At 62.9% G+C, this 113,165-nt stretch carries 110 protein-coding genes and 1 other RNA gene (1 of these 111 only partly in view); 48 read left to right on the top strand and 63 right to left on the bottom strand.

From position 1 onward, the window contains the following. Nucleotides 1-255: 255 nt before the first annotated feature. The 4 genes from J6524_RS12160 to J6524_RS12145 all read left to right on the top strand — a co-directional run bounded on the left by J6524_RS12160 (nt 256) and on the right by J6524_RS12145 (nt 5,391). Nucleotides 256-1,029: a ferredoxin--NADP reductase gene (locus J6524_RS12160; protein ID WP_225670742.1), complete on the top strand. Its 774-nt coding sequence runs from the start codon at nt 256-258 to the stop codon at nt 1,027-1,029. Between the two features lie 257 nt (nt 1,030-1,286). Then, nucleotides 1,287-2,159 carry a patatin-like phospholipase family protein gene (locus tag J6524_RS12155; protein WP_225670741.1) on the top strand — a complete coding sequence of 291 codons (873 nt, stop codon included), beginning with the start codon at nt 1,287-1,289 and terminating at the stop codon, nt 2,157-2,159. A gap of 193 nt (nt 2,160-2,352) precedes the next feature. Further along, nucleotides 2,353-3,984: an FMN-binding glutamate synthase family protein gene (locus J6524_RS12150; RefSeq protein ID WP_225670740.1), complete on the top strand. Its 1,632-nt coding sequence runs from the start codon at nt 2,353-2,355 to the stop codon at nt 3,982-3,984. A 99-nt stretch (nt 3,985-4,083) separates the two neighbouring features. Next, nucleotides 4,084-5,391: a hemolysin family protein gene (locus J6524_RS12145; protein WP_225670739.1), complete on the top strand. Its 1,308-nt coding sequence runs from the start codon at nt 4,084-4,086 to the stop codon at nt 5,389-5,391. 152 nt (nt 5,392-5,543) lie between these two features. Here the strand turns inward: J6524_RS12145 and J6524_RS12140 are convergent, their stop codons facing one another. From J6524_RS12140 to J6524_RS12130, 3 genes are all read right to left on the bottom strand, one after another. Then, complete coding sequence (locus J6524_RS12140; protein WP_225670738.1) at nt 5,544-7,547, bottom strand: carbohydrate porin; 2,004 nt, start codon at nt 7,545-7,547, stop codon at nt 5,544-5,546. 437 nt (nt 7,548-7,984) lie between these two features. After that, nucleotides 7,985-8,251, bottom strand: a complete 267-nt coding sequence (locus J6524_RS12135; protein ID WP_225670737.1) for a hypothetical protein — start codon at nt 8,249-8,251, stop codon at nt 7,985-7,987. 136 nt (nt 8,252-8,387) lie between these two features. Continuing rightward, nucleotides 8,388-9,203: a creatininase family protein gene (locus J6524_RS12130; RefSeq protein WP_225670736.1), complete on the bottom strand. Its 816-nt coding sequence runs from the start codon at nt 9,201-9,203 to the stop codon at nt 8,388-8,390. 157 nt (nt 9,204-9,360) lie between these two features. Here J6524_RS12130 and J6524_RS12125 point away from each other — a divergent pair, with 157 nt between their 5' ends. The 8 genes from J6524_RS12125 to J6524_RS12090 all read left to right on the top strand — a co-directional run bounded on the left by J6524_RS12125 (nt 9,361) and on the right by J6524_RS12090 (nt 16,585). Beyond that, complete coding sequence (locus J6524_RS12125) at nt 9,361-10,380, top strand: ABC transporter substrate-binding protein (protein WP_225670735.1); 1,020 nt, start codon at nt 9,361-9,363, stop codon at nt 10,378-10,380. Between the two features lie 6 nt (nt 10,381-10,386). Further along, entirely contained in the window at nt 10,387-11,199 is an 813-nt protein-coding gene (locus tag J6524_RS12120; RefSeq protein WP_225670734.1) for an ABC transporter ATP-binding protein, read from the top strand. Beyond that, on the top strand, nt 11,196-11,984 hold the full coding sequence (locus J6524_RS12115) for an ABC transporter permease (protein WP_225670732.1): 789 nt from the start codon (nt 11,196-11,198) through the stop codon (nt 11,982-11,984). Before J6524_RS12120 ends, J6524_RS12115 begins: the two co-directional genes overlap by 4 nt. Then, nucleotides 11,984-12,973, top strand: coding sequence for a 2-hydroxyacid dehydrogenase (locus tag J6524_RS12110; RefSeq protein ID WP_225670730.1), 990 nt, complete (start codon nt 11,984-11,986; stop codon nt 12,971-12,973). The genes J6524_RS12115 and J6524_RS12110 overlap by 1 nt, the downstream gene beginning before the upstream one ends. Before the next feature lie 8 nt (nt 12,974-12,981). After that, the gene (locus tag J6524_RS12105; protein ID WP_225670923.1) at nt 12,982-13,674 is read left to right on the top strand and encodes a protease inhibitor Inh/omp19 family protein; all 693 of its coding nucleotides are present in this window, start codon (nt 12,982-12,984) and stop codon (nt 13,672-13,674) included. Nucleotides 13,675-13,803: 129 nt separating this feature from the next. Next, nucleotides 13,804-14,406 carry a DUF4337 domain-containing protein gene (locus J6524_RS12100; protein ID WP_225670728.1) on the top strand — a complete coding sequence of 201 codons (603 nt, stop codon included), beginning with the start codon at nt 13,804-13,806 and terminating at the stop codon, nt 14,404-14,406. A 471-nt stretch (nt 14,407-14,877) separates the two neighbouring features. Next, the gene (locus J6524_RS12095; RefSeq protein WP_225670726.1) at nt 14,878-15,276 is read left to right on the top strand and encodes a YciI family protein; all 399 of its coding nucleotides are present in this window, start codon (nt 14,878-14,880) and stop codon (nt 15,274-15,276) included. Between the two features lie 31 nt (nt 15,277-15,307). Then, nucleotides 15,308-16,585, top strand: a complete 1,278-nt coding sequence (locus J6524_RS12090; protein ID WP_225670724.1) for an RNA polymerase sigma factor — start codon at nt 15,308-15,310, stop codon at nt 16,583-16,585. A 2-nt stretch (nt 16,586-16,587) separates the two neighbouring features. Here J6524_RS12090 and J6524_RS12085 read toward each other — a convergent pair whose 3' ends face one another. Beyond that, nucleotides 16,588-16,899, bottom strand: coding sequence for a putative quinol monooxygenase (locus J6524_RS12085; RefSeq protein ID WP_225670722.1), 312 nt, complete (start codon nt 16,897-16,899; stop codon nt 16,588-16,590). A 180-nt stretch (nt 16,900-17,079) separates the two neighbouring features. Here J6524_RS12085 and J6524_RS12080 point away from each other — a divergent pair, with 180 nt between their 5' ends. Further along, entirely contained in the window at nt 17,080-17,457 is a 378-nt protein-coding gene (locus J6524_RS12080) for a hypothetical protein (protein ID WP_225670720.1), read from the top strand. A gap of 12 nt (nt 17,458-17,469) precedes the next feature. On the opposite strand, the gene J6524_RS12075 is transcribed toward J6524_RS12080, so the two are convergent. Next, nucleotides 17,470-18,078 carry a TetR/AcrR family transcriptional regulator gene (locus J6524_RS12075; protein WP_225670718.1) on the bottom strand — a complete coding sequence of 203 codons (609 nt, stop codon included), beginning with the start codon at nt 18,076-18,078 and terminating at the stop codon, nt 17,470-17,472. Between the two features lie 116 nt (nt 18,079-18,194). Between J6524_RS12075 and J6524_RS12070 the strand changes: the two genes are divergently transcribed. Together J6524_RS12070 and J6524_RS12065 are read left to right on the top strand one after the other, a co-directional pair. After that, a complete protein-coding gene (locus J6524_RS12070) occupies nt 18,195-18,662 on the top strand; it encodes an ester cyclase (protein ID WP_225670716.1) in 468 nt (155 codons plus the stop codon). A gap of 30 nt (nt 18,663-18,692) precedes the next feature. Continuing rightward, a complete protein-coding gene (locus tag J6524_RS12065) occupies nt 18,693-19,187 on the top strand; it encodes a DUF3237 domain-containing protein (protein ID WP_225670714.1) in 495 nt (164 codons plus the stop codon). A gap of 28 nt (nt 19,188-19,215) precedes the next feature. Here the strand turns inward: J6524_RS12065 and J6524_RS12060 are convergent, their stop codons facing one another. The 5 genes from J6524_RS12060 to J6524_RS12040 all read right to left on the bottom strand — a co-directional run bounded on the left by J6524_RS12060 (nt 19,216) and on the right by J6524_RS12040 (nt 23,935). Continuing rightward, on the bottom strand, nt 19,216-19,899 hold the full coding sequence (locus J6524_RS12060; protein ID WP_225670712.1) for a DUF6064 family protein: 684 nt from the start codon (nt 19,897-19,899) through the stop codon (nt 19,216-19,218). Further along, nucleotides 19,899-20,816, bottom strand: a complete 918-nt coding sequence (locus tag J6524_RS12055; protein ID WP_225670710.1) for an aldo/keto reductase — start codon at nt 20,814-20,816, stop codon at nt 19,899-19,901. The genes J6524_RS12060 and J6524_RS12055 overlap by 1 nt, the downstream gene beginning before the upstream one ends. A 340-nt stretch (nt 20,817-21,156) precedes the next feature. Further along, nucleotides 21,157-21,336, bottom strand: a complete 180-nt coding sequence (locus tag J6524_RS12050; RefSeq protein ID WP_225670708.1) for a hypothetical protein — start codon at nt 21,334-21,336, stop codon at nt 21,157-21,159. Nucleotides 21,337-21,489: 153 nt separating this feature from the next. Continuing rightward, nucleotides 21,490-22,656, bottom strand: coding sequence for a saccharopine dehydrogenase family protein (locus J6524_RS12045; RefSeq protein WP_225670705.1), 1,167 nt, complete (start codon nt 22,654-22,656; stop codon nt 21,490-21,492). A gap of 268 nt (nt 22,657-22,924) precedes the next feature. After that, nucleotides 22,925-23,935, bottom strand: coding sequence for an AraC-like ligand-binding domain-containing protein (locus J6524_RS12040; protein ID WP_225670704.1), 1,011 nt, complete (start codon nt 23,933-23,935; stop codon nt 22,925-22,927). Between the two features lie 157 nt (nt 23,936-24,092). On the opposite strand from J6524_RS12040, the gene J6524_RS12035 reads away from it, so the two are divergent. Both J6524_RS12035 and J6524_RS12030 read left to right on the top strand, forming a co-directional pair. After that, nucleotides 24,093-25,133: an MBL fold metallo-hydrolase gene (locus J6524_RS12035; RefSeq protein ID WP_225670703.1), complete on the top strand. Its 1,041-nt coding sequence runs from the start codon at nt 24,093-24,095 to the stop codon at nt 25,131-25,133. Between the two features lie 51 nt (nt 25,134-25,184). Further along, nucleotides 25,185-25,865: a DUF1326 domain-containing protein gene (locus J6524_RS12030; RefSeq protein ID WP_225670702.1), complete on the top strand. Its 681-nt coding sequence runs from the start codon at nt 25,185-25,187 to the stop codon at nt 25,863-25,865. 87 nt (nt 25,866-25,952) lie between these two features. On the opposite strand, the gene J6524_RS12025 is transcribed toward J6524_RS12030, so the two are convergent. The 7 genes from J6524_RS12025 to J6524_RS11995 form a co-directional block, all read right to left on the bottom strand. Beyond that, on the bottom strand, nt 25,953-26,174 hold the full coding sequence (locus tag J6524_RS12025; RefSeq protein ID WP_225670701.1) for a LapA family protein: 222 nt from the start codon (nt 26,172-26,174) through the stop codon (nt 25,953-25,955). A gap of 58 nt (nt 26,175-26,232) precedes the next feature. Continuing rightward, on the bottom strand, nt 26,233-26,808 hold the full coding sequence (locus J6524_RS12020) for an HdeD family acid-resistance protein (RefSeq protein WP_225670700.1): 576 nt from the start codon (nt 26,806-26,808) through the stop codon (nt 26,233-26,235). Between the two features lie 225 nt (nt 26,809-27,033). Beyond that, nucleotides 27,034-27,747: a RadC family protein gene (radC, locus tag J6524_RS12015; RefSeq protein WP_225670699.1), complete on the bottom strand. Its 714-nt coding sequence runs from the start codon at nt 27,745-27,747 to the stop codon at nt 27,034-27,036. Between the two features lie 111 nt (nt 27,748-27,858). Beyond that, nucleotides 27,859-28,818: an MBL fold metallo-hydrolase gene (locus J6524_RS12010; RefSeq protein WP_225670698.1), complete on the bottom strand. Its 960-nt coding sequence runs from the start codon at nt 28,816-28,818 to the stop codon at nt 27,859-27,861. Between the two features lie 169 nt (nt 28,819-28,987). After that, on the bottom strand, nt 28,988-29,947 hold the full coding sequence (locus J6524_RS12005) for an SMP-30/gluconolactonase/LRE family protein (RefSeq protein WP_312002378.1): 960 nt from the start codon (nt 29,945-29,947) through the stop codon (nt 28,988-28,990). Nucleotides 29,948-29,981: 34 nt separating this feature from the next. Continuing rightward, nucleotides 29,982-30,806, bottom strand: coding sequence for a type I methionyl aminopeptidase (map, locus tag J6524_RS12000; protein WP_225670696.1), 825 nt, complete (start codon nt 30,804-30,806; stop codon nt 29,982-29,984). A 116-nt stretch (nt 30,807-30,922) separates the two neighbouring features. After that, nucleotides 30,923-32,236, bottom strand: coding sequence for a mechanosensitive ion channel family protein (locus J6524_RS11995; protein WP_225670694.1), 1,314 nt, complete (start codon nt 32,234-32,236; stop codon nt 30,923-30,925). 216 nt (nt 32,237-32,452) lie between these two features. On the opposite strand from J6524_RS11995, the gene J6524_RS11990 reads away from it, so the two are divergent. Beyond that, complete coding sequence (locus tag J6524_RS11990; RefSeq protein WP_225670692.1) at nt 32,453-34,246, top strand: potassium/proton antiporter; 1,794 nt, start codon at nt 32,453-32,455, stop codon at nt 34,244-34,246. Nucleotides 34,247-34,304: 58 nt separating this feature from the next. Here J6524_RS11990 and J6524_RS11985 read toward each other — a convergent pair whose 3' ends face one another. Next, nucleotides 34,305-34,532 carry a dodecin gene (locus J6524_RS11985; protein WP_225670690.1) on the bottom strand — a complete coding sequence of 76 codons (228 nt, stop codon included), beginning with the start codon at nt 34,530-34,532 and terminating at the stop codon, nt 34,305-34,307. Between the two features lie 262 nt (nt 34,533-34,794). Here J6524_RS11985 and J6524_RS11980 point away from each other — a divergent pair, with 262 nt between their 5' ends. The 3 genes from J6524_RS11980 to ilvD all read left to right on the top strand — a co-directional run bounded on the left by J6524_RS11980 (nt 34,795) and on the right by ilvD (nt 38,966). After that, complete coding sequence (locus J6524_RS11980) at nt 34,795-35,724, top strand: glycine reductase (protein ID WP_225670688.1); 930 nt, start codon at nt 34,795-34,797, stop codon at nt 35,722-35,724. Nucleotides 35,725-35,791: 67 nt separating this feature from the next. Next, on the top strand, nt 35,792-36,985 hold the full coding sequence (locus J6524_RS11975; RefSeq protein ID WP_225670686.1) for a CaiB/BaiF CoA transferase family protein: 1,194 nt from the start codon (nt 35,792-35,794) through the stop codon (nt 36,983-36,985). Between the two features lie 136 nt (nt 36,986-37,121). Then, the gene (gene ilvD / locus J6524_RS11970; protein WP_225670684.1) at nt 37,122-38,966 is read left to right on the top strand and encodes a dihydroxy-acid dehydratase; all 1,845 of its coding nucleotides are present in this window, start codon (nt 37,122-37,124) and stop codon (nt 38,964-38,966) included. Nucleotides 38,967-39,083: 117 nt separating this feature from the next. On the opposite strand, the gene modC is transcribed toward ilvD, so the two are convergent. From modC to J6524_RS11940, 6 genes are all read right to left on the bottom strand, one after another. Then, on the bottom strand, nt 39,084-39,743 hold the full coding sequence (gene modC / locus J6524_RS11965) for a molybdenum ABC transporter ATP-binding protein (RefSeq protein WP_225670683.1): 660 nt from the start codon (nt 39,741-39,743) through the stop codon (nt 39,084-39,086). A 2-nt stretch (nt 39,744-39,745) separates the two neighbouring features. Beyond that, on the bottom strand, nt 39,746-40,441 hold the full coding sequence (gene modB / locus J6524_RS11960; RefSeq protein WP_225670681.1) for a molybdate ABC transporter permease subunit: 696 nt from the start codon (nt 40,439-40,441) through the stop codon (nt 39,746-39,748). Continuing rightward, the gene (modA, locus tag J6524_RS11955) at nt 40,441-41,220 is read right to left on the bottom strand and encodes a molybdate ABC transporter substrate-binding protein (protein ID WP_225670679.1); all 780 of its coding nucleotides are present in this window, start codon (nt 41,218-41,220) and stop codon (nt 40,441-40,443) included. Before modA ends, modB begins: the two co-directional genes overlap by 1 nt. Before the next feature lie 204 nt (nt 41,221-41,424). Continuing rightward, nucleotides 41,425-41,946: a Spy/CpxP family protein refolding chaperone gene (locus J6524_RS11950; RefSeq protein WP_225670677.1), complete on the bottom strand. Its 522-nt coding sequence runs from the start codon at nt 41,944-41,946 to the stop codon at nt 41,425-41,427. A 29-nt stretch (nt 41,947-41,975) separates the two neighbouring features. Next, a complete protein-coding gene (gene mepA / locus J6524_RS11945; RefSeq protein WP_225670675.1) occupies nt 41,976-42,926 on the bottom strand; it encodes a penicillin-insensitive murein endopeptidase in 951 nt (316 codons plus the stop codon). Nucleotides 42,927-43,052: 126 nt separating this feature from the next. Next, nucleotides 43,053-44,051, bottom strand: a complete 999-nt coding sequence (locus J6524_RS11940) for a Bug family tripartite tricarboxylate transporter substrate binding protein (RefSeq protein ID WP_225670673.1) — start codon at nt 44,049-44,051, stop codon at nt 43,053-43,055. Nucleotides 44,052-44,167: 116 nt separating this feature from the next. Here J6524_RS11940 and J6524_RS11935 point away from each other — a divergent pair, with 116 nt between their 5' ends. Both J6524_RS11935 and J6524_RS11930 read left to right on the top strand, forming a co-directional pair. Beyond that, on the top strand, nt 44,168-45,358 hold the full coding sequence (locus J6524_RS11935; RefSeq protein WP_225670671.1) for an FAD-dependent monooxygenase: 1,191 nt from the start codon (nt 44,168-44,170) through the stop codon (nt 45,356-45,358). A gap of 296 nt (nt 45,359-45,654) precedes the next feature. Continuing rightward, nucleotides 45,655-47,862: a sensor domain-containing protein gene (locus J6524_RS11930; RefSeq protein ID WP_225670669.1), complete on the top strand. Its 2,208-nt coding sequence runs from the start codon at nt 45,655-45,657 to the stop codon at nt 47,860-47,862. A gap of 143 nt (nt 47,863-48,005) precedes the next feature. On the opposite strand, the gene J6524_RS11925 is transcribed toward J6524_RS11930, so the two are convergent. Then, on the bottom strand, nt 48,006-48,470 hold the full coding sequence (locus J6524_RS11925) for a DUF1801 domain-containing protein (RefSeq protein WP_225670668.1): 465 nt from the start codon (nt 48,468-48,470) through the stop codon (nt 48,006-48,008). A 92-nt stretch (nt 48,471-48,562) separates the two neighbouring features. On the opposite strand from J6524_RS11925, the gene J6524_RS11920 reads away from it, so the two are divergent. Beyond that, nucleotides 48,563-49,300: an RDD family protein gene (locus J6524_RS11920; protein WP_225670666.1), complete on the top strand. Its 738-nt coding sequence runs from the start codon at nt 48,563-48,565 to the stop codon at nt 49,298-49,300. Between the two features lie 117 nt (nt 49,301-49,417). Here the strand turns inward: J6524_RS11920 and J6524_RS11915 are convergent, their stop codons facing one another. The 6 genes from J6524_RS11915 to lepA all read right to left on the bottom strand — a co-directional run bounded on the left by J6524_RS11915 (nt 49,418) and on the right by lepA (nt 55,286). Then, on the bottom strand, nt 49,418-49,819 hold the full coding sequence (locus tag J6524_RS11915) for a hypothetical protein (RefSeq protein WP_225670664.1): 402 nt from the start codon (nt 49,817-49,819) through the stop codon (nt 49,418-49,420). Nucleotides 49,820-49,915: 96 nt separating this feature from the next. Then, on the bottom strand, nt 49,916-51,088 hold the full coding sequence (locus tag J6524_RS11910) for an acyl-CoA dehydrogenase family protein (protein WP_225670662.1): 1,173 nt from the start codon (nt 51,086-51,088) through the stop codon (nt 49,916-49,918). Nucleotides 51,089-51,177: 89 nt separating this feature from the next. Beyond that, nucleotides 51,178-52,413 carry an MFS transporter gene (locus tag J6524_RS11905; RefSeq protein ID WP_225670661.1) on the bottom strand — a complete coding sequence of 412 codons (1,236 nt, stop codon included), beginning with the start codon at nt 52,411-52,413 and terminating at the stop codon, nt 51,178-51,180. A 99-nt stretch (nt 52,414-52,512) separates the two neighbouring features. Continuing rightward, the gene (locus J6524_RS11900) at nt 52,513-52,842 is read right to left on the bottom strand and encodes a type II toxin-antitoxin system PemK/MazF family toxin (protein WP_225670659.1); all 330 of its coding nucleotides are present in this window, start codon (nt 52,840-52,842) and stop codon (nt 52,513-52,515) included. After that, entirely contained in the window at nt 52,839-53,027 is a 189-nt protein-coding gene (locus J6524_RS11895) for an antitoxin MazE family protein (protein WP_225670657.1), read from the bottom strand. Before J6524_RS11895 ends, J6524_RS11900 begins: the two co-directional genes overlap by 4 nt. A gap of 447 nt (nt 53,028-53,474) precedes the next feature. Then, nucleotides 53,475-55,286: a translation elongation factor 4 gene (gene lepA, locus J6524_RS11890; protein WP_225670655.1), complete on the bottom strand. Its 1,812-nt coding sequence runs from the start codon at nt 55,284-55,286 to the stop codon at nt 53,475-53,477. Nucleotides 55,287-55,401: 115 nt separating this feature from the next. On the opposite strand from lepA, the gene J6524_RS11885 reads away from it, so the two are divergent. Together J6524_RS11885 and J6524_RS11880 are read left to right on the top strand one after the other, a co-directional pair. Beyond that, nucleotides 55,402-57,012: a glycosyltransferase family 39 protein gene (locus J6524_RS11885; protein WP_225670653.1), complete on the top strand. Its 1,611-nt coding sequence runs from the start codon at nt 55,402-55,404 to the stop codon at nt 57,010-57,012. Nucleotides 57,013-57,041: 29 nt separating this feature from the next. Then, complete coding sequence (locus J6524_RS11880; protein ID WP_225670651.1) at nt 57,042-57,839, top strand: SDR family NAD(P)-dependent oxidoreductase; 798 nt, start codon at nt 57,042-57,044, stop codon at nt 57,837-57,839. A gap of 148 nt (nt 57,840-57,987) precedes the next feature. Here J6524_RS11880 and J6524_RS11875 read toward each other — a convergent pair whose 3' ends face one another. The 5 genes from J6524_RS11875 to J6524_RS11855 all read right to left on the bottom strand — a co-directional run bounded on the left by J6524_RS11875 (nt 57,988) and on the right by J6524_RS11855 (nt 61,981). After that, complete coding sequence (locus J6524_RS11875; RefSeq protein WP_225670649.1) at nt 57,988-58,314, bottom strand: HPr family phosphocarrier protein; 327 nt, start codon at nt 58,312-58,314, stop codon at nt 57,988-57,990. Continuing rightward, the gene (locus J6524_RS11870; RefSeq protein WP_024339151.1) at nt 58,311-58,712 is read right to left on the bottom strand and encodes a PTS sugar transporter subunit IIA; all 402 of its coding nucleotides are present in this window, start codon (nt 58,710-58,712) and stop codon (nt 58,311-58,313) included. The genes J6524_RS11875 and J6524_RS11870 overlap by 4 nt, the downstream gene beginning before the upstream one ends. Before the next feature lie 134 nt (nt 58,713-58,846). After that, complete coding sequence (locus J6524_RS11865) at nt 58,847-59,368, bottom strand: HPr kinase/phosphorylase (protein WP_225670647.1); 522 nt, start codon at nt 59,366-59,368, stop codon at nt 58,847-58,849. Beyond that, entirely contained in the window at nt 59,365-61,182 is a 1,818-nt protein-coding gene (locus J6524_RS11860; protein WP_283843300.1) for a sensor histidine kinase, read from the bottom strand. Before J6524_RS11860 ends, J6524_RS11865 begins: the two co-directional genes overlap by 4 nt. Nucleotides 61,183-61,279: 97 nt before the next feature. Beyond that, the gene (locus tag J6524_RS11855; protein WP_027541437.1) at nt 61,280-61,981 is read right to left on the bottom strand and encodes a response regulator transcription factor; all 702 of its coding nucleotides are present in this window, start codon (nt 61,979-61,981) and stop codon (nt 61,280-61,282) included. A 217-nt stretch (nt 61,982-62,198) separates the two neighbouring features. Between J6524_RS11855 and J6524_RS11850 the strand changes: the two genes are divergently transcribed. From J6524_RS11850 to J6524_RS11840, 3 genes are all read left to right on the top strand, one after another. Then, on the top strand, nt 62,199-62,933 hold the full coding sequence (locus J6524_RS11850) for a HugZ family pyridoxamine 5'-phosphate oxidase (protein WP_225670645.1): 735 nt from the start codon (nt 62,199-62,201) through the stop codon (nt 62,931-62,933). Between the two features lie 95 nt (nt 62,934-63,028). Next, complete coding sequence (locus J6524_RS11845; protein WP_225670643.1) at nt 63,029-65,629, top strand: CHAT domain-containing tetratricopeptide repeat protein; 2,601 nt, start codon at nt 63,029-63,031, stop codon at nt 65,627-65,629. Nucleotides 65,630-65,916: 287 nt separating this feature from the next. Beyond that, nucleotides 65,917-67,533, top strand: coding sequence for a phosphoenolpyruvate carboxykinase (locus J6524_RS11840; protein WP_225670641.1), 1,617 nt, complete (start codon nt 65,917-65,919; stop codon nt 67,531-67,533). Nucleotides 67,534-67,610: 77 nt separating this feature from the next. Here J6524_RS11840 and rocF read toward each other — a convergent pair whose 3' ends face one another. The 3 genes from rocF to J6524_RS11825 all read right to left on the bottom strand — a co-directional run bounded on the left by rocF (nt 67,611) and on the right by J6524_RS11825 (nt 72,301). Beyond that, nucleotides 67,611-68,582, bottom strand: coding sequence for an arginase (gene rocF / locus J6524_RS11835; RefSeq protein ID WP_225670639.1), 972 nt, complete (start codon nt 68,580-68,582; stop codon nt 67,611-67,613). Nucleotides 68,583-68,730: 148 nt separating this feature from the next. After that, nucleotides 68,731-69,549, bottom strand: coding sequence for an acyl-CoA thioesterase (locus J6524_RS11830; RefSeq protein ID WP_225670637.1), 819 nt, complete (start codon nt 69,547-69,549; stop codon nt 68,731-68,733). Nucleotides 69,550-69,775: 226 nt separating this feature from the next. Then, nucleotides 69,776-72,301 carry a glycogen/starch/alpha-glucan phosphorylase gene (locus J6524_RS11825; RefSeq protein WP_376712014.1) on the bottom strand — a complete coding sequence of 842 codons (2,526 nt, stop codon included), beginning with the start codon at nt 72,299-72,301 and terminating at the stop codon, nt 69,776-69,778. Nucleotides 72,302-72,527: 226 nt separating this feature from the next. Here J6524_RS11825 and J6524_RS11820 point away from each other — a divergent pair, with 226 nt between their 5' ends. Then, entirely contained in the window at nt 72,528-72,758 is a 231-nt protein-coding gene (locus tag J6524_RS11820) for a hypothetical protein (RefSeq protein ID WP_225670635.1), read from the top strand. Nucleotides 72,759-72,779: 21 nt separating this feature from the next. On the opposite strand, the gene J6524_RS11815 is transcribed toward J6524_RS11820, so the two are convergent. Beyond that, nucleotides 72,780-73,013 carry a hypothetical protein gene (locus tag J6524_RS11815; protein ID WP_225670633.1) on the bottom strand — a complete coding sequence of 78 codons (234 nt, stop codon included), beginning with the start codon at nt 73,011-73,013 and terminating at the stop codon, nt 72,780-72,782. Nucleotides 73,014-73,176: 163 nt separating this feature from the next. Between J6524_RS11815 and J6524_RS11810 the strand changes: the two genes are divergently transcribed. Continuing rightward, complete coding sequence (locus tag J6524_RS11810) at nt 73,177-73,608, top strand: hypothetical protein (RefSeq protein ID WP_225670630.1); 432 nt, start codon at nt 73,177-73,179, stop codon at nt 73,606-73,608. Between the two features lie 25 nt (nt 73,609-73,633). Here the strand turns inward: J6524_RS11810 and J6524_RS11805 are convergent, their stop codons facing one another. Beyond that, nucleotides 73,634-74,437 (bottom strand): DUF2865 domain-containing protein, encoded by an 804-nt coding sequence (locus J6524_RS11805; protein WP_225670628.1) that lies wholly within the window; start codon nt 74,435-74,437, stop codon nt 73,634-73,636. Between the two features lie 235 nt (nt 74,438-74,672). Then, nucleotides 74,673-75,236, bottom strand: a complete 564-nt coding sequence (gene pyrE / locus J6524_RS11800; RefSeq protein ID WP_225670627.1) for an orotate phosphoribosyltransferase — start codon at nt 75,234-75,236, stop codon at nt 74,673-74,675. A 260-nt stretch (nt 75,237-75,496) separates the two neighbouring features. Here pyrE and J6524_RS11795 point away from each other — a divergent pair, with 260 nt between their 5' ends. Then, the gene (locus tag J6524_RS11795; RefSeq protein ID WP_225670625.1) at nt 75,497-76,123 is read left to right on the top strand and encodes a glutathione S-transferase family protein; all 627 of its coding nucleotides are present in this window, start codon (nt 75,497-75,499) and stop codon (nt 76,121-76,123) included. Between the two features lie 164 nt (nt 76,124-76,287). Here J6524_RS11795 and J6524_RS11790 read toward each other — a convergent pair whose 3' ends face one another. From J6524_RS11790 to J6524_RS11780, 3 genes are all read right to left on the bottom strand, one after another. Next, on the bottom strand, nt 76,288-76,923 hold the full coding sequence (locus tag J6524_RS11790; protein WP_225670622.1) for a LysE family translocator: 636 nt from the start codon (nt 76,921-76,923) through the stop codon (nt 76,288-76,290). Between the two features lie 252 nt (nt 76,924-77,175). Continuing rightward, a complete protein-coding gene (polA, locus tag J6524_RS11785) occupies nt 77,176-80,229 on the bottom strand; it encodes a DNA polymerase I (protein ID WP_225670620.1) in 3,054 nt (1,017 codons plus the stop codon). Between the two features lie 165 nt (nt 80,230-80,394). Further along, the gene (locus J6524_RS11780; RefSeq protein WP_225670618.1) at nt 80,395-81,447 is read right to left on the bottom strand and encodes an acyltransferase family protein; all 1,053 of its coding nucleotides are present in this window, start codon (nt 81,445-81,447) and stop codon (nt 80,395-80,397) included. A gap of 181 nt (nt 81,448-81,628) precedes the next feature. On the opposite strand from J6524_RS11780, the gene J6524_RS11775 reads away from it, so the two are divergent. The 7 genes from J6524_RS11775 to J6524_RS11745 all read left to right on the top strand — a co-directional run bounded on the left by J6524_RS11775 (nt 81,629) and on the right by J6524_RS11745 (nt 89,282). Beyond that, nucleotides 81,629-82,948 carry a UDP-glucose dehydrogenase family protein gene (locus J6524_RS11775; RefSeq protein WP_225670616.1) on the top strand — a complete coding sequence of 440 codons (1,320 nt, stop codon included), beginning with the start codon at nt 81,629-81,631 and terminating at the stop codon, nt 82,946-82,948. A 190-nt stretch (nt 82,949-83,138) separates the two neighbouring features. Further along, nucleotides 83,139-85,670, top strand: coding sequence for an ATP-dependent helicase HrpB (gene hrpB, locus J6524_RS11770; protein ID WP_225670614.1), 2,532 nt, complete (start codon nt 83,139-83,141; stop codon nt 85,668-85,670). A 170-nt stretch (nt 85,671-85,840) separates the two neighbouring features. Further along, nucleotides 85,841-86,344: a TIGR02281 family clan AA aspartic protease gene (locus J6524_RS11765; RefSeq protein WP_225670915.1), complete on the top strand. Its 504-nt coding sequence runs from the start codon at nt 85,841-85,843 to the stop codon at nt 86,342-86,344. A gap of 60 nt (nt 86,345-86,404) precedes the next feature. Beyond that, nucleotides 86,405-86,701, top strand: coding sequence for a nucleotidyltransferase family protein (locus J6524_RS11760; RefSeq protein WP_225670612.1), 297 nt, complete (start codon nt 86,405-86,407; stop codon nt 86,699-86,701). After that, nucleotides 86,691-87,038 (top strand): HepT-like ribonuclease domain-containing protein, encoded by a 348-nt coding sequence (locus tag J6524_RS11755; protein WP_225670610.1) that lies wholly within the window; start codon nt 86,691-86,693, stop codon nt 87,036-87,038. Before J6524_RS11760 ends, J6524_RS11755 begins: the two co-directional genes overlap by 11 nt. Nucleotides 87,039-87,176: 138 nt before the next feature. After that, nucleotides 87,177-88,676 carry a phosphomannomutase/phosphoglucomutase gene (locus J6524_RS11750; protein WP_225670608.1) on the top strand — a complete coding sequence of 500 codons (1,500 nt, stop codon included), beginning with the start codon at nt 87,177-87,179 and terminating at the stop codon, nt 88,674-88,676. 111 nt (nt 88,677-88,787) lie between these two features. After that, on the top strand, nt 88,788-89,282 hold the full coding sequence (locus tag J6524_RS11745) for an anthrone oxygenase family protein (RefSeq protein ID WP_225670606.1): 495 nt from the start codon (nt 88,788-88,790) through the stop codon (nt 89,280-89,282). A gap of 13 nt (nt 89,283-89,295) precedes the next feature. Here J6524_RS11745 and J6524_RS11740 read toward each other — a convergent pair whose 3' ends face one another. The 4 genes from J6524_RS11740 to J6524_RS11725 all read right to left on the bottom strand — a co-directional run bounded on the left by J6524_RS11740 (nt 89,296) and on the right by J6524_RS11725 (nt 92,272). After that, complete coding sequence (locus J6524_RS11740) at nt 89,296-89,796, bottom strand: Lrp/AsnC family transcriptional regulator (protein WP_225670604.1); 501 nt, start codon at nt 89,794-89,796, stop codon at nt 89,296-89,298. Nucleotides 89,797-89,864: 68 nt separating this feature from the next. After that, a complete protein-coding gene (locus tag J6524_RS11735) occupies nt 89,865-90,827 on the bottom strand; it encodes a sugar kinase (RefSeq protein WP_225670913.1) in 963 nt (320 codons plus the stop codon). Between the two features lie 63 nt (nt 90,828-90,890). After that, on the bottom strand, nt 90,891-91,841 hold the full coding sequence (gene nudC, locus J6524_RS11730; RefSeq protein WP_225670603.1) for an NAD(+) diphosphatase: 951 nt from the start codon (nt 91,839-91,841) through the stop codon (nt 90,891-90,893). Nucleotides 91,842-91,852: 11 nt separating this feature from the next. Further along, nucleotides 91,853-92,272: an HIT domain-containing protein gene (locus J6524_RS11725; RefSeq protein WP_225670602.1), complete on the bottom strand. Its 420-nt coding sequence runs from the start codon at nt 92,270-92,272 to the stop codon at nt 91,853-91,855. 258 nt (nt 92,273-92,530) lie between these two features. Here J6524_RS11725 and ffs point away from each other — a divergent pair. From ffs to J6524_RS11700, 5 genes are all read left to right on the top strand, one after another. Continuing rightward, nucleotides 92,531-92,627, top strand: an RNA gene (gene ffs, locus J6524_RS11720) — signal recognition particle sRNA small type. Between the two features lie 107 nt (nt 92,628-92,734). Further along, entirely contained in the window at nt 92,735-94,576 is a 1,842-nt protein-coding gene (locus J6524_RS11715; protein ID WP_225670601.1) for a DNA polymerase III subunit gamma/tau, read from the top strand. 24 nt (nt 94,577-94,600) lie between these two features. Continuing rightward, nucleotides 94,601-94,924, top strand: coding sequence for a YbaB/EbfC family nucleoid-associated protein (locus tag J6524_RS11710; RefSeq protein WP_225670600.1), 324 nt, complete (start codon nt 94,601-94,603; stop codon nt 94,922-94,924). Between the two features lies 1 nt (nt 94,925). Continuing rightward, entirely contained in the window at nt 94,926-95,531 is a 606-nt protein-coding gene (recR, locus tag J6524_RS11705; protein ID WP_225670599.1) for a recombination mediator RecR, read from the top strand. A 25-nt stretch (nt 95,532-95,556) separates the two neighbouring features. After that, entirely contained in the window at nt 95,557-95,982 is a 426-nt protein-coding gene (locus J6524_RS11700; RefSeq protein WP_225670598.1) for a hypothetical protein, read from the top strand. Nucleotides 95,983-96,119: 137 nt separating this feature from the next. On the opposite strand, the gene J6524_RS11695 is transcribed toward J6524_RS11700, so the two are convergent. The 3 genes from J6524_RS11695 to J6524_RS11685 all read right to left on the bottom strand — a co-directional run bounded on the left by J6524_RS11695 (nt 96,120) and on the right by J6524_RS11685 (nt 99,155). After that, nucleotides 96,120-97,481, bottom strand: coding sequence for an AmpG family muropeptide MFS transporter (locus J6524_RS11695; RefSeq protein WP_225670597.1), 1,362 nt, complete (start codon nt 97,479-97,481; stop codon nt 96,120-96,122). Between the two features lie 80 nt (nt 97,482-97,561). Next, entirely contained in the window at nt 97,562-97,867 is a 306-nt protein-coding gene (locus J6524_RS11690) for a GIY-YIG nuclease family protein (RefSeq protein WP_225670595.1), read from the bottom strand. Between the two features lie 79 nt (nt 97,868-97,946). Further along, nucleotides 97,947-99,155 (bottom strand): DNA recombination protein RmuC, encoded by a 1,209-nt coding sequence (locus J6524_RS11685; protein ID WP_225670592.1) that lies wholly within the window; start codon nt 99,153-99,155, stop codon nt 97,947-97,949. A 181-nt stretch (nt 99,156-99,336) separates the two neighbouring features. Here J6524_RS11685 and def point away from each other — a divergent pair, with 181 nt between their 5' ends. The 3 genes from def to truA all read left to right on the top strand — a co-directional run bounded on the left by def (nt 99,337) and on the right by truA (nt 101,734). After that, a complete protein-coding gene (gene def, locus J6524_RS11680; RefSeq protein WP_225670590.1) occupies nt 99,337-99,864 on the top strand; it encodes a peptide deformylase in 528 nt (175 codons plus the stop codon). Nucleotides 99,865-99,933: 69 nt separating this feature from the next. Next, nucleotides 99,934-100,869: a methionyl-tRNA formyltransferase gene (gene fmt, locus J6524_RS11675; RefSeq protein WP_225670588.1), complete on the top strand. Its 936-nt coding sequence runs from the start codon at nt 99,934-99,936 to the stop codon at nt 100,867-100,869. Nucleotides 100,870-100,996: 127 nt separating this feature from the next. Further along, on the top strand, nt 100,997-101,734 hold the full coding sequence (truA, locus tag J6524_RS11670; protein WP_225670586.1) for a tRNA pseudouridine(38-40) synthase TruA: 738 nt from the start codon (nt 100,997-100,999) through the stop codon (nt 101,732-101,734). Nucleotides 101,735-101,908: 174 nt separating this feature from the next. Here the strand turns inward: truA and dapE are convergent, their stop codons facing one another. From dapE to rpmH, 11 genes are all read right to left on the bottom strand, one after another. Then, on the bottom strand, nt 101,909-103,069 hold the full coding sequence (gene dapE / locus J6524_RS11665; protein ID WP_225670584.1) for a succinyl-diaminopimelate desuccinylase: 1,161 nt from the start codon (nt 103,067-103,069) through the stop codon (nt 101,909-101,911). Further along, complete coding sequence (locus J6524_RS11660; RefSeq protein WP_225670583.1) at nt 103,062-103,679, bottom strand: DUF805 domain-containing protein; 618 nt, start codon at nt 103,677-103,679, stop codon at nt 103,062-103,064. Before J6524_RS11660 ends, dapE begins: the two co-directional genes overlap by 8 nt. Before the next feature lie 173 nt (nt 103,680-103,852). Beyond that, nucleotides 103,853-104,698 carry a 2,3,4,5-tetrahydropyridine-2,6-dicarboxylate N-succinyltransferase gene (gene dapD, locus J6524_RS11655; protein ID WP_225670582.1) on the bottom strand — a complete coding sequence of 282 codons (846 nt, stop codon included), beginning with the start codon at nt 104,696-104,698 and terminating at the stop codon, nt 103,853-103,855. 254 nt (nt 104,699-104,952) lie between these two features. After that, nucleotides 104,953-105,642, bottom strand: coding sequence for a pyrimidine 5'-nucleotidase (locus tag J6524_RS11650; protein ID WP_225670581.1), 690 nt, complete (start codon nt 105,640-105,642; stop codon nt 104,953-104,955). A 145-nt stretch (nt 105,643-105,787) separates the two neighbouring features. Beyond that, nucleotides 105,788-106,774, bottom strand: a complete 987-nt coding sequence (locus J6524_RS11645) for a DUF1036 domain-containing protein (RefSeq protein WP_225670911.1) — start codon at nt 106,772-106,774, stop codon at nt 105,788-105,790. Nucleotides 106,775-106,971: 197 nt separating this feature from the next. Then, nucleotides 106,972-107,868: an acetylglutamate kinase gene (argB, locus tag J6524_RS11640; RefSeq protein WP_225670580.1), complete on the bottom strand. Its 897-nt coding sequence runs from the start codon at nt 107,866-107,868 to the stop codon at nt 106,972-106,974. 118 nt (nt 107,869-107,986) lie between these two features. Then, nucleotides 107,987-108,358 carry a DUF423 domain-containing protein gene (locus J6524_RS11635; protein WP_225670579.1) on the bottom strand — a complete coding sequence of 124 codons (372 nt, stop codon included), beginning with the start codon at nt 108,356-108,358 and terminating at the stop codon, nt 107,987-107,989. Next, nucleotides 108,358-109,008 carry a ribosome biogenesis GTP-binding protein YihA/YsxC gene (yihA, locus tag J6524_RS11630; protein ID WP_225670578.1) on the bottom strand — a complete coding sequence of 217 codons (651 nt, stop codon included), beginning with the start codon at nt 109,006-109,008 and terminating at the stop codon, nt 108,358-108,360. Before yihA ends, J6524_RS11635 begins: the two co-directional genes overlap by 1 nt. Before the next feature lie 128 nt (nt 109,009-109,136). Then, entirely contained in the window at nt 109,137-110,996 is a 1,860-nt protein-coding gene (yidC, locus tag J6524_RS11625; protein ID WP_225670577.1) for a membrane protein insertase YidC, read from the bottom strand. Between the two features lie 19 nt (nt 110,997-111,015). Continuing rightward, complete coding sequence (gene rnpA / locus J6524_RS11620; RefSeq protein ID WP_225670576.1) at nt 111,016-111,477, bottom strand: ribonuclease P protein component; 462 nt, start codon at nt 111,475-111,477, stop codon at nt 111,016-111,018. 27 nt (nt 111,478-111,504) lie between these two features. Further along, nucleotides 111,505-111,639 carry a 50S ribosomal protein L34 gene (gene rpmH / locus J6524_RS11615; RefSeq protein ID WP_008542748.1) on the bottom strand — a complete coding sequence of 45 codons (135 nt, stop codon included), beginning with the start codon at nt 111,637-111,639 and terminating at the stop codon, nt 111,505-111,507. A gap of 423 nt (nt 111,640-112,062) precedes the next feature. Between rpmH and J6524_RS11610 the strand changes: the two genes are divergently transcribed. After that, nucleotides 112,063-113,165 carry the 5' portion of a sensor histidine kinase gene (locus J6524_RS11610; RefSeq protein ID WP_225670574.1) on the top strand. Its footprint extends 373 nt past the window's final position, so the window shows 1,103 of its 1,476 coding nt (coding positions 1-1,103); it begins with the start codon at nt 112,063-112,065; its stop codon lies beyond the right edge, outside the window.

Below are 113,165 nucleotides of genomic sequence, written 5' to 3'. Positions count from 1 at the left end.
TCATTTATTGCCAGATCGGCGCCGAATTCAGCAAGTTAATTGCGTGAAGGTGGCGTTAACGACGCCAATCGAACCTTTTTGCAAATTAGCCCGACTGCCATTCCGAGTTCTCAATTGTGCTGTGGGTCATATTGACTATGTGTGTCCCGTGCGCAAATGAAGCGCCAAATCGCCAATGATTTCGCTGATTTTTGGCGCTTCGAGGCCTGAAGACCGAAACGTTCTACACTGAGACGTCAGGAAAAACGAAAACACATGAGCGCGTTCTATAGAGAGAAGGTTCTTTCCGTTCGCCACTGGACCGATACGCTTTTCAGCTTCCGAGCCACCCGCGATTCAGGCTTCCGCTTCCAGAATGGACAGTTTGCGATGATCGGCCTCGAGGTCGAGGGCCGGCCGCTTCTGCGCGCCTACAGCATGGCGAGCGCCAATCACGAGGAAGAGCTTGAATTCTTCTCCATCAAGGTGCCGGACGGTCCGCTGACCTCCAAGCTGCAGAAGATCCGCGAGGGCGACGAGATCCTGGTCGGCCGCAAGGCGACCGGCACGCTGATCACCGATAATCTGATTCCGGGCAAGCGTCTGCTCCTGCTGTCGACCGGCACCGGCCTTGCGCCGTTTGCCAGCCTGATCAAGGACCCCGACGTCTACGATCGCTACGAGACCATCGTGCTGGTGCATGGCTGCCGTCAGGTTTCCGAACTCGCCTATGGCGAGGAGCTGGTCGCCAAGCTGCGCGACGACGAACTGTTCGGACCGCTGCTGTCGGAGAAACTGCTCTATTATCCGACGGTAACTCGCGAGCCGTTCCGCAACCGCGGCCGCATCACCGATCTGATCTCGTCCGAGCAGCTCTTCAACGACATCCACCAGCCGCCGCTCGATATCGAGACCGATCGCATCATGATGTGCGGCAGCCCGGCGATGCTGGAAGAGCTCAAGCAGATGTTCGAATCCGGCGGCTTCATCGAGGGCAGCGGCAACACGCCCGGCCATTTCGTGATCGAAAAGGCGTTCGTCGAGCGCTGAGGCGATCGCAGCTTTATCCTTTGTCGTCCCGGCCTTGAGCCGGGATCCATAACCACCGATGCATGTTGTTAACCGCGCTGGGGCCGCCGCCTGACGCAACGATTGTCAGTTGTGGTTACGGGTCCCTGCGTTCGAGGGACGACGTCGCGATAGATCGTTGCTCGCGGCCCAGTAGCCCACTCCCTTTCCCCGCTGCTATAAACCTTTCCGAACGCCGCGCGACTCTTTACCGACGCGGCGATTGAGGGAGCGTGTGCGTGCCGGTGCGTGACGAACTGGGGCCAGGAAAGACCGCGTTCGTGTTCGCGGGCGGCGGCAGCTTCGGTGCCATCCAGGTCGGCATGCTGCATTCGCTGGCGGCGCACGGCGTCACCGCCGACATGGTGGTCGGTTGCAGCGTCGGCGCCTTGAACGGCGCCTTCTACGCTGGCGATCCCACGCCCGACGGCGTGCAGCGGCTCGCCGCCATCTGGCGCGCCCTGCAGCGGCATGATGTCTTTCCGATCACCTGGCGGACGGTCCTGAGCTTCCTGTGGCGCCGCGATTTCCTCATTCCCCATGACGGCATCCGCAAGCTGATCGACGACCATATCCCCTACCGCAATCTCGAAGAGGCGAAGCTGCCGGTGCACATCGTCGCGACCGACATCGTCTCCGGCGACAGCGTGGTGCTATCGGAGGGCTCGACCGCGGAAGCGATCGTCGCATCCACCGCGATCCCCGGCGCGTTCTCGCCGATCCGCTACCGGGACTACTATCTCGCCGACGGCGCGATCTCCTCCAACACGCCGATCCAGGTCGCCGTGAAGAAGGGAGCGAAACGGCTGATCGTTCTGCCGACCGGGCACGCCTGCGCTAATCAGGCCCCGCCGGTCGGCGCCGTCGCCAACGCGCTGCACGCGCTGACGCTGTTGATCGCGCGGCAACTGGTCAGCGAGCTCGAAACGCTCGGGCCCGACATCGAGTATTTTGTGGTTCCGCCGCTATGCCCGCTGGTAGGCTCTCCTTACGATTTCTCGCGAACCAACGACCACATCGACCGCGCCATTCTCTCGACCGACGCGTGGCTGAACCAGCATGGCTTGCAGCAGGGCAAGATCCCGCACGAGATGCGGTTGCACAGCCACTAGATTCGATCAGCGCGCTGGGTCGCTACGCTGCACTGCAAAAGGCGGCTGATTTATTCGGCTCCGTGACGCCCAGCAAATTTTATTCAAGCCGCCGTCACGTTGCCGTATGCCGCTCCGTATATCCGTGTAGCGCTTGCTCCGGCGATTGGACTAAGCTGTTGCTGGCGACGCGACAATCCATCTGAGGGGCTCCATGGAAACGCTGCTGCTTCCGTTCTCGCCACGCTACATCGTGCTGACGGTCTGCGCCGTGGTGACGGCATTGCTGATCAGTATCGGGATCTTCGACAATAATATAAAAGTGTGGGAATTGCTGGCGGTTCCGATCGCGATCTTCGGTGCTCTCACATTGCTCGGGGTTCGCGATCTCCTGCAAAAGAACCATGCGGTCTTACGCAACTACCCGATCTCGGCGCATATCCGTTTCCTGCTCGAGGAAATCCGTCCCGAGATACGGCAGTACTTCTTCGAGAGCGAGAAGGACGGCATGCCGTTCTCCCGCGATACCCGTGCTCTGGTCTATCAGCGCGCAAAGATGCAGCTCGACAAGCGGCCGTTCGGCACCCAGCAGGACGTCTATCGCGATGGTTATGAATGGATGCACCATTCGATGGCGCCGAAGTCTCCTGCCGTCGAGCAGTTTCGCGTCAGCATCGGGGGGCCGGATTGCACCAAGCCGTACTCGGCCTCGGTCTTCAACATCTCTGCGATGAGTTTTGGGGCGCTCAGCCCCAACGCCGTGCGGGCGCTAAATGCCGGTGCGAAGAAGGGCAGCTTTGCGCATGATACCGGCGAGGGCGGCGTCAGTCCTTACCACCGCGAACACGGCGGTGACATCATCTGGGAAATCGGCTCGGGCTATTTCGGCTGCCGCAACCGCGACGGCTCGTTCAACCCGGAGGAATTTGCCCGCATCGCCAGCGACGATCAGATCAAGATGGTCGAACTCAAGATCAGCCAGGGCGCCAAGCCTGGACATGGCGGGGTGCTTCCGGCGGCCAAGGTTTCTGAGGAGATCTCCAAAATTCGCGGTGTCCCCATGGGCGAGGATTGCATTTCGCCGGCCACGCACCGCGCGTTCTCGACGCCGCTGGAAATGATGGTCTTCATCGGCGAGATGCGCCGACTGTCCGGCGGCAAGCCCGCCGGATTCAAGCTGTGCATTGGTCATCCCTGGGAATTCCTGGCGATCTGCAAGGCGATGCTTCAGACTGGGATATATCCCGATTTCATTGTGGTCGACGGCAATGAAGGCGGCACCGGTGCTGCGCCGCTGGAATTCATGGACCATCTGGGCATGCCGATGCGCGAAGGCGTCAACTTCGTCCATAATGCACTGATCGGCATCAATGCGCGCGACCGGATCAAGATCGGTGCCGCCGGCAAGATCGCGACTGCATTCGACATGGCGCGCGCGATGGCGATCGGCGCCGATTGGTGCAACTCGGCGCGCGGCTTCATGTTTGCTCTCGGCTGCATCCAGTCGTTGAGCTGCCATACCGATCGATGCCCAACTGGCGTGAGCACCCAGGATCCGCTCCGCGCCCGCGCGCTGGTGGTGCCGGACAAGATCGCGCGGGTCTACAATTATCACCACGCGACCCTTCACGCCCTGTCCGAACTTATCGCCGCCGCCGGCCTCGACCACCCGCGGCAATTGCGGCCGATCCATTTCTCGCAGCGATCCTCCACGAACGACACATTGTCATTTGCCAAACTTTATCCATCGCTGCGTCCGGGCGAGCTGATCGAAGGCACCCAGGATCCGCGCTTCCGCGATGCCTGGGCGATGGCACGCGCAGATTCGTTCCAGCCGGTGGGATAAAAATCTCAACGGATTCCCACGCGCTGTTGAATCTTGCCGGGGTTGCTTTCTGGTAAGATTTCCGCAGGCGATTTGGAGTGGAACCCGCAAGAAACGATAATGCTCTACCTCGAACTCGGGATCGTGACGGTCCTGATCGTCACCAATGGCTTGCTCTCAATGTCCGAGCTCGCCATCATCTCGTCGCGGCCGGCACGATTGGCGGCGCTGGTGGAGAAGAACGTCAAAGGCTCGCGCCGGGCGCTCGCGCTGGCATCCGATCCCGGAAAATTCCTTTCAACGGTCCAGATCGGCATCACGTTGATCGGCGTGCTGTCAGGCGCGTTTTCCGGAGCGACGCTCGGCCAGCGTCTGAGTGATCTGCTGGTCGGAGTCGGATGGTCGCAAGGGCTGGCCGATACGATCGGCGTCGGCACCGTGGTGACCGTGATCACCTATGCGTCGCTCATCATCGGGGAGCTGGTGCCGAAGCAAATTGCCTTGCGCGACCCGGAATCGGTTGCTGTGCGGGTGGCGCCTTACATGATGCTGCTTGCGAAGATCTCGTTGCCGGCTGTCTGGCTTCTCGATCGCTCCGGCAAGGTACTGCTATGGCTATTGGGCCATCGCGGCGAGGCAAGCGACAAAGTCAGCGAGGATGAAATCCGCACCCTCGTCGTTGAAGCCGAGAACGCCGGCGTACTCGAGCCAGGCGAAAAGGAAATGATCGCTGGGGTCATGCGCCTCGGCGATCTTCCGGTCGGTGCCATCATGACGCCGCGACGCGAGGTCAGCATGATCCATGTCGCGGACAGCCAGGAAGCTATCCAATCCGCGCTCGCTACCAACAGCCATTCAAGACTTGTGGTGTTCGATCAGGCGGCAAACGCCGCGGTCGGAATCGTCAAGACCAGGGACATGCTGGACCGGCTTCTGGCGGGGCAGACGCTCGATATCGAGAAGTTGGTCCGCCCTGCGCCGGTCATTCCGGAATTTCTCGACGCGCGGGACGTCGTCACCATCCTGCGGGATTCCCCCGTTCACATGGGGCTGGTCCATGACGAATACGGCGCGTTTCAAGGCGTGGTGACTAGCGCCGACATTCTGGAATCGATCGTCGGCGGCTTTCACACCGAAGAGGGGCCGCCGGAAGTGGCGGCTATCAAACGCGACGACGGTTCATATTTGATCTCGGGATGGATGTCCGCCGTCGAGTTTGCATCGCTGCTCGGGTTCGAGCTGCCTGCATCACGCCAATACCAGACGGTGGCAGGCTTCCTGCTCAACCAGTTCGGCCGGATACCCAATGTCGACGATCACATCGAGGTGGGAGGTTGGCGCTTCGAGATCGTCGATCTTGATGGCCGACGTATCGACAAGGTGTTGGCCGTCAGGATTGCCGATGCTTCGGCTCAGACAGACGCGTGAGAAACTGCATAGCCCGGGTGAGCGTGCGCATCGCCTGATGTCGTCCCTGCCTAGTGCGCAATTGCGCACGGTCGCAGGGTGGCAGACGCCGTTGCAAAACAATTTTGGCCGGTGGCTATGGGTCCCTGCGTTCGCAGGGACGACGAAGAAGCTTAGAACTCGCCGTGGAAACGGCCGGTGAAGATGTGGACCGGGCCGCGGTCGGCGTTATAGGCCGGATTGTTGATCAACTGGTAATCGGCGGTGAGCGTGAAGTTCTTGTCGATCGCGTAGGCGTAGTAGGTTTCGAGAATTCGTTCGTTGCTGTAGTTGAGACGGCCGTCGCCGATCAGCAGGCCGAGACCGCCGGCCGCCAGGAAATCGCGGTGTGCCCCGGAAAGTCCGTTGATCGCGCCGCCCAGACCGAATGTATCGCTCGGCCGTCCCCAATAGCTGCCCTTGACCGACAAGCCTGCCGAGACGCTGCGGTCGATGTCGGTAAACGACAGGATTTCGCTGCGGCCGTCGTTCCAGCTCGCGCGGGCGAACAGGCCGACATCCTTCATGATCTGTTGCTCGGCGTTAACGTAGAATCCGTATTTGAGATTTTGGCGCCGGATGTCTGTCATGACGTTGTTGATATCGAGCGCCGGGTCTGCGGCGCTGATCGCCAGCGCATTGCGGTAGTTGCCGGTATTGCCGCGATTGGCGAAGATACCTAGTCGTAACTTGCCGGGCTGGTCGAACACGGTGTGACGTTCTTCGAATTCGATCACCGCGCCGCCGGTCTTGAAGGTGAGGACATCGCTGTTGGGAGCAGAGGGCACCTGAAACAGCCCCGCTCGGACGGCCCAATCCTTGCGGTTGAGTTCGACGACGGCGCCGCGGGTAAATCCGGGGAGGTCGGCCGGAAAGTCATAGGCCGCCGAAGCCCACATTGACCAGTTCATGAAATCCACACGCGGGTCTTTTGCGTAGGAATTGCCGTCAAAGATATCGCCGACGGCGAATCGCCCGACTGTCACCGTGACCCGGTCGATGTCGCGCTTGCCCGGCAACTGATTGGCCGCATCGGCCACTTCTTCCTGTTCGCCTCCCAGCCCGAACGTCTGCCGGAAGAAATAGCGTTGTGCGCGGAACCTCGGATACTCGGCGCCGCCTTTTTGCGCTTCGCCGTTGGAAAAACCACCGAGGCCTAATGTGCCGCCGATCCCGAAACCCTGTGCCAGCTCCGGACCAAAATAGAGCTCTCCGCCATCCCACAAACGCCACCCGAGGAAGGCTCCGACCGTCCAGGTCTCTCTGACGCGTCCGGCGCCGGGCAGACTGTTCGTGCCTTGATACGGCGAGCGGAAGCTCGGATAGCGCTGAGATATGAAAGTTGTCTGGGCGTGGACGTTCCAGTCCTTGGATGCAGGAGGGGTGGGTGGCTTGATGGCGTAATCGCCTGACGTCGCCGAAGCCGGCCCGTCCCAGATCTTGTAGTTCACTCCGAGCTTGAGGGTGTGGATCTTCGGGTCAACTGCGACGTCCGGCAGCGGTACGTCCGCAAGCCCGTAGGTTCGGGCACCCAGATCGATGTAGCCGTATTCGAGTTTTGCGCTCCAGTTGGCGTCGGCGGCATATTCGACGCCGGCGCCTGCGGTCCAGCCGAGAGGCGCATGCCCGCGCTCGGCTAACACGCTGCCGTCTACATCGTTGATGTCGACGTGGGTCCGGGCCCAGGCGATGCCGCCGGTCACATAGGGGAGCAGCGTTCCGAATGCATATCCGACACGGCCCCGGGCCGTGGCAATGTAGTCGAAGGTGGTGTTGAAAGGGGCCGGCACAAGCCGTGGACGATCAAGCGTGCTGAGAAATGAAACATCGACCTCAGCGCCCAAGATCAGATTGTTCGGGAGTTGAAAGTTATATCCGGCCTGATAGCCGCCGATCAGGCCCGTGATGCTGTGGGGAAAGAATACGCCTTGCAGCGGCAGCGGATTGGTGCCGGGGCCGAAGCCGCCGCCGCCATAACCGGCATGGCCGCCGAGATAGAAACCGGTCCAGCTATGGACGGCTCTTACGGCCGGGGCCTTTAGGGACATGTCGGCGGCGCTGGCAACGCCATCCAATGCGAGCAAGCTGAAGCCCAGGCCAGCCAACAAATAATATCGGTATTGGCTGCGGCGGGTCATCGTGGGGGCATTCTCGGCGCAAACATTCCGGCGGTGGCTCTTATCACTGCAGATTTGCCGGCGCGCTACCATCAAAGAGATCGCCTGAAATCATCGGCCCAACCTCTTTTTGTGGATTAGCGGCTGTTTCCGGCCGAAAGCTGGATCGCAATCCGCTTTGCGAGCTTTGTTGGGAACAATTCGCAATTGCAAGAAGGATTGAGCCATTTCGTCTAAATGACATCGTCGCGTGACGTGCGCGCAACATACCGGCCTGGCCAGGGCGATTGTCCGCAAAAAAGGTGACCCGCCCGGGGGGACCACCGGGCGGGTCGGGTACGGCACGGGGTGGATGAGGCGCCCGTGCCGGACGCAGATCCACGAGAGGCGTTTTCAGTCCTGAAGTGGTTGGCTTGACGAAGACGCTTCTCAAACAGCAACCAAGTCAGCCGCAGAAATCAGTAAGCGCAGGTACGGACGCGGCCGATGTAATTGCCGAAAACGTCGTACTGGCGAACCCAGCCGCAGCGGCGATAGCCGTCATAGTAGTAACCGTCATGGCTGGCGGCGATGGCGCTGCCGACGATGGCGGCACCGACGAGGCCGGCGCCAACCCCCCAGCCCCAACCGACGGGCTTGGCCTGCGCCTGCGTAGCGGAAGCGATAGTGCCGGTGACGGCAAGGGTAGCAAGGGCGAGCGCGGCGAACTTGGTCTTAACAGTCATTTCAATCTCCATCCCGTGGTGAGCGGCCGTTGTGGTCCGCATGCCAAGTTGGACGGAGCGCCATAGAAAGCGGTTCGAAAAGAGGCCTGGAAATATGGTTTCGTCAATTATTTCCTAGACATTGCAGATACTTAGACTATCGCTTGGGCTCGCGACGAAACATTTCGACGTCGAATGTGTCGACATCCTCGAGCAACTCGCAGAACGCGCGCGCGCCGTGATCGAGCAATTGCTCGCCTTTCTCTGCGGAAGCCTTGGTGGCATCGCCGACCGCGCCGCTTTCATGGAGGTCCTGCGCCTGCCATGCGAAAGGCACCGGCCGATGCGCAGAGAGCCAGCGAAATTTTCTCTCCATCGCGATGCTGGCGGGACGAAAATCGGCGATCGCTTCTGTCCGCACGGTCTGCGGATAGCGCGCCAGCATGATCGACGTCTCGACCGCGCCGCCGTGAATGCCGTGACGCAGCTCTTCCGCGGAAAACAATCCATCGGGCGCGCCGAAGCGCGACCAGCTCGTGGTGACGACGAGAAGTTTGTGATGCGCGCGCAGGTCCTGCGCGACCAGCGACATCGCCGCGCTATTGCCGCCATGGCTCGTCACCATCACGAGCTTGCGGATACCTGCTTGCGCGACGCTCTCGCCGATCGCCGTCCACGCCTTCAGCGCGACGTCGGTCGGCAGCGTCTTCGTGCCGGGATAATCGATGTGCTCGGTGGAGATGCCGACCGGCTGCAGCGGCAGGAAGATGACCGGCAGCGCAACGGGCAACAGTTCGCGCACCCGCGCCAGATAGGCCTCGCCGATCAGTACGTCGGTTTCCAGCGGCAGATGCGGGCCGTGCTGCTCGGTCGCCGCCAGCGGGAGCACCGCGATCCAGCGCGCGGCATCGGCTTTGGCGATGTCGGGCCAGTGGATCTTGGTCCAGTCACGGGGCGGAACGGTTGTGGCCATCGAGCGAAGCGTTTCTTTGAACGAATTTGCAGGGTAGTTTGTTAGGTGTTCCGGGGATAGGTCCGATCTCCGGATCAAACCTTGATAAATTCCTTTGGAACGTGGTCAACGTCCCTAAGCTCCCATCATGGGCCAGAACGATCGACGGAGTCCAACCATGAACCCGGCCTTTTTGCCGCGAGCGTTAACCGCGGCTCTTTTGGCACTGGCTGCCGCGATGATGCCGGCGCGTGCGCAAACCCTCGACAAGGTATCGTTCGGAACCAACTGGGTCGCGGAGGCCGAACATGGCGGCTTCTTTCAGGCAGTCGCCGACGGCACCTATAAGAAATACGGCCTTGACGTCACCATCGTGCCGGGCGGGCCCAACACCAACAACCGTATCCTTTTGACCGCGGGCAAGCTCGATTTTTTCATGAGCGCGAATACGCTGCAATCGTTCGACGCAGTTGCCAACGACGTGCCGCTGATTGCGGTCGCTGCGATCTTCCAGAAGGATCCGCAGGTGTTCCTGACCCACCCCGAGAGCAAGGTCACCAAGCTCGAAGAGCTCAAGCCCCTGACGCTTTTTGTTTCCAAGGAAGGCGTCGCGAGCTATTTCCAGTGGCTGAAATCCGAATACGGGTTCAGCGAGAGCAAGGTGAAGCCCTATACCTTCAACTCGCAGCCCTTCATCGTGAACAAGCAGAGCGCGATGCAGGGTTACGTGACATCAGAGCCTTATGCCGTCGAGAAGGCGGCGGGCTTCAAGCCTGGCGTGATCCTGCTCGCCGATCACGGCTTCAACGCCTATTCGACGCTGATCGAGACCCGCCGCGAGATCGTCGACAAGAAGCCTGATCTCGTGCAGCGCTTCGTCGATGCCTCTGCCGTCGGGTGGTACAATTATCTCTACGGCGACAATTCGGCCGGCAACGCCATGATCAAGCAGATGAACCCGGAAATGACTGACGAACTGCTCAGCTATTCGGTCGTCAAGATGAAGGAATACGGCATCGTCGATTCCGGCGACACGTTGCGCGACGGCATCGGCGCGATGAACGACACGCGCATGGCGAGCTTCTTCGACAAGATGGTGCGGGCGGGCGTCGTTCGCCGCGATATCGATTACCGCCAGGCCTACACGCTGCGCTTCGTCAACAAGGGCGTCGGTCTCGATCTGCGGCCGAAGAACTGACCGAGAATGGCCGAGCCGGCTTTGTCCAAGACGGATTTCGGTGCCGCGGGCCTTGCCGTGCGCCTGCGCGCCGTTACCAAGATCTATGACAACGGCGTGACCGCGCTCGGACCGCTTGATCTCGAGGTCGCAAAAGGCGAATTCGTCTCGCTGCTCGGGCCTTCCGGCTGCGGCAAATCCACCGCGCTGCGGCTGATTGCGGGGCTCGCAGCGCCGAGCGCGGGCACGGTGGAGGTTTCCCATCGCGCCAGCAAGGCGGATGGGCGTCATCCCATAGGCTTCGTGTTTCAGGAGCCTACCTTGATGCCATGGGCGAGCGTGCGCGAGAACGTTCGCCTGCCGCTGAAGCTGGCGCACGCGACGACGGCCGAGGCCGACCGGCGCATTGATGACGCGCTGGCGCAGGTCGGGCTTGCCGAATTTGCTGGCGCATACCCGCGCGAATTATCCGGCGGAATGAAGATGCGAGTCTCGCTGGCGCGCGCGCTCGTAACCGACCCGGATATTCTCCTATTGGACGAGCCGTTCGCGGCGCTTGACGAGATCACGCGCTTTCGTCTCAACAACGATCTGCTTGATCTCTGGCGCACGCTGAACAAGACCGTCATCTTCGTCACCCATTCGGTGTTCGAATCGGTCTACCTGTCGCAGCGGGTGATCGTGATGACGGCGCGGCCGGGCCGCCTGGCACGCGAGTTTCGCATCACGGCGCCGGAGCCGCGTGGGGAGGAGTTTCGCACTTCGGCGGAGTACGCGGCGCACTGCCGCGAGGTCTCCGCTGCCCTCGCGCCTTCCTATTTCGGGCAGCGCGGCGCATGAGCTCTTTCCAGAACATCGGCCGCATGCTGCTACCCATCGCCGTGCTCGCGGCGGGACTCGCGCTGTGGGAACTCGTGGTGCGCATCAACGACATCCCGCCCTATGTGCTGCCTAGTCCCTATGTCGTGTTACAGACACTTGTGGCGGACTGGCCGGTGCTGTCGGAGTCGCTTGGCGTCACGCTGCTCACCACGCTGGAAGGCTTTATTGCGGCTGCCATCGGCGGTATTGCGCTGGCGCTGCTGTTCAACCAGTCGAAATGGCTGGAACATTCGTTGTTTCCCTACGCCGTAATTCTGCAGGTCACGCCGGTGATCGCAATTGCGCCGCTGTTGCTGATCTACCTGCCGCAGCAGACCGCGGTGATCGTCTGCGCCTGGATCGTCGGTTTCTTTCCGGTGCTGTCCAACACCACGCTCGGGTTGAATTCGGTGGACCGCAATCTGGCCGGCTTGTTTCAGCTCTATGGCGCGTCGCGTCTGCAGACGCTGCGGTACCTGAAATTGCCGGCGGCGCTGCCCTATATTCTCGGGGGCCTGCGGATCGCGGGCGGCCTGTCGCTGATCGGCGCCGTGGTTGCGGAAATCGCGGCGGGCACCGCCGGCGCCGGCTCCGGCCTTGCCTTCCGGATCGCCGAGTCAGGCTATCGCCTCAACATTCCCCGAATGTTCGCGGCGCTATTGTTGCTGTCGGTGGCCGGGATTGTCATCTATGCCCTGCTGGCGCTAGTTTCGCATCTGGTACTACGGCGCTGGCACGAAAGCGCGCTTGGAAAGGAAAATTGATGGCTGCCGCTAATGTTTCGTCCGAGAAGATCGATCTCCTGATCTACGGCCCGGTCCGGCCGATCCTGGAAAACGGCTTTTCGGATCAGTACGTCCTGCATATGGCGGAGAGCCGCGCCGACCTCGAACGCTTGACGCCCGATGTCGTCGGAAAGATCCGCGGCATGGCGGTGACCTATCACATGGTGCCGGCAGACGCGAAGGCGCTGTCACAATTTCCAAAGCTCGAGATCGTCGCAAGCTTCGGCGTCGGCTACGACCACGTTGATTCCGCTTACGCGCGCGAGCACAACATCGTCGTCACCAACACGCCTGACGTGCTGACGGAAGAAGTCGCCGACGTCGCGATGGGGCTTCTGATTGCGACCGTGCGCGAGTTCGTCAAAGCGGACCGCTATCTGCGCTCCGGCCTGTGGCAGGCGCAAAACTATCCGTTGAGCGTCGGTTCGCTGCGCGACCGCAAGGTCGGAATCGTCGGCATGGGCCGTATCGGTCAAGCGATCGGACGCCGGCTGGAGGCCTCGCGCGTGCCGGTGTGCTATCACTCGCGAAGGCCCTCCTCGGCCGTATCTTACAAGCACTATCCTGATCTCTTGGAGATGGCGAAGGAAGTGGACACGCTGGTCGTGATCGTGCCCGGCGGCGCTTCAACCGCCAAGATGATCAATGCCGATGTGCTCCAGGCGCTCGGTCCGCGCGGCGTCCTGATCAACGTCGCGCGCGGCTCGGTCGTTGACGAGCCGGCGTTGGTGGCCGCCTTGAAATCCGGCACCATCCTTGCGGCCGGGCTCGATGTTTTCGCCAACGAGCCGAACGTGCCGGACGAGCTGAAGGCCATGCAAAATGTCGTGCTGTTGCCACATATCGGCTCGGCTTCCGTGGTAACGCGCAATGCCATGGACCAACTCGTCGTCGATAACCTGAAGAACTGGTTTGCCGGCAAGGCGCCGCTGACGCCGGTGCCGGAAACCCCGGTGAAGGGACGCTGATGTCGCATATGCATTCGGGTATCGCAGCAGCAGCGCTGACCGCGCTGCTTGCGCTTGCGCCGCCATCGGCGGCGCAGGATGCCGCGAGCCTGAAGAAGGAGATGATCGGGCAGTGGGAGCTCGCCACCACTGAGCGCAGCAAGACCTGCGTCGTCACGTTGAAGGGTGACACCACGCCGCAGGGGCTCAAGCTCGAGCTTGAGCCGGGCTGCGCCAAGGCGCTGCCGTTCACCAAGGACATCACGGCCTGGAACATCAGGGGGCTGGATATCGTTCGGCTGCAGGATGCCGCCGGACAGCCGGTGATCGATTTCACCGAAGTCGAAAGCGGCATCTTCGAGGGCTTGCGCAGCGGTGAGGGGGTCTACATCCTGCAGAACCTCGCCGCCGCACGCTCGCTCGCCAAATCGATGGACCAGATGATCGGCGACTGGTCGATGGTCCGCGGCAACGGCCGGCCGGTCTGCGGCCTGACGCTGACCAATACGGAGGCGTCAGGCGATAATTTCCAGGTGTTCCTGAAGCCGAAATGCGATCCGGTAGTCGCCGCCTTTGCGCCGACCGAGTGGCGGCTGGAGCGCGGGCAGATGATCCTGATGTCGAAGTCCGGCGAGACCTGGCAGTTCGAGGCCGACGACAATGCGCAGTGGCGGAAAGTGCCCGATACCGCCGATCCCCTGATCATGCTGCGGGGACAATAGCGTCCAGTTCTCAGTGAACCAGGGCGTGTACTCATTCTGCGGAACAAATCAACGTGCTCGTGCGTCGCGATGGTGACACAACGCCGTTGTTTATCATGCCTGCCCTTTAGGAGAACGAGGAGCCGATCGATGAAAGCCGAAGACGCCGCCGACATGATGGATCAGGAGAAGGCGAACGACCGCTTCAAGCAGCGCGCGGCGGTCGGCATCGCCATTCTGGCGATGCTGCTGGCCATCACCGGGCTTGGCGGCGCCAACGCCGGCAAGGAGGCGACCAACAACAACATCTATGCCGCGAACCACTATGCCTTCTACCAGGCCAAGAACATCCGCCAGACCGACTATAACCTCGCGGCCGACGCGATCGAACTGGCGTTCCTGCAGGACGGAAGCCTCAACGCCGAGGCCAGGGCGGCCCTGAAGGCAAAAGCGGAGGCCTATCGCAAGACGGCGGCACGCTACGAGTCCGAGCCCGAGACGCAGGAGGGCAAGAAGGAATTGATGGTGCGGGCCAAGGACTATGAGAGCAGGCGCGACCATGCGCTGAAGCAGGATCCCTACTTCGACTATGCCGAAGCTCTTCTGCAGATCGCCATCGTGCTGATCTCGGTCTCGATCGTCGCGACGCTGCCCTGGCTTGCGATCGTCGGCGGCATCGTCGGTGCCGCGGGTGGCCTGCTGATGGTCAACGGCTATACACTGGCGATCGAGATACCGTTTCTGGCAGCATAGAGGTCCGCACGCGGATGGTAGTGCAGGTGCTGTTTGGCAAGGATGAGGGGAGCGACGACAATGTGACGCAGGCCGCGCATTCCTCGGTGTTGGCTCTTAGCCAACATGTTGGTCGCGTAGCCAATGTCCGCTTCTGACTCTCAGCAGGGAGGCTGACTTCGTGTAGCGCGCAAAATCAAATGCCATCCGCGCAAGATCATTTGTCACCCTCGGATTTTGGCCGGAAACGCCGGTAACGGCCAAGGCGGGGCCCTACGCTCGCTGCGGTCTCAGCGAGCGTACTTTTCGGCCGTCCAGGTTTGGTGATGGCGCCATTTGGCCCTCAGCCGAATTGGGCCGGCCGGTCCGCGGGAAGCCGGGCAAAATTAATTCGGGGGCGCTGTCGATCCGGCGTCCTTCCGTTCGTCGTCTCCTATAGCGAGACAGTTTCGTGGCGATTGCCGCCGCGGCTCGCCTCAACGGGAGTCCTCGATGCGCTTCATGTATGTCGTTACCTCACCCCAGCCCGACAAAGGCCCGACCCCTGCCCTGATGGAAGCGATGGGCAAGCTCGCCGAGCGTGAAATTAAGGCCGGCCGCATGCTCGATACCGGCGGGCTGATGCCGATTGCCATGGCCGGTGCGCAGGTCAGGATCACGGATGGCAAGCTCGGCGTGATCGATGGCCCGTTCGTCGAGAGCAAGGAACTAATCGGCGGCTACGCGATCTTCGACCTCCGTGACATGGAAGAGGCGGTGGCGGCAGCCAAGGAATTCATGCAGTTGCACCTCGAGCACATGCCGGGCTGGGAAGGCACCTGCGAGGTTCGCGTGATGGCGACACCGGGCGTGGACGGCGCTTGCGAGGTCGGCATACGCGCCCACGCCTGATGCGAATGTTTGTCAGGCGCAGTCGGCGGCGATGACGGCCGCCGACATCCATCGCACCATCCTGGCGGTCTGGCGCATTGAGCAGCCGCGTCTGCTCACCAGCCTGTCCAGGATGTTGCGCGACGTGCCGCTGGCCGAAGACCTGACGCAGGAGGCGCTGCTGGCGGCGCTCGAACACTGGCCCGATAGCGGTGTGCCGGAACGGCCCGGCGCATGGCTGATGGCGACCGCCAAGCGCCGTGCGCTCGATGACCTGCGCCGCCGCAGCATGCTCGCCCGCAAGCACGAGATGCTGATACGGGACCTCGAGCAGGAACAGCAGATAATGCCCGATCCGGACACGGCACTCGACGACGATATCGGCGACGAGTTGCTGCGGCTGATCTTCACCGCCTGCCATCCGCGATTGTCGCGCGAGGCCCGCGCGGCGCTGGCGCTGCGGATGATCTGCGGCCTCACCACGGAAGAGATCGCGCGCGCTTTCCTGCAGCCGGAAGCGACGATTGCCCAGCGTATCGTGCGCGCGAAGCGGACGCTGTCGGAGTCCGGGCTCGCCTACGAAACCCCGCGCGGCCAAGAGCTTTCGGAGCGGCTCGCCTCGGTGCTGGAGGTCGTCTACCTCATCTTCAACGAAGGCTATACGGCCGCCCGCGGCGACGAATGGCTGCGGCCGCAGCTCTGCAACGACGCGCTGCGCATGGGCCGCGTGCTGACGCTGGTCGCGCCGCGGGAAGCCGAAGCCCACGGCCTGCTTGCGCTGATGGAATTGAACGCATCGCGTACCGCGGCGCGCACCGATGCGGCCGGCGATCCGATTCTACTGATGGACCAGAACCGCGCACGATGGGACCAGCTTCAGATCCGCCGCGGGCTGACGGCGCTGGCGCGGGCGCACGAACTTGGCGGGGGGCGAGGATTCTATACGTTGCAGGCGGCGATCGTCGCCTGTCACGCCAAAGCGAGTACTCCCGAAGAGACCGAGTGGCCGCGCATAGCGGCGCTCTACACCGAGCTAGCCGCGCTGGTCCCATCGCCGATCATCGAGCTCAACCGCGCGGTCGCCATCGGCATGGCCGAGGGACCGGCAGCCGCGCTCGCAATCGTGGATCGACTGGCGGACGAGCCGGCGCTAAAGAATTATCATCTGCTGGCGAGCGTCCGCGGCGACCTGCTCTGCAAGCTCGGCCGCCACGCCGAAGCGCATGCGGCATTTGAGACTGCCGCGGCGCTTGCCGGCAACCGCCGCGAACAGGAGCTGTTGAAGCGGCGCGCCGCCGCGGCTCGCGGCAGTGCGCCGGATCGCGTTTGACGTCAGATGAAGCGGAACTGCGATCGCTCGCGTTTGGCGAGCTTGGGGATCGCCTGGCCGAGGATGATGTTCTTGAAGTGATCGGTCTGCTGATGCTCGGCAAACGCCGCTTCGCCTGCGAACACTTCGTAGAAGAAGAATTCTCTCGGCTTAGCCATGTTCTGGTGAATCTGGAACTCCTTCACGCCGGGTTCGCGTTGCGCCTGCGGAAGGAAGTCCTTCAGAAGCGCTGCGACCGCGCGTTCCTCTCCGGAATTGACTTCCCAGAACGCGGTGACGATCAGGTGCTGGTTTGCAGTGTCGGTGGTTGCCATGATGCTCTCCTTGCAGAAGCCGACGCTTGATTTCCGGTCGGCGACTGAGATCATTATGCGCGCTTTGGTGACATCGATGTTTCGATGAGTGACGAACTGTCATGTTCATGATGTTGGAACTTCGCCTGACAGCGAAGCGTTAGGCCACCGCTGTTTCCGTTTCGAAAATGGAGCAGGTGCATGGCAAAAAAGACCGTGCTCGCGATCGGCATCGATCCCTCCCTCGTCGACTTCAGCGCTTTCCCGGGGCTTACGGCCGAACTGGTGACGAGCACCCTTCAGGCTCAGATCGAGCAGCTTCGCGCCATGGGGTATGACGCCGATAGCTGTCTGATCGATCTCGGCGACACCGCCGAAGCCGTCGCTGCACTGGCGCTGGGCGCAAAGCACTATGATTGCGTGGTGATCGGCGCCGGCCTGCGTGAGCCGCGAGAGCGGCTGTTATTATTCGAGCGGATCATCAATCTGGTCCACCTCGGCGCGCCGCAGACGCGCATCTGCTTCAACACCACGCCGGCCGATACCGTCGAGGCGGTGCGGCGATGGATCGCGCCGTGAGCGCGCCGGCGCCTACGCCGGGCGGAATGAGCCGAGCAGGCTGTCGATGATCTTCTGACCGCGGGCGCGAAGCTTCTTCGGGTTCTCTGCGGTGGGCAGCAGCAGCGCCATCTCGCAGATCATCGCATCGACCATCCGGCTCAGAAGCTCGATATCCTCGAAATCGAGTTCGCCCTGTCGCTTCAGCGCCGCCAGCGTCGCGGTGAGCAGCGCCATCGGGTGGGCCTCCTCGATCTCCCGGTAGCGCGCATTGCCGAGCACCGCCGGCGCTTCTTGGATGACGATGCGCGCATAGGTCGGCTCGAGGCAGACGTCGAGATAGGCCTCGATGCCCTCGGCCAGACGGTCCCACACCTTCCGTTGCGTCTTCGCACGCGCCTCGATCTTGGCCGCGGCCTCGATCTGCAAGGCGACGACCACGGCGTCGAACAGCGCCTTCTTGTCCTCGAAGTGGTGATAGAAGGCGCCCCGCGTCACCCGCGCTGAGCGCGAGATCGCCTCTATGCCCGCCGCCTGATAGCCCTCGGCCGCGAATGCCTCGCGGCCAGCCGACAACAAGGCCTGCCGCGTGGCTTCCGTGTATTCCTCGCGGCGGGTTCGTTCGCGTCCGGTTTCCTGCATGCCCCCACATACCACTTGACGCACGTGATCCCATCAACATATACCATACATACGGTATGTAAAAAACAAGTCGTATGATTTTACGAGGAGGCACGAGCCTCGTGAGGGAGCAGTTCATGAATAGCGATCGGATGTTTGAACTCGTCCAGGCCTTGGCTGCTGCCAAGAGCCGGCAGGACGTACCGGCGGCGTTGAAGGTCCTGCACCGCGAGATGCTGCTGGAGAACCCGGCGTTCGGGACGAGCGCGCGCGGACTTGCCGAGAACGAGAAGGTGTTAGGCCGGTTCTTTGCGGCGTTCCCGGACTACAACGTCGCTCTCGAAGGCCATGCCGCCAATGACGAGACCCTGGGTTGCTGGGGCCGTGTGCAGATGACCATGACCGGCGACCGCTTTGGCGTGGTCCCCAACGGCAGGCGAGCCGAACTCCCGGTCTTCATTCAGTTTGCCTTCAAGGACGATCTGATCGTCCATGAGCGCTTCTTCTTCGACCTGTCGGAACTGTGCGCTCAATCGGGCGTCTCGACCGATGCGGTCCGGAGCAGGATTTTTGGCGGCTCAGCCGCCCGCTCTGCCGCCGCATGACATCTTGTCAGCAAGGGAAGAGTTTTGGACATGACAGCAGACCCACGCGTCAAACCCGTTGCAGCCATCAGGACGGAGCCGTTGTTCGACATCGTCGTCGATCTCAATCCACGTCTCAACATTGGTGACGGTCCGTTCGGCCGTCGCATTCTGTTCGGTGCGGCCGGCGGTAGCTTCGAGGGTCCGAGGTTGCGCGGCAAGGTTGTGCCCGGCGGCGGCGATTGGGCGCTGTTTCGCGCTGATGGTGCGATGTCGCTGGATGTGCGTCTGACCTTGCGTACCCATGACGATGCGCTGGTGCACATGACCTATGGCGGCCGCTGGATCACGCCGCCCGAATTGCGCGCTGAGATGGCCGATCCGGCGAAACGCTATCAGGTCGATCCTTCGCGTTACTACTTCCGCACCAATCCGCTATTCGAGACCGGCGCGGAGCAATATGCCTGGATGAACGACATCGTCTGCGTCGGATCGGGTTATCTGGTGGAAGGAGGCGTCGCCTATAGTGTTTCCCAGATCGTCTGACGGAAGCACATAGCGCTCGCGCGTTCGTTCACGCTGCCGGAAGAGATCCGCGCTGACGGATGATCGTCCAGATCCAGCCAACAGCGGCTAGCGCCAGGGCGGCGAATAGCACCCAGGCTTGCGGCTCCCCCATAGTCTGTAGCGTCACGCCGCTCATGAGGCACCAGAGAACGGGGATTGGCAGCAGCCATGGCAAAAGCCTGCCGCGGGCGAGGAGCAGAACGCCAAGCGTCGCGATCGCCGTGGGGTCCGGCGTGATGCCAAAGATCTCTGATGCGGCCCAGCCGCGTCCCTGCAGCGGCGCAAGCAATGGCTGTCCGAGAAGTGCGAAGCCGAGGATGAGATATCCGATCCAGTCGGTAGGCCGGCGGCGGTCGAAGGCGAGGGCGTCGAAAAGGAATGCGACAGCAAGCAACACGCCCTCAATGAAGAAGAAGGGTGCGATGTAGACGGCAGCCCAGTTGATGGCCGAATAGCGATTCCACAGAAATGACCAGCCGACGAAGATCCAGAGCATCGCGAGGACGAGGGCGACCCAGCGCGTCAGGTTTTTCGACTGTCGCGCGATGAGCAGCATGATGATGAGGCCGGCGGCGAGCGTCAGAACGTGCAGGGGCCAGAGCGCCGCATTATGCAGCTCGAACATGCGCCAGTAGGCGCGCGGCGAAAACAGCAGGAAATCCTCCGCCCGGTAGGTCCACCACTCCGACATCAAAGGGCCTTCACGTGAGCGGAGATGCGCTGCCGCATGGCAGCGTCCGGCATCGGGCCGGCGGCAGCCGAGAGGTTTTCGCGCACGTGGTCGACGCGCGTGGTGGCGGGAATGGCGACGGTGACGGCCGGGTGAGCGAGGATGAATTTCAGCATGAGCTGCGCCCAGCTCGAGGCGCCGAGTTCGGCGGACCATTCGGGCAGCTTCTCGCGCTTGAGCCGATCGGTCAGCGCGCCCTGCCGGAACGGCCGGTTGACGATGACGGCGATGCCGCGCTCCTGGGCGAGCGGCAGCAGCCGCGCCTCTGCCTCGCGATCGACGACGTTATAGGAGAGCTGCACGAAATCGATCGGCTCGCTCCGCATGATTTGTTCGAGAAGGTCATGACGGCGGCCTTCGGATGTGGTGATCCCGACGTAACGGAGCGCGCCGGCCGTCTTCATCTGGAAGAGCGTTTGCAGATGTGGCTTCCAGGCAAGGAGATTGTGAACCTGAATGAGATCGAATTTCGGCACGCCCCAGAAGCGGCGGGACTGCTCGATCTGGGCCGGACCTGCCGTCGCTGACGAGGTCCAGACCTTTTCGGCCGAGAACAGCGCGGAAGGTCGCCCGAGCTTCTGCAGGCCATAGCCTATCACCGGCTGGGACGAGCCATACATGGGCGAGGAATCGATCATGCGGCCGCCCGCCTCGAAGAAGGCGGCGATGACGTTTGCGCATTCGTTCCTGAGCGCCGGATCGTTGCCGACATTGAAGGTGATCCAGGTTCCCAGTCCGACGATTGGCATCTCTTCGCCGGTCGAGGGAATAGGACGGCGCGCGGGCTGGGTTTGCTGGGCATGCAGTGTGCCTGGCAAGTGCGCAGCAGTGGCCGTCATCAAGGCGGCTTGCAGCAACGTTCGGCGTGTCGTCCGCATCCGATGCTCCAGTATCGCGGCGAGGAAACTCCCATGCAAAGGCAGAGTAACGCAACGCCGCCGCCAGCTTTGCAGCGCAGAATTGCAGATTAAGGCACTGGACTAAATATGCAGCCGCGCGCCGTGCTCAATCTACGATGGACCGCGGATATCACTAGATGAACTTCAGTCCTCTCAAACTTGCGTGACTTGCGCGCGAGACCGCCAAACGCTGCCGCCGCACCGCCGAAATGGGGCGCGGAGTCGATGCGGTTGATCGAATGTCTTCCGACCTCGATGCAGCTAATCATTGAGCTGCATCGCGATCACGGCTGGCGAGCTGTTGCACGAGCCTTGGCGCTTACTCGTCTTCGTCGGGTTCTCTGACGACTGGCGCCTCGTCATCCGGTTCGGTGTCGTCATCTTCGTCGTCGTCATCGTCATCATCATCATCGGGGACTCGCGGCGGCATCGTGTTGCCAATGACGGTGACGAGTCTCCACTCGGCTACGGAATAGTTCTCAGGGATACGCTTAGTCATGGTCAGCTCCTTGTTTGATTCCGCGACATTCATGCGCGGATGTTATGGCGCAAGCGGCCATTGAGTAGGATTTTAGGTTCGCTCGCGCCCAGGGGCGCTTTCGTCGCTTACGAACCGCGTGATCCAGCACGCCGCTGCAGTTCTGAGCGTTACTCAACGCGTACTGAAGGTAAGGCCGGCGCGCTCCGTCAGACGCTTGCGCAACGCCGGGCCCATCAGCGCGCCCGGCGTCCAGATGCCGCCCTCGCCCTGCACGTCGCGCACGAGGCAGAGTGCGCTCTCGGCGATCATCTTGCTGGTCGAACCGTAGCCCGGATCTCGGTTGCCCGTGACGTGCGCCTCGACGCGTCCACCATCCGGCAGCTCGCCCAGGAAAAGGATGTCGTAGTAGCCCTTCTCACGCTCTTCCCGCGTCGGGCCTCCGCCGGGTTTGAGGCCGCCGGTCCCGAGCAAGGAAACCATCGTGGCGAAGGTCTCCGTCACGCGAGCCATTTCGCCAATTTTTGGCGTGGCCATCATCTCGTCGTAAACGAAATCGGTGCCATAGGGGTGACCCAGCAGGAAATTCGTGCGGTGCACGTTCTTGGTGTTGATCGGCGCCATTGGGAACGGCACGAGCAACGTGTTCAGGCTCGGGTCGTATTCGGGAATAAGACCCGACGGCTGAGACGGCCCGACGAACCCCGGCGTCAACGCGAAGGGATCAGTCAGCAGCCGGATCAGGGCCGGGTCGCGTGCGGCGGCGGCCATTGTTGCCTGAGCGCTCGCTGCGGTGCCGCTGGACATGCCGCCCCTCACCTTGCGCAGGCGAGCCCTGACCCGCCGCGCCGGGCGTCCGAATTTCTCGCGCGCCTTCTCCTGCAACGTGAGCACGCCGAGATCGAACGGGATGGAATCGAAGCCGCAGGAGAAGACGATTCGGGCGCCGGTCCGTTTCGCCTCTTCGTGATGGGCGTCAATCATGCGCCGCATCCAGGCCGGTTCGCCGCACAGATCGACATAGCCAGTGCCCGTGGCCGCGCAGGCCGCCACAAGCCCGGGACCGTGGAGCTGGTAAGGCCCGACCGTGGTGATAATCACGGTGGCGCGGTCGCACATCGAACGCAGGCTGGCCGGCTCGGCGGCATCGGCCTTCACCAAAGGCAAATCGCCCGGTGCGCCGATGTCGGCACGTACCTTCTGGAGCTTTTCGGTCGAGCGTCCCGCGAGCGCCCAGGACGGAGCATCATCGCCGCGATAGGACGTCGCCAGATATTCGGCGATCAGACGGCCAGTGTAGCCCGTCGCGCCGTAGACGATGATGTCGAAGTCCCGCTTCACGACGTTGGTCCTCCTCGAGATCCGGAAGAGCTATCTTCAGGCCGTGTGCAATCGCAGGACACGGGGACCCTCAGCACGAGCAGCAAGTGAGGGGCTGCCGTCCCATTGCGTCTGACGGAGGATACCACAGTTCCTGCCTTGGGGGCGCAACGTCGGTTAGGGTCAAAAAGGCGACATCGGACCCGAGACCTCAGCACGAAGCTAGTCGGTTGCTTTGGTGGATCGACTGAGCATAGCAAACGCGATTGCTGGCCAAGAGTTTCCCAAACTAGGGTTGCTTCCGAGACCGCTGCGCTTGACCTCTCAGGGTCTCCGAAGGGCTTTCTCCAAAATGCATGCGGTACGTGACCGAGAACCGGCCCATGTGGGTGAATCCCGTGCTCATGGCGATCTCGGTGACATTCGCTTCCGGATCGGCCCGCAGCAAGGCTTGGCGAGCTTGCCTCAAGCGGGTGTTCCGTAGGTAGCGCATCGGCGAGACGCCCTTGAAATCCCTGAAGTGCATGAAGAGTGTTCGGCCCGCAACCCCGGTCGCCGTAACGAGGTCGGCCACTGTGACTGGCTGATCGAGGTGGGCTTCGATGTAGTCGACCGCGCGCCTTACGTCACGCGGCGCAATCGGCCTCTCGAGGCGCCGCAGCGCATTGCTGTAATTGTGTGGGTGCGACAGCAGCAGTGCGGTAAGGATGAACTCCTCAAATTTGCTCATCGTCATCGGACTCCAGAGCACCGATCCCGCCTGCTCCAGGTCCGCGACGGCCAGCAGTACGTAGCGTGCCAGGCTGCCGCCGTACCCCGCGGCGAGGTCGATGGTGGGCGCAAAGTCGAGGGGAGCGGTTGGTGGCTCGCCGAGTAGGGCGGCAAGCTGACCTGTAAGGCTGGATTTGGTCAAAGACAGTTGGATGCGGCTGCTATCGGCCTCCGATACCAGCCGACATCTCTCGCGCATCGGCGAGATGATCGTGGCAACGTTCGGATTGCAAACGATATTGTCGCGGCCAATGGTGGCTTCAAGTTGCCCGCGAAGCGGCAGGTGGATCCAGGTGTCCGTGCGGGCGGGGCTCGGAGACAGGACCACCGATGCGCCGCCGTATTGCACGTAACCCATGTAGAGGCCCGGCGTGTAAACGCCGTTGAGACGGGCATCGAGCTGGCGCGCATGCCGCTTTGCGATGTCGAAGCGGTAGCCTTTCGCGCGCAGAAATGCACCAGTCTCTTCCACATTGCGGCTGCGGAAGATAGGCATCTGCTCCAGAAGCGGCGCTGTGCCAAGCTGCATGCTCGCCTCCGTATTCATCAAGCATACCACGCCGGGCCTGGGATGTTCCGATCATTCTTGCGGTTTGGGATGACGATCGTGTGGTTCCCGAAGGCGATTTCAACGTTTTACGCGCTTTCCGGATAGGCCTCGCGGCACTCGGATATCTGGCAACCAAATGCGCCAGTTAAGCTTCGCGCCCAACGGGGCGGTGCCTATCGATAGGGGGCTGCCCATCAAGGAGGGAAGCGCCGTGACTGCAGGGCATGTTCACAGAATAGCTCGTCGCCAATTTCTAGGTGAATCGGCTGCAGCGGCTCTGGCCGCTCCTACGTGCGTCTCTTCATTGCGACCGACAAGGGCAGCCGTCCATGCGGTACCGGTCCACAAATCAGGCAGCCTCGAGACTCTGGTCGTAAGCGACGGCCATTTCTTCCTTCCAGCGGGCTTCCTCGTGACGCCCGACTCTCCGCCCGCCGAGCGCGAAGCCGCCCTGAACGCAGCCGGACAAACCGGCGAACGGCTCCAGCTCGTGAACACTGTCGCGGTGATCCGTAGCCAGTCCGATGTGGTCCTGGTCGACACGGGCGCCGGCCCGCGCCACCAGCCCACCGCCGGAAGGCTTGCGGAGAACCTCAAAGCTGCCGGCATCCCACCTGCAGCCGTTACCAAGATCGTCCTGACCCACGGCCACCCTGACCACCTCTGGGGCATCCTCGACGCAAATGACAACCCGATCTATCCGAATGCGAGCTATTTCGTTTCGACCGCCGAATGGAACCTTTGGGCCGACCCGGATGTGATGCGAAGGTTGCCGGCAGTCTTGGTAACCAACGATCGCATCATCAATGGCGCCAAGAACCATTTCTCGCACGTCAAGGACAAGATGAGGATGGTACGGGATGGCGATGAGATCATCAGTGGTGTGCGGGTCATCGATACGCCAGGGCATACGCAGGGCCACATCTCGGTCGAAATCGTCGGTGGGGATGGTCTCGTCGTCGTTGGGGACGCGCTTACGCACGCTGTGATCTCATTCCAGCATCCGTCGTGGCCGGTGCCAGTCGACCATGAACCTGATCGCGGCATCTCGACCCGCCTACGCCTGCTTGATCGACTCGTCATTGAGAAGCGCCGGCTGATCGGCGCTCACCTGCCGTTCCCTGGCACCGGCTTCGTCGAGCGCAAGGATGGCGCCTATCGCTTCGTTCCGACTTGAAGCTCGCGCAAAATCGAGTTGAGCGTCATCGCTTTCGGGAGGCGCAGTGAGATGGCTGACCAATGGCTGTTCAAGAGCGAGACCTATGACAACTGCAATTGCGCGATGAATTGCGGTTGCCAGTTCAATCTGCCGAGCACCCGCGGCTACTGTCAGTCGGCATTCGTCGGGACCATCGTTGAAGGCCACTTCAACGATACGCCGCTCTCAGGCTTGAACTGGGCGGCGCTCTACAAGTGGCCTGGCGAAATCAAGGACGGAAACGGCCGGCGCCAGATCGTTATCGACGAGCGTGCGGATGAAGCTCAACGGATTGCGCTCGAAACCATCATCTCGGGCAGGGCATGCGAACCGTTGAGCAATCTTTTCGCGGTATTCGCCTCCACATGTTCGGAGTTTTGCGAGACGTTGTTCCTGCCGATTGATCTCGATGCAGACCTGGAGCTCAGAACCGCAAGGGTAGAGATACAAGGCATCATGCGGAGCACCGGCAGGCCGAAGATCAACGAGTTTACCGGTCAACCATTCCACATCGCGCTGGCGCGCCCTAGTGGCAGTTTCGAGTTTACCTATGCAGAAATCGGGCTGGGTACCACGTCGGTCACAGGTGACATGGAAATGGCGTTCGAAGATTCATGGGCGCACTTTTGTGTTCACCACTTCAATCAGGATGGCTTGGTCAGGGAAAGATCGAGACTCACGGCATGGCTTGGGCACATGGCCCCGCATTAATGACGTCGCAACGAGTGCGATGAGTGTGCCGACAATGCCATAAATGATTCGCGATTATCGCCGGTCGGAGACGAAACGACGCTCCATTCAGGAGGTCCCTCTAGACCCCTCGTAAGATCGACGCAGCAACGCGAACAGGCTGCCGCCGGTGGCCGCGCCCAGCAGGTAGGCGACGGCGATCAGCAGCGCGAGCGGCACCCGGATATTTGAGCCGAGGAAAGACATCGTCGCGGCCTCGAGGTTCTGCAGCGCGAAGATACTGGTCGCAGCGAGGAACAGAATGATCACGGCGAGGTAGATCCAGCGCATGGGGCGCCTCCTTTTCGTCGATCAAGCGACTGCGCCGCGGCAGTCCGCCAACCACGCCTCAGCGCGCGCGGCGCAAACCGAGGCCGAGTCCGATCCAGCCAGCGCCGGCCATGATAAGGTCGATGCCGAGGAACAGGCCGAGGATATAAAGGCTCGACACTGGCCAGCGCAGCAGGATCAGCACGCCGAGCAAAAGCGTGATCACACCTGATAGCGCCACCCAGATCCAGGGCGTTTCCCGCTTCATGCTGAAGGCCAGCACGATTCGCGTGATGCCCGAGACCACCAGCGCTGCGCCGAGAATGAGAGTCAGGAGCACTGCGGCAAGCAGGGGATTCTGGAACGTCACGAAGCCGGCGAAGATGTAGAGCACGCCGAGCAGGGCCCAGAGCAGGAATTTGCCCCAGCTCTTGATCTGGAAGGCGCTAATCACCTCGGCGACGCCGGCGATGATCATCATCACGCCGACGACGAGAACGCTGACGAAGGTTGCCAGCGCGACGCTGCCGAGCGCGATGAACCCGGCGATCACATAGGTGACGCCGAGCGCGACGATCCAGCCCCACTTGGCGCGTAGCGGCGCCGTATCCGAGCCGGCCTGAGGGGTATTTACCGTGTCTGAAGAGCTGGTCATGACGGTCCTCCGGTGCGAAAACCAATCCGACGTAATCTGTCGGCCCCTCAGCGCGACAGGGCGCGGCGCGGGATATTCGACACCTGGATACTAGCGCAACCGGCCGTTGCGATCACCTGATTTCACCTGATCTTCGTTGTCGGTGGCAATCTGTGCGAGGTCTTGCCGCGCCGCGGTACCTGCTGGTCCGCTGGGAATAGGCGACCATTGAGCGGTAGCGGCAGGCTAGATCAGCTTTAGCCCCTTCAGGCTCGCATGTCCGTTCTTGCCGACGATGATGTGGTCGTGCACGGAAATGCCGAGGGGAGTGGCGATCTGGATGATCGCTTTGGTCATGTGGATGTCGGCCTGCGAGGGCGTCGGATCGCCCGAGGGATGGTTGTGCACCAGGATCAGCGCGGTCGCCGACAGTTCGAGCGCGCGCTTGATCACCTCGCGCGGATAGACCGGGGTGTGGTCGACGGTGCCGGTCTGCTGGATTTCGTCTGATATCAACTGATTGCGCTTGTCGAGGAACAGCAGGCGGAACTGCTCCTTGTCGGCAAACGCCATCCCGGTCCGGCAATAGTCGATCACGTCATTCCAGGACGATAGCGCGATCTTGCGCTTGATCTCGCCCTTGGCGACGCGGTTCGCGGCGGCTGCCAGCAGCTTGATCTGGTTGACCGAGGCCTCGCCGATACCGTCGACCTCGCGCAAGCGCGCCACCGGCGCGTGAATGACTTCGGCGAACGAGCCGAATTTTTTCAGCAGCGCTTTCGCGAGCGGTTTGGTGTCGCGGCGGGGCAGGGCCGGGAAAAGCGCCATCTCCAACAGTTCATAATCGCTCAGCGCCTCCGGCCCGGCCGCATAGAAGCGCTCGCGCAGGCGCTCGCGGTGGCCGTGATAATGCGGCGTCTCGGTGGATTGATCCGGGGAATTGCTGGTCTTGGCAGGCATCGGCCGTAACCATGCCGTGCCTACGAGCTTTTGCAACTCTAAAGTGCGGCAGCATCTGAAGAAAAGGCGTCGCACACAGCGCGGCGCCTTCATTTCAATTCTTGCCTGCGATCAGGCCTTCACGGCCGCGAACGCATAGCCGTTGCCGTCTTTTGTCAACGTGCCGACATTCGGGAAGCCGAAGTGATAGCCGGCGATCATGCCCTTTTCCGCGATCACGCGATCGAAGAAAGCGCGGCGCGTGGCTTCCGCCTTGGGCCCGTCGGCATCGAACGACGAGAACCAGCCGGGATTGCGCACGAACAGCTGGTGCATGCCGGTGACATCGCTCTGGATGAACAGCTGCTGCCCGCCCGAAGCGACCAGGAACGACATGTGGCCGACGGTGTGGCCGGGCGTGGCAATCGCCTTGACGCCGGGCGCGAGGTCGGCGCCGTCATTGTATTGCTTGATGTTCTTCCAGGTCGGGAAAGTTGCCTGGATCCGCTTGACGAGGGGGCGCATGGTCTCGGGCATCTTTTCAACCAGTGCCGGATCGGTCCAGAACTTGTACTCCACCTCCGGCATCAGGATTTCCGCATTCGGGAAAACCTGCGCGTTGGTTTCTTTCACCCACAGCCCTGAAATGTGATCGGGATGGAAGTGCGAGATCACGACCGTGGAGACCGTGGCGGGATCGAGACCCGCCGCTTTCATGTTGTCGGCGAGCTTGCCAACTGTCGCAGGGCCATTGCCGCCAAAACCGGTGTCGAACAGTACGACCTTGCCGCCGGTCCGGATCGCGGTGACGGTAAAGGGATTTTCGAACTTGTCCGGGTTGATGCCGGCAGCCGTCAGCGCCTTCTTGATGTCGTCAAGCGAGGCGTTCTTGATCATTCCCTCAGTGGCGGCGCGCTCGACACTGCCCTCATGCAGGCTGAAGGCCTCGATGTCGCCGACCTTGAATTTGAGGCTGTCGGCGGCGCGTTGCGCATGCGCCGCGCCGATGAACGAAACCGGTCCTTTGAGGCCGAAAACGAGCGCTGCCCCCGTGCTCCCGAGGACCAGATCGCGACGTGAAATTTCGAACATTGCCCTTGCTCCCTTGCTTGATTTTCTTGCCCGCCAGAGTGGTGCGTTCCGAAGGGCTCGCGCTAGATGCTACCCCGCGCCCCCCGGGATATTCCGGTGCCATTGCAGCTCAATGACAAGGCGAGGTACCGCGGTGCGGCAGGACCATCGGGAGACGGATTTTGACCTTTCAGCACACGCGAGGCATTTGCAAACACGGCTCGCGGCCGGGACGGTCAACACGGAACGCCTCGATGAAACGGCCTTCTTTCTGGGTCACGAACACGGTTCTGCCGTCGGGGCCGCCAAAGGTGAGATTGGTCGGCTGCTTTCCCAGTACCAGCACCTGACGCTCCAGCGATCCATCGGGTGCGATTATGGCGATCGTGCCGGCTGAAGGCCGGGCAAGATAAATCCGGCCGTTGACATCGGTCCTCAGGCCGTCGACCTCGAAATCCGCGAACCGCGTGACCAGCCTGGGATCGAGCAATTTGCTGCCGTCGATCCGATAGGCCCAGACCTCTCGCGAATTCGACTCGCTGACGTAAAGCGTCGCGCCGTCCGGACTCAGATCTAGGCCGTTGGTCACGCCGAGACGTCTGGTACTCGACATCACCTCGCCCCGCCCCTTGCCGTCCGCGCTGCGGGTGATCCGCCAGATCTGTCCGCCCGAGGGCGAAGCAAATCGCGGGTCGCTGGCATAGAGCGTGCCGTCCGCCGCGATCGCCAGATCATTCGGCTGGTTGAAGCGATCGGAATGAAAGTAGACCCGCGGCGTGGTGTCGCCGCGTTCGATGACCCAGATGTTGTGCTTCTTGAAATCGGCGATAAACATCCGTCCGTCGCGGTCGAAGCGAATGCCGTTGCCGATGCTGCCTGCAGGAAGCGACGTGAAGAGTTCGGATTGCTGCCCGCCCGACGCAACCTTGCCGGTCGTTCCGCTACGCTGAAAATTTACGACATATAGATTGCCTGACGCGTCGACGGCGGGACCTTCGATGCCGGGCGTATATTCGCCCTCCGGCGTGATCCTCATGCTCGTGAACAGAGGGCCCTCGGCCGAAACGCTCGGGCCTGTGAGAAAAGCGGCGCATGCGATGAGACCGACCGCAACAAGGCCCGCCAGACGGTGGCCTTCTGCCGTCGTCATTGCCAGCTTCCTGCCCGGGGGAGGCGCCGATCGGCTACGTCGTAACGTACGGCTTCTCGCCGTTGCGCTCCGACAGCGTGAATATCTCGACGCCGGTCGCGGTCACGCCGACCGAATGCTCGAACTGCGCCGACAGCGAGCGGTCGCGCGTCACCGCGGTCCAGCCGTCGGACAGGATCTTCACATGCGGCTTGCCGAGATTGATCATCGGCTCGATGGTGAAGAACATGCCGGGCTTGAGCATCACGCCTTCGCCGGGCCGGCCAATATGGATGATGTTGGGCTCATCGTGGAACATGCGCCCGAGGCCGTGGCCGCAGAAATCGCGCACCACGCTCATGCCCTGCAGCTCGACGAAGCTCTGGATGGCATGACCGATGTCGCCGGTGGTGGCGCCGGGCTTCACCGCGGCGATGCCGCGCATCATGGCCTCATAGGTAACTTCGATCAGCCGTTCGGCTTTCCGCGCGATCGGCGCGATCACATACATGCGGCTGGAATCGCCGTACCAGCCGTCCACGATGAGGGTGACGTCGATATTGACGATATCGCCTTCCTTCAGCGCGCGGTCGCCGGGCATGCCGTGGCAGACCACGTGATTGATCGAGGTGCAGGTCGAGTAGCGATAGCCCCGATACATCAGCGTCGCCGGATAGGCGCCATGGCTGAAGGCGAAGTCCCGGACGAATTCGTCGATCCGCGACGTCGGAATGCCCGCGTTGACGACATCGGTGAGCTCATCGAGGCATTTGGCGACCAGCGCGCCCGCCTTGCGCATGCCGGCAAATCCGCTCGCGCCATGCAGCTTGATCTGGCCGGTCTTTCGCAACGAGGTCTCGGTCGCTTCAATATAGCTCATGGGCGGTCATGCTTCGGTGAGAGCGGCAAAGGGTTGATTTGAAGGTCTAATTTAATGATCGAAACGGTCAGTGCAAGCCGAGGTTGGACCGCTGGCTTGCCATAAAAGGCTTGCATCTAGCCGGAAACTTCCACGACGGGCTCGACCGGCAGCGCACCGCGGACACGGATTTCGCGGACCGGATAGGGAACACGGATGCCCTCGCGCTTGAAGGCGTCCCACAGCGCCAGCATCACGTCGCTCTTCACATTGTCCATGCCGTCGGGATCGCCGATCCAGAAGGTCAGCGAAAACTTCATGCCGGCCTCGGCGAATTCGGTGATGATGCAGTTCGGCGGCTTGTTCTTGATGGCACGCGGGGCGGCCGCCGCGACATCGATCGCCAGCTTGCAGACGACGCGCGGATCGGCATCGTAATTGGTGCTGAACAGCACCTTCACCAGCGTGTTCTTGTCGGTATAGGTCCAGTTCACGACCTTCTGGGTCACCAGATCCTCGTTCGGGATCAGGAACTCGCGGCCGTCGCCCGCCGCAACCGAGATATAGCGCGTCTTCATCGCGCTGATTCGCCCTGAATTGTCGCCGATGGTGACGAGGTCGCCGGGTTTCACCGATTTGTCCGCCAGCAGGATGATACCTGAAATGAAGTTGGCGACGATCTTCTGCAGGCCGAGACCAATGCCGACGCCGGCCGCGCCGGTAAAGACCGCCAGCGCCGACAGATTGATGCCGACCGCACCGAGCGCGATGGCGATCGCCACCACCATCAGGCCGATGCGGATAATCTTGACCAGCAGCACCTGAACCGACGGGGTCAGGTCGCTGGCGCGGGTAATCCTGCTTTCGATGAAGTTGGCGGCGATGTTGGTCAGCCACAGCGCCGCGATCAACAATGCGCCAGCCTTGATCAGAAGCAACGGCGTCAGCCGCAAGCCACCGATCTCGATCGCAAACGAGTCGAGCGTTTCCGCTGCCGGCTCGAGCTGGCCAATGATGCTCAGCGCCGCGACGAACCACGCCGTTATCGATACGAGCTTGACGATGAAGGCATTGCGGATCACCGAGGTCACGAGCCGGATCACGAGCCACGCCAGCGCCAGCTTGGCGGCGACCATCAGGAGATAGCTGCGGCTTGGCCACGTCAGGTGATACATCGTGATACGCTCGGCGATCACCAGGACCGCGAACACCGCGGTCGACGCGCTGCCGACCAGCACGCGGACGAAATGCCGAAGCGGCAGCGGCCAACGCATCGCCAGCGACGTCATGTCGACCCGCGCGCGGATCGCCGCATCCGCCGCATAGGCGATGCCGGCGGCGGTCAGGATCAGCCCAAACTGCAGATAGAACCAGGGCGAGGTGACCTCTGCACCGACCGATCGCGCAGTCGATTGCAGAAACTCGATGATTTCCTTCGGGGCCATGTCCATCGGCAAAATCTCGTCGGGCGGAGCGCAGGCAAATTTTATTCGAGCTGTGGGCAGATTTCCACAAACGGGGCGGGCGGACCATCGATACATGGGCCGGCGCTGTCAGTTAAGCCCTCAAAGTAGGGCACATTGCCACCGTCGCAGAAATGGGTTGGCGTTCAACTGTGGCAACGATAAGGATGCAATTGCAAGTATTTGCGACGATTGCGGAGGTTCATGGCTTCTCTCGACTCGGTTAGCATCGCCATCTTCCTGGGCGCCGTTCTGGTGATGGCGGGCATCCTGTCGAGCCTGCTCGCGCTGCGGTTCGGGGCGCCGCTGCTGCTGGTGTTTCTCCTGATCGGCATGCTGGCTGGGGATGCCGGGCCGGGCCAGCTCAGCTTCGATGACGTCCGCACTACCTATCTGGTGGGGTCGGTGGCGTTGGCGCTGATCCTGTTCGATGGCGGCCTACGGACCAGGTTTCAAAGCATTCGTACGGTGCTGGCGCCCTCCATGGTGCTGGCGACGATCGGCGTGCTGCTGACCGCGCTCATCACCGCGCCGGCTGCCAGATACGTCCTCGACCTGAACTGGACCGAGTCCTTGCTGGTCGGCGCCGTCGTGGCATCTACGGACGCGGCGGCGGTATTTCTGCTCGTGCATACGCAGGGCCTGCGGCTGCGGCCCCGGGTTGGGGCAACGCTGGAAGCGGAGTCCGGGACCAACGATCCGTTCGCGATCTTCCTCACGCTGATGCTGGTGGAGTTCATTTCGATCGGCAAAAGCTCACCCGGACATGTCGCATTCGAACTCGCCCGCGAAGGCCTGCTCGGTGCCTTCGTCGGAGTGATCGGTGGCCGGGTGGTGGTGCTGGCGCTGAACCGCATGGCGCTGCCGCAGGGGTTGCATGCGCCCTTTGTCACGACGGCCGCCCTGGTGATTTTCGGCATGGCGCAGATCGCACATGCCTCGGGCTTCCTCGCGGTCTATCTCGCCGGCATCATTGTCGGCAACCGGCCGACCCGCGCGCATAATTCGGTGATCACCTTTCTCGATGCCGCGACCTGGCTGGCGCAGATCGTGATGTTCGTGCTGCTCGGGTTGCTCTCGTCGCCGCAGCGTCTGTTGGACAGCGTGGGGCCGGCGGTGATCGTGGCGCTGGTGCTGATGCTGGCGGCGCGGCCGCTTGCGGTGATCCTGTGCCTCGTGCCGTTCCGCTTCAACTGGCGCGAAAAAATCTTCATCGCCTGGACCGGCCTGCGCGGCGCGGTCGCGATCTTTCTCGCCTCGATCCCGATGCTGATTGGATTGCCGAAGGCCTACCTCTATTTCGACGTCGCCTTTGTCGTCGTCATCATCTCGCTGTTGCTGCAGGGCTGGACACTGGCGCCGGCGGCGCGGTGGCTGCATGTGGCGCTGCCGCGCTCCGACCGCGGTCCGCGACGCGTCGAGCTCGACCTGCCCGGCCAGCTCGAGCAGCAACTGGTCGGTTATCCGGTGCGGCCAAAGAGCCTCTACTTCCGACGCGGTCTGCTGCCGTCCTGGTCAAAGCCGACGCTTGTGATCCGCGACGAGCGAATTCTCTCGCCCGCGGAGGCCGACCCCGTGGCTGCCGGAGACTATCTCTATCTGCTGGCGCCGCCGGAAAAGGCCGAGGCGCTGGATCGCTTCTTCGTCGACATGGCGCCAAGCTCGGCGCCCGATCCGCATCTGCTCGGCGATTTCATGGTGTCAGGCGAGCACACGCTCGGCGAACTGGCTGATATCTACGGCGTTTCCGTCGCGGAAGAGCAGGCGAAGCTGACGCTGGCGGATTATTTCGACATTCACCTCGACCATGCGCCGAAGGAAGGCGCCGAACTGGCGCTGGATCCCATCGTGCTGGTCGCACGCAATATCGGCGGCGGACGGGTCAATGTGGTCGGCCTGCGGTTGCCGGAAGAAGAGGAAGTGGTCGCGCCGCTGACGCGCATGCAGAGGGCGAGGCGCAAGCTGGCTGAGATCTGGGCATCGGTAGCCGGCGTTTGAGCGCGGTCCGTGGCTTACGCCACCGACGCCTGACTCGACGCGGCGCGCTGTGCCGGAATTACTCCTCCAGGGTAAATCCAACCCGCAAGATGACCTGGTAGTGGCGAACCGAGCCGTTTTCGATATCGCCCCTGGTTTGCACGACTTCGAACCATTTCATTTCGCGAATGGTTTTTGATGCGCGGGCGATGGCGTTCTGAATGGCATCCTCGATACTTTTTTCGGAAGACCCTGCGAGATCCAGGATCTTGTACACGTGATCCTTCGTTCCGGCGGTACCTGGCATAGCTAACCTCCGTTGCGGCAATCGGTGCTCAAGTCTGAACGAGTTATCGACCTCCCCAGTTCCATGACTTTCTCCCGACTTGAGCATCCCGGTGGCCGCCGCGCGACCGAAAGGCTCTTCGTGCGATCCATCGCAGCACAGCCGGCATGCACTACGCAGCCGGTCCAGCGCATTTTCTGCTGTTGAGGAAACGGCGAACTGTCATTAGCTTAGCCGAAAGCAGTCGATGACCTCAGGTGGAAACGCAAGGAGAGACACAACAATGTCCGGCCCCTCTGACGAACAGCTCGGCTTTGCGCCCGATTACGATTCTCCCATTCCCTACATGCAGCGGACCCGCGACTATTACGCGGCGATCGGCTACACCACGCCCTACCGCTGGGCGCATTATGTCGATGCGCCGTTCCAACCGCTGAAAAAGCCGCTCGCACAATCGCGCGTCACCATCATCACGACGGCCGCGCAGTATGATCCGACCAAGGGCGATCAGGGCCCGGGTGCGCCGTACAATGGCAGCGCCAAGTTCTACAAGGTCTATGACGGCGATACGTCGAAGCAGCATGATTTGCGGATCTCGCACATCGGCTATGACCGCAAGCACACCACCGCGACCGACAGCGGTACCTGGTTTCCATTGCCGCAGCTTCTGAAGGCCGCGGCCGCGGGGCGGATCGGCGAAGTGGCGCCGCGCTTCTTTGGCGCGCCGACCAACCGTAGCCACCGCGTCACCATCGACATCGACGCGCCCGACATCCTCGCCCGCTGCCTCGCCGACAAGGTCGATGCCGCCGTGATCGTGCCGAACTGCCCTGTCTGTCATCAGACCTCAGCGCTGGTGGCACGCCATCTTGAAGCCAACGGTATTGCTACCGTGGTGATGGGCTGCGCCAAGGATATCGTCGAATATGCCGCCGCGCCGCGCTTTTTGTTCTCGGACTTCCCGCTCGGCAACTCCGCCGGCAAGCCACATGACGTGGAGTCGCAGGCCCTGACGCTGGAGCTGGCGCTGCGTCTATTGGAGTCCGCGCCCGGCGCGCGCACCACGATGCAATCGCCGCTGCGCTGGAGCGAGGATGCGTCCTGGAAGCTCGACTACAACAACATCTCGCAGATGAGCCCGGAAGAGCTGGCGCGGCGCCGTGCCGAGTTCGACAAGCAGAAGGAGATCGCGCGCGGCAACCGGGCGGCGTGACACCACCGCGCGCTCCGCGCACAGGCACGGCAAGTAGAAAAGAGCAGCGATTTCGGAGTATGCCCCTTTGACCCGACCGTTCGAAGGCGTGAAGATTCTCGACTTCACGCAGGTGCTGGCCGGCCCATATGCGAGCTATCAACTCGCGCTGCTCGGGGCTGACGTCATCAAGGTAGAACGGCGTGAGGGCGAGGACATGCGACGTACGCCGCTCAGCCGCGAATGGGCCGAGCGCGGCCTTGCGCCGGGCTGGCAGGCGATCAACGGCAACAAGCGCAGCCTGACGCTCGACCTCTCGAAGCCGGAAGCGATAACCATTGTCAAGCAGCTCGCAGCCCAAGCCGACGTGGTGATGGAGAATTTCCGGCCCGGCGTGATGGATAGGCTCGGCATCGGCTATGCCGCGCTGTCGGCAATCAATCCGCGGCTGATCTATTGCGCCATTTCCGGCTTCGGCCAGACCGGGCCGGGCCGATCGGGCGCCGGCTATGACGGCAAGATCCAGGCATTGTCAGGCATCATGTCGATCACCGGCCATCCCGAGACCGGACCGACCCGGGCGGGCTTTGCGGTTTGCGACGTGCTGTCGGGGGCTACCGCAGCGTTCGGCGTGTCGAGCGCGCTATTCCAGCGCACCCATACCGGCAAGGGCCAGCTGGTTGACGTCTCCATGCTCGAGGCGACGCTGGCGTTCCTGTCCGGACAGGTGGCGGACTATTCGGTGGCCGGCCACCGCCAGCAGCTTTCCGGCAATCAGGCCGTCAGCCGCCGGCCCACCGCCAATCTATTCAAGGCCGGCGACGGTTATCTGCTGCTCGCCGTCAACAGCGAGAAGCAATACCAGGCGCTGATGACGACGCTGGGCCGTGCCGATGTGCTGGAGGACCCGCGCTTCGTCGACTGGTTTGCGCGGCAGGAGAACGAGAAGGCTTTGCGGGCCATCATCGAGGAGGCGCTCTCGAAGAAGGACCCGCGGGAGTGGGAGACTATCCTGGAGGCCGCGGGCGCGCCCTGCGCCAGCATCTGGAAGGTCGAGGAGGTGATCGATCACCCGCAAACATTGGCGCGCGGCGCCATCCAGGAGATCGATACGCCCTATGGTCGGCTGCGCTTTGCCGGCACTGGCTTTCAGCTCGCCCATGGCGGCGGAAGGCTCGACCGCATGGCGCCCGCACTCAGCGCCCACACCGAGGAGGTGCTGGCTTCGCTCGGCTATGACGCAGGCGCGATCGCGGAACTGCGGGCCCGCGAGGTGGTCTAGCGGTAGCTGAGGCAGGTCGTCTGGTTCCTGTCCCGTTTTGAGCAGGCCGGCGCATGGCGACCCTGCGCCAAGAAGCTTTGAGCCGCAGGGCTTACCGTCTAAAAGAACGCCTTTCCCGCTTCCAGAAGGACAGATCATGCCCGCCTACCGTTCCCGCACCACGACCCATGGCCGCAACATGGCGGGCGCCCGCGGCCTCTGGCGCGCCACCGGCATGAAGAACGAGGACTTTGGCAAGCCGATCATTGCGGTGGTCAATTCTTTCACCCAGTTCGTGCCCGGCCACGTGCACCTGAAGGATCTCGGCCAGCTCGTCGCGCGCGAAATCGAGAAGGCGGGCGGCGTCGCCAAGGAGTTCAACACCATCGCCGTCGATGACGGCATCGCGATGGGCCATGACGGCATGCTCTACAGCCTGCCGTCGCGCGAAATCATCGCCGATAGCGTCGAGTACATGGTCAATGCGCATTGCGCCGACGCCATGGTCTGCATCTCCAACTGCGACAAGATCACGCCGGGCATGTTGATGGCGGCGCTACGCATCAACATCCCGACCGTGTTCGTCTCGGGCGGGCCGATGGAATCGGGCAAGGTCAACCTCAAGGGCAAGATCCGCGCGGTCGATCTGATCGACGCCATGGTCGCCGCCGCCGATACCAACGTCAGCGACGCCGATGTGGAGGTGATCGAGCGCTCGGCCTGTCCGACCTGCGGCTCGTGCTCGGGCATGTTCACCGCTAATTCCATGAACTGCCTCACCGAGGCGCTGGGGCTGGCGCTGCCGGGCAACGGCTCGATCCTGGCGACGCATGCCGACCGCAAGGGGCTGTTCGTCGAGGCCGGCCACCTGATCGTCGATCTGGCGCGGCGCTATTACGAGCAGGATGACGAAACCGCGCTGCCGCGCACGATCGCCAGCTTCAAGGCGTTCGAGAATGCCATGACGCTCGATATCGCGATGGGCGGCTCGACCAATACCGTGCTGCATCTCCTGGCCGCTGCCCATGAAGGGCAGGTGCCGTTCACGATGCAGGACATCGACCGCCTGTCGCGCCGGGTGCCTGTGCTCTGCAAGGTGGCGCCGTCGGTGGCGGACGTGCATCTGGAAGACGTCCACCGCGCCGGCGGCGTGATGGCGATCCTCGGCGAGCTCGATCGTGCCGGCCTGCTCAACCGCGGCCTGCCGATGGTTCACTCCAGGACGTTGGAGGACGCGCTTGGCCGTTGGGACATCGTCCGCACCAAGAGCGAAAGCGTCCGCAAATTCTTCATGGCGGCGCCGGGCAATGTGCCGACCCAAGTCGCGTTCAGCCAGGAGCGCCGCTTCGAGGAGCTCGACACCGATCGTGCGACGGGCTGCATCCGCGACGTTGCGCATGCGTTCTCCAAGGATGGCGGCCTTGCTGTGCTGTCCGGCAATCTCGCGCTCGACGGCTGCATCGTGAAGACCGCCGGCGTCGACGAGAGCATTTTGAAGTTCGAGGGCCCGGCGCGGATCTTTGAGAGCCAGGACGCGGCGGTCGAAGGCATTCTGGGCGGCAAGATCAAGGCCGGCGATGTCGTCGTGGTGCGCTACGAGGGTCCGCGCGGCGGCCCCGGCATGCAGGAGATGCTGTACCCGACCAGCTATCTGAAATCGATGGGGCTCGGAAAGGTCTGCGCGCTGATCACCGACGGCCGCTTTTCCGGCGGCTCCTCGGGCCTGTCGATCGGCCACATCTCGCCGGAAGCCGCCGAAGGCGGTCTGATCGGCCTCGTCGAGGACGGCGATCTCATCAAGATCGACATCCCGGCGCGTTCGATCAGCCTCGCGGTCGATGATGGCACGCTGGCGAAGCGCCGCGAGGCCATGCTGGCCCGCGGGGCGGACGCCTGGAAGCCCGCCCAGAAGCGCAAGCGCAACGTGACGACGGCGCTGAAGGCCTATGCGGCGCTGACCACGAGCGCCGCCCGCGGCGCAGTGCGGATCGTGCCGGAGTGAGATTCAAGCCGTCGATCGTAGGATGGGTGGAGCGGTAGCGATACCCATCAATTCCGGTGTCCATGGCGATGGGTATCGCTGCGCTCCACCCATCCTACGAAACTAATCCGATGATGCTTACGTCAGAACCTTGACGCCACCGAGCGCGGTCACCCGGCCGCGCTTGAGCATCACGATCTGCGTCGCGAGCTGGCGTAGCTCGGCGGCGTCGTGGCTGACATAGACCATCGGAATGCCCTCGTCGCGCAGTCGGACCAGATAGGGCAGGATTTCCTCCTTGCGGCCCTCGTCAAGCGATCCCAACGGTTCATCGAGCAGCAGCAGGCGCGGCTTTGATAACAGCGCGCGGCCGAGCGCGACGCGCTGGCGCTCGCCGCCGGAGAGCCGGCCGGGGCGACGATCGAGCAGGCTGCCGATATCGAGCAAATCAGTGATGCGGCTGAACTGCGCGGGGTCCGCCGTGACGCGATTCATCTGCCGGCCGTAATCGAGATTTTGCCGCACGTTGAGATGCGGAAACAATCGCGCATCCTGAAATACGTAGCCGATCCGGCGCCGGTGCGGCGGCACGTGCACGCCTGCCGAGGTGTCGTCGAGCGTTTCATCATCGAGCGCAATGACGCCACGGTCGGGCCGCAGCAGGCCGGCGATCATGTTGATCAGCGAGGTCTTGCCGGCGCCGGACGCACCGAACAGCCCGGTGACGCGGCCCTGGCTTTCGAATTTGGCTTCGAGCGAGAACTCGCCGAGCTGTTTGGTGACGTCGACCCGTAGCACGGTCAGTTTCCGTGCAGGCGTCTGGTGGCGCGCCGCGCGAACCATTCGGAGGCGATCAGCGCGCCCATTGAGATCACGGTGGAAACGACAACCAGCCGCATGGCTGCGGCGTCACCGTCTGGCGTCTGGATCAACGAATAGATCGCGGACGAGATAGTCTGAGTCTCGCCCGGAATGTTGGAGACGAAGGTGATGGTGGCGCCGAACTCGCCGATCGCCTTGGCGAAGCCGAGCACCATGCCGGCGAGAACGCCGGGCAGCGCCAGCGGTAGTGTGACGGTCGCAAATACCTGCCATGGCGCGGCGCCGAGCGTGCTGGAGGCTTGCTCGAGCCGGCGGTCAATTGCCTCGATCGAAAGCCGGATCGGCCGCACCAGTAGCGGAAACGACATCACGCCGCAGGCGAGCGCAGCGCCGGTCCAGCGAAACGCGAACACGATGCCGAGGTTGTCGGCAAGCCACGCGCCGACCAGGCCGCGGCGGCCGAAGGTCAATAGCAGGAGATAGCCGGTCACGACCGGCGGCAGCACCAGCGGCAGGTGCACCAGCGCATCGACAACGGGCTTGCCCCAGAACTCACGCCGCGCCAATAGCCATGCCAACGCGATCCCGAACGGCGTCGCCACCAGCGTTGCAATGACGGCCACCCGCAGCGACAGCAGGATGGCCGTCCATTCGGCGGGCGAGATATCGAGCATCAGGTCGACGGGCTGACGAGAAACTTGAAGCCGTATTTCTCGAGGATGTTCTTCGCAGCGGTCGAGCGGAGGAAGGCGAGATAGTTCGCTGCCTCCGGCTTCGCTGCCATCGTCGCCGCAACCGGATAGATGATGGCGGGATGGGAATCGGCCGGAAAGGTGCCGACGATCTTGACACCGGGTTCGATCCTGGCGTCGGTGGAATAAACGATGCCGAGCGCAGCTTCACCGCGCGCCACCAGCGTCAGCGCTGCGCGCACGCTTTCGGCCATCGCGAATTTCGGCTCGGCGGCCTGCCATGCACCGAGCTTTTCCAGGGCCGCTTTGGCATATTTGCCGACGGGAACGGATTTGACATCACCGGTCGCGATCCGGCCGCCGCCCGCGAGTTTCGCAAGATCAAAGCCAGAGCCGATGCTGACGTTCTCAATCTTGGAGTCCTTCGGCGCGATCAGAACGATGGTGTTGCCGAGCAAGTTGACCCGGCTCGACTCGCTGATGGTCTTCCTGGCGATCGCGTAGTCCATCCAATCGGTATCGGCGGAGATGAACACGTCGGCCGGCGCGCCCTGTTCGATCTGCCGCGCCAGCCCTGAACTCGGACCGTAGCTGACGGTGATCTTGGTGCCGGTCTTCGCGGTGTAGGCGGCATCGATTTCGTCGAGCGCATTCTTCATCGAGGCCGCGGCGAACACGGTCAGGGCCTTGTCCTGCGCGGTCGCGGGGGCCGCTGCAAACAATGCGGCAAAGGTCAGAAAAAGGCCGGCAAGGCGATTCATCGGGCGCTCCATGCGTGTTGCGGGCGACGGATTCCGCGCGCAAAAAACAGGCGTTGGTTGGATGGGGCGACCGTCGGAAGCGCCGTTCCGGTATTCCCCGAAGGACTTGCGGTCGATCGGGTATGTCGCCAGCCCTGACAATAATCAGGTTGGAGAAGGAGGTAAAGTCGGCTGCATCGTCTTGCAAGATGCAGCCGGGTCCCGTCAGTGATGATGGTGACGCTTGTGGCCGCTGCCGTAACCCCGCAATTCCGCATATTTCGTCATCTGCGATGGGGTCAGGATGCCCCCGGTCGATAGGTGATATTTCAAATGGGTTTCGCGCAGCATTCCCTGCGTCACGGCGACGGCCGCGGTGGACGTCTTCAGGCTTTCCGGCGTGACGGTGCGGGTCGCAAATTGCCTGTCCAGTTCGGCCTCCTGCTCGATCAGCTTCGCGCCCAGTGGCATCGCCTCGGCCTTCATGGAATCGAACAGGCGCTGCATGCTGGCGCGTTGATCCGCGGAGAGTTCGAGCTTGTCGGCAAGTTCGAGGACGTGTAGCGGCCCTGGATACCCGTTCAGCTCGGCGGCAAGTGCCAGACCCATGCCGCGGCCGGCGTTCAGGTCCGCGATTTGCTGATCGGAAAGTGCCTTGATCGAGCGCGACTGCATCCCGGCATACGGAGTTTGTGCGTGCACGCTGGTGACGAAAGCGATGGATATAATCAAGGGCCAAATCTTCATCGGTGTTCTCCGGCTGGCTGTTCGTTGCATCATCGGTGTTTCACATCAGGTGCGTTCAGCACCGCTTTGCACGCCGGCGGAAGGTCCGCCATGGTCATCGGCGGCTTCGGCTTGGGCGGCACTTTCGGCGGTTTGGGATGCAGAACGGCATCGCTGAACCAGTAGGCGAGATCGCCGGCGCTGCAGCCTTCACCTTCGTTCGGTTCGGGCTGGCTCTCGCAGTCGCTGGCGCCGGGCGGACATCTGATGCGGATGTGGAAATGATAGTCGTGGCCGTACATCGGCCGCACCTTGTGCAGCCAGTGTCGATCGCCGCGTGCTTCCCGGCACAGCGCCTTCTTGATCGCGGCATTGACGAAGATGCGCTGCACGCTCGGCTCCAGCGCCGCCGCGCGGATCACCGCGAGATGGGTTGGCGTCCAGGTGTGCGGATCGATATCGAGCCGGTCGGCGCGCACCATCATCACCGCCGACATCTCCTCGCGCTCGTTACGCGATAGTTGCCGGTTCGGCATCGGCGTCAGCCAGATGTCGGCATCGAGCCCGACCTGATGGCTGGCATGCCCGGTGAACATCGGCCCGCCGCGCGGCTGCGACATGTCGCCGACCAAGATGCCGGGCCATCCTGCATCCCTGTGCGCCCTGGCGGCCAGCCGTTTGATCAGTGCGACCAGGTCGGGATGACCCCAATAGCGGTTGCGCGACAGCCGCATCACCTGCCAATTGTCGCCGTTGATCGGGAGCCCCTCCGCGCCTGCGATGCAGCCATGGGCATAGAAACCGAATACACGTGTCGGCATCGCCGCCGGCAGCACCTTGCGGCCGAACAACTCCTTGGCGGCGATCTTGGGATCATTGGGGTTGGCGAGCGGCGGCAGCGGCTTAGGGTTGACCGTGCCCTTGTCCTGCGTCCATGCGCTTGCGGCATTGGCGGCGGTCATCAGGGCGATGAGCGGAATCAGAATCAGGCGAGGGTTCATCGGATCACTCTGTTCGCGCAAAACCTAGCATGAAATCGGCAGGAGGGAATAAGCGCTGCACACGCCAATGCCAAGTCCATCCAAGAATCCGCGCAACACGCGAACCATCACCACTCATCCGGCGGTCTATTGCAGCTCGATGTTGGCCGATTTGATCACCGCAGCCCATCGGTCGATTTCCTCGCGCATATAGGCCGACGTCTTGTCGACCGGACCGCCGAAAATCACGGCGGATAATTTCTTGAGCTGATCGCGTATTTCGGGTTGGCGTAACGCCTCGTTTACATCGGCATTGATTTTGTCGACGATGTGTTTCGGCGTCTTGGGCGGCGCCACGATGCCATACCAGGCGACCGCTTCGAAACCCGGCAGCGTTTCGGCGATCGTCGGCACATTCGGCAGCGCCGGGAGCCGCTCGGACGAGGCCACGGCGAGCAATTTCAGCTTGCCCGCTTGCACGAGTGCCAACGAGACGCCGAGATTGTCGAACATGACGTCGACGTCTCCGGCGACTAGCCCCTGCAGGGCAGGCGCCGAGCCGCGATAGGGAACATGCCGCAGCTTCACCTTCGCCATCAGCTGAAACAGCTCCGATGTCAGATGAGAGGTCGTGCCGTTGCCCTGCGTGGCGCCGATGGTCTTGGCGGAATTGGCCTTCAGATACTCGATGAATTCAGGCACGCTCGATGCCTTGATACTGTTCGGATTGACGATCAGCGCGTTGGGTACCTGGGCCATCACGATAACAGGCTCAAACTTCGTCGGATCGAAGCCGAGCCTCGGGTACAGATTGTGATTGATGACGAGCGGCGGCGGAGGCGATGAGAGCAAGGTGTAGCCGTCGGGCGCCGAATGAAACACCTGTTCGGCGCCGATGTTTCCTGCAGCGCCGGTGCGGTTTTCGATCACTACCGGTTGCCTCCATTTGCGGGAGAGCCAGTCCGCGACAATCCGCGGGATAGCATCGGCCGTTCCTCCTGCCGGGAAGGGCACGACGATCTTCACGGTACGGTCCGGATAGTCGGCAGCCACTGCGTGCGCTTGAAAATGCGCGGATAAAGTTAGAATCAGCGGCAGCAGCAGTTTACGGCCGGCGGCAAGTAGAGCTGGCATGGAGCCGTTCATTGAAACTCCTCCCGCTGTCCTCCATCCGGCCAGAGCTATCGGCCGGCACTTGTGTTTGCAGCGATGAAGGATAACTTGAACGAGCAAGCTTCCGAAGCATTTTTCGCGTGGGGGTGATGACGCAGCCGCAGCTTAGTGTTGTAATCGTCGGAGGCGGAATCGGCGGATTGTTTGCCGCAAACGCGCTGATCGCGCACGGCTTCAATGTTTCGGTCTATGAGCAGGCACCTGCGCTTGGCGAGGTCGGGGCAGGGGTATTTCTGACGCCTAACAGCGTGCGGCAATTGCAACGGGTGGGCCTCGGCGATCAGGTGGAAAGATGGGGCGCCAGAGTGGGTACCGCGTCCCACTATTTCCGCCACGATGGTGCGCCCATCGCGCCGGTGCAGGTGACGGATTCGGCGGGCTGGAACGCGACGTTCGGCATGCATCGCGCAGACCTCGTCGAAATTCTGGCCGATGCACTGCCGCCCTCCGTGGTTCGCACGGGCCATCGCGCCACAGGTTTTGAGCAGGCCGACGAGGTTGCGCGCGTCACATTCGCCAACGGCGTCGTCGCCGAGGGCGACGTTGTCATCGCTGCGGATGGCATCCATTCGGAGCTCCGGCGCTTTGCGGCGCCGCCGTCCCGGCCGGTATTTCATGGGTCCGTCGCCTATCGCGGCGTGCTGCCGCATCAGCGCATTCCGCGCTGGCCGACCGACCGCTGGCAGATGTGGCTGGGCAAGGGAAAACATTTCCTCAGCTTTCCGGTTCGATCGGGCGAGCTGATCAATTATGTCGGCTTCGTGCCGGCCGACGCGGAAATGAAGGAATCCTGGTCTGCGCCTGGAGATCCCGACGTGCTTCGCCGCGAATTCGAGGGCTGGGACCCGCGCATCGGCGCGTTGTTGAGCGAAGTCGACAAGACGTTCCGATGGGCCCTGTACGACCGCGAGCCGCTGCCGACCTGGACGCGCGGTCGATTGACGCTGCTTGGCGATGCCGCGCATCCGATGCTGCCGCATCTCGGCCAGGGCGCCAACCAGTCGATCGAGGACGGCATGGCGCTGGCAACAATTCTGTCGCTGATATCGCGCGGCAATGTACCGGCCGCGCTATTGGCTTATGAGCGGCTGCGGCGCGAACGGGTGGCGGCGGTGCAGCGCGGCGCGCGTGAAAATGGCATGCGCTATGACTCATCCTACGCCGATCTCGGCGTTCGCGATGCCGAGATATCAGCCCATGCAGCATTCCGCAGGCGGCTTTACGATCACGATGTTGTACCGGAAGCTCAGGCCGCGGCAGCTTCCCTGCGATTGGCTTAACTGGGCAATAACCCTGCCTGTTATCGATACGTGTTCACACGCATCGCATGGCGTTTCGCGCATTCCTTGTACAGTGATGATGCGTGTCGCCCGCCATTACACAGGCGCGGCGATTCTGCCACGTGAATTTGCGATTTGCGCCGGCCCCTTCAAACAACGACACACGCAGAGCGTGTGGTTGCATTTCTCGCAGATGCACTCGGTCGCGCGAAGGGCCAGTTTCATCGACAAGAGATACTATTTTTTCAGAGACTTATCCGAAAACTTTGCACGCAGAGTGCGAGTAGAGCGGAGCTATGCCGAAGAAGCCAAGAACATTCAGAAAGCCGAAGCAAGCGGCGCCTGTCCGCTTTCCCGGCCGGCCAGCAAAGCCCGCACCGAAACTGTCGGCCAGCGATCAGCAAGCAAGCGGCGAGATCGCGAGCAAGCCCACCGCGCTCGAAGCTGCTCTTGCCGAAGCGCGCAAATCGCACGAGCGCTTGCGGCAGGCGATCGACATTCTACCGCAAGGCATGGTGTTTCTCGATGCCGACGGCCGCTACATTCTCTGGAACAAGAAATACGCTGAGATGTACAGCCGCAGTGCGGATCTGTTCAAGCCGGGCGTGCGGCTGGAGGACACGATCCGCGTCGGCGTTGCGCGCGGCGATTACCCGGAAGCGATCGGCCGCGAGGAGGAATGGATCGCCGCGCGACTCAAGAAGCTGTTTGCACCGGGCGAGCGGCATGAGCAGACGCTGGCCGATGGCCGTGTCATCCTGATCGACGAGCGCCTGACCGAGGATGGCGGCATCATCGGCCTGCGCATCGATATCACCGAGCTGAGGCAGCGCGAGGCGTCGTTCCGCCTGCTGTTCGACAGCAATCCGGTTCCGATGATCGTCTGCGCGCTGGGCGACGAGCGGATTCTCGCCGTCAATGACGCCGCGATCGAGCATTACGGTTACAGCCGCAGCGAATTCGAGAAACTCACGATCCGCAACCTGCAGGCCTTCGACGTCGAGCCGCCATGGGCGGCCGAGTATGCCGGCGAAGAGCGCGCGGCGCGCGCATGGAAGCATGTCAGGGCCGACGGCGCGCTGATTGATCTTGCGATCTATTCACGCCAGCTCGTTTACGGCGATCGACCGGCGGTGCTGCTGGCGCTGATGGACACCACCGAACGCAAACGCGCCGAGGCGCGGCTGACCTTCATGGCCCAGCATGACGCTCTCACCGGATTGCCTAACCGCAACCTGCTGCGCCAGCAGATGGATGACATACTGCTGCGATCGCGCCGCAGCGCGGAGAAGGCGGCGGTTCTGGTGCTCGGTCTCGACCATTTCAAGGCGATCAACGACACGCTCGGCCACGGCGTTGGCGACAAGCTACTGCGCGGCGTCGGCAAGCGATTGCAATCGATGCTGCGCGAAGACGATGCGCTGGCCCGGCTCAATTCCGACCAATTCGCCATCGTCCAAAGCGGGGTGACGCGGCCCGAGGATGCGGTGTTTCTGGCGCGGCGCCTTTTGGATGCGATCGGCGATTCCTATCTTATCGACGGGCATTCCGTCGTGATCGGTGCCAGCATCGGCATTGCGATATCGCCGGGCGACGGCGACGAATCCGAGAAGCTTCTGAAGAACGCTGACCTCGCATTGTCGCGGGCGAAAAACGATTCCCGCGGCACGTTCTCGTTCTTCGAGGCCGGAATGGACGCGCGGGCCCAGACCCGCCGCAAGATCGAAACCGAATTGCGCGAGGCCGTCCGGAGCGACGCGCTGCGCCCATATTACCAGCCGCTGGTCGATCTCTCGAGCGGGCGTATCACCGGCTTCGAGGCGCTGGTGCGCTGGCCGCATCCCGAGCGCGGCATGATCTCACCGGCCGAATTCATCCCCGTTGCGGAGGAGACCGGGCTCATCAATGCCATCGGCGGATTGATGCTGCGCCGCGCCTGCACTGACGCGGCGCAATGGCCCGACGACGTCCGCGTGGCGGTCAATCTGTCACCGCTGCAGTTCCGCGTCGGCAATCTTCTGTCGCTCGTGATAGAGACGCTAAAGCAATCCGGCCTGCCGGCAAAACGCCTCGAGCTTGAGATCACGGAGACGCTGCTGCTGGAGAAGAGCAGCGAGGTGTTGGCGACGCTGCATGCGCTGCGCGCGCTCGGCGTTCGCATCTCGATGGACGATTTCGGCACCGGCTATTCCAGCCTGAGCTACCTGCGCAGTTTCCCATTCGACAAGATCAAGATCGACCAATCCTTTGTGCGCGACCTCGCCGCCAATCCCGACGCACAGGCGATCGTGCGTTCGATCATCAGCCTCGGCAAGGGGCTGGGCGTCACCATCACGGCGGAGGGGGTCGAGACCGAGGCCGAGGTCAACTGCCTGCGCAACGAGGGCTGTCACGAGGGACAGGGATTTCTGTTCAGCCGCGCGCGGCCGAATGCGGAGATCGTGAGCCTGTTGAAGACGCAGGGCAACTGGAGCACGCCGGCGGGCGCGGCGCTGGTGGCGTGAGGTTGCGCCACTTTCGCAGCCGTCATTGCGAGCGCAGCGAAGCAATCCATGCCTCCGCGCATGTGGAGAGATGGATTGCTTCGCGGAGCCTATCGTCCGGCGGCGCTTCGCGCCGACTGGGTGGTTCGCAATGACGGCGGAGGCTATTTACGCCGCTCAGACTTCCGCTTCCTTGCATGATAAGTCAGCGCCAGCGCGATGCAGTGGCGCAGCGCTTTTTCCGGCAACTTCTCGCCGGCGTCGAGCAGGATGCTGCGGTTGCCGCCATAGCGCAGTTCCGGATAGAGCTCGCGAAAGGTCTCGACGAGATCCGTCTGGCAGTGAAAATACACCGCATAGCGGCCGGCTTCCGCCTTCACCTGATCGATCCGTATCGTGCTGCCGCTCTTGCTCTCGCTCGTCAGATAGCTCGGCTGGCCCCACTTCAGCGTCTCTTCCAGGGCGCCGACGCCCGAGGTCGTTTTTGCCGTGTCGAAAATCAGCTTGCGCAGCGCCAGCAGCTTCGCCCTGACCTGACCGGGATAGGCGCCGAAGACCGCGTCGACTGCGGACGCCGGCAGATTTACACGCTTCCCGCCCGGGGCAGCGATCTTTCGTGCTTTTGCCATCGCAACCTGTCGGTGTGGTTCGGTGGAAAGACTAGTGCGTAATCCACCAAAATGCATAAAATGACAAGGTATACTGAAGGCCGCCACCTCAAATGAATTCTTATCCTGAAGCGCCGATGACGCCTACGCCGAAGTACGCCCGGTTTTCGCGCCGCTTTCGCGGAATTGTGCTCGACTGGATGATCCTCATGGCAATCCTCTTCGGTGCGCTGGCGCTGGCGAGCACGGTGCGAGACGACAATTTCTCCCGCGCGCTTGGAATTCTGGTGATAGCGGGGCTCTTGCTGTACGAGCCAGTTCTGGTGTCGTTCACCGGAAGCACGCTCGGGCACTATCTCACCAATCTGCGCGTTGTCGATGAGCGCAGCGGCGGCAATGTCAGTTTCCTCAAGGCCTGTGCCCGTGTCGTGATCAAGGGTGTGCTCGGCCTGTATTCGTTCGTTACTTTGGCGGCGACACACCGCAACCAAGCGGTTCACGATCTCCTGACGAAGTCGACTGTGCAGATTCGGGATCCGGCGAAGGCGTTGCCCGGCCAGTATGTCAACGAGCGCAACGGTACGGCAGACACCAGCCTGCCGTCCCGGTGGCGGCGCGTTGCCACGATCGGCGCGTATCTGGTGCTGATGTTCGTCGCGTACACCGCCGTGCTGATGAGCCTCAACGAAGCCGGCATCATGTCCAGTGCCTGTATGCGCAATGCCAGCCAATGTTCGGCCGGCGAGCGGCTTTTCGACGCTGGGGCGGCCGTCCTGCTTCTGTTGCTGACGGCCCTGATCATCGCGCGTGGCTGGAAGGGCAGATTGTTCGGCGCACGCAAGGCGCGCTAACTGATCCGACCAGGCTCGGTGCCGCGCGGTTATTCATCGCGATTTCAGCGCGTCTTGACACAGGGCCGTTGCCGGCATCCGGGAGCAGAATGCAAGCCGCGGAACAGAAACGAAAGACTACTTCCTACGCGCGGTCTTGCGCGCGCCCGACCGTGACGGCGTCTTGCGGGCGCTGGATCGCGTCGTCTTGCGCGCGCTGGACCTTGCCGCTGCCTTTCGCTTCCGCGTCGCGGCTGCCTTCTTCGCCGAGCGGGATCGCGCCGCCGCCGGCCGGCGTGCCGCCGCCTTGCCGCCGCGCGGGCCGCCGATCCGGCCGCCCTTCTTCGCCGCGACATTGGTGTCCTTCACACCGCGGCCGGAGCCGCTCAAGTTGCCGCCGCCGGTCTCCTTGTTGACGGTCGCCCAGGCGCGCCGCTCGGCTTCCTTCTTGCCGGTGCCGCGCTTCTCGTAGCCTTCTTCGATGTGCTCGGCCTTGCGCCTCTGCTTGTTCGTGTAGCTCGATTTGTCACCGCGAGGCATGTCGTATCTCCCTCGTAGTTGCGGTTGCCGAAAAAGCAACGCACGCCTTGCAACGGGGTTCCGTTTCGGGCCTTTCACGCGGAGCCCGAGGCAATCTCACCGCGCTGTCGGCGGCCCCTCGAGATTGCCTGACAGGATCGCCTTGCCGGCATCTTCGTAGTGCGCGTCGCGGCCCTGGATCTGCTGTGCGATGGCATGCATGTCGCGAAAGCGGCGCTCGAACTTGTTCGCGTTGAACACGGCCGTGGCGCCGGCCATGTGGTAGGCGGCGTCCACCACGGCGGCCGATTGATGGATGGTCCAGGTCGCGGCCAGGCGCAGCGCGATGCGATGGGCTTCGGTGATCTCTGCACCCTGCGATAGATCGCGCCAAACTTCCGCGGCGGCGGAATAGAGATAAGCGCGGGTGGCACACAGTTGGGCCTCGGTGCGGCCGATCAGGCCCTGTACGGCACTATTGTCGCGCATCGCTTTCAGCGCTTGCGGAGTCTTGGCGCGCGCGAGGTCGATGGCCGCATCGAGGGTGGCGCGGGCGACGCCGAGCGAGGTTGCCGCAAAGCCCATGCTGAAGACCATGTTGGTGGACAGCTTGTACAAAGGCCCGTTCTCGCGCCGGGCCTCGGGTTCGTCACGCAGCGCTGCAAATTTCTCTGGTATGAAGAGGTTGTCGACCGAATAGGAATCTGTGCCGGTGCCCCGCAGGCCGATCACGTCCCAGACATCGTAAAGCGTGGCGCTGGTCACTGGAAACAGGATGGTGCGGATTTCCGGCGAACCGTCCGCCTTGCGTCGCGGCGTGCCGTCGGCCTCGACGACGCGGACATGGGCGCCGAGCCAGCTCGCCTGTCGCACACCGGAGGCAAAATCCCAGCGCGCGCTGGCTCTATAGCCACCCGGGACCGCCTGAACTTCATGGTTGATCGCGCCCCAGGCCAAGATGCCGGGCGCGACGTTGAATATCTCGTTGGCGGCGTCGGGATCGAGATAGGCTGCCGTCATGGCGCAAACGCTGCACTGGCCGAGGCACCATGCGGTTGACGCGTCGGCCTTAGCGACTTCCTCCTGCATCTGCATGAAGGTTTCGAGCGGCACTTCGGCACCGCCAAAACGCTTCGGCAGCAGCGCCCGATAAAGCCCATTCTCGATCAGCGCTGATGTCACCGCTGATGTCAGTCGCCGCGTCCGCTCGATTTCGTCGGCCTCGCGCATGATCAGGGGGCTGAGCGCGCGGGCGCGCTCCACGAGATCGACGCCCGGATGCCTGTTCATGCGCTTCCCCGCCTGCTCTTGTTCTTTGCTTTGCCGCGATGGTGACTTATCCGTCATCGTCGATCAAGGTTGCGGCGATGTGCCGCCATTCACGCCGCCGCCCGTCCGAGATCTATCGAGGGCTGCGACGGCCGTTTGGCCGACGGGAAGCTGAACGCCACCGCGACCGCTGCCATGCCGATCGCGAAGGAGCCGATATAGAGCCAGCGATAGGCGTGGAAGGTGTCGAACACCCATCCACCGGCGAGCGGCCCGAGCGCCATGCCGATACTGGCGAAGGCGGAGACGGCGCCGAACACGCTGCCCATGATGCGCACGCCGAAATATTCGCGCACCAGCACGGCATAGAGCGGCATCACGCCGCCATAGGCGAGGCCAAAGATCACCGACAGCGCGTAGAACTCGCCAAGCTGGCCGACCGCGAGAAAGGTTGCGATCGACAACGCCTGCACAAACAGGCCGCCGACCAGAACGTGCTTGGCGCCTAGGCGATCGGCCAGGACGCCGAGCAGCAGCCGGCCTCCGAGACCAGAGAATCCGGCAAGGCTGTAGACGGTTACGGCGGTCAAGGGCGCAATGCCGCAGACCATGGCGTAGCTCACCATGTGGAAGATCGGCCCGGAATGCGCCGCGCAGCAGGCGAAATGGGCCAGCGCCAGCGTGACGAATTGCGGCGTCCTGAGCGCCTGCGCGACCGTCCATTGCCCGTCAGGCGCGTCGGCTCCTTGTGCGGCAGCGGATGATGAGGGCTCCGGCGGCTGTCGCACCAGCAGAGAAGCCGGGATCAATAGCGCCAGCGCGACGATGCCGATCACCAGCATCGCGGTTCGCCAGTCATAGGTCGTGATCAGCCAACTTGCGAACGGGGCCATCGTCAATGGCGAAACGCCCATGCCGGCCGATACCAGCGCAACTGCAAGACTGCGCTGCCGCTCGATCCAGGCGCTCGCAACTGCTATCATCGGCGCGTAGAAGCTGCCGGCCGCAATCCCGATCAACACGCCGAAGGCGAACTGGAACTGCCAGAGGCTCGTGGCCTGGCTCGCCCCGATCAGGCCGGCGCCAAGCAAAAGCGTGCCGGACAGCACGACGATGCGGGTGCCGAAGCGGTCGGAGAGGGCGCCCCAGAAGAATGCAGCGAACCCCATCGCGAGAAAATCGATGGTAGCCGCCGCCGAGATGCCGCTGCGCGACCAACCCATTGCCTCCGAAATCGGCTGCAGGAACACCGCGAGCGACAGCATCGCGCCGAACGCAACGCAGGTCATCAGCGCGCCTATGGCGACCACGACCCAGCCGTAGGAAAATTCGGAGGCCTTGCTCATGCGTTTCCTCGCGCGTGTAGTGTTGTTGGTATGCGCGGGATGATGGTGGCTTATCTGGTGAGAGAGAGCAAGGTGGCCAATGCATCGCAGGGTTGAGCGTTATCGCGCCAAACCGAGTACGACCAGCAGCGCACGATCGAGCTGTTCGGACGTTTCTGAATCGATATGGCCAATGACCTGCCGAATCCTGTCGCGCCGCAGCGCGATCATCTTGTCGGTCATGACTTGCGAGCGAAGCCGCAGTCCGTTGGACGGCTGGACCTCAATAACGGGGCGAAGCGACAATTTTTCCTGAATATCTGATGAAACCGGGCAGACAAAGACGGTCGACAGATCCTTGTTGAACTCGCCGGCTTGCACGATTACGCCGGGCCGTGGTCGTCCCAGTTCACTGGGAACAACCACCAGCACCACGTCGCCGCGCTTCACTTCCAGTCGCTCCAATCGTAGGCGGCCTCATTCCAGGCATCGATAGTGTCGTTCTCCGGATGCCGCGCCATTAGCTTCGCTTGCCGGCGCAAATCGGCCCGAACCTTGGGATTGCGTACATCTGGCACCCAGTGCTGCACCGGCCGCAGTCCCTGCGCGCGCAATCGCGCACGGCGTGCAGCCATGCGCTGCTGCGGGGTACGCGGCTTTGCCTTTTTCGGGGTCGAGGCCATACGTCGTACGTAACATGTTACGTTTGGAAATTCTAGATCTGTAGCGTGGGCAAAACCAACAGGTCGCGCGAACGCGCGCCCGATGACAGGCTCCGCGTGCCCACCATCGAACTTGTACCTGGATGGGATGGTGGGCACTTACGCGTGATGTCGTCGCTGTAGCATTTAGCCTAAGCGAGCTTCAGCCACCTCATGCCCTCCGGCAGGTCGGCTTGGGCAATGATGGCGACATACGACTGATTTGCCCGACGAATCAACAGTTTTCGCAAAAATACGAAAACATGGTGCCGGCGTCACTGCCTACTGTGCATGGGGTTGTTTTCGAGTTTTTGCTTGCTGGTCCCGGAAGCGTTTGGCCGGATCCGACGTCATGCCAAGGGCGGTCCGGAGCGGTCCGCCTCAGCTATCCACCTTCAGCGCGGCAATGAAGGCTTCCTGTGGAATGTCGACCTTGCCGAACTGCCGCATCTTCTTCTTGCCTTCCTTCTGCTTCTCCAGAAGCTTGCGTTTGCGCGTGATGTCGCCGCCATAGCATTTGGCGGTAACGTCCTTGCGCAGCGCGCGGACGGTTTCGCGGGCGATCACCTTGCCGCCGATCGCAGCCTGGATCGGGATCTGGAACATGTGCGGCGGGATCAGCTCCTTCATCTTCTCGACCATGGCGCGGCCGCGCCCTTCCGCGCGGGTCCGGTGCACCAGCATCGACAGTGCATCCACTGGCTCGCCGTTGACGAGGATCTGCATCTTCACGAGGTCCGCCGGCTTATAGTCGGTCAAATGGTAGTCGAAAGAGGCGTAGCCCTTCGAGACCGACTTCAAGCGGTCGTAGAAATCGAACACGACTTCGTTGAGCGGCAGATCGTATTTCACCATCGCGCGGGAGCCGACATAGGTGAGCTCCTTCTGCGAGCCGCGGCGGTCCTGGCAAAGTTTCAGGACGCTGCCGAGATATTCGTCGGGGGTGAGGATCGTCGCCTCGATCCACGGCTCCTCGATATCGGCGATCTTGACGACATCAGGCATGTCGACGGGATTGTGGATCTCGATCTCCTGGCCGTCGGTCAGGTGCATCTTGTAGATCACGCTCGGCGCCGTCGCGATCAGGTTAAGATCGAACTCGCGCGACAACCGCTCCTGAATGATCTCGAGATGCAGAAGGCCGAGGAAGCCGCAGCGGAAGCCGAAGCCGAGGGCGGCGGATGTTTCCATCTCGAAGGAGAAGCTGGCATCGTTCAGCCGCAATTTGCCCATCGCCGCGCGCAGCGTTTCGAAATCGTCGGCATCGACCGGGAACAGGCCGCAGAACACCACCGGAATGGCCGGCTTGAAGCCCGGCAGCATTTCCGAGACCGGCTTCTTGTCATCGGTGATGGTGTCGCCGACGCGGGTATCGGCGACTTCCTTGATTGCGGCAGTGATGAAGCCGATCTCGCCGGGCCCGAGTTCCTCAACCTGCTCCATCTTCGGCGTGAAGAAGCCGACGCGCTCGATGTCATAGGCCGCATTGGTGCCCATCATGCGGATGCGCTGGCCCTTCTTCATCACGCCATCGACAATGCGCACCAGCACGACGACGCCTAGATAGACGTCGTACCAGCTATCGACCAGGAGCGCCTTCAGCGTCGCATCGCGGTCGCCCTTCGGCGACGGCAGGCGGGTGACAATGGCTTCCAGCACATCGGGAACGCCGAGGCCGGTCTTGGCGGAGATCATCACGGCGTCGGAAGCGTCGATGCCGATCACGTCCTCGATCTGCTGCTTGACCTTGTCGGGTTCTGCCGCGGGCAGGTCGACCTTGTTGAGAACGGGCACGATCTCGTGATCGTTGTCGAGCGCCTGATAGACGTTGGCGAGGGTCTGCGCTTCCACGCCCTGGCTAGCGTCGACCACCAGCAACGATCCCTCGCAGGCCGCCAGCGACCGCGAGACTTCGTAGGCGAAGTCGACATGGCCGGGCGTGTCCATCAGGTTGAAGATGTAATCCTTGCCATCCTTGGCGCGGTAATTCAGCCGCACCGTCTGCGCCTTGATGGTGATGCCGCGCTCGCGCTCGATATCCATGTTATCGAGCACCTGCTCCTTGCCCGCCATTTCGCGATCCGACAGCCCGCCCGTCATCTGGATCAGGCGGTCGGCCAGCGTCGATTTGCCATGGTCGATATGGGCGACGATGGAGAAGTTGCGGATGTTGGAAATCGGCGTCCTTGTCATGGGGCGCGGGATAGCATTCGCTTCCCTGTGCGGCAACCATCTTGCTGTATTTCAAGGGGGTTTCTTCACGCCAAGCTGATTCCACTTGTGCCCAAAACACGCTACGGAGTGTGCCATGTCGACTGCATCCATTCCGTCCGCGGCCGCGCGCGGCAAGCGTTTCCTATCGATCCGGCGGCTGACGGCTTGGCTGGCCGCGCAGGCCAGCGGTCCCAAGGCGGCCCCGATGCCTGGCCTGTGGCTGGTGACCGGCTTTGCCGCGGCTCATGCCGTGTTGTGGACCCTGATCCTGATCAATTTGAAGACCGGGCAAGACGTTCACATGGACGTCGCAGAAGCCTACGCCTGGGGCCAGAAGTTCCTGCTCGGTTACGGCAAGCACCCGCCGCTGTCGGGATGGGTCGCCGGCGTCTGGTTCATGCTCTTTCCGGTCGCCGACTGGGCGACCTATGCGCTGGCGATGGCGACGCTGGGTTGCGGTCTCGTGATCTGCTGGCTGCTGGCACTACGCGTCGTCGATCACCGCCGCGCATTCTTCGTCGTGGTGATGCTCGCGCTCTATCCGATCTTCAACTTCAAGGGCTTCAAATATAATCCGGACCTCTTGCAGCTCGTGACGCTGCCGCTGATGGTGCTGGCCTATCTCGACGCCTTCGAGAAGCGCAGTGTCAGATCCGGCGTCTGGCTTGGGCTGGCCGGCGCGCTGGCGCTGATGACCAAATACTGGGCCGTCACGATGATCGGCGCCATTGGTCTTGCGGCGCTGATCCACCCCAACCGGCTGCAGTTCCTGCGCTCGCCAGCGCCATGGGTGGCGATTGCCGTGCTCGCGGTCGCGATGCTCCCGCATGTAACGTGGCTGAAGCAGGTCGATTTCGTCCCTTTTACCTATGCTGGCGATACCTATTCCCTGACCGACCGCGCGATGATCGATGAACTTGCGCTGCGCTATGTCGGGCACAATCTCGCGCTGCTGGCGGCGCCGGTAATCCTCGGAGCGATCGCGCTCATGTGGCGGCCGTTTCGCCTGGCGCCATTTCCGGCGCTGGCACGCGGCGCCAATTCCGGCGTGAACCTCTCGCAGGCGATCAATGTCTGGATCATCCAGGCGGTCGTCGCGGTCGGCCCGCCGCTCGGCGCCTTGCTGTTCCACGTCTACATCAAGACCGACTGGGGCATTCCGCTGTTCTTCCTGGTGCCGCTCGCGCTGATCGCGATTCCCGCCGTGCGGGTCCGTAAAGTCGCGCTGGCGAACCTGACGATGACTTGGCTGGTGATTACGCTCATCGTGCTAGCGGCGTCGCCAAGGATCGTCGCCTATGAGCTCAACGAAAAGCGTACGGCCGGCGCAACCTACCGCGCGCGTTCCGAACTCGCCCGCGGGCTGACGGAAGCCTGGCACACGCGCTTTCATTCGCGCTGGCCTGTGGTTGCCGCCTATACCGATACCGGCCAGCCCGTCACCTTCTATAGCCCCGATCATCCGGCGCCGCTGACGCCGAACGAGCCGTGGTCGTCGGGCCTGACTTCGCTCGAGGAGGCGAAGCGCTCGGGCTTCATCGGCATCTGTGAACCCGGCCACTGGAAGTTCGAAGAATGTGAGGCGTGGATGAAGGCCCATGCCGCAAATGCCGAGCGCATGATGATGACCACGCGGCGATTCTTCCTGGGGATGCCCGGTCCCGCGACGGCCTGGAACATCTACATCGTGCCGCCGGGCAAATAGCAGCGGCAGAAGGAAAAAGGAGGTAGCGCATGGATCTCGACCTCACAGGCAAAACCGCGCTCGTCACCGGCTCGACGCGCGGCATTGGGCTCGCCACGGCGATCGGTCTTGCGCAGATGGGCGCAGAGGTCATCGTCAACGGGCGCGAGACGGCAACGGTCGGCGAGGCAGTAGCGAAAGTCAGTGAGGCTGCGCCGTCGGCCAATGTGCATGCGGCGGCGTTTGACCTCGGCAATGCCGCGGGCTGCGCCGCGCTGATCGCGCAATTCCCTGACGTCGACATCCTCGTCAACAATCTCGGCATCTACGACCCGAAGGGCTTTTTCGAGATCGAGGATGCCGACTGGTCAAGGATGTTCGAAGTCAACGTCATGAGCGGGGTGCGGCTGACGCGGCATTATCTGAAGCGGATGCTCGACACCAAGGACTGGGGCCGCGTCGTGTTCGTCTCCAGCGAATCCGGCGTCTTCATTCCGAAGGAGATGGTGCATTACGGGTTTTCGAAATCGGCGCAGCTTGTGATCGCGCGTGGCGCGGCGGAGACCACCAAAGGCACCAACGTCACCGTCAATTCGGTGATGCCAGGCCCGACCTGGGTCGAGATGGCGCCGGCGCGCCTGGCCGCGCGCGCAAAGACGATGGGAACGAGCGTCGAGGATCTCGTCGCGCGCACCTTCAGCGAACGCCGCCCGGCCTCGCTGCTGCAGCGCTACGCCAAGCCGGAAGAGATCGCCAATCTGATCTGCTACGTCTGCTCAAAGGCCTCCAGCGCCACCAATGGCGCCGCGCTCCGCGCCGACGGCGGGATCGTTACAAATCCGTTTTGACGGTCTGAGGCCTCATCCTGAGGAGGCGCGAAGCGCCGTCTCGAAGGATGAAAGGCTCGAGCGGGGCCTCGTGGTTCGAGACGCCGCTGCGCGGCTCCTTCACCCATGAGGGTTTGAAGTTCGGGCGCTGAGAAATGCCCTCAGCCGTTCACACGCCTTCTTCGTTGAACTTGTCCGCCACCAGCGCGGCGATCGCGTCGACCGCTTGCTGCGCTTCGGGACCAGTGGCGGAGACGGTGACCGTGGTTCCAGGTCCTGCGGCCAGCATCATCAATCCCATGATCGAGGTGCCGCCGACGGTCTCGTTGCCACGGGTCACCCAGACCTCGGCGTTGAACTTTTCGACCATCTGCACGAACTTCGCCGAGGCCCGCGCATGCAGGCCGCGCTTGTTGATGATCAGAAGTTCCCGCGAAATGGCGCCCGCAGGCACGCTCGGCCCGAGTTCCTTTTCGGGCGCGGCCTCGTCGCTCATTTGCCGGCGAGCACGCGGCTGGCGATGGTGACGTATTTGCGACCGGCTTCCTGCGCCATCGCTATGGCGTCGGGAAGCGAGCGCTCTTCGCGCACCTTGGCAAGCTTAACCAGCATGGGAAGATTGATACCTGCGAGCACTTCCACCTTGGGGCGGCTCATGCAGGAAATTGCGAGGTTGGACGGGGTGCCGCCGAACATGTCCGTGAGGATCGCGACACCATCGCCGCTGTCAACGCGATTCACCGCTTCGATGATATCGCTGCGACAGAGATCAGAGTCGTCCTCGGCTCCAATCGTGATGGCTTCGATTTGTTTTTGCGGACCCATGACATGCTCAAGCGCCGCCTTGAACTCGTCGGCAAGGCGCCCATGGGTCACAAGCACTAGACCAATCATTGGAAACTCCTCGCGGGTGCTTTCTTTGGTGCACCGCACGAACGCGCCACTTTGACCATCCAGAGGCCCCGCGCAAGAGGGCATCTTGGCTATTGTTCCGGAATTTGCCGGTAAGAAGTGAGGCTTGCGCCGGATTAATCGGTGGCGATATTGGGGCTTATATGGTTACCAATCTCCTTCGAACAATCATCCAATGGTTGGACGGAACTTGAACCGTCGGTTGTCGTCAGAGCAGCTGCAATCAGGGGAAAGGGGTCATAGCCCGTCCCAATAGGGATTCGCGGTAACAAAACACCGTTTAAGCGAATGGCGAGCGCTTCTGGCGGCGGCAGCCGCTCCGCATCGCTGGCCGCCAGATCGACGATCAATCCCACTACCGCCTCATTGACGAACTCGCAGCGGCGGATTCCGAGCCCCCGAATCTCGATCAGGCCGGCCAGTTCCGGCGCCGGCCGGACCAACAATTGTCCGCTCACTGTGTCTAGATGGACACGGTCATCGCCGACCAGAATGGCCGGCGGAAGCTGTCCGGCGCGTCCGGCGAGAATCAAATTGAAGGCCAGGCTTGACTTGCCGGCGCCTGACGGGCCGCGGATCAGCACGGCGCGCTCGCCCACGCGCACGGCGGAGGCGTGCACGCTCGCGTTCCCGGTCATAGCGCGGGCAGCCGGACCACGAAGCGCGCGCCGGCCACCGTAGGCTTGCCGTCGGCGCCGACCGGACCATGGCGGTTTTCCGCCCAGATCCGCCCGTTATGCGCTTCGATGATCTGTTTGGAGATCGATAGCCCGAGGCCCGAGTTCTGGCCAAAGCCCTGATGCGGTCGGTCGGTGTAGAAGCGCTCGAAGATCCGTTCCAGTGCATCCTCGCCGATGCCCGGTCCGTCGTCATCGACGATGATCTCGATTTCCGACCGCGCGCGGCGGCAGCTCACGCGCACCTTGCCGCCGGGCGTGGAGAAGGATTGCGCGTTGGACAGGAGGTTGGAGATCACCTGTCCCAGCCGGGAATCGTGGCCCGGCACGGAGAAGGTGTCGGTCGCCCCGCGACCGTCGAAGCGAGCCTCGACTGCGACGTCATGCCCCAGCCTCGTTTCGTTAGCGACCGAGGTCAGTGTCGTCAGGAGACGGCGCAGATCGACCGGCGCCATGTCCTGGCGCTGCAGTTCGGCGTCGAGGCGGCTGGCGTCCGAAATATCCGAGATCAGGCGGTCGAGCCGCTTGACGTCGTGCTCGATCACCTCGAGCAGGCGCGCGCGGCTGGTGTCGTTGCGCGCCAGCGGCAGCGTTTCCACCGCCGAGCGCAGCGAGGTCAGCGGGTTCTTCAGTTCATGGGCGACATCGGCCGCGAACATCTCGATCGCCTCGATGCGGCTATAAAGCGCATTGGTCATGTCGCGCAGCGCGCCGGAAAGGTGACCGATCTCGTCGCGGCGGCGGGTGAAGTCGGGAATTTCGACGCGGGTCTGAATGCGGCGGCGGACGCGCTCGGCGCCGTCGGCCAGCCGCCGCACGGGACCGGCGATCGTGCTCGCGAGCAACAGCGACAGCACGATCATGACGGCGGAGGCCACGCCGCCGACCTTCAAGATCGCCAATCGCTCGGCGGTCACCATCTGGTCGATATCGTCGCCCTGTGTCGAGAGCATCAGCGCGCCATGCACGGCGCGGAAACGCTGCACCGGCACCGCGACCGAGACGATCACCTCGCCGCGATCGTTGACGCGCACCATACTGCTTTTGACGCCGTCGAGCGCCTGTACGATCTCCTGATAGCCCTTGCCGTTCTCGGGGCCGAGTTCGCGATAGAGCGGCAGGTCACCGCGATTGAGCCAGGTGCGGATCGAGATTGTGGCGCGCTCGAGAAAGCCCGGCTTTTCGGTGGACGGCGGCGGCAGTTCGAAACGCATGACGTCGCCGCGGCCGTAGAGACTGCGGCTGTCGAGGATCATGCCGCCGTCGCCGCCATAGATGCGCGCGCGCGTCTTGGTCGGCGAGATCAGCCGCCGCAGCACCGGCGCGACGCGTTCCGGATTGATCGGAAAATCCAGCCCCGAGGATTCGTCCGGCGCGCCGTAGCTCTCGCCGGGCTTCAGGTCGAGCAGCCGGTCTGGATCGATGGTGATGGTGTTCGTTTCAACGGTGGCGGATGCGGCAATCGCGCCGGCAATGATTTCGGCCTGCACCAGAAGGCTCTGCGCGCGTGCATCGATCAGGCCGGCGCGGAATTGCGAGAGATAGAGAATGCTCGCCACCAGCGCGACGAGACCCGCCAGATTGAGCGAAACGATGCGGCGCGTGAGACTGGAGAAGGAGAGCGCGAAGAAGAATTGGCCGGCGCGGCGCAGCCAGCCGAGCGGCCGTCGCCAGCCCTTCTCGCCCGCATTTTCCTCGGCAACGCGATCCTGTTCGAGGAGCTCGGACGTATCCTCGTGGTTCAGGGTAGTGTCGGACTGCGTTCGATCTAGCAATGGCTGAGCCGTCGGTTGTGATGCGCCGTTTCTAGTCCACGCTTCTACGCCGAACGGGCGGATGTGTCAGTCGGCACGTCCGCCCGAAAAACGCAGATCAGGCTTCCTTGAAACGATAGCCGACGCCGTACAGCGTCTCGATCATCTCGAAATCGTCGTCGACCACCTTGAACTTCTTGCGCAGCCGCTTGATGTGGCTGTCGATGGTACGGTCGTCGACATAGACCTGATCGTCATAGGCCGCGTCCATCAGCGCGTTGCGGCTCTTCACTACACCGGGCCGCGTGGCCAGCGCCTGCAGGATCAGAAATTCCGTTACCGTCAGCGTCACAGGCTCGTTCTTCCAGGTGCAGGTGTGACGCTCGGGATCCATCCGCAACAGGCCGCGGTCGAGGGCACGTGCATCCGGCTCCTTCGGCACAGCGGTCGGATCCTTCGGCTGCCCGCGGCGGAGCACGGCCTTGACGCGCTCGACCAAGAGGCGCTGCGAAAATGGCTTGCGGATGAAGTCGTCCGCGCCCATCTTGAGGCCGAACAATTCGTCGATCTCTTCATCCTTGGAAGTCAGGAAGATCACCGGCAGATCGGATTTCTGCCGCAGCCGGCGTAGCGTTTCCATGCCGTCCATGCGCGGCATCTTGATATCGAGGATCGCGAGATCCGGCGGCGAGGTGCGGAAGCCGTCCAGCGCCGAGGCACCATCCGTGTAGGTCATGATGCGATAGCCTTCTGCTTCGAGCGCGATCGACACGGAAGTGAGAATGTTGCGGTCATCATCGACCAGGGCGATTGTGGGCATGAGCCTCTGCTTTCGAATTAAGAGTGGCTTAAACGGCGGGCACTTCAGCCAGACGCCGCATAAATGGGCTTCGTACACGGTCAACGAGCAATGCAAGCTGGGCTGAAGTGTGACCGAGTTCCGCAAAACGCCCCCAAGGAAAGGCGCCGTCCCCATATAGCACCCTGTCTGGCGGAGAAAACCCCCTTTTTTGCAATAAGATGGCTCGGAAGGAACCATGCAGCCGACCGCAGATTTTGATGCTTCCAAACTTGCCCGCTCGCTCCTGAGGCGTAGCCGCCAGGGCGCATTGGCCACGCTTATGCCCGAAAGTGGCGACCCCTACTGCTCGCTCGTGAACGTCGCCAGCCATGCCGATGCCGCGCCAATTCTCCTGCTTTCGCGGTTGGCGCTGCATACAAAGAATATTCTCGCCGACAGCAGGGTTTCGCTGATGCTGGATGAGCGCGCCGCCGGTGATCCCCTGGAGGGCGCGCGAATCATGTTGGCGGGCCGAGCCGAAGAGGCAACGGGTGAGGGCGCAAACATCCTGCGCCGGCGCTATCTCAACGCTCATCCGTCTGCGGAAGCCTTCGTGGATTTCAAGGATTTCTCGTTCTTTCGAATCGCGCCCTCCGGCTTGCATCTGGTTGCAGGATTCGGCCGCATCATCGACCTCAAGCCCGAGCAATTTCTGACCGAGATCGGCGATGCTGCAGATCTGCTGGAAGCCGAGCAAGGCGCCATCGAGCATATGAACGAGGATCATCGCGAGGCGATGAACCTCTATGCGACGAGGCTGCTGGGCGCAGAATCCGCCGATTGGCGCTGTACCGGCTGCGACCCCGACGGCATGGACATGCAGGCCGGGAGCGCGACGTTGAGGCTGGATTTCCCGGAGCGCGTCACTGACGCCTCGGGCTTGCGCAAGATGCTGGTGCGGCTGGCGGGCGAGGCGCGGGCCAAGGGCTGACGAGGATTAACGCATGTCGCCGATTGCGGTTTTGAACGGGCGCGGAAGTTGCTGCGACCTAATCAAAGCCCGCTAAGGTGACAGCGAAAGCCCGCATGAAATCCCACAACCGATTGATTTTTTCAGCGTGCCTGGCGCTGTTGTCCGGCACGTGCTTCTCAGCGCCGTCACTGGCGCAAAAAGGCGATGCCGCCGCGCTCAGCGTCAAAATCAGAGATCTTGGCCGCGCCGGAAAATATGCCGAAGCCGTCGCGCTCGCGGAGCGGCAGGTCGAAAGCCTCGAGAAAAAGCATGGTCCGGCGCATCGCGATGTCGGCTCAGCGCTGAGCAATCTGGGCTATGCCTACGCCAATCACGGCAGGGATAGTGAAGCCGAGCCGCTGTACAAGCGCGCGATCGTGATCCTGGAGAGAACGGTTGGAGCCGACTCGCCCGAAGTCGCGGCTACGTTGACCAATCTCGCATCGCTGTATCAACGGCAGCAGCGACATGCCGACGCAGAACCATTGTTCAAGCGCGCGCTGGTCGTCCGCGAAAGATCCCTGCCGTCAGGCCATCCTGATCTCGGGCAATCCCTCAACAATTTGGCGACGCACTACGAGAAGCTCGGCCGCCATGGCGATTCCGAGCCATTGTTCAAACGCGCGCTGGCGATCTACGAGAAGGCGGCAGGCCCGGAGCATCCGGCGGTCGCCACGCTTCTGAACAATCTCGGCCAGGTCGGAAAGGTCCAACGCCGCTATGGTGAAGCCGAGCCGCTGATCAAGCGGTCGCTGGCAATCCGCGAAAAAGTCTTGGGGCGCGAGCATCCCGATGTGGCGCGCTCGTTGAACAATCTCGCCGATCTCTATGAGCGGCAGGGCCGTTATGCCGAAGCGCAGCCGCTGTTCGAGCGAGCGCTGGCGATCCGTCAACACGCCGTTGGCGCCGATCATCCGGACACCGCGAATTCGACCAACAATCTCGCAGCATTTTATCAAGCCTCCGGCCGTCCCGGCGATGCGCTGCCGCTGGTAGAGCGGCTGATCGGAAACGGACGCGCACAACCCCGCGCTGCCCTGCCGGTACTCGCGGACGCCGAGCGCCAGCAATTGATGCCGCGCGAAGAGGCCGTGAACGACATGCTCAACGTGATCCAGCGCGGCACGCAGTCCGCGGCGGCTTCAGCCGTCAACAAGCTGGCGGTGCGGCTCGCCGCGGGAAGCGATCGCCTGGCCGAACTGGTGCGCCGGGATCAGGATCTCGCCAGCGAGGCGGAAGCGCTGGACAAGTCGATCGTATCAGCGGTCTCGAAGGAGCGCTCGAAGCGCGATGCCGCTTCCGAGCAGCGCGCCCGTACGCGCCTCGCCGCGATTTCGACCGAGCGGGCATCGCTGCAAAAGACCTTGTCGGCGGAATTTCCCGGCTACGCTGCGCTGTCCAACCCCTCGCCGATGACGGTGAAGGAAATTCAGTCGCTGCTGTCGGAAAACGAGGCGATGGTGCAGTTCGCGGTGACCGAGGTGGAAAGCTACGTCATTGCGATCACCCGCGACAGCTTTGACTGGAAGCCGATTCCCCGCGGCGCGGAAACATTGTCGCAGAAGATCGCCACCTTCCGTCGTGGGCTCGACCTCGGCAAGGCGAGCGATGCCTCCGGAAAATCCGGGCTGTTCGATCTGGCGCTTGCGCATGAAATGTACGGAATGCTGCTTGCGCCGGTCGAAGCGCTGATCAAGGACAAGCCGTCGCTTCTGGTAGCCAGCTCAGGCGCGCTGACGGCGCTGCCGTTCCATCTGCTGGTGACCGAAAAACCGGCGGCGGCGATTCCGGAAACCTTCGAAGGTTATCGCGATGCGGCCTGGCTGTTGAAACGTCAGGCAGTCTCGATCCTACCGTCGGCCGCGAGCCTGAAAGCGCTGCGGGCATTGGCCGCGCGAAGGGAGCAAAGCACAAAACCGATGACCGGTTTTGGCGATCCTCTTTTCAATCCGGCGGTGAAGCCGGGTGACGGCAATCGTGCGACGCGGACGGCTGCACGCAGCCTCGCGACCGGCGCCTACACCGATTTCTGGCAAGGCGCAGGGGTCGATCGCGCGCGGCTTTCGGATGTCTTGCCGCAATTGCCTGATACCGCCGATGAACTCAACGCGATTGGCAAGAACCTCGGTGTTGCGGCCTCCGATATTCATCTCGGCGAGGACGCCAGCGAAACCACCCTCAAGCGCATCCCACTTGCCGATTACGGCATCGTCTATTTCGCCACCCACGGTCTCGTCGCCGGCGACGTGAAGGGGCTCGCCGAACCGTCGCTGGCGCTCAGCATTCCGAAACAGCCGTCGGAATTCGACGATGGCCTGCTTACCGCAAGCGAAGTCGCGCAGTTGAAGCTCAATGCTGACTGGGTGGTGCTGTCAGCCTGCAACACGATTGCCGGCGATAAGCCCGGCGCCGAAGCGCTGTCCGGCTTGGCGCGCTCATTCTTCTATGCCGGAGCGCGGGCGCTTCTGGTGTCGCATTGGGCGGTTAGCTCGGAGGCGGCCACACGGCTTGCGATCTCGACTTTCGACCGGTTGAACGCCAATCCCAGGCTCGGCCGCGCCGAGGCGCTGCGTCAGGCCATGCTGGCTTACCTCAACGACACGTCCTCGCCGCGCAATGCCTATCCGGCATTCTGGGGGCCGTTTGCACTGATCGGCGAGGGCGCCGCGCGCTGAATTTTTGGTTGTGCGGCGCAACATTCGGTCAGCCATTGTATGCAATGCAAATGGTCGCGCAACCAAAGCGCCAAATCGAGGCAAAGCGGCGCAGCAAGCGATTGATGCAGATCAACCACACGCGCTTGAATAAGCCAAATCGCCGGGATCGGCTTGGCAAGCCGGGCGTTCATCAGTATTAGGTCGCCGGACCGAAGCCGGAAGGCTATATTCAGGGGTCACCGCGACAGAGCGCGTCAAGCGATGTACGCGCGATTCGAGTAACGCGGGTTCGAGGAGGAGTCTTCGTGCAAGAGACGGGTATACGCAACGGCGCCTTCGGCGCCGACAAATTCGGCTTAAAGAATCTCAAGACGGTGCACTGGAATCTCGGCGCACCCCAGCTCTATCAATATTCACTCGCGGCGGGCGAAGCCGTCCTATCAGCAGACGGCGCATTGTGTGCGGATACCGGTGAGTTCACCGGCCGCAGCCCGAAGGACAAGTTCACGGTCCGCGACGCGACCACCGACAAGAACATGTGGTGGGGCGGTAATCAGTCGATCACCTCAGATCAGTTCTCGGCGCTCTACGCCGACTTCCTCAAGCATGCCGAAGGCATGACGCTGTATGCGCAGGACCTCTATGGCGGCGCCGATCCGAATTTCCAGATCAAGACCCGAGTCTTCACCGAGCTCGCCTGGCACTCGCTGTTCATCCGCACGCTCTTGATCCGTCCCGAGGCTTCGGCGCTGCGCGACTTTGTGCCCGAGCTCACCATCATCGACCTGCCGAGTTTCCGCGCCGATCCGAAACGTCACGGCGTGCGCTCGGAGAACGTCGTCGCGATCGATTTCGCCCGCAAGATCGTCCTGATCGGCGGGTCTTATTATGCCGGCGAGATGAAGAAGTCGGTCTTCACCACGCTGAACTACTACCTGCCCGCCAAGGGCGTGCTGCCGATGCACTGCTCGGCCAATGTCGGGCCGAAGGGCGATACCGCGATCTTCTTCGGCCTGTCCGGCACCGGCAAGACCACGCTGTCGGCCGATCCGAACCGCACGCTGATCGGCGACGACGAGCATGGCTGGGGCAATGACGGCGTCTTCAATTTCGAAGGCGGCTGCTATGCCAAGTGCATCAAACTGTCGAAGGAAGCTGAGCCGCAGATCTTCGATGCCAGCAACCGCTTCGGGGCCGTGCTCGAGAACGTCGTGCTCGACGAAGACACCCGCGTGCCTGACTTCGACGACGGTTCGAAGACCGAAAACACCCGTTCGGCCTATCCGCTCGACTTCATTCCGAATGCTTCGCGCACCGGCCGCGCCGGCCAGCCGAAGAACGTCGTGATGCTCGCGGCCGATGCCTTCGGCGTATTGCCGCCGATTGCCAAGCTCTCGCCGGCCCAGGCGATGTATCACTTCCTGTCCGGTTACACCGCCAAGGTCGCCGGCACCGAGCGCGGTCTCGGCAACGAGCCGCAACCGGAATTCTCCACCTGCTTCGGCTCGCCGTTTCTGCCGCTCGATCCTTCCGTCTACGGCAACATGCTGCGTGAGCTGATCGCCAAGCACAATGTCGACTGCTGGCTGGTCAACACCGGCTGGACCGGTGGCAAATACGGCGTCGGCAGCCGTATGCCGATCAAGGTGACGCGCGCGCTGCTCACTGCTGCGCTCGACGGCTCACTGCGCAATGTCGAATTCCGCACCGACAAGTATTTCGGCTTCGCCGTGCCGACCGCGCTGCCGGGCGTGCCGAGCGAGATCCTCAATCCGGTCAACACCTGGAAAGACAAGGCCGAGTTCGACAAGACCGCGCGTAGCCTGGTCGGGATGTTCCAAAAGAACTTCGCCAAGTTCGAAGCCCAGGTCGACGCCGAAGTTCGCGCCGCTGCGCCCGACACCAAGCTTGCGGCGGAGTGACCGCGCGGTCGAACGAGGGACCATTCGAGAACGACGAGGGCGGCCGCAGGGCCGCCCTTTCGTTTCCTCGACCAGCACTAGCTGCCGTTGCCCGGCAACACCGCGTTGCTCGGCGTTCGCCGGTCGGTGATCTGCAGGCCGAACAGGCTGCCGATCAACTCGACGGCAACGCGCGCGGTGCGGCCGCGCTCGTCGAGGAACGGGTTGAGCTCGACGATATCGACCGAGCGCACCAGCCCCGAATCGTGCAAGAGCTCCATGATCAGATGCGCTTCGCGGTAGGTTGCGCCGCCCGGCACCGTCGTGCCGACGCCGGGCGCGACCGTGGGATCGAGAAAGTCGACATCAAAGGAGACGTGCAGCACGCCGCCCCGCGCCCGAACGCGCTCGATGACCTTTCGGATCAGCACGCCGACGCCGAACTCGTCGATGGCGCGCATGTCGGCGATCGCGACGCGGCGTTCGAACACCAGTTTCCTTTCCAGCGGATCGATGGAGCGGATGCCGAACAGATCGAGCTGGTCAGGTCCGATCGAGGCGCGGGGCGCGCCGCCGAGCAGGTTGTCGAGGCCGGGCTCACCGCAGAGGAAAGCGGCCGACATGCCGTGCATGTTGCCGGTCTCCGTGGTCTGTGGCGTGTTGTAGTCGGCATGGGCGTCGACCCAGAGCACGAACAGCGGCCGGCCCTGCTCCTGCCAGTAGCGCGCGACGCCGTTCACCGATCCCATCGAGAGCGAATGATCGCCGCCCATGAAAATCGGCACCGCGCCGGAGCGCGCCAACGCATAGGATCGCTCGCTGAGCGCCCGGATCCAGCCCTTGATCGTGTCGTAGTATTTGGCGTTGGCCGGCGGCGGACCTTCATCGGCGGCTACGCCGGGCTTTGCCATGTTGCCATGGTCCTCCACGGAAAAGCCGAGCTGATTGAGGATGCGGCCGATGCCGGCGGTGCGAAGCGCATCCGGTCCCATCAAGGTGCCGAGTTGCGAGGCGCCGATTTCGATGGGGACGCCGAGCAGGGCGATGCGGGGAGCGTTGGCGTCGGACATGAGCCCACCTTTTGTCAGACCTCATCCTGAGGAGCCGCGCAGCGGCGTCCGGAAGGATGAATGGCACCAGCGGGGCCACATGGTTCGAGACGGCGCTCCGCGCCTCCTCGCCATGAGGGTCCAATGGCCGCAACGGCAGACCCGCTGCTTACGCCTTGAAATAGGCGATTTGCGTCGTGGTTGCGAGCAGGCGTCCCGAGGGCGACCACAATTCACCGTGCTGATCGCCGTAACTTCTGTGGAAAATTCGCGCATCCGCGGCCGCCAGCACATGGGTGATGTCCTCCGCCGCGAGTTCCTCCGACGCCGTGTGAAAATACGTCGTAATCGATACGGTCCCGAACGGCACGAGTTCCCGCCGTGCGAGGAACACCCGACCGAAAAAGGCATCCGACATCGACATCAGTGACAGCATGTCGATCTTTCGCGGCACGCGATCACCGATCCACTGCTTGGAGTACGCGGCGACCGGCGGCACGGCAGGCGAGCCGTAGAAGCTCGGCTCGCCCTCGACGAAGCGGAAATCGTACTGGTGCGTCCAGGTCATCGGCGTGTTCGGGAACGAACGCGCCTGTTCGAACGGTGCTGCCTCTGGAAAGGTCAGCTGCTGGTGCGACCAGGACGGACGGCGCTCGGCGAACACGGCCGTCGCCAGCGTCGCGACCTCGCCGCCGCCCTGCGTCATCTCCACGCACCAGTGCTGGCTCGAGCGGTTGGCCTTGACCAGGCGCACGTCGAGATCGAACGCGCCTTCCGCGACCGGCGCGCAGAAATTCACCGTCATCGACAGTGGATCGCCCGCCCGCTGCGGGTGGTCGATCAACGCGCGCAGGATGGTCGCGGCGGTGCAGCCGCCGAACGGGCCGACAAAGGCCCAGTAATCGGGACTGGTCTTGCCCTGCCAGCGGCTGTCACCTGCGGTGACCCGCGTAGCGTCGTCGAAGAGGTGCGGGGATTTTGTCAGCATGAATATTCTTCGGTTTTTGAGGGCGCGATATGGTTGCCGCAGATTCCGTCATTGCGAGCCAACGGGTCGGGCGAACGCCCAATGACAGGCTCTGCGAAGCAATCCATCGCGCCGCAAGCGGAGAAATGGATTGCTTCGCTTCGCTCGCAAAGACGTGGATGTAGTATCGCGACTGTTCCGCCGAATTCAATGACGTCAGAGGTAATGGCTTTCCGCCCGCCGAAAATTACCGTGTCGCTCCACGAGCGCTGGCTTCCGGTATCGGCGCGGCCGCGCGCACTGGCACGTGCCAGATGTCCTCGGCGTATTCGCGGATGGTGCGGTCGGAGGAGAACCAGGGCATCCGCGCGATGTTGAGGATCGAGGCGCGGGTCCAGGCCGGCACCACCTGCCAGCGCGCATCGATGCCGCGCTGGGCCTCGTAATAGGAATCGAAATCGGCCGAGACCATGTAGTGGTCGAGATAGCGCAGCGCGTGGCCGACGGACGCAAAACGGGCAAGATCGTCAGGCGAGAAAGCGCCGCTCTCGATCGCAGTGATGGCGCGCGCCAGCCGCGGCGAGCGGCTGATCACGTCGGTCGCATCAAGGCCCTGCTTGCGCCGCACCATGACGTCGCCGGCCTCCATGCCGAAGATCGCCATGTTGTCCGCGCCGACCTGGTCGCGGATTTCGATGTTGGCGCCATCGAGCGTGCCGATGGTGAGCGCACCGTTGAGCGCCAGCTTCATATTGCCGGTGCCGGAAGCTTCCATGCCGGCGGTCGAAATCTGCTCGGACAGATCGGCAGCCGGAATGATCACTTCGGCAAGGCTGACATTGTAATCGGCGAGGAAGACGACCTTGAGACGCCCGGCGATGTCGGGGTCGTTGTTGACGACCTCGGCGACGTCGTTGATCAGCTTGATGATCAGCTTGGCGTAGCGATAGCTCGCCGCCGCCTTGCCGGCGAAGATCTTGACGCGCGGCACCCAGCCGCGCTGCGGCTGGTCCTTGATCGCCTGATACAGCGCGACGGTCTCGACGACGTTGAGCAGTTGCCGCTTATATTCGTGAATGCGCTTGATCTGGACATCGAACATCGCTGACGGATCGACCTTGATGCGGAGACGCTCGTTGATCAGCCGCGCCAGCGCGACCTTGTTGTGGTGCTTGACCTCGCGAAAGCGCTGCTGGAACGCGTTGTCGCTGGCGCGCGCCTCGAGACGCTCGAACAGGGAGAAATCGTCGAGCACGGCCTCGCCGCACGTCTCGCGCATGAGGTCCGTCAGCTTTGGATTGGCCAGCATCAGCCAGCGGCGGAAGGTGATGCCGTTGGTCTTGTTGGTGATGCGGCCGGGATAGAGATGATTGAGGTCGTGGAACACGGTCTCCTTCATCAGATCGGAATGCATCACGGAGACGCCGTTGATGCGATGCGAGCCGACGAAGGCGAGCTGCCCCATCCGCACGCGGCGGCCGGATTTCTCGTCTATCAGCGAAACCGAGGCGCGGTACTCGATATCGCCGGGGTAACGCTGTTCCGCCAGCGCCAGGTGTGCGGCATTGATGCGGTAGATGATTTCGAGATGGCGCGGCAACAGCCGCTCGAACAGTTCGACCGGCCACGTCTCCAGCGCTTCCGGCAGCAGCGTGTGGTTGGTGTAGGAGAACGTCGCCACCGTGATCTTCCACGCTTCGTCCCAGCGGAAATTGTGCAGGTCGACCAGGATGCGCATCAGCTCGGTAACGGCGAGGCTCGGATGGGTGTCGTTAAGCTGAACCGCGACCTTGGTGGCGAGGCTGCGCAACTGACCATCGGAAGCGAGGTGGCGCTTGACGAGATCCTGCAGCGAGGCCGAGACGAAGAAATATTCCTGCCGCAGGCGAAGTTCGCGACCTGCCGGGCTCTCGTCATTCGGATAGAGGAATTTGCAGATCGATTCCGCGCGCGCTTCCTCGGCGACGGCGCCAAGATAATCGCCGGTGTTGAAGACGTCGAGCCGCAACGGATCGGGCGCGCGTGCCGACCATAGCCGCAGCGCGTTGACGTGCTGGCCTCGCCAGCCCACGATCGGCGTGTCATAGGCGACGGCCTGCACGGTTTCGGCCGGCCGCCACGTCGCGCGGTCACGCCCGTGCTCGTCGACATGGTCGACATGGCCGCCGAAATGAACGTGATAGACCACCTCCGCCCGTTGGAATTCCCAGGGGTTCCCGAAGCTCAGCCATTCGTCCGGATACTCCTGCTGCCAGCCCTGCGCGATGATCTGGCGGAACAGGCCGAAATCGTAACGGATGCCGTAGCCGATGGCGGGAATGCCCAGCGTCGCCATGCTCTCCATGAAGCACGCCGCGAGCCGTCCGAGACCGCCATTGCCAAGCGCCGCGTCCGGCTCGCATTTGCGCAAGTCGTCAAGCCCGACGCCGAGGTCGCCGAGCGCCGCCTCGAACAGCGGCAGCAGGCCCATATTGTTCAGCGCATCCGTGAACAGGCGGCCGATCAGGAATTCGAGCGAGAGGTAATAGACCCGCTTGCTGCCGGCATCGTAGCTCTCCTTTTCGGCCGTCAGCCAGCGGTGCACGATGCGGTCGCGCAGCGTCAGGGCCGCGGCCTTGTACCAGTCCCGCCTGGTCGCCATGCCGGCGTCCTTGCCAATGGCAAGCCGAAGCTTGGCGAGGATCGCGCCTTTGATCTCGGCCAGCGCCAGCTCGTCGACCGGCTGGCCGGGAGCCGGATAGTTCCCGGGAAATTGTTCCTGCAACACGTCGATCCCTGCAATTGAGACTCACAATCAAGATACGCGCCTTGTCCTGCGATCGAAACCAGCCGGAAGTATGTGGTGCACCGCGCTGGTATGATTTTATGCAAGGACCGGGCCGATTTCGCGGCACTAGCGGTCGGGTTTTGGTTATAATGAGTGTGTCAAAGCCGAGGGATCGCTGGGCTTAGTGGCTGGGTACCGGTCGCGCGCGTGCCGCCAGAACGGGAGGCTTGCCATGAGACTGATGATCGAAATCGCGGCCACCGCGCTATTGATCGTCTGCATCAGTGCAACCAGTGCAGCTTTTGCCGCTGGCCGGGCTGGCAAGGGTGCCGACGCCCTGAGTTGTTCCTTCAGCGTCCCGCAAGGCGCTTCACCGGCCGCGCGCTGTGCCGCGATCAAGCGGCAATGCGGCGGAAAGTTCTACGCGAATTATTGCGGCGACAAGCTGCTGTCGGCGATGTGAGGGGGTGATATCCGCGACAGCTCACATCAGGACGCCGTTCCAGATTTCGCTTTCCTCCGCAAAGCCGGGATAACGGAGATAGAGCTTTTGCAGCAGCTCGAAATGCAGCGCGGCCGATACCTCATCCAGCGGCGCGGACAGCAGGGCTCGATCATCACTGTCGACCGTGGAGACGATCGCGTTCGCACGGTCGATCGCATCCGCTGCTTCCAGCAACAGTGACCGGATTTGGGCCACCTGAGTTTCGTCCATCATTGTCGATCCTTTGCGAGCAAGCCGAAGACAACCCTTGATAGGAAATAATTTGCAGGATCGCTAGAACAAATTAAGAACACTTTAGCAAGTGCTTGATATATCATTGTGATTCGGCGCATCGCCGACACAACATCTATGGCCTATCCGAGTTTGCGAGGACTACATGTCCACCATCGCCTTCGATCAGTTTGCTCTTACCCGCATCGCCGATTTCGCGCGCTCGCTGTCGCGCCTGCACCAGGCCTCGCGCCGCCAGCTCGTCGATGACGACGCGATCGACCGCGAGTTCAACACCGTCTGCATGTCGGTGTGGGGCTACACCACGGACGATTTCAGCGATGAGCTGTTTTCGGTCGAGGACCACGCCTTTCTCGATGGGCTGGATGAAGCGCAGGCGCGCATCTTCGCTGCTGAGCAGGGCTACGACCTCGTCGACGATCAGGGCATGCTGACGGACTGGTGGGGCTATTGCTGGATGATCCTGGCCGAGAAGCGGGGATTGCTGACGCCGGAAAACCGCGCCGCCGCGCGTGCGGCGATCGAGGAAAAATATCTGTCGGCGCCGAATGTGATCGGGGTGATCGTCGGACGTTGAATTAGTCGACGCTAGGCCTCGTACCTTAATTCACTTCCGCGCGTTTCCCGGCTTTCGGCACCGCCGTCTTCGGTATCGAGGCGGTCGGCAGGTCGACGTCGTGTCTTGTTTCCGGCAGCGGCGCGCTGCCGGCAACCATCTCGGCGCTAACAGGCGCGACCTTCATCTCACCGAGCCGGGCGCGTACGTCCGCTGTTAGGCCGGGATAGGACGCAACAGGCGTGAACTCCGCGCTCTGATCGGTACCCAGGCGCACGCCGGTATAGGCGACCAGGCCGTCCGTAGTGGCGATGACGTCGCCGGAGCGCAGCGAGCTATCGAGCGCGAGATCGACCGGCGCCAGTCCGATCGGGCTTCGGCCGTTGCAGGTGCAGTCAGCGCGCAGCGCCTTGCGGTAGGCGTAGGCGTTGTCGCTATCAGCGTAGCGCTCGCCACTGCTTGCAGTGGCGCTGTCGATGCTGCTGCCGTAAAACACCTTGGTAACGCTCGCCGGGCAGAAGGCCTGGCACATCTGAACCGGCGAGGCGTTGCCGCGCACGGTCAGCGGAAAATATTTGCCATCGCAGCTTCGCACACAGAAGGCTGGTCCGGAGCCAGCAACGCGCGGCGCCGGGGCGGATTGGGCCGGCTGATTAATGCCGAACGGATCGGTGAAGAAGTTCGAAGGCGCCTGCCGCGACTGCTGCTTTTGTATGCCGCCGAACAGGAACTCGAACAGGCCCTCCGCTGAGACGCTGGCGGGCGTCAGCGCGAGGGCGCCGGCAAAGGTTGCGGCGGCCGCAAACGTCGCGCGACGTCGCACGCGCGAAAAAGCCAACTCTGTACGCAAACGCCAACTCCACCCAACGCAACAAACGCGCTGAAGCGCTGCACGCTTCAGTCCGGAGTAACCTTAATGGGCGATAGTAAATGAGCTTTTACTCTAAGCGAGAAGCTGGGAAAGAAATGCGGAGAAAGCGTGGCAGGCACTCTGCGTCCTGACCGGGCGGACCTTGGCCATCCAACCGCGGTACGTGGATGCCCGGGGCAGGCGGGCATGACGACGGGGCAAGTGAACTCTCCGATCACCCCTTCAAAAATTCACCCGCCTTGTAGAGCGAACGAAACTCGAGTCCGGCCGCGGCAAACGCTTCGCTCGCACCTTCCTCGCGGTCGACCATGGTGAGCACCAGCGCGATCTCGCCGCCGGCATCGCGCACGGCCTCGACGGCCTTCAGTGCAGAGCCGCCGGTCGTGGTGACGTCCTCGACGATCACGATGCGCTTACCCTGCAGGGTTTCGCCCTTGGCCAGGCCCTCCACCGCGAGGCGCGCGCCATGCTCCTTCGGCTTCTTGCGCACGAAGAACGCAGCGATCGGATGCCCCTTGATCCAGGAGAGCTGCGCGATCGCACCCGCCAGCGGCACTGCGCCCATCTCCAGCCCGCCGATGAAATCGAGCTTGTCGTCCTTCAGCGCCTCATAGGTCAGTTCCGCCAGCAGTGCAGCGCCCTCAGGGTCGAGCATTGTCGGCTTGAGGTTGAAGTAGAAGTCGCTCTTGCGGCCCGAGGCCAGCGTAATCTCGCCGCGGCCGAACGAGCGCTTGCGGATGATCTCGGCGAGACGGGCGCGGGAGGCTGATTTGGACAAGGCGGTTTTCCTCGGGCGTTTCAGGCGGCGCGCAATCTATCGATATGGCTGCGCACATTCCAGCGCCGATCCAGCGCCGTCAACAGGGCACGGTATCATCAGCGAAAGCGGATGAGCCAGTATTCCGCGGCGGCGGTTGTAACCCCCTCAAGTTCCGGGGTACTGGATACCCACTTGTCGCCTTCGCTAGAGCTCCGGCGGACCGATTATCGCTAACCCCGGCGGAGCCTTGGCGGAGACGGGTCGCGGGGTATGACAAAATGACGATCGAACTGCACACCTGGAACACGCCGAATGGCCGCAAAATCTCCGTTGCGCTGGAGGAAATGGGGCTGCCCTACAAGGTGATCCCGGTGAACATCACCAAGGGCGAGCAGATGGCGCCCGCTTTTCTCAAGCTCAGCCCGAACAACAAGATCCCCGCGATCGTCGATCCCGACGGCCCCGGCGGCAAGCCGGTCAGCATCTTCGAATCCGGTGCGATCCTGCTCTATCTCGGCGAAAAAACCGGCAAGTTTCTCCCTAAGTCGCTTGCCGAACGTATTCCCGTCTACGAATGGCTGATGTGGCAGATGGGCGGGTTTGGCCCGATGCCAGGCCAGGTGCACCATTTCATCGCGCTCGAGAATGAAACCGATCGCGCCTATGGCCTGAAGCGCTTCATGGCCGAGACACGGCGGCTCTACGGCGTGCTGGATCGCCGTCTGGAGGGACGCGAATTCGTCGCCGGCGACCTGTCTGTCGCCGACTTCGCCATCCTCGGCTGGGCCTGGCGCCATCCGCGCCACAAGGTGGAGCTGAAGGATTTCCCCAACGTCGAGCGCTGGTACAACACGCTGATGGCCCGCCCGGCGACCAAGCGCGGCATGGAAGCGAAGCTGGATTAGCTTCTCTCTCCGGCCCAATCCTGTCGTCGCCCGGCTTGACCGGGCGACCCAGTATCCCAGAGCACCTAGTTTGATGCGCCGCTCGGGCTACATTGACCACTTCGCTTCATCGGAAACGCCCCGGCGTACTGGATCGCCCGGTCAAGCCGGGCGACGGTCTGGGGCTACGCCCGCTTCGCCTCGAAAGCCATTTTCACCGCAAGGCCCGCCAGCACGGTGCCCATCAGCCAGCGCTGTACGAGCAACCAGGTCGGCCGCGTGCCGAGAAACATCGCGATCGATCCAGCGGCAAGCGCGATCATCGCATTCACGCTGACACTGATCACGATCTGGATTGCGCCGAGCGCCAGCGACTGCGTCAGGACACTGCCGACGGTGGGGTCGATGAACTGCGGCAGCAGCGCCAGATACAGCATTGCGATCTTCGGATTGAGCAGGTTGGTGACGAAGCCCATCGCGAATAGTTTGCGCGGGCCATCGACTTGCAGCTTCTTCACCTGAAACGGCGAGCGCCCGTTGGGCTTCAGCGCCTGCCATGCCAGCCACAGCAAATAGGCGGCCCCTGCAAACCGCAGCGCGTCATAAGCGTAGGGCACCGCGAACAGCAGGGCGGTGATACCGAACGCCGCGCATAGCATGTAGAATACGAAGCCGAGCGCGACGCCGCCGAGCGACACGATCCCCGCCGCCGGCCCTTGCGTGATCGAGCGCGAGATCAGGTAGATCATGTTCGGCCCCGGCGTCAGCACCATACCGAGCGAGACCAGGGCGAAACCGAGCAGTGTGGGAAGGTGGGGCATGGGTGACTCGCAGGAGGATGCACAGGTTTTCTAGCGTGCGTCGGCCCGCGATGTCATTTCGCAAATTGATCCGAGGACATTTCTGTAGGTATTAGAGCGCACACGCGTCTGTCATCGCCCGGCTTGACCGGGCGACCAGTACGCCGCGGCTCTTCCTATGGAGTGCGATGGTCAACTCGGCTACCGATTGAGGTTCACACGTCGTGCTCTGGAATACTGGATCGCCCGGTCAGGCCGGGCGATGACAGCGTGCTAATGTGCCTCTTCCCAATTGTCAGCCGCACGCGCGTCGACATGCAGCGGCACCGATAGCGCAACCGCCGGGAAGGGCGCGTCCTGCATGACGTGCTGCACCACCGGCAAGGTCGCCGCGACCTCATCGTCCGGTACCTCGAAGATCAGTTCGTCGTGCACCTGCAGCAGCATCTGCGCCGATAGTTTCTTCTCCGCCAGCGCGTCCTCCATGCGGACCATGGCGCGGCGGATAATGTCGGCGGCGGTGCCCTGCAGCCGCGCATTGATGGCGGCGCGCTCGTTGAAAGAGCGGATCGAGGCGTTGGAGGCCTTGATGTCGGGGTAGTGGCACTTCCGGCCGAATAGCGTCGTGACATAGCCGTTGGTGCGGCAGAAGTCGCGCGTCTCGTCCATATAGGCGCGGATGCCGGGGAAACGCTCGAAGTACTTCTTGATGTAGGCGGAGGCTTCCTCGCGGGCGATGCCGAGCTGGTTGGCGAGGCCAAAGGCCGAGATGCCGTAGATGATGCCGAAATTGATTGCCTTCGCTCGGCGGCGCACCTCGCCCGGCATATCCTTGATCGGCACGCCGAACATTTCGGAGGCGGTCATGGCATGAATGTCGAGGCCATCGCGGAATGCCTGCTTCAGCACCGGAATATCAGCGATCTCGGCCAGCAGCCGCAACTCAATCTGAGAATAATCCGCCGACACAAGTTTGTGGCCGGGCGTCGCGACGAAGGCGCTCCGGATCTTGCGGCCGTCCTCGGTACGCACGGGAATGTTCTGCAGGTTGGGCTCGTTCGACGAGAGCCGCCCCGTGGTGGTCGCGGCCAGCGCGTAAGTGGTGTGCACGCGGTGGGTCTGCGGATGCACGTAAGTCGGCAGCGCGTCGGTATAGGTCGATTTCAGCTTCGAGACCTGCCGCCATTCCAGGATCTTCTTTGGGAATTCATGGCCCTGCTCGGCGAGGTCGTCGAGGATTTGCGCGGAGGTCGACCACGCTCCGGTCTTGGTCTTGGTGCCGCCGGGCAATCCCATTTTTCCGAAAATGATGTCGCCGATTTGCTTGGGACTGCCGACATTGATCGGTTCGCCCGCGATCTCCTGAAGTTCAGCCTCGACGCGTGCCGCGGTCTGGGCGAAATCGCCCGATAGCCGCGACAACACCTGCCGGTCGATCGAAATGCCGCGCCGCTCCATCCGCGCCAGCACGCTGACCAGCGGCCGCTCTAGCGTCTCATAAACCGTGGTCATATGCTCCGCGGCGAGGCGCGGCTTGAGCACGCGATGCAGCCGCAGGATCACGTCGGCTCTTTCGGCTGAATAAGCAGATGCCTTGTCGATCGCGACCTGGTCGAAGGTCAGCTTGTTCTTGCCATTGCCGATGAGCTCGCTTTCGCCAATCACGGCATGGCCGAACCAGCGTTCGGCCAGCGAGGCCAGCGCATGCGAATTGCGCCCGGCGTCGAGCGCATACGACATCAACTGCGCATCGTCGATGTTGCACAGGGTGATGCCATGTTGCGCCAGCATCACCGCGTTGAACTTGATGTCGAATCCGATCTTGAGAATGCCTGATGATTCCAACAGCGGCTGCAGCGCAGCCAGCGCCTCGGCGGCCGTGATCTGGTCCGACGCGAGGCCGGCGTCGAACAGGCCTGCGCCACCGCCGGACTGTTTGTGGTTGAGGGGAATGTAGCAGGCATCGTTCGGCGCCAGTGCCAGCGCGATGCCGCAGATGTCCGCTCGCATCGGATTGTCGGAACTTGCCTTGGCGTCGATCGCGAACGTGCCGGCGTCATAGGCGCGCGCGACCCAGGCGTTGAGTTCGTCGAGCTTGCGGATGGCCTGGTACTTGGTCCGATCGAACGGCAGTTTTCGCGCTGTTTCCGCGCGAGCCGCAGCCAGCGAGACCGGCGTGCCCTTGTGGCTCGCCGCCTTGTCCTGCTTGTCGCCGCCGGTCTTGCCCGGTGCGGTGCCCGCTTTGCCTGCGGGCGGGCTATCGAACAGCGTCGCGCCTTCATAGCCCTCCGGCTTCTTGCCTGAGGGCGGCACCGCGAAGACGCTGGCGCCGCTCTTGTTGCCGGCATCTGGTTCGATATCGGCGGGGTCGATCTGCGAATATTCGGCGACGCGGCGGGTGAGGGTGGAGAACTCCATCGCCTTGAGGAAGGCGATCAGCTTGCGGGCATCCGGCTCGTGCACGGCGAGGTCGTCGAGCGGCACTTCGAGATCGACCTTGTCGTCGAGCAGCACCAGTTGCCGCGAGATCCGCGCCTTCTCTGCGTTCTCGATCAGGGCCTCGCGCCGTTTCGGCTGCTTGATCTCGCCGGCGCGGTTGAGCAGGCTTTCCAGGTCGCCATATTCGGCGATCAGTTGCGCTGCGGTCTTGACGCCGATGCCGGGCACGCCCGGCACATTGTCGGTGGAGTCGCCGGCCAGCGCCTGCACGTCGACCACCTTTTCCGGCGGCACGCCGAATTTCTCGATCACCTCGGCGATCCCGAGGCGCCGGTCTTTCATGGTATCGTACATGGTGACGCAGTCGGTCACGAGCTGCATCAGATCCTTGTCCGAGGACACGATGGTGGCGGTAGCTCCGCGCTCGCAGGCAATGCGGACATAGGTCGCGATCAGATCGTCGGCCTCGTAGCCGACCTGCTCCAGGCAGGGCAGATCGAACGCGCGCACGGCTTCGCGGATGAGAGCGAATTGCGGGATCAGATCGTCAGGCGCTGGGGGCCGGTGCGCCTTGTAGTCGGGATAGAGCTTGTTGCGGAACGTGATTTCCGACTTGTCGAATACGATGGCCAAATGCGTCGGCCGGTTATCCTCCGGCATTTCGCGGAGCAGCTTCCACAGCATGTTGCAGAAACCGAGCACCGCATTGACCTGCAGTCCATCGGACTTGCGGTTCAAGGGCGGCAGGGCGTGATAGGCGCGGAAAATATACGAGGACCCGTCGACCAGAAACACGTGGTCGCCCTTGCCCGGTTGTTTGGCGGCGGCCTTGGCTGGAACTTTGGTGGGTGCGGGCTTGGCGGCGGTTTTGGGGGCTGTTTTCGGCATGGCCGAAATTTAGGGATTTTTGCGCGGATTGACAGCCTTGGGAGGCCAGTCGGCCACAGATTCTCTATCATGGCCGGGCTTGACCCGGCCATCCATCTTCTTTTGAAGAAAGGGATGGATGCCCGGATCAAGTCCGGGCATGACGGCTTTGCCTCAATCGAGAATCTACTCCGCCGGCTGCAACACGGGCGCGGCCTTCTTCGGCGCGATCCAGAAGGCGTCGGGGCGCTCGAACAGGAAGTCGGCGCGCAGCGCGAGAGCCAGGCGCCAGATCACGACCGCGCCGGCGACACCCGCAACCGTCACGATGAGGGACATCAGGCCGATATCGGCGATGACGCCGGTTTTCAGAAGCAGCGTCCGCGTCACCGCCATCGGCAGGAAGAACGCGAGATAGATGACGATCGAATGCTCGCCGCAATAGCGCAGGAAGTTCAGCCACTGCATCCGCGCCAGTAGCGTGCCCATCACGATGATGGCGCCGGCCCCGGCGAAGCCGAGCACCAGCGAGATGAGCGGCCAATCGCCGTAGTCTGCCTTCACGACGGCGCCATTGATGAGCGCCCATAGCGCCAATCCGATCAGCGCCAGCACGGGCTTCTCACGCGAACGATCCGACAGCGCGAACACGTAGGAAGCAAACAGATAGCCGGAATAGAAGTAGACGAAGCGCGCGCAGAATTCGTCGACCACCGTCCAGCCGGTCGCGACATGCGCCATCTCCAGCGCTGCGGCGGTGAGCCAGATCGCAAGCGAAGGAATGCCGCGTGACAATTTTGTGACGACAAAGAAAATCGGCAGCAGGTAAATGAACCATAGTGTGCCGAACGGCTCGACCAAGGATTCCAGATACAGGAAACCGACATGGCGCCAGCCATGTTCGGCGGCGAAGCCAGGTGCCTTGAAGCCGAACTGGATTGTCATCCACAAGACGTAAAAATATGCGAAGTGCACGACCTTGCGGTCGAGATAGGTGCGCCAGTCGCGGTCGATCACGACGCTGAGGAAAAGCCCCGAAATCAGGAAGAAATCCGGCATCCGGAACGGCTGCGCGAACATGACGAACGCATGCATGAAACCGGTGTCGCCGGCCGCCTTTTCCACACCCAGCACCGAGTGCATCATCACCACCATGACGATGCAGATGCCCTTGGCGTAGTCCACCCAGTCGATGCGGGCGGAACGTTCAGCTGCGGCGGATGTACCGTTTGAGGTCATCGGTGTCCCTTTTCGGCGCGACGTGGCCGCATCTTCGGCCCGAACCGTTGCTTTCTCCTTTATCCATACAAATCACATGCCGAGATCCCCGCGCTTTTTCCGGTTTCCCCTTTGCTGAAAAATGCTCTAAGACGCCTGAAAATTCGGGATTGGCGTTAACCATTCAACACGGGTTGTTTTCATGCGAATCGCCATGATTGGCACGGGCTATGTGGGGCTGGTATCCGGCGCCTGCTTTGCCGATTTCGGCCACTACGTCACCTGCGTGGACAAGGATGCCGGTAAGATCGAAGCCCTGCGCCGCGGCGAGATCCCGATCTTCGAACCTGGCCTCGACGCGCTGGTGGCGTCCAACGTCAAGGCAAAGCGGCTGGATTTCACCACCGATTTGACCGCGCCGGTCGGCGAAGCCGACGCCGTGTTCATTGCGGTCGGCACGCCCTCGCGGCGCGGCGACGGCCACGCCGACCTCACTTACGTCTATAGCGCGGCGCGCGAGATCGCGGCGGCGCTGTCGGGCTTCACGGTGGTGGTGACGAAATCGACCGTGCCGGTCGGCACCGGCGACGAGGTCGAGCGGCTGATCCGCGAGGCCAATCCCTCGGCCGACGTGGTGGTCGCCTCCAATCCGGAATTCTTGCGCGAGGGCGCGGCGATCCGCGACTTCAAATTCCCCGATCGCATCGTGGTCGGCACTTCGGACGAGCGCGGGCGCAAGGTGCTCGGCGACATCTACCGGCCGCTGTCGCTCAATCAGGCGCCGCTGATGTACACGGCGCGACGCACCGCGGAACTGATCAAATACGCCGCGAACGCCTTCCTCGCCACCAAGATCACCTTCATCAACGAGATCGCCGATCTCTCCGAGAAAGTCGGCGCCGACGTGCAGGAAGTGGCGCGCGGCATCGGTCTCGACAACCGCATCGGCACCAAGTTCCTGCATGCCGGCCCGGGCTTCGGCGGTTCCTGCTTTCCAAAGGACACCCGCGCGCTGATCAAGATCGCGCAGGACCATGATGTGCAGCTCCGCATCGTGGAGGCCGTCCTCGGCGTCAACGACAATCGCAAGCGTGCGATGGCGCGCAAGGTCGTGAACCTTGCCGGCGGGTCGCTGCGCGGCAAGACCGTCGCCGTGCTCGGCCTCACCTTCAAGCCGGACACCGACGACATGCGCGAAGCGCCGTCGATTCCGCTGGTGACGGGCCTGCTCGACATGGGCGCCAAGGTGCGCGCGCACGACCCAGTCGGCATCGAGCAGGCGCGCAAGGAATTGCCAGATATCGAATACTGCGAAGACCCCTATGAGTGCGTGAAGGGGGCAGACGCCATGGTGATCGTTACCGAATGGGTGCAATACCGTGCGCTTGATCTGGACCGGATCAAGGGCGCCATGGCACAGCCTGTCATCGTGGACCTGCGCAACATCTACCGCGCCGATGACATGGCGGCCCATGGCTTCATCTATGACGGCGTTGGGCGGGCGGCTGGGCCTCGGAAGTAGCCGCAACCACAGTTGTCATACCCCGCGCAGGCGGGGTATCCAGTACTCGCGCTCTTCGTAATCAGTAACGCCTGCGTTTACTGGATCACCCGGTTGTCGCCTCCGCTAAAGCTCCGGCGGGACCTATTTTCCCAAAACCACGGCGAAGCCTTGGCGGAGACGGGTCGCGGGTGATGACGGATTAGAGATATTGCCTCTTACTTTCGACACGCCCCTTCCGATCGACGCGGTGCTCGATGAGCTCGACCGCACGCTCGCGGCTCATAACACCGCGGTGCTGGTGGCTCCTCCCGGCGCCGGCAAGACCACGCGGGTGCCGCTGGCGCTGCTCGATGCGACCTGGCTGAAGGACAGGAAGATCATCGTGCTGGAGCCGCGGCGGATCGCGGCGCGGGCCAGCGCGGAGCGCATGGCGCGGACACTTGGCGAGCGTGCAGGGGAGACTGTCGGCTATCGCGTCCGTTTCGGCTCGAAGGTTTCGCGCGCGACGCGGGTCGAGGTGGTCACTGAGGGAATCTTCTCGCGGCAGATTCTCGACGATCCCGAATTGTCAGGCGTCGCCGCCGTGTTGTTCGACGAGTTTCACGAGCGCTCGCTGGATGCCGATCTAGGACTTGCGCTGGCGCGCGATGCGCAGACCGGCCTGCGCGAGGATCTGCGCATCCTCGTGATGTCCGCAACGCTTGATGGCGCACGCGTCGGCAAGCTGCTGGGCGACGCGCCTGTCGTTGCCAGCGAAGGCCGCGCCTTTCCGGTGGAGACGCGCTATCTCGGCCGCAAGGCGGATGCGCCGATCGAGCGGCAGATGGCGGACGCGATCGCAACTGCGCTCCGCGCCGATCCCGGCTCGGTGCTGGCATTTCTGCCAGGCGCCGCCGAAATCCGTCGCACGCAGAATTTCCTCAGCGAGCGGGTGCATGATCCGGCCGTCGAGATCGTGCCGCTGTTCGGCGCGCTCGATGCCGCCGTGCAGGACCGCGCCATTGCGCCGGCGCCGAAGGGCCAGCGCAAGGTCGTGCTGGCGACCTCGATCGCCGAGACCTCGCTGACCATCGAGGGCGTGCGCATTGTTGTCGATTCTGGCCTGGCGCGCGTGCCGCGCTACGAGCCCGATATCGGCCTGACGCGGCTCGAGACCGTGCGGGCCTCGCGCGCCGCCGTCGATCAGCGCCGCGGCCGCGCCGGCCGCACCGAGCCCGGCGTGTGTTACCGGCTGTGGGACGAGCCGCAGACCGCGTCGCTTGCCGCCTATACCCAGCCGGAAATTCTGTCGGCCGACCTCTCCTCGCTGGTGCTCGATCTCGCGCAATGGGGCGTGCGCGATCCCGCGACGCTGGCGTTTCTCGATCCTCCGCCTGCGCCTGCGCTGAAGGAAGCCACCAGCCTGCTCCGCGAACTCGGCGCGCTCGAGTCGGATGGCCGCATCACCGCGGAAGGCCACAGCCTGCGTGCGCTGGCGCTGCCGCCACGGCTGGCGCGCATGATCGTGGACTCGCATCGGCTGGGAGCGGGCGAGGAAGCGGCCGAAATCGCTGCTATCCTGACCGAGCGCGGCCTCGGCGGCGACAGCGTCGATCTCGACCACAGGTTAGAGCAGTTCCGCCGCGACCGCTCGCCGCGCGCTGCCAGCGCTCGCAGCCTCGCGCAGCGCTGGGCACAGCAGGTGGCGGCCGAGGAACGAGCTCTCTCGACTCCCTCCCCCCTTGCGGGGGAGGGCCGGGGAGAGGGGGCCACACGGGCAGTCCCTAACGCAGAACTTTCCACCGGCGTCATGCTTGCGCTTGCCTTCCCGGACCGCGTCGCGCGCAACCGTGGCAATGGCAGTTTCGTGCTGGCGAATGGCCGTGGCGCTGCTGTTGAGCAAACCTCCTCGCTGGCGCGTGCGCCTTACATCGCGGTCGGCGAACTCACCGGTACCGCCGCGCAGGGACGCATCCTACTTGCTGCACCGATCGCACAGGCCGATATCGAAACGCGCTTCGCCGATCAGATCGAGGACACCGAAGAGGTTTCGTTCGATCGCGGCGCGATGGCGCTGCGTGCACGCCGCAAGCGGACGCTGCACGCGATCACGTTGTCGGAAGCTCCGGTCGCGCTGTCGCCGTCGGCAGAGACCGCGCGCATTTTCGCTGCCGGTTTGGTTGCCGCCGGGCTCGACAAGCTGCCGTGGTCAAAAGCGCTGAAGCAGTGGCGCGACCGCGTGATGTTCCTGCGCAAGGCAGAAGGCGATAGCTGGCCCGATCTGTCCGATGCGGCACTCGCCACTGAGGCCGAGAACTGGCTGGTGCCTGCGCTGTACGACAAGACCTCCTTGAAGGAGCTTTCCGCTGGCGATCTTTCTGACGCGCTGATGGCGCGGTTGCCGTGGGAATTGCGCGCGCGGCTGGAGCGCGAGGCGCCGACGCATTTCGAGGCGCCGACCGGCACCATGCTGGCGATCGACTACGGGGCCGAGCAGGGCCCGACTATTGCCGTGCGCCTGCAGGAGCTGTTCGGGCTCAACACCCATCCCTCGATCGCCAAGGGCGCGGTGCCGCTAGTGCTGGAATTGCTGTCGCCGGCGCAGCGTCCGGTGCAGGTAACGCGCGACCTGCCGGGCTTCTGGCGCGGCAGCTATGCGGCCGTGCGATCCGACCTGCGCGGCCGCTATCCCCGCCATCCCTGGCCGGAAGACCCCGCCAATGCGCTGCCAACGCGCCGGGTCAAGCCGCGAGGGACGTGAGCTCCCTCTCTTGCCCTTTCGCGGGAAAGGTTGAATGAACCTCTGTTAACACTTCACTCATCCTTTTCGCGAAAATGGTAGCCTCGGCCGTCGCCGTTAAGTCGCCGGTTGGTATGCGGCGTGGTGATATCGGCGGTCTGGCAATCGAGTGTGGCGTAATGCGTAACCTGATGATCCTTGCCGCCATTCTGGTCGGCCTCGGAACCTACATGGCGCAGATGGCGGCCAAGATGTCGCCAGCCCCGGCATCCGCCAAAGCATCCCCGAAAACGGCTCCCGCTCCGACGGTCGCGCAGGCCTCCAGCCGCAGCCTCGACATTCCCCGCGATGCACGCGGCCATTTCCAGACCGACGGGCGCATCGATGGTCAGCGCATCAACTTCCTGGTCGACACCGGCGCCTCGCTGGTGGCGCTCAACGAAAAGTCCGCAGCACGTTTTGGCCTGCGTCCCTCGCGAAGCGACTACAATGCCATGGTCACCACCGCCAACGGCACTATCAAAGCGGCACGGACGCGGCTTGCGATGATCGAGCTCGGCGGCCTCGTGGTGCGCGACGTCGACGCGCTGGTGCTGCCTGATGAGGCATTGTCGGAGAATTTGCTCGGCTTGTCGTTCCTGTCGAAGCTGAAGCGCTTTGAATACGCCAACGGCAAGATGGTGCTGGAACAGTAGGGCTTCCCGCCCGGTTCGTTGCCTCTCCCGGTTAGCCTAACGGCATGCTATAGCTTTCATATGAACAGTACCGAAGCCTTGGAGACCCTGCGACGCTCCGAACACGCCCTGCGCGAGCGCGGCGTGAAGCATGCTGCCTTGTTCGGGTCAGTGGCACGCGGCGAAAATCGTTCCGACAGCGATATCGATATCATGATTGAATTCGATCCGGAGGCTCGTATTACGGTCTTCGACTACGTGGATATCAAGGAATACATCGCGCAGCTTTTTGACGGGCCCGTGGACGTTGTGAACCGCGAAGGGCTCAAACCTTATTTACGACCGGCGGCAATGGCCGACGCGATCTATGCCTTCTGACCCTACGAACCGCGCGCTCCGCGATATCCTCCATCACATCGATTTGGCGGAGAACTTCGTCGAAGGTCTGGACCGCGAAACATTTAAGGCGGATATGCGGGCTTTCTATGCAGTTACTCGTTGCCTGGAGATCATATCTGAAGCTTCGCGGCGCCTACCAAATGAGCTAAAGGCGCGCCACTCAGCAATTTCTTGGAAGCAAATGGCAGACGCCGGAAACGTCTATCGTCACGACTACGAGGATGTTGCGGCCCAATTGGTTTGGGAAACCGTGCAGCAATCCTTGCCGCCGTTGAAGGTTGTCATCGAAGAGGAAATTCGACGATTGGGCGCCTAAGTTTGACTGCCCCGTTTGCCGCGACCGCCAAATTCGCCGCAATTGACCGTCACAAGGCGGCCGCTCGCCTTTCGCCCGGCCCGCCTATTCGCTATGGCTGCGGTGTTCCCTTCTGTTTTTCCTCGACAAGGCCGATCCATGTTTCCAAAGCCCAAATCCATGCTGGTTCCGAATACCTATGACTTCGAATCCGGGCCGATGGTGAAGGCAACCGGCTTTCGGGAGTACGACGCGCGCTGGCTGTTCGAGAAGGAAATCAACCTGATGGGCGTCCAGGCGCTGGGCATGGGGCTCGGCGCGCTGATTGCGGAACTCGGCGTCAAGCAGGAAATCGTGACCGGTCACGATTTCCGCGGCTATTCGGCGTCAATCAAATACGCGTTGATCTCCGGCCTGATGGCGGCGGGCTGCAGGGTGCACGACATCGGGCTGGCGGTGACGCCGATGGCGTATTTCGCGCAGTTCGATCTCGACGTGCCCTGCGTCGCGATGGTGACGGCCTCGCATAACGACAATGGCTGGACCGGCGTGAAGATGGGCGCCAACCGTCCGCTCACCTTCGGCCCCGATGAGATGACGCGGCTGAAGGAGATCGTGCTCAATGCCGAGTTCAAGAACAAGGCCGGCGGCTCCTATCAATTCCATGAGAACTTCCCGGCGCGCTACATCGCCGACCTCACTAGCCGCCCGAAGCTCAAGCGCAAGCTGAAGGTCGTGGCGGCCTGCGGCAACGGGACCGCGGGCGCGTTTGCGCCGCAGGTGCTGGAGGCGATCGGCTGCGAGGTAATCCCGCTCGATACCGAGCTCGATCACACCTTCCCGAAGTACAATCCAAACCCGGAAGACATGGAGATGCTGCACGCGATCCGCGATGCCGTGCTCAAGCACAAGGCCGATGTCGGTCTCGGCTTCGACGGCGATGGCGACCGCTGCGGCGTGGTCGACAATACTGGTGAAGAAATCTTCGCCGACAAGGTCGGCGTGATGCTGGCGCGCGATATGTCGGCGATCCACAAGGATGCGCAGTTTGTGGTCGACGTGAAGTCGACCGGCCTGTTCGTCACCGATCCCGTGCTGCAAAAGCAGGGCGCGAAGACCGTATACTGGAAGACCGGCCATTCCTATATGAAGCGTCACACGAACGAGATGGGCGCGCTGGCGGGCTTTGAAAAATCCGGCCACTTCTTCTTCAACAGGCCGTTCGGCCGCGGCTATGACGACGGCCTGGTCTCGGCGATCGCGATCTGCGAGATGCTCGACCGCGCGCCTGATAAGTCGATGGCGGACCTGAAGAACGCGATACCGAAAACCTGGTCGTCGCCGACGATGTCGCCGCATTGCGCCGACGAGGTGAAATACCGCGTCGCGGACGCCGTGGTGAAGCATTTCGAGGACAAGCAGAAGAAGGGCGAAAAGGTCGCAGGCCAGAACATCCGCGATCTCGTCACCGTGAACGGCGTGCGCGTCACCGTGGAAGATGGCAGCTGGGGCCTGGTGCGTGCCTCATCGAACAAGCCAGAGCTGGTGGTCGTGGTCGAGAGCCCGGTGTCTGAACAGCGCATGCGCGATATGTTCGAGGCGATGGATGGCGTGCTGCGCACGCATCCCGAAGTCGGCGAGTACAATCAGAAGATCTAGAGGACGGTTTCGTCTCGCCAACCGCAGCCACCTGCAACTTCATTTGTCGCCTGGAACGCTTTCGATCTAACTGCGTTACGGGGCCAACCGGCAAAGCTGCAAGGTTGGCTCATGGCTCTCTTAAAGATATCCGCAGTTGTCGTCGTTGCGATCGCCATGGCCTTGGCGCTCGCTCATGCGCTGGAGCTGCCCGGCAAATTGCGGTTGCAGAAGGAGCAATATCTGGCGGTCCAGGCGATCTATTATCCCGGCTTTACGATTGGCGGAGCCGCCGAGCCGATAGGTGTGATGCTGACGGCGTTGCTTGCGTTTTTGACGCCATCAGGGAGCCTGAGTTTCTGCCTGACACTTGGTGCCTGCCTCGCGCTGGTCTTGATGCAGGTCGTCTATTGGGTATTCATCCACCCTGTGAATAATTTCTGGCTGAGGGAGGTCAATCTGCAGGGCGCCGGTGCTGCTTTCTTCGGACTCGGCAGCAGCGGGGTCACGCGCTCAGGACAAGCAGATTGGACCTATCTTCGCGACCGCTGGGAATACTCTCATGTCGCGCGCGCAGGTCTGGCCGTGATCGCGTTAGGCTTGCTCGTGACTGCCCTCATTGATTGAGGGTTTACGTCTTCTACGCCGCGGGCACCGGCAGCGCCGTCACCGACTTGATCTTCTCCATCGCAAAGCGCGAGGTGACGTTCTTCAGCGGCACAGCGCTGATCAGCTTCTTGTAGAACACGTCATAGCTCGCCATATCGGCGACCACGACGCGCAGCATGTAGTCGACGTCGCCGGCCATGCGGTAGAACTCCATCACCTCGGGCATGGCGCTGACGGCGTCGGCGAACTTGCGCAGCCAGGCTTCCGAGTGGTCCGCGCTCTCGACCGAGACGAACACGGAGATGCCGAGCCCGATCTTGTTCTGGTCGACCAGCGCCACCCGGCGCAGGATCACGCCATCGGCCTCGAGCCGCTGGATCCGCTTCCAGCATGGCGTCGACGACAGCCCGACCCGGTCCCCGATTTCGGCGACCGAGAGGGAGGCATCTTCCTGGAGCACCGTCAGGATCTTGCGGTCGATGGCGTCCAGGCGGCGGTTGGCTTCAGGGAGCTGAACGGCTAGATCGGTCATGAGAAGAATGTTCCATAGAGGAGGTCATATCTCCTCATATATAGAAAATTCTTCTATATCAAGCCCCACTAGCGGGCGGCCGAAGTCTGGCCCGCAACCTGTCCGTGGCTCAAAAGCTCTTCAACTTCAGCACGTTGCGGGGCCGCGAAGGCGCCCCCGAAGCGGGTGCATTTCAGCGCCGCGGCGGCCGAGGCGAACCGGAGCGCCTGCCGTAACTCCTGCTTCTCGGTGATGGCTAGCGCGAAGGCGCCGTGGAACACGTCGCCGGCGCCGAGGGTATCCACCGTATGAACCGGGAAGGCCGGAGTCTCCTGGACCTCCCCCTTTTCGTCGAGCCAGATCGTGCCCCGCGGGCCGCGCGTTCCCGCCAGGAAGGACGGGGTTAGTTTGGCGATTTTCTTCAGCGCCTGGGCGTCATCGGTGACATCGGCGGTCTCCTGCAGCGGCTCGCTGGAGAACACCAGGTGCGTGGAGGCAGTGAGCAGGCCCTCGCGCAGCGACATCGCCCGATCGACGTCGACGATCACGGGAATGCCGCGGCGGACCGCTTCGGCGCAAAGCTCGGTGCAGAATTCCGCACAGCGGCTCTCGGTGAGAATGGCGGCGCAATCGTCCAGCAGGATGTCGAAGTCGGGCAATTTCACATGCCACAGCTTCGGATCGCGGAAGGTGACGATGGTGCGCTCGCCGGAAGGATCGATCATGACAGCCGAGATCGGCGTGACCAGCCCCGGCATGTGGATGAGATGTTTGGTCTCGATGCCCTCATGCGCCATCTGATCGAAGATGAAGCGGCTTGATGTTTCCTTGACATCGCCCATCGGCCCGCAGATCGAGGCGCGGCCACCGAGCCGAACGATGCCGATCGCGCCGTTGAGCGCGTTGCCCCCGCAGATTTCGCCGAAGGCGGTCGCGTTCTCCTTGGAACCACGCCCGGGAACGCCCGGCGTATGAAAAGTGAGATCGCGCACCGGCATGCCGATGCAGAGGATGCGCGGCGGCATTTTCGGCGCCTTGTCCTGAAAATTCATGCGTGGACCCGTCATGTCCGTTGAAGTCCCCAGTCAATCGAGCAAGCAGGCATCGGTTCCCCGCTATGCGCGGTTATTGCTGTCGCCATGCAGCCATTGGCCGATCAAATGATGCGCGATGGCGAAGGGGTGCGCGGCAAACAGGCCATCGGGGTGCTGACGCTTGTGCATGAGAGCAAGTTCGGCGCGATCGAACCAGCGCGCATCCTCGAGCTCGGTACGGTCGACGACGATATCCTCATTGATCGCGCGTGCCGTGCAGCCGATCATCAGCGACGACGGGTAGGGCCAGGGCTGCGTCATGTAGTAGTTCACGTCGGTGACGCGGATGCCGGATTCCTCGAAAATCTCGCGGCGTACGGCGTCCTCGATGGTCTCGGCGGCCTCGACGAAACCGGCAAGGCACGAATACATGCCAGGCATGAACTGCTTCTGGCGGCCGAGTAGCGCCTTTTCGCCCGAACTGACGAACATGATGACAACCGGATCGGTGCGCGGGAAATGCTCGGCCTTGCAACTCCCACATTCGCGCTTCCAGCCGCCTTCCTTCATTGAGGTGCGCGCGCCGCAATTGGCGCAGAATCCGTGGCGCTGATGCCAGGTCACCAGCGATTTCGCCATCGCTATAGCCGAGAGTTGATCGAGCGGCAGCACGCCTTGCATCGCCATGCCGCGCAATTCCGTTACCGCGACGTCGTTGCGGCCGATCAGTTTCTCTGCCGCGGCGGGCGAAATGCCCATGCCGAAGATCGGCGCGCCGTCGCGCAGCCCCAGGAAGATCGTCCCGGGATTGGCGCCGTAGTCCAGCGCTTCCTTGATCGATAGCAAGGCGCGGGGGCCGCTCTCCTCCTGTTTCATGACCAGCGAGTCGCGGTAGACCACATAGGCCCGCGCATTGCTCTGGCCTTCCAGCGCAAACAACTTCTCGTCATTGGTGCGCAGATGCGCGGCGCGGTCGAGGACGTGGGTAACAAAGGCCGGCTTACCTAATGGATATCTGTCGAATGCGGACATTTTCTTTCTTCTCAACCCAACCAGATCTTGCGGCGAAGCGCGTTGATGAAAATCTGAACTTCCTCGGCGTCGTGCGCCAGCGGCGGCAATACCCCCCAAACCGGGCGCGGCCATGCCGCATCGCTAGCGCGTCGCGCGATGACATGGACATGCAACTGCGGCACCAGATTGCCGAGCGCCGCGACATTGAGCTTGTCGCATTTGGTGATCTCTTTTAGCGCCCGCGAGACCCGGGCGATTTCGGCCATCAGTTGCGCCTGCTCGACCTCGCCGAGATCGATGATTTCCACCGCACCCTCCCGCCGGGGCACCAGCAATAGCCAGGGGTAATGCGCGTCCTTGATGACCAGCACCTTGCACAGTGGCAGGTCGCCAATATCGATCGTGTCTTTTTTGAGCTGGGAGTGCAGCGACCAAGCGTCAGAGGGCATATGAGTTCTCTATCCTGAATAGGCTTGCAGAGAGTAGCCCGGCAAACAACACCCCGTCATGCCCAGGCAGAGGTGCGAAGCGCGCTTTCGCGCCAAATGAGAACGAGCTGGGCATCCAGGCTTTGCTTGCGGCTGAAGAAGCAAAACGTGGATGGCCGCCGGGTCAAGCCCGGCCATGACGAAACGGAGATGGTTCCTGCGCATGTAACCACCCGATCCCGCTTGCTTTCCGGCCCTTTTGGCCCCAAATAGGGACCGGGAGATTGGCGGTGGACGAGCCACTCGCCAACCGGGTCAGGTCCGGAAGGAAGCAGCCCTAACGAGGTCCGGATCGGGTCGCTCGTCAGTCTCCTACCTGTTTTTTGAGCGAATCGCGCATGAAAGCGGCTGGGTCCGCCGCCATGCGGTTGTCGTTCCTATCCGCAAGCCGGCCCCGAGACACAATCAATTGCGGATCGACTGATGAGTGATGCTGGCGCTCCCCCCGACAAGTCAGAAGGTCAAGGCGGTTTGGATCAAGCCGGGTTCGAGCTAGGTGGCGAGACCGCCACGCCCTACCGGGTGCTGGCGCGCAAATACCGTCCCTCCAATTTTGACGATCTGATCGGCCAGGAGGCCATGGTCCGCACCGTTTCGAATGCGTTCGAAACCGGGCGGATTCCGCAGGCCTGGATCCTGACCGGCGTTCGCGGGGTCGGCAAAACCACCACGGCGCGAATTCTCGCCCGCGCGCTCAACTACGAAAAGCCGGATGGCTCGGTGAAAGGGCCGACCATCCACATGCCCGACCTCGGCGTGCACTGCCAGGCGATCATGGAAAGCAGGCACATGGACGTCCTGGAAATGGACGCCGCCTCCCATACCGGCGTCGACGACGTCCGCCAGATCAATGACAGCGTACGCTATGCGCCTGCCAGCGCCCGCTACAAGGTCTACATCATCGACGAAGTCCACATGCTGTCGACGGCGGCGTTCAACGCCTTCCTGAAGACGCTGGAGGAGCCGCCCGAGCACGCCAAATTCGTGTTCGCCACCACCGAAATCCGCAAAGTCCCGGTTACGGTGCTGTCGCGCTGCCAGCGCTTCGACCTGCGCCGGGTCGAAGCCGACGTGCTGATGGGGCATCTTTCCAACATCGCCAAAAAGGAAGGTGTCGAGGTCGAGCCCGAGGCGCTCGGCATCATCGCGCGCGCCGCCGAAGGCTCGGTGCGCGATTCGCTTTCCCTGTTCGACCAGGCGATTGCCCATGCCGCAGGCACCGTGCGCGCCGATGCGGTGCGCCAGATGCTGGGGCTTGCCGACCGCACCCGCGTGATCGACCTGTTCGAACATCTGGCGCGCGGCGATATCGCCAGTGCGTTCGGCGAATTCCGTTCGCAATATGACGTCGGCGCCGATCCGGTCGTGGTGCTGTCCGACCTCGCCGAATTCGTCAATTTCGTCACCCGCGTGAAGATCGTCCCGGCGACCGCCGACAATGTCGCGTTCGGCGAGACGGAGCGGGTGCGCGCCCGCGAATTTGCCGCCAAGCTGTCGATGCGGGTGCTCTCGCGGATGTGGCAGATGCTGCTCAAGGGCATCACCGAGGTGCAGACCGCGACCCGCCCGGCGGCGGCGGCCGAAATGGTGCTGGTCCGCATCGCCTATGTCGCCGACCTGCCGACCCCGGACGAGGCGATCCGGATGCTCGACCAGAATGGCGGCGGAGCGCCAATCGCCGGCGGCGCGGCGCTATCACGGGCCGCACCGGCCTCGCCGCTTTCTTCAATGTCAGCTTCGCCGATGCGGACATCAGCCTCACCACGCTCCGGCGCGGAAGCCTCCGCGCGCCCGCAAATGGCGCCGCCCTCGGCGCAAACCCAATCCGCGCCTGTCCTGCGGATCAACAGCTTTCCGCAACTCGTGGCGCTCGCCGGCGACAAGCGCGATCTCTTGACCAAGGCGGCGCTGGAAGCCGACATGCGGCTGGTCCGTTTCGAGGACGGGCGACTGGAAGTGGCGCTGGAGCGCAACGCGGCGCGGGGGCTGGTCAACGACCTCTCCCGTAAGCTGGAACTGTGGACGGGGCGGCGCTGGACAGTGGTTGTCTCTAACGAGGCCGGCCAGCCGACGCTCCGCGCGCAGAACGAGCAGGCGCGGAACGAGCACGCCCGCGCCGCGGAAGCCGATCCGCGGGTGCAGGAGGTGCTGGCGCGCTTTCCCGGCGCCAAGGTGATCGAAGTGCGCCGGCTTGCCGCCGAGCCGCCGGAATCCAATATTATCGCTGAGGACTTGAACGAGACTTCCGACGGCGACGACGACTGATCGGACTCTCGAGAGGACGGACGAATGGCTGATTTTCTCGGCATGATGAAGCAGGCAGCGCAATTGCAATCCAAGGTGCAGGCGATGCAGGAGGAGCTCGGCAATCTCGAGGTCGAGGGCATTTCCGGCGGCGGGCTGGTTGCTGTGCGTATGACCGCGAAGATGGAAGTGAAGGGCGTCAAGATCGATCCGTCGCTGATGAAGGCCGAGGAGCGCCAAGTGCTGGAGGATCTCCTGGTAACTGCGCATGGCGACGCGCGGCGCAAGGCGGAAACCGCGGCGATGGAGAAGATGCAGGCGCTGACCGGCGGGCTCGGCCTGCCGCCCGGACTGCTTGGTCTTACCTGAAATGGCTGCCAGCGTTGCCGGACCTGAAATCGAACGCCTGATCCAGCTTCTGGCGCGACTGCCCGGGCTCGGGCCGCGCTCGGCGCGGCGCGCAGCACTGCATCTGATCAAAAAGCGCGAGGCGCTGATGACGCCGCTCGCCGCCGCACTGCAGGTTGCGATCGAGCGCATCCAGGTCTGCAAGACCTGCGGCAATATCGACACGCAAAATCCTTGCACGGTGTGCACCGATCCGCGGCGCGATCCCTCGACCATCGTCGTGGTCGCCGATGTGGCCGATCTCTGGGCACTGGAGCGGGCGAATGCGACGAGCGGCCGCTATCACGTGCTCGGCGCCACATTGTCGCCACTCGATGGCGTCGGTCCGCAGGATCTGACGATCGACGCACTGGTAGCCCGCGCGCACGAATCACAAGTCAGCGAAATCGTTCTCGCGCTCAATGCGACGGTTGATGGTCAAACTACTGCCCACTACATCACCGATCTCCTGCAGGACGCCAACGTCAAGGTGACTCGGCTTGCGCATGGCGTGCCGGTTGGCGGCGAGCTTGATTATCTCGATGAAGGTACGCTATCGGCTGCGATGCGGCAGCGCACGCTGTTCTAAACCCACATATACGGAACTGATCGACATGACGAAACGACGATTCGGCAAACGCTATCGCTTTGCGGTCATCATCGCCGCAGCCCTGGTCGCGCCTGCCGCATGGGCGCAGCAAGGCGAGCCGGCGCCGAAGCCCGGCAAGCCGATCAATACCGGCGACGTGCTGTCAGGCGAACTCAATGCCATGAAGGGCGGCAAGAAGGGCAAGCGCACCGCGACCTATCAGATCACCAGCGAGCCGCGCCGCCTGCCGCCGCCGAACGGGCTCTGCAATCTCGAAACCGGGCCCGAGACGTTTCAGCTCGTCACCACCAGCGAGGCCCAGGCCGCGCAGCTCAAGAATTTCATTGGCAAGGAAATTTCAGTGAAGGTCGACGAAGTCGCCTGCGCGCAGGACGCCGGGCAGATGAGCGAAGCTGTCATCACCAAATGGAGCGTAGTGACCAAGCATTGAGTTGTCGTGGCCGTTGTCACAAACGCCGTCATAGCCCGGCTTGACCGGGCGACCCAGTACGCCGCGGCCTATTGGTTCATCGCAACTGCTTTGGAATACTAGATCCCCACCTTCGCGGGGATGACGACGGGGGAGGTCTACGCCTTCACCGGCCCCACCGCGTCGAAATGGCCGCGTCTCTGCAGCCACGCCAGCAGGATCAGGCTCGGCACCGCGACCGCAACGGAGATCACAAAGAACAACGGCCAGCCTGTCGTCTCCGCCACAAAGCCCGCGCCGGAGGAGAGGTAGGTGCGTCCGACCGCGGCGAGAGCGGTGAGCAGCGCGTACTGGGTCGCAGTGTGCAGCGGGTTCTGGCACAGTGCCGAGAGATACGCGACGAAGATCACGGTGCCGATCGCGCCGGTGAAGTTTTCCGCCGAGATGGCGACGGCCAGCGCCCATTGATCAGTGCCGACAAGGGAGAGCCACGCAAAGACAAGGTTGGAGACGGCCTGCAGCACGCCGCCGATCCAGAGGCTGGCGACCAGCGAATAGCGCCGCGCCACGTATCCGCCGGCAAACCCGCCGATCAGGGTCGCGGCCAGGCCGACGCCCTTGACGATGGCGGCGTAGTCGTTGCGCGTGAAGCCGAGGTCGATCACGAACGGCGCTGTCATGGTGCCGGAAAACGCGTCGGTGAGTTTGTACAGCACGACGAAGGCCAGCGCCGTCAAGGCATGCTTGCGGGCCAAAAATTCGGAGAATGCTCCGATCGCCGCATCCGCCACGCGCGAGAACGCAGTCTCATCGTGGGTCTCTGCTTCCGCGCGCACGGATTTTTCGGGCTCGGTGGCGGCCAGCGCCGTGATCGTGCCGACCAGCACCAATGCGGCCATGGCAACATAGCCCCACATCCACGCCGCGTGTCGCCCAATGCCGGTGCTTTCGAACGCACTGACCAGGAACAGGATGCCGGCAGTCGAGACCAGCATGCCGATCCGGTAGGCCGCGACATAGGAGGCCATGCCGGCGGCCTGCTCGCTCTCGGGCAGGCTTTCGACGCGAAACGCATCGACTACGATGTCCTGCGTGGACGACATCGTCGCGACCAAAAGCGCACCGAGGGCCACGAACAGCGGTGAACGCGCCGGGTCGGTCAGCGCCAGCAGCAAAATCGCGCCGATCAGGAGCAACTGGGAGAACACCAGCCAGCCGCGGCGGCGGCCAAAGACGCGCGTGAAGATCGGCACATGCAGCGCGTCGACCAATGGCGCCCAGGCGAATTTCAACGTGTAGGGCGTGCCGACCAGCGCGAAAAGCCCGATGGTGCCGAGATCGACGCCGGATTCGCGCATCCATACCAGTAGCGTCGATCCCGATAGCGCCAGCGGTAATCCGGACGAAAAGCCAAGCATCAGCACGATCAGCACGCGCGGCTGTAGATACACTGCCCAAGCCTCGCGCCAGGAAGGGGCGGGAGCGGCTGATGCGGGGGAGGCGGCTTCGGGTGCTGTCATGGAGCGGGTGTTAGCAGAGATTCGGCCATAAAAAGACTGTCGTCGCCCGGCTTGACCGGGCGACCCAGTATTCCAGAGGCCTATCCACCGCCCCCGGCAATCTCAGGGTAAAGATCAATCCAGTCCGGATTTTGTTTTTCGATCAGTGCTATCTTCCAGGCCCGTGGCCACTTCTTAAGGCGCTTTTCTCGCCGGATCGCAAATTCGATCTGATCGAAGGCTTCGAAATAGACGAGCCGGGCTACTTCGTACTTCTTGGTGAAACCCTCGGCGATCTTCAACTTGTGCTCGCCGATACGCCGCACCAGATCATTGGTAACGCCAACGTAGAGCGTGCCGCCAATGCGGCTGGCGAGGATGTAGACGTAGTAGCTCCGTGTTCCCAACTACTGCCTCTGGATACTGGGTCGCCCGGTCGAGCCGGGCGATGACAACCTGTTATGCGGCGGAAGCTGCGCGCCAATTCTACTCCCCCGCCTGCAGCTTGCGGGGAACAGGGAACAGTTCGGCCGTTCCGCCCTTGATCACGCGCGGGACTTCCGGTGGCGCGTCCGCCTTGCTGAAATCGAGTTCCTCGATCCGCCCCGCGCGCTTCTCGATCTTGTCGGCTGAAATCAATATCTGCCGGACGTCCTCGTTCACATCGCTGAAATGCTTCTGCAACTTGAGCACGCGCTCGCGCAGACGGCTGAGATCATCGCCGAGGTTGAGCACCTCGGTGCGGATCTGGTCGGCGGCATCGCGCATGCGCGCGTCTTTCAGGATCTGCTGCATCACCTGGATCGCCAGCATCAGAAGCGAGGGCGAGACCAGCACGACGCGGGCGCGGTAGGCCTTCTGGATCACATCGTCAAAACGGTCGTGGATTTCTGCATAGACCGATTCCGACGGCACGAACATCAGAGCGGTATCCTGCGTTTCGCCGGTGATCAAATACTTCTCGGCGATGTCGCTGACATGCTTCATCACGTCGTTGCGCAGGCGCTGGCTGGCGAACTTGCGTTCCTCGTCGGTGCGCGCATCGTGCAGCGCGGTCATCGCCTCCAGAGGGAATTTTGCGTCAATGCAGAGCGGCCGCTGGTCGGGCAGGAACACCACGCAATCCGGCCGCTTGCCGGATGAGAGCGTGTACTGGAACTCGTAGGAGCCTTGCGGCATGCCGTCCTGAACGATCGCCTCCATCCGCGCCTGACCGAACGCGCCGCGCGACTGCTTGTTGGCGAGCACGTCGCGCAGCGTCGTCACCTGAGACGTCAGGTCGGTGAGGTTCTTGTGCGCGTTGTCGATGATGCCGAGCCGCTCGTGCAGGACGCGGAGCGAATCCATGGTGTGCCGCGTCGTCGCTTCCATCGACTGGCCGACGCGGTGAGTCACCGAATCGAGCCGCTCGTTGACCGCGCGTGCCATCTCGGCCTGACGGCCGGTCAGCGCCTGTGCCATCGCATCGACCCGGCCCGTCGATTCGCTCTGCGCGCGCAGCATTTCGCTCAGGCGCTCCTCCAGCTCGTCGGCGCGGATCGCCTGCGCCATCGCGAGTTCCGCGCCGCGACGGCCTGAGTGGGCAATGATGATGGCAATCGCCAGCAGCAGGACCAGCGCGAGCACGCCAAGCCCGACCAGGGCTTCGCCGACGTGAATCGGCAGCTCGCCGACCGTGAAGAGAATTTCGTTCATGTCAGCCTTGTAGCCCGATTCGGGCGTTCGTGCGAACGAAGAGGGAACGTTTGTGGTAAACGGCGGGCTAATTTTCATGGTTAACGGCGCCTTAAAATCATGGTTAAGGCCGCCTTAACGGCTGGCCCGGCGCATTGACCCCGGCAAATCAGCAGCTTAAATCCCGCGCCAGAGAAAAATCATGGCCATCAGAGAAATCATCATCCTGCCGGACAAGCAGTTGCGGCTCGTCTCAAAACCCGTCGAGAAGGTGACGACGGAGATCCGCAAACTCGCCGACGACATGTTCGAGACCATGTACGACGCGCCCGGCATTGGGCTGGCGGCGATCCAGATCGCGCAACCATTGCGCCTGATCACGATGGACCTCGCCAAGAAGGACGAGAACGGCGAGACCAAGCCGAAGCCGCGCGTGTTCATCAATCCGGAGATCATTTCCGCGTCTGAGGAACTGTCGGTCTACGAGGAAGGCTGTCTCTCGATCCCCGAATATTACGAGGAGGTCGAACGCCCGGCTCGGGTGCGCATCCGTTTCACCGATCTCGACGGCAAGGTGCATGAGGAAGACGCCGACGGGCTGTTCGCCACCTGCATCCAGCACGAGATTGATCATCTCAACGGCGTGTTGTTCGTCGACTATTTGTCGAAGCTCAAGCGCGATCGCGTGATGAAGAAGTTTACGAAGGCTGCCAAGCGCGCGGCGGGGTAGGCTGCCTCTCGCTTCGCCGTCATGCCCGGCCATGACGGAGTAAACCAATCGCCGCGGGATTTCCGCTTCATGCCACTCCGCCTGATCTTCATGGGCACGCCTGATTTCGCCGTGCCGACGCTGCTGGAACTCGTCGCTCACGGCCATCAGATCGTGGCAGTCTACACCCGCGCGCCGAAGCCCGGCGGTCGTCGCGGGCTGCAATTGCAGCCCACTCCGGTCGAGCAAGAGGCGCGGCGGCTTGGCATACCCGTGCTGACCCCAACGACGCTGAAGACGCCGGAAGCGCTCGCCGAGTTTCGCGCGCACAATGCAGACGCAGCGGTTGTCGTTGCCTATGGCATGATCCTGCCGCAGGCTATCCTCGACGCGCCGCGCTACGGCTGCTTCAACCTGCATGCCTCGCTGCTGCCGCGCTGGCGCGGCGCTGCGCCGATCAACCGCGCCATCATGGCCGGCGATACCGAGAGCGGCGTGATGGTGATGAAGATGGATGTTGGCCTCGACACCGGCGATGTCGCGATGGCCGAGCGGCTGGCGATCACCGACGCCATGACGGCAGCCGATCTGCACGATGCGCTGGCGCCGCTCGGCGCCGATCTGATGGTGCGCGCGATGGGCGGGCTGGAGCGCGGCGGACTGCAACTCGCCAGGCAAAGCGAAGATGGCGTCACCTACGCCGCCAAGATCGAGAAGGCCGAGGCGCGGATCGACTGGAAGCGGCCCGCGCGCGAGGTGCTGCGGCACATTCACGGCCTGTCGCCGTTTCCGGGCGCCTGGTGCGAGATCGCGACCGATGGCGAGCCGGCGCGGATCAAGATCCTGCGCTGCGAGCCGGCAAAAGGGGCTGGCACGCCCGGCGAGGTGCTCGACGATCATCTGACGGTCGCCTGTGGTGACGGCGCGATCCGGATTCTGGAGTTGCAGCGCGAAGGCAAAGCGCGGATGAAGGCGGCGGACTTTTTGCGCGGTACGCCGTTGAAGGCCGGTGCGCGGTTCGCGTGAGCGGATCCACGTGCTCAAATCGTCATGCGCGGGCTTGACCCGCGTATCCATCTATCTTCACAAGAGTCTTCGCGAAGAGGATGGATTGCCGGGTCAAGCCCGGCAATGACAGCTCAATTGGTCATTGATGCCCCGCTACAAACTCATCATCGAATATGACGGCACGCCGTTCTCCGGCTGGCAGATCCAGGACAACGCACCGACGGTGCAGGGGGCGCTGGAAACCGCAGTAAAGGCGATCAGCGGCGAGGACGTGCGGGTGCATGGCTCCGGCCGCACCGATGCCGGCGTCCACGCGCTGGGGCAGGTCGCGCATTGCGACATCCAAAAGCCGTTTCCGCCGGGCCGCCTGCGCGACGGATTGAACGCGCATCTGCGTCCGCATCCGATCGGCGTGCTCTCGGCGGAAATCGTTCCCGACGATTTCGAGGCGCGCTTCTCCGCCAAACGGCGGCACTATCGCTATCGTATCACCAACACCAGAGCCAACCTCGCGCTCGACATCAAGCGAAGCTGGCGGGTGCCGCGCCATCTCGATACGGATGCGATGGATGCCGCAGCGAAACGTCTGCTCGGCAAGCACGACTTCACCACCTTCCGCGACACCGAATGCCAGGCGAAGTCGCCGGAAAAGACGCTCGACCAACTCGATGTCATCAGGGAGGGCGATGCGGTGTCGATTCTGACCTCGGCGCGCTCGTTCCTGCACAGCCAGGTTCGCTCGATGGTGGGCTCGCTGGTCTGGGTCGGCGAAGGCCGCTGGAGTGCGGATGATCTCTCCGCGGCGCTCGCCGCCCGCAACCGCGCCGCCTGCGGCCCCGTCGCGCCGCCGGAGGGGCTCTATCTGGTGCGGGTGGAGTATTAGCTGAGCTCACGCTTTTCGTAGGATGGGTGGAGCGAAGCGATACCGATCATTGTGCCGCTAGCCTGATGGGTATCGCTGTGCTCCACCCATCCTACGATTCTGTGCGCACGACCGTCAGCGGTGCACTACGCAAAATACTGGATCGTCCGCCTTCGCGGACGATGACCGAGAGAGCTAGGTTTGGACAAAATACCTCTCCAGCACCCCGCGATAGATCCTCGTCAGCTTCTCCAGATCCGCCACCGGCGTGCGTTCGTCGACCTGGTGCATGGTCTGGCCGACAAGGCCGAACTCGATCACCGGGCAATAGCTCGAAATGAAGCGCGCGTCCGATGTGCCGCCGGAAGTGGAGAGCTCTGGCTTCCTCCCTGTCACCTCCTCGATTGCGCTCACCGCGAGATCGGTAAACGCGCCGGGCTTGGTCACGAAGACGTTGGAGTTGGAATATTCCCACACGATGCGGGCGCGGATGCGGTTGCCGCAGGCTTTTGCCAGCCGCTCCTCGACGAGCGCGCGCAGCGTTTCCTGCGTGTGGTTATCGTTGTAGCGGATGTTGAATTTGGCGCGGGCCTGTCCGGGGATCACGTTGCTAGCGGTGTTGTCGACATCGACAGAGGTGAATTCGAGGTTGGAGGCCTGGAACTGCGCGCTGCCCTGATCGAGCGGCTCGTCAGAGAGCGCCACGATCAGCCGCGAAATATCCGGCACCGGGTTGGATGCGCGGTGCGGATAGGCGACATGGCCCTGCACGCCATCGACATAGAGCGTACCGGATTGCGAGCCGCGGCGGCCGATCTTGATGCAGTCGCCGAGCACCTCGACATTCGAGGGCTCGCCAAGCACGCAGTGATCGAATTTCTCGCCGCGCTCGGCGCACCACTTCAGAAGCTTGATGGTGCCGTTGACGGAAATGTCCTCTTCGTCGCCGGTGATAAGGAACGAAATCGAGCCTTTCGGCTTGCCGCCATTGTCCGCGAGGTATTGCAGCACGGCGGCGACGCTGCAGGCGATGCCGCCCTTCATGTCGACCGCGCCGCGGCCATAGAGAAAGCCGTCCTTGATGTCGCCGGAGAATGCACCATGGCTCCAGGCGGCTTCGTCGCCGGCTGGCACCACGTCGGTATGGCCGGCAAATGTGATGTGTGGCGCCTCGGTGCCGATGCGAGCGTAGAGGTTGTCGATGTCGGTGGTGCCAGGTTCGCCGAAGGTGACGCGATGCACCTCGAAGCCGGCGTCCTTTAGGAGCCGCTCAAGAACGCCGAGCGCGCCGGCATCGGCAGGGGTTACGGAAGGGCAGCGGACGAGCTCGCGGGTGATGGAAACGGCGTCATTCATACCCCGGCTTAACACGCCAAACCGGCGGCGGGCCAGCCTTATGGGGCACCATTTCGATCTCGCGCTGCTGCACCCAGCGCGACCGCGTATCGGGCCGTGGCTGCGGTGCGAGCGGATCAGCACCGAAGCGGTTGGTTTTTCGGGAGCCCTTCAGGCAGTACATCTCGACGAAGCCCCAGATGCACAGGATGAACCCGAGCAGACTGAGCAGCAGCGGCAAATAGTAACCGGGCATCCGGTCCGCGAACTCGTTATAGAGGCCAGGCAGAACGAAAAACGGCACCATCCACCACCCACTCTTGTCGCGGTCATGCAGCCGCTTGATCGAGGTGGCGAGATAGACCCACAGCAGCAGCGAGGCGCCGACCAACTTGATGAGCAGCCTGGGGAGGTCGGCTAGCTGTAACGTTCGGTAGACCTCGGGATCCACTAGCCGAAAGAGATCCTTGGTGCCGAGGCTGAACGATGTGGGACCGCCGAACCGGCTTTGTAGCGCCGCGATCACCGCGCCGACAAGCATCATCGAGCCCAACATGACCAACCCCGCCAGCCACAGCTTGGCGCGGTTGATGCGACCGTCGAATCGGAACAGATACCAGGTCCAGTTCATGGCTAACGCTCCGGACGCCGGCGGAATGTCCGCGGTCCGGTACGTTAGTCGCGCGGAAAAGTGCCGGGTTCGATCATAGCGTTTTCGAGCGAAGCGGATACCGGTTCGCGTCAAGAAAACGCGTCAAAACAAGAATCTGGAGCTTCGGTTCTGATTCACTCAGAACCGAAGCTCTAGTCCCGCAGCAGCTCGTTGATGCTGGTCTTCGCGCGGGTGCGCTCGTCGACGCGCTTGACGATCACGGCGCAGGCGGTGGAGGGGCCTACCTGGCCGTTCTTCATGGGCTTGCCGGGCAGCGCGCCGGGCACCACGACCGAATATTCCGGAACCTCACCGATAAATGTCTCGCCGGTCTCGCGGTCGACGATCTTGGTGGAAGCGCCGAGGAAAACGCCCATCGCCAGCACCGCGCCCTTGCGCACGATCACACCTTCCGCCACCTCACTGCGCGCGCCGATGAAGCAGTCGTCCTCGACGATCACAGGCTCGGCCTGCAGCGGCTCCAGCACGCCGCCGATGCCGACGCCGCCGGAAATATGCACGCGCTTGCCGATCTGCGCGCAGCTTCCGACCGTGGACCAGGTGTCGATCATGGTCGATTCATCGACATAGGCGCCGAGATTGACGAAGGATGGCATCAGCACGACGTTGCGGGCGATGAAGGCCGAGCGGCGCACGATGGCGCCGGGCACCGCGCGGAAACCGGCGTCGCGAAAACGGTTCTCGCCCCAGCCCTCGAACTTCGAGGGCACCTTGTCCCACCACGACGCCTCGCCGGGTCCGCCGGGGATCTGGCCCATGTCGTTGAGGCGGAATGACAGCAGCACCGCCTTCTTCAGCCACTGATTGACCTTCCACTTGCCGCTCGCTTCGCGCTCGGCCACCCGAGCCTCGCCCTTGTCGAGCAGTTCGAGCGCATGATCCACGGCCTCGCGCACCTCGCCCTTGGTTGACGTCGAAATGCCGTCACGGGCATCGAAGGCGGAGTTGACGGTGGATTCCAGCGCGGACAGGGACATCGGGATTTCCTCGGGATTTCGGGCGAAGTTGTCGGGCTTTTTCGGGATTTGGACCGGGAGAGTCAAGGCGAGATGTCGTCGTTTAGCTCGGTCGTCTTCACCCGCGAATGCGGGTGATCCACTACTCCGTGAAGTCGGAGGATCGTTCGAAGGCCGCGGCGTACTGGACGCCCCGCTGGAGCCTGTCATCGGGCTCGCCGGAGGCGAGACCCGGTGGCGGACCATGACAGTCGAGATGATGGCAGCCGCGTGCCCTAGCCGCGCGCCAACCTCTCCAAGAACCCCGTCAGATCATCCGTAACATGATCGACGTAAGCCGCGTCCCGTCCTTCCAGCTCCCAATCCTCGCGCACCACTTCCTTGGCGCCGTCGGGCACCACCAGCACCGTGGTCATGCCGAGCTGATGCGGCACCACGAGGTTGCGGGCGAGATCCTCGAACATCGCCGACCTCAGGGGATCCACGCCATGGACGCGCAAGAACCGATCGTAGATCTGCGGCGACGGCTTCGGTTCCAGTTCGGCCGCGATGATGTCGAACACCGCCTCGAAATGCTGGGATATGCCGAGCCGCTCCAGCACTGCGCCGGCGTGGTCGGTCGAGCCATTGGTCAGGATCAGCTTGCGCCCGGGAAGCTTCGCGATCGCAGCGCCCATGGCCGGGTTCGGCTCCAGCGGCGAGTGATCGATCTGGTGCACGTAAGCGAGATAATCGTCGGCGCGCACGCCGTGCTCGGTCATCATGCCGCGCATGCTGGTGCCATAGCGGCGGTAATAATCCTTCTGAATCACGCGGGCTTCTTCCGCGGAGATCTTTAAGTAAGCGGCGATGAACTCGCCGATCCTTGCGTCGACCTGCTGCCAGAGATTGACGTGGTGCGGGTACAGCGTGTTGTCGAGATCGAATACCCAGGTGTCGATATGGCTGAACGCGCGGGGTGTCATAATACACTCCCGTTGTCATGCCCCGCGAAGGCGGGGCATCCAGTACGCCGCGGCGCCTGAGAGAAGCGGCAGAGGCCACGGCGTACTGGATCACCCGCCTTCGCGGGTGATGACGAACAGAGTGTGGGAAGGGAGAGCATGTTCATCACGGCATCGCAAACCGCAGCGTCTTGCCGCCGCTGCTCATGTCGACCGGCGCAAAGCCGATTGCCGTCAGCCCGCGGGTGCCGCAATCGCCCTGTTCCGATATTTCGAACTTGCTCTCACGCGTGCAGAGCTGTTTCGGGCCGCCCCAGTTGAGCGGCTTGTCGCGGTACTTGATGGCGCGGTTTTCGCCATCGACGGCTTCGGCAAAGCTGTAGACCTGTTTGGGCTGGCCGATCACATCGGGATGCAGGCACTTGCCGGGATCGATGCGGTACCAGCCGCGGCTCGTCACCGCCTTCCCGTCGTCGGTGGCGACCGCCGCCATGATCTTGTGCGGTGTGTCGTTGCACCAGGTCAGCCCGGTTGAGGACGGCTTTTGTACTGCCTCTATCATGGTGGCAAAGAAAGTCGGCGACTGCACGATTTCAGCCGACAGCCCACGGCTCTTCAGGAACGCCGAAAGTGCGGCCTGAGTTTTAGGTCCATCGACACCGTCGATCGGGGCAGCGTCATAGCCGGCGATGACGAGCAGCCGCTGGATGCCGGCGAGCCGCGCCTGCTCGTCGTCATATTCGGAATCTTCAGCGAGATAGGCGACCAGATTGCCGTCATCGGTCCGCGTTGGCGTGATCTGGGTGAAGGGCGCGGGCGTCTGGTTGCCGCGGCACTGGCGCGCGGCGGCGATGACGAAATTATCCGGCCCGACGCACAGCGTGTCGCTGCCGTTCTGCGGGATCGGCGAGGCGCCGTAGACGCCGAGCGCGCGCGCGTTTAACAGGATGCGGTCGGCGGTCAGCGCGCCTTGCAGCACCACGCGACAGGTGGCGGGATCGATCCGGAACCAGCCGCGCGTGGCGGTCGCCGCCTTCTCGTCGATCCCGATCGCGGCCTCGACCACATAGCTCATGCGGTTGCAGAGCTTGAGGTCGGCAAAGGCAGGCAGGGAGGAAGCAAGCAAAGAGATCGCCGTGGCGGGCACGAACATCAGGAAACGTGCCAGCGCCGCGCGTCGCTGAGACGTCGTCCTTCGCTCGTCATGCCCGGGCATAGCGGTCTGCTCTGCGCAGACTGCGTAAGCTTGTCTGCGCTCCCGGGCATCCACGTCTTTCCTTCTGCGACCGACAAAGGCGTGAATGGCCGGCAGATCTCCGGCCAAGACGACTTTCTTTTGCCGCTCGTGCATCACTTGTGGATCAGCGTGCCGGTGCCCTGGTTGGTGAAGAGCTCGAGCAACACCGCGTGCTGCATCTTGCCATCGATGATGACGACGCCCTGCACACCCTGTTCAAGCGCATAAATGCAGGTCTCGACCTTCGGGATCATGCCGCCGGAAATCGTGCCGTCGGCGATCAGCTTGCGCGCGTCCTTCACCGACAGTTCCGGAATCAGCTTCTTCGACTTGTCGAGCACGCCTGGAACATCGGTCAGAAGCAACAGCCGCTTGGCTTTGAGCGCGCCGGCGACGGCGCCGGCAAAGGTGTCGGCGTTGACGTTGAGCGTGTGGCCGTCATGGGAGGTCGCAAGCGGCGCCAGCACCGGGATCAGCTCGTAGCCGATCAACTGGTTCAACAGCGTCAGATCAACCTTGTCGGGGTCGCCGACGAAGCCGAGGTCGACCGCCTTTTCGATATTGGAATCCGGATCGACCATGGTGCGCGACGTCTTGGTCGCCTTCACCATGTTGCCGTCCTTGCCGGACAGGCCGACGGCCTTGCCGCCGGCTTCGTTGATGTAGCTGACGAGCTGCTTGTTGACGGAGCCGGCCAGCACCATCTCGACGATCTCAATGGTGGCGGCATCGGTGATGCGCAGGCCCGCGGCGAATTCCGACTGGATGCCGAGCCGCTTCAGCATGGTCGCGATCTGCGGCCCGCCGCCATGCACCACCACCGGATTGATCGCGGTCTGCTCAAGCAGCACGATGTCGCGCGCGAACGCCTTGGCGGTTTCCTCCGCGCCCATGGCATGGCCGCCATATTTGATGACGATGGTTTCCTCGTCATATTGCTGCATGTGCGGCAGCGCTTCCGACAGGATGCGGGCCTGATCGAGAGGGCTGATATTCTGCGCTGAGGTCATGAAGCGGTCTCGCCGTTTGCGGATGTCGCGCCGGGTTCTATCCGATTGGCGGGCACGGCGCAAAGTGGGGGAATTGCAGAGGCTCGTGCCCCGGACGCAGCGCGTCCGGGATACGAGACTAGCGCCGCTTTGGCCAGGCCGCCGCGACTGCCAGAGCGAGCCAGCTTGCGATCAACAGCGTCCCTCCAGTCGGCGCAGCCATCGGGAAGACGCCGTGGCCGGCATAGTGCCGCAGCGTCAGGTCGCCGGCGAACAGGCCTGCGGCGAGAACAAAGCCGAACGCGGCCGCGAGGCCAATCTTTGCGTGAACGATCCCGCGCTCCGCCAATGCGACGGCAGCCAATACCACGCTCGCATGAAACAGCAGCATCGACGAGGCCGAGGCCAGCCGCGATGCGTCCGCGCCATGGGCAGAGGCGGCCGCCAGCATGACGCCGTCTGCGCCCATGATCGCGGCGAGAATGATCAGGATGCGGCTGGCGCGGCTCATCAGCCGCGCTCCTTCAACAGCCGCACCATCGCGGCGCGCAATTCAGGCATGCCCGCGCCGGAGCGCGACGATGTCACCAAAACGTCCGGAAACGCCGCCGGATGCTTGCCAAGCGCCGCGGTGGTTTCGGCAATGCTCTGCTGCAACTCAGCCGCCTTCACCTGATCCGCTTTCGTCAGCACCACCTGGTAGCTGACGGCGGACTTGTCCAGCGTCTTCAAGACGTCCTGGTCGACGTCCTTGATGCCGTGGCGCGCATCGATCAGCACATAGACCCGCGCCAGCGTGGCGCGTCCCATCAGGAATTGGTGGATCAGCTTGGTCCAGGAAGCGACCTTGGCCTTCGGCGCCGAGGCGTAGCCATAGCCGGGCATGTCGACCAGCCGCAGCCCGGCCTTCTCGGGACCTTCGAAGAAGATCAGCTCCTGGGTGCGGCCCGGCGTATGCGAGGTGCGCGCCAGCGCGTTGCGGCCGGTGAGCGCGTTGATCAGGCTGGATTTGCCGACATTGGAGCGGCCGGCAAACGCCACTTCCATGCCCGCCATCGGCGGCAGCGTCTCGATCGAGGGCGAGGCCCAGACGAACTTCCATTCGCCGGCGAAGAGCTTTCGTCCCTCCTCGATCAGCTTCGCATCAGTCTCGGCGGTCATCCGAAGGTTCTTTCCATCCGTCATTGCTCTAGATTGCGAGCGAAGCGGAGCAATCCATAGTTCAGCAGGCGGAAGCATGGATTGCTTCGTCGCTTCGCTCCTCGCAATGACGAGGAGGAGGCATCCCGTTACGTCTTCTCGACGGCCTTCTTCGGCGTGAACGTCGCCTTGATGTTGTCGAACAGCTCCACCTTCACGCCGTTCTTGCGCATGATGTAGCTCTGCTGGATCACCGAGAGCAGGTTGTTCCAGGCCCAGTAGATCACGAGACCTGCCGGGAAGCCTGCCAGCATGAAGGTGAAGATCAGCGGCATCCAGTCGAAGATCATCTTCTGGGTCGGATCCGGTGGCGTCGGGTTAAGCTTCATCTGGATCCACATCGTGATACCCATGATGATCGGCCAGACACCGAGCGCGAGGTAATATCCGATCACCGGTATGTGCGTCGGATCGAAAGGCAGCAAGCCGAACAGATTGAACAAATTGGTCGGATCGTGCGCCGAGAGGTCCTTGATCCAGCCGTAGAACGGCGCATGGCGCATTTCGATCGTGACGAACAGCACCTTGTAAAGCGAGAAGAACACCGGGATCTGCAGGGCGATGGGAAGACAGCCCGCGATCGGGTTGATCTTCTCCTTGCGGTAGATCTCCATCATCTCCTGCTGCTGCTTCTGGCGGTCGTCGGGATACTTGTCCTTCAGCGCCTGCAATTGCGGCTGCACCGACTTCATCTTCGCCATCGACTCGTAGGACTTGTTGGCCAGCGGGAAGAACAAAAGCTTGATCAGCAAGGTCACCAGCAGAATGGAGACGCCGAAATTGCCGAACACGTGGAAGAAATAGTCGAGCGCCAGGAACATCGGCTTGGTGATGAAGTAGAACCAGCCCCAGTCGATCAACAGGTCGAAATGGTTCAGCCCGAGCTGCTTGTTGTAACCGCCATGGCCGAACGGAAAGTTGATGCCGACCACGCCGGCTTCCTTGGCGCCCGCAAACAGCCGCGCATTGGCGCTGCCGGTGCCGCCGATCGCAATGGTCAGCGGATCCTGCAGGTAGTCGGCCTGGTAGCGGACCTTGGGGCCTGGTTCTTCGGCAAGGAAGCGGGCCTTGAGGCGCGCCGAGGTGTCGGGCAGCAGCGCGGCGGCCCAATATTTGTCGGTGATGCCGAGCCAGCCGTTCGTCACGTTGAACTCGAAGCCCCGCGCGCCGTTGCCCAGAACGGGCGCCTCGGCGACCGCCTTGTAGCCGTGCTCCTGCAGGCCCTTGTCACCGAGATAGCCGATCAGGCCTTCATGCAGGATGTAGTAGCCAGACACTTCCGGCGTGCCGTGGCGAGAGATGAGGGCGTATGGATAGAGCGTGACCGGCGCGCTGCCGACGTTGGTGACATCGTCTTTGACGGTGAAGAGATAGCGGTCATCGATCGCAATGGTGCGGCGGAAGGTGAGGCCTTCGCCATTGTCCCATTTCAGCGTCACCGGCTTCTCCGGCGTCAGGTTGCCGGAGCCTTCCTGCTGCCACTCCGTGTCGCGGCCGGGAAGTCGCGCCGTCGAGCCGGAGGCGGCGACCCAGCCGAACTCCGCGTAATAGGGATGCGCCGTGCCTGAGGGCGAGAACAGCACGATCGCGGGGGATTTCGGATCGACGGTGTCGCGGAACTTCTCCAGCGACAGGTCATCGATGCGCGCGCCCTTCAGGGCGATGCTGCCGGAAAGCCGCGGCGTCTCGATCTTGATGCGCGGCGTTGCGGCAATGGCGGTGCTACGGCTGACGACCGGCTGGGCCGGTTGACCGGCGGGCGCGCCGGGGGAGGGCGTCGCGCCCGGCTGGGGTGTGGTCGATCCGGGCGCCGATTTTTGAAGCTCAGCCTGCTGTTGGCTCTGCGCGCGCTGGCGCTCCATCTGCGGCACGTTGTAGAAATACTGCCAGGCGATCAGCACCAGGCCGGACAGAATGACGGCGAGGATGGTGTTGCGATTATCGGTCATCGTTTCGGGGTCTCGCCATTCAATTCGGACTGCGGGCCCTTCCGGTTCCGACTGACGCCGGACCCGAGGCCCTCATATTTCGTTTGGACGCGTTCGCTTCACGCGAACCGGTATCCACTTCGCTCGAAAATGCCTTGCTGCCACCTTGTGGCTTCGGCTGCCGATCGAGGCGATGCAGCGCCGAGCGGAGATCGTCGAGCATGGTTGCGAAGTCGCGGGTGAGCGCGGCCCTGCGGCCTACCAGCACATAATCATGGTGCGGTCGCAGGGAAATGACGTCCAGCCGCTTCACCAACTCGCGAAGCCGGCGCCGGATGCGATTGCGCTCGGTGGCGGTACCGTTCTTCTTGGTAACGGTGAAACCGATCCGGATCGGGCCGTCATCGTCGCGGGCTCGGCTCTGCACGACAAAGGCAGCGCTGTTGGCCCGCGTGCCATTGGCAACGGCGAGAAAATCCGCCCGCTGCCTCAGCCGATCCATGAATGAAATCTCCGGAAGATTCCCGGCTCAGGCGCTCAGACGCTTGCGGCCGCGCGCACGGCGGGCAGCGAGAACCTTGCGGCCGCCGGCGGTGGCGAGACGGGCGCGGAAGCCGTGACGGCGCTTGCGCACCAGTTTGCTGGGTTGATAAGTCCGCTTCACGGGTAGTTCTCCGCTGACCGGGCAATTTGCCTGTTGGATTGAGATATGCGTCCGATGATGCGGGCCGGCCCGAAAAGGGGCCGTTAACGGCCCCAAATGAGCCGCCCCCGGGCGAAACCGGGCCATCGCGGACAATTGGCGCGGCTTATAAGGGAGCGACCTGTTTTCGTCAATGTCAGGGGTTGCCGCAGCGCCTGTTCTTTGAAACGTCGCAATCGGGGTGAATATATCAGTTTTCGCGGGGTTTTTAGGGGCGAGGCGTGGCGTGACCGGCCCATTGGAACCAAGGCACATTAGCGATCGGTAATTTGACCGGTTGGCAGCCCAACCGCATGCTCGGAATCACGGGAACGCGAACCTATATGGGCCGTGCGGCCTGAGTTCGGCGGGCTCCGAAAAGCAGAGATATCAAGGCGGATATTCGTGTCAGCGACCGACCAGCCGACTCCTCAAGCGCCGCGGCCCTCTGCTCCGCGTCGGCTCGGTTTGTCCGGCAAGCTTTTGCTGCTGACCATTCCGCTCGTGATGATCGCCCTCCTTTTGATCTACATACCCTCGATTGCGAATTTCTGGACCAACCGGCTGAACGACCGCCTCGCGGCGGCCAACACTGCTGCCCTAGTGCTGGACGCGGCGCCGCTCGGCATGGTCCCGGATTCGCTGGCGCGACAGATTCTGACCAGCGTCGGTGCGCGGGCGGTCGCGATCAAGATGGGGCAGCAACGCCGGCTGCTCGCCAGCGCCGATCTTCCGGCGGCAATCGATCGCGATATCGACCTGCGGACGCTGACGGTATGGTCGGCAATCGTCGAATCGTTCGAGACCATGCTGGAGCGCGGTAACCAGTCGATCCGCGTGGTTGGGCCGGCGCCCGGGGGCGCACAGTTCATCGAGGTTGTGATCGACGAGTTGCCGCTGAGGCAGGCAATGTATCGCTTCTCCCGCAACCTGCTCCTGGTCTCGCTCGGAATTGCGATGCTGGCCGCCGGGCTGGTCTACCTCGCGCTGCATTACCTGTTCGTCCGTCCGATGCGGCGGCTGACCGCCAATCTCGTCGGCTTCCACGAAAACCCGGAAAGCGCGGCGCGCATCATCGTGCCGAGCCAGCGCGGCGATGAGATCGGCGTCGCCGAGCGCGAATTGTCTGACATGCAGCGCGACCTCGTCTCGATGCTGTCGCAGAAGAGCCGGCTCGCCGCGCTCGGCCTTGCCGTGTCGAAGATCAACCACGACCTGCGCAACCTGCTGGCGTCCTCGCAATTGCTGTCGGACCAGCTTGCCAGCGTGCCGGATCCCAGGGTGCAGCGGTTTGCGCCGAAGCTGATGCGCTCGCTGGAGCGCGCCATCGATTTTTGCCAGTCGACGCTCTCATATGGCCGCGCCCAGGAAGCCGCGCCCGATCGCCGTATGATTCAGGTCGAGCCTGTCGTCACTGAGGTGCGCGAATCCGCGGGGATAGCCGCCGACGCCTCGATCACCTGGATCAGCGCGATCGAACGCGGGCTCTCGATCGATGCCGATCCTGA

Source organism: Bradyrhizobium hereditatis, assembly GCF_020329435.1.
Classification (GTDB): Bacteria; Pseudomonadota; Alphaproteobacteria; order Rhizobiales; family Xanthobacteraceae; genus Bradyrhizobium; species Bradyrhizobium hereditatis.
Note: the sequence above shows the minus strand (reverse complement) of the source record. Positions and strands in the feature narration are given on the sequence as shown.

Bases quoted from the DNA above. Each gene is read 5' to 3' on its own strand.
- J6524_RS11710 (WP_225670600.1), top strand. From the start codon at position 94,601: ATGGCTGATTTTCTCGGCATGATGAAGCAGGCAGCGCAATTGCAATCC.
- J6524_RS11765 (WP_225670915.1), top strand. From the start codon at position 85,841: ATGATCCTTGCCGCCATTCTGGTCGGCCTCGGAACCTACATGGCGCAG.
- argB (WP_225670580.1), bottom strand. From the start codon at position 107,868: ATGACCTCAGCGCAGAATATCAGCCCTCTCGATCAGGCCCGCATCCTG.
- J6524_RS11920 (WP_225670666.1), top strand. From the start codon at position 48,563: ATGAATTCTTATCCTGAAGCGCCGATGACGCCTACGCCGAAGTACGCC.
- J6524_RS11950 (WP_225670677.1), bottom strand. From the start codon at position 41,946: ATGAAGATTTGGCCCTTGATTATATCCATCGCTTTCGTCACCAGCGTG.
- J6524_RS11755 (WP_225670610.1), top strand. From the start codon at position 86,691: ATGCCTTCTGACCCTACGAACCGCGCGCTCCGCGATATCCTCCATCAC.
- nudC (WP_225670603.1), bottom strand. From the start codon at position 91,841: ATGTCCGCATTCGACAGATATCCATTAGGTAAGCCGGCCTTTGTTACC.
- J6524_RS12150 (WP_225670740.1), top strand. From the start codon at position 2,353: ATGGAAACGCTGCTGCTTCCGTTCTCGCCACGCTACATCGTGCTGACG.
- J6524_RS12145 (WP_225670739.1), top strand. From the start codon at position 4,084: ATGCTCTACCTCGAACTCGGGATCGTGACGGTCCTGATCGTCACCAAT.
- J6524_RS11905 (WP_225670661.1), bottom strand. From the start codon at position 52,413: ATGAGCAAGGCCTCCGAATTTTCCTACGGCTGGGTCGTGGTCGCCATA.
- J6524_RS11810 (WP_225670630.1), top strand. From the start codon at position 73,177: ATGTCCACCATCGCCTTCGATCAGTTTGCTCTTACCCGCATCGCCGAT.
- def (WP_225670590.1), top strand. From the start codon at position 99,337: ATGGCCATCAGAGAAATCATCATCCTGCCGGACAAGCAGTTGCGGCTC.
- J6524_RS12140 (WP_225670738.1), bottom strand. From the start codon at position 7,547: ATGACCCGCCGCAGCCAATACCGATATTATTTGTTGGCTGGCCTGGGC.
- J6524_RS12085 (WP_225670722.1), bottom strand. From the start codon at position 16,899: ATGGCAACCACCGACACTGCAAACCAGCACCTGATCGTCACCGCGTTC.
- J6524_RS12050 (WP_225670708.1), bottom strand. From the start codon at position 21,336: ATGACTAAGCGTATCCCTGAGAACTATTCCGTAGCCGAGTGGAGACTC.
- J6524_RS12095 (WP_225670726.1), top strand. From the start codon at position 14,878: ATGCGCTTCATGTATGTCGTTACCTCACCCCAGCCCGACAAAGGCCCG.
- J6524_RS11750 (WP_225670608.1), top strand. From the start codon at position 87,177: ATGTTTCCAAAGCCCAAATCCATGCTGGTTCCGAATACCTATGACTTC.
- J6524_RS11875 (WP_225670649.1), bottom strand. From the start codon at position 58,314: ATGAGCGACGAGGCCGCGCCCGAAAAGGAACTCGGGCCGAGCGTGCCT.
- J6524_RS12090 (WP_225670724.1), top strand. From the start codon at position 15,308: ATGACGGCCGCCGACATCCATCGCACCATCCTGGCGGTCTGGCGCATT.
- J6524_RS11895 (WP_225670657.1), bottom strand. From the start codon at position 53,027: ATGGCTGCACGCCGTGCGCGATTGCGCGCGCAGGGACTGCGGCCGGTG.
- J6524_RS12070 (WP_225670716.1), top strand. From the start codon at position 18,195: ATGAATAGCGATCGGATGTTTGAACTCGTCCAGGCCTTGGCTGCTGCC.
- J6524_RS11855 (WP_027541437.1), bottom strand. From the start codon at position 61,981: ATGCCCACAATCGCCCTGGTCGATGATGACCGCAACATTCTCACTTCC.
- J6524_RS11865 (WP_225670647.1), bottom strand. From the start codon at position 59,368: ATGACCGGGAACGCGAGCGTGCACGCCTCCGCCGTGCGCGTGGGCGAG.
- truA (WP_225670586.1), top strand. From the start codon at position 100,997: ATGCCCCGCTACAAACTCATCATCGAATATGACGGCACGCCGTTCTCC.
- J6524_RS12160 (WP_225670742.1), top strand. From the start codon at position 256: ATGAGCGCGTTCTATAGAGAGAAGGTTCTTTCCGTTCGCCACTGGACC.
- J6524_RS11925 (WP_225670668.1), bottom strand. From the start codon at position 48,470: ATGGCAAAAGCACGAAAGATCGCTGCCCCGGGCGGGAAGCGTGTAAAT.
- J6524_RS11740 (WP_225670604.1), bottom strand. From the start codon at position 89,796: ATGACCGATCTAGCCGTTCAGCTCCCTGAAGCCAACCGCCGCCTGGAC.
- J6524_RS12130 (WP_225670736.1), bottom strand. From the start codon at position 9,203: ATGGCCACAACCGTTCCGCCCCGTGACTGGACCAAGATCCACTGGCCC.
- ilvD (WP_225670684.1), top strand. From the start codon at position 37,122: ATGCCCGCCTACCGTTCCCGCACCACGACCCATGGCCGCAACATGGCG.
- J6524_RS11915 (WP_225670664.1), bottom strand. From the start codon at position 49,819: ATGCCTCGCGGTGACAAATCGAGCTACACGAACAAGCAGAGGCGCAAG.
- J6524_RS11885 (WP_225670653.1), top strand. From the start codon at position 55,402: ATGTCGACTGCATCCATTCCGTCCGCGGCCGCGCGCGGCAAGCGTTTC.
- J6524_RS12030 (WP_225670702.1), top strand. From the start codon at position 25,185: ATGGCTGACCAATGGCTGTTCAAGAGCGAGACCTATGACAACTGCAAT.
- J6524_RS11735 (WP_225670913.1), bottom strand. From the start codon at position 90,827: ATGAATTTTCAGGACAAGGCGCCGAAAATGCCGCCGCGCATCCTCTGC.
- J6524_RS11700 (WP_225670598.1), top strand. From the start codon at position 95,557: ATGACGAAACGACGATTCGGCAAACGCTATCGCTTTGCGGTCATCATC.
- J6524_RS11910 (WP_225670662.1), bottom strand. From the start codon at position 51,088: ATGAACAGGCATCCGGGCGTCGATCTCGTGGAGCGCGCCCGCGCGCTC.
- J6524_RS11940 (WP_225670673.1), bottom strand. From the start codon at position 44,051: ATGAACGGCTCCATGCCAGCTCTACTTGCCGCCGGCCGTAAACTGCTG.
- rocF (WP_225670639.1), bottom strand. From the start codon at position 68,582: ATGTCCGACGCCAACGCTCCCCGCATCGCCCTGCTCGGCGTCCCCATC.
- J6524_RS11725 (WP_225670602.1), bottom strand. From the start codon at position 92,272: ATGCCCTCTGACGCTTGGTCGCTGCACTCCCAGCTCAAAAAAGACACG.
- J6524_RS11820 (WP_225670635.1), top strand. From the start codon at position 72,528: ATGAGACTGATGATCGAAATCGCGGCCACCGCGCTATTGATCGTCTGC.
- J6524_RS11980 (WP_225670688.1), top strand. From the start codon at position 34,795: ATGTCCGGCCCCTCTGACGAACAGCTCGGCTTTGCGCCCGATTACGAT.
- J6524_RS11715 (WP_225670601.1), top strand. From the start codon at position 92,735: ATGAGTGATGCTGGCGCTCCCCCCGACAAGTCAGAAGGTCAAGGCGGT.
- J6524_RS11815 (WP_225670633.1), bottom strand. From the start codon at position 73,013: ATGATGGACGAAACTCAGGTGGCCCAAATCCGGTCACTGTTGCTGGAA.
- rnpA (WP_225670576.1), bottom strand. From the start codon at position 111,477: ATGGATCGGCTGAGGCAGCGGGCGGATTTTCTCGCCGTTGCCAATGGC.
- J6524_RS12040 (WP_225670704.1), bottom strand. From the start codon at position 23,935: ATGCAGCTTGGCACAGCGCCGCTTCTGGAGCAGATGCCTATCTTCCGC.
- lepA (WP_225670655.1), bottom strand. From the start codon at position 55,286: ATGACAAGGACGCCGATTTCCAACATCCGCAACTTCTCCATCGTCGCC.
- dapD (WP_225670582.1), bottom strand. From the start codon at position 104,698: ATGTCCCTGTCCGCGCTGGAATCCACCGTCAACTCCGCCTTCGATGCC.
- J6524_RS12020 (WP_225670700.1), bottom strand. From the start codon at position 26,808: ATGACCAGCTCTTCAGACACGGTAAATACCCCTCAGGCCGGCTCGGAT.
- J6524_RS12065 (WP_225670714.1), top strand. From the start codon at position 18,693: ATGACAGCAGACCCACGCGTCAAACCCGTTGCAGCCATCAGGACGGAG.
- J6524_RS11935 (WP_225670671.1), top strand. From the start codon at position 44,168: ATGACGCAGCCGCAGCTTAGTGTTGTAATCGTCGGAGGCGGAATCGGC.
- J6524_RS11760 (WP_225670612.1), top strand. From the start codon at position 86,405: ATGAACAGTACCGAAGCCTTGGAGACCCTGCGACGCTCCGAACACGCC.
- J6524_RS12100 (WP_225670728.1), top strand. From the start codon at position 13,804: ATGAAAGCCGAAGACGCCGCCGACATGATGGATCAGGAGAAGGCGAAC.
- J6524_RS12120 (WP_225670734.1), top strand. From the start codon at position 10,387: ATGGCCGAGCCGGCTTTGTCCAAGACGGATTTCGGTGCCGCGGGCCTT.
- J6524_RS11650 (WP_225670581.1), bottom strand. From the start codon at position 105,642: ATGACACCCCGCGCGTTCAGCCATATCGACACCTGGGTATTCGATCTC.
- J6524_RS12080 (WP_225670720.1), top strand. From the start codon at position 17,080: ATGGCAAAAAAGACCGTGCTCGCGATCGGCATCGATCCCTCCCTCGTC.
- J6524_RS11685 (WP_225670592.1), bottom strand. From the start codon at position 99,155: ATGAACGAAATTCTCTTCACGGTCGGCGAGCTGCCGATTCACGTCGGC.
- J6524_RS11850 (WP_225670645.1), top strand. From the start codon at position 62,199: ATGCAGCCGACCGCAGATTTTGATGCTTCCAAACTTGCCCGCTCGCTC.
- J6524_RS11930 (WP_225670669.1), top strand. From the start codon at position 45,655: ATGCCGAAGAAGCCAAGAACATTCAGAAAGCCGAAGCAAGCGGCGCCT.
- J6524_RS11845 (WP_225670643.1), top strand. From the start codon at position 63,029: ATGAAATCCCACAACCGATTGATTTTTTCAGCGTGCCTGGCGCTGTTG.
- radC (WP_225670699.1), bottom strand. From the start codon at position 27,747: ATGCCTGCCAAGACCAGCAATTCCCCGGATCAATCCACCGAGACGCCG.
- J6524_RS11985 (WP_225670690.1), bottom strand. From the start codon at position 34,532: ATGCCAGGTACCGCCGGAACGAAGGATCACGTGTACAAGATCCTGGAT.
- J6524_RS12110 (WP_225670730.1), top strand. From the start codon at position 11,984: ATGGCTGCCGCTAATGTTTCGTCCGAGAAGATCGATCTCCTGATCTAC.
- modA (WP_225670679.1), bottom strand. From the start codon at position 41,220: ATGAATCGCCTTGCCGGCCTTTTTCTGACCTTTGCCGCATTGTTTGCA.
- J6524_RS11880 (WP_225670651.1), top strand. From the start codon at position 57,042: ATGGATCTCGACCTCACAGGCAAAACCGCGCTCGTCACCGGCTCGACG.
- J6524_RS12055 (WP_225670710.1), bottom strand. From the start codon at position 20,816: ATGCGGACGACACGCCGAACGTTGCTGCAAGCCGCCTTGATGACGGCC.
- J6524_RS12125 (WP_225670735.1), top strand. From the start codon at position 9,361: ATGAACCCGGCCTTTTTGCCGCGAGCGTTAACCGCGGCTCTTTTGGCA.
- J6524_RS12060 (WP_225670712.1), bottom strand. From the start codon at position 19,899: ATGTCGGAGTGGTGGACCTACCGGGCGGAGGATTTCCTGCTGTTTTCG.
- J6524_RS12005 (WP_312002378.1), bottom strand. From the start codon at position 29,947: ATGACGACGGCAGAAGGCCACCGTCTGGCGGGCCTTGTTGCGGTCGGT.
- J6524_RS12105 (WP_225670923.1), top strand. From the start codon at position 12,982: ATGCATTCGGGTATCGCAGCAGCAGCGCTGACCGCGCTGCTTGCGCTT.
- J6524_RS11695 (WP_225670597.1), bottom strand. From the start codon at position 97,481: ATGACAGCACCCGAAGCCGCCTCCCCCGCATCAGCCGCTCCCGCCCCT.
- J6524_RS11645 (WP_225670911.1), bottom strand. From the start codon at position 106,774: ATGTTCGTGCCCGCCACGGCGATCTCTTTGCTTGCTTCCTCCCTGCCT.
- yidC (WP_225670577.1), bottom strand. From the start codon at position 110,996: ATGACCGATAATCGCAACACCATCCTCGCCGTCATTCTGTCCGGCCTG.
- J6524_RS12115 (WP_225670732.1), top strand. From the start codon at position 11,196: ATGAGCTCTTTCCAGAACATCGGCCGCATGCTGCTACCCATCGCCGTG.
- J6524_RS11795 (WP_225670625.1), top strand. From the start codon at position 75,497: ATGACGATCGAACTGCACACCTGGAACACGCCGAATGGCCGCAAAATC.
- fmt (WP_225670588.1), top strand. From the start codon at position 99,934: ATGCCACTCCGCCTGATCTTCATGGGCACGCCTGATTTCGCCGTGCCG.
- yihA (WP_225670578.1), bottom strand. From the start codon at position 109,008: ATGACCGCCGAGACTGATGCGAAGCTGATCGAGGAGGGACGAAAGCTC.
- J6524_RS12035 (WP_225670703.1), top strand. From the start codon at position 24,093: ATGCGCCAGTTAAGCTTCGCGCCCAACGGGGCGGTGCCTATCGATAGG.
- J6524_RS11745 (WP_225670606.1), top strand. From the start codon at position 88,788: ATGGCTCTCTTAAAGATATCCGCAGTTGTCGTCGTTGCGATCGCCATG.
- map (WP_225670696.1), bottom strand. From the start codon at position 30,806: ATGAGCTATATTGAAGCGACCGAGACCTCGTTGCGAAAGACCGGCCAG.
- J6524_RS12010 (WP_225670698.1), bottom strand. From the start codon at position 28,818: ATGTTCGAAATTTCACGTCGCGATCTGGTCCTCGGGAGCACGGGGGCA.
- J6524_RS11990 (WP_225670692.1), top strand. From the start codon at position 32,453: ATGGCTTCTCTCGACTCGGTTAGCATCGCCATCTTCCTGGGCGCCGTT.
- mepA (WP_225670675.1), bottom strand. From the start codon at position 42,926: ATGAACCCTCGCCTGATTCTGATTCCGCTCATCGCCCTGATGACCGCC.
- J6524_RS12135 (WP_225670737.1), bottom strand. From the start codon at position 8,251: ATGACTGTTAAGACCAAGTTCGCCGCGCTCGCCCTTGCTACCCTTGCC.
- J6524_RS11780 (WP_225670618.1), bottom strand. From the start codon at position 81,447: ATGACCTCAAACGGTACATCCGCCGCAGCTGAACGTTCCGCCCGCATC.
- J6524_RS11830 (WP_225670637.1), bottom strand. From the start codon at position 69,549: ATGCTGACAAAATCCCCGCACCTCTTCGACGACGCTACGCGGGTCACC.
- dapE (WP_225670584.1), bottom strand. From the start codon at position 103,069: ATGAATGACGCCGTTTCCATCACCCGCGAGCTCGTCCGCTGCCCTTCC.
- modB (WP_225670681.1), bottom strand. From the start codon at position 40,441: ATGCTCGATATCTCGCCCGCCGAATGGACGGCCATCCTGCTGTCGCTG.
- J6524_RS11790 (WP_225670622.1), bottom strand. From the start codon at position 76,923: ATGCCCCACCTTCCCACACTGCTCGGTTTCGCCCTGGTCTCGCTCGGT.
- J6524_RS12075 (WP_225670718.1), bottom strand. From the start codon at position 18,078: ATGCAGGAAACCGGACGCGAACGAACCCGCCGCGAGGAATACACGGAA.
- J6524_RS11775 (WP_225670616.1), top strand. From the start codon at position 81,629: ATGCGAATCGCCATGATTGGCACGGGCTATGTGGGGCTGGTATCCGGC.
- J6524_RS11660 (WP_225670583.1), bottom strand. From the start codon at position 103,679: ATGAACTGGACCTGGTATCTGTTCCGATTCGACGGTCGCATCAACCGC.
- J6524_RS12025 (WP_225670701.1), bottom strand. From the start codon at position 26,174: ATGCGCTGGATCTACCTCGCCGTGATCATTCTGTTCCTCGCTGCGACC.
- polA (WP_225670620.1), bottom strand. From the start codon at position 80,229: ATGCCGAAAACAGCCCCCAAAACCGCCGCCAAGCCCGCACCCACCAAA.
- J6524_RS11870 (WP_024339151.1), bottom strand. From the start codon at position 58,712: ATGATTGGTCTAGTGCTTGTGACCCATGGGCGCCTTGCCGACGAGTTC.
- J6524_RS11635 (WP_225670579.1), bottom strand. From the start codon at position 108,358: ATGAGCCGCGCCAGCCGCATCCTGATCATTCTCGCCGCGATCATGGGC.
- recR (WP_225670599.1), top strand. From the start codon at position 94,926: ATGGCTGCCAGCGTTGCCGGACCTGAAATCGAACGCCTGATCCAGCTT.
- J6524_RS11995 (WP_225670694.1), bottom strand. From the start codon at position 32,236: ATGGACATGGCCCCGAAGGAAATCATCGAGTTTCTGCAATCGACTGCG.